This is a genomic window from Mycobacterium sp. NPDC048908 (genome assembly GCF_043197955.1).
Lineage (GTDB): Bacteria > Actinomycetota > Actinomycetes > Mycobacteriales > Mycobacteriaceae > Mycobacterium.
The window spans coordinates 1-108,565 of record NZ_JBICUE010000016.1; the positions used below are offsets into that span (position 1 = coordinate 1).

At 65.9% G+C, this 108,565-nt stretch carries 104 protein-coding genes, 1 tRNA gene and 3 pseudogenes; 57 read left to right on the plus strand and 51 right to left on the minus strand.

The window, feature by feature from the left end; translation table 11 throughout:
- Positions 1-164: 164 nt before the first annotated feature.
- From ACGFK1_RS27790 to ACGFK1_RS27805, 4 genes are read right to left on the minus strand one after another with little or no spacing between them, the layout of a single operon-like run.
- Positions 165-1,229 (minus strand): alcohol dehydrogenase catalytic domain-containing protein, encoded by a 1,065-nt coding sequence (locus ACGFK1_RS27790; RefSeq protein ID WP_393437494.1) that lies wholly within the window; start codon positions 1,227-1,229, stop codon positions 165-167.
- Between the two features lie 8 nt (positions 1,230-1,237).
- Positions 1,238-2,167 (minus strand): 1-phosphofructokinase family hexose kinase, encoded by a 930-nt coding sequence (locus ACGFK1_RS27795; protein ID WP_393437239.1) that lies wholly within the window; start codon positions 2,165-2,167, stop codon positions 1,238-1,240.
- Positions 2,164-2,949: a DeoR/GlpR family DNA-binding transcription regulator gene (locus ACGFK1_RS27800; RefSeq protein WP_393437242.1), complete on the minus strand. Its 786-nt coding sequence runs from the start codon at positions 2,947-2,949 to the stop codon at positions 2,164-2,166. The genes ACGFK1_RS27795 and ACGFK1_RS27800 overlap by 4 nt, the downstream gene beginning before the upstream one ends.
- Positions 2,946-4,214, minus strand: coding sequence for an L-fuculokinase (locus ACGFK1_RS27805; RefSeq protein ID WP_393437244.1), 1,269 nt, complete (start codon positions 4,212-4,214; stop codon positions 2,946-2,948). Before ACGFK1_RS27805 ends, ACGFK1_RS27800 begins: the two co-directional genes overlap by 4 nt.
- An 84-nt stretch (positions 4,215-4,298) precedes the next feature.
- On the opposite strand from ACGFK1_RS27805, the gene ACGFK1_RS27810 reads away from it, so the two are divergent.
- Positions 4,299-5,132, plus strand: coding sequence for a class II fructose-bisphosphate aldolase (locus ACGFK1_RS27810; protein WP_393437247.1), 834 nt, complete (start codon positions 4,299-4,301; stop codon positions 5,130-5,132).
- On the opposite strand, the gene ACGFK1_RS27815 is transcribed toward ACGFK1_RS27810, so the two are convergent.
- Positions 5,129-5,353 (minus strand): hypothetical protein, encoded by a 225-nt coding sequence (locus ACGFK1_RS27815; RefSeq protein ID WP_393437250.1) that lies wholly within the window; start codon positions 5,351-5,353, stop codon positions 5,129-5,131. The two genes, ACGFK1_RS27810 and ACGFK1_RS27815, sit on opposite strands and share 4 nt — an antisense overlap.
- A gap of 31 nt (positions 5,354-5,384) precedes the next feature.
- Between ACGFK1_RS27815 and ACGFK1_RS27820 the strand changes: the two genes are divergently transcribed.
- On the plus strand, positions 5,385-7,676 hold the full coding sequence (locus tag ACGFK1_RS27820) for an ATP-dependent DNA ligase (RefSeq protein WP_393437253.1): 2,292 nt from the start codon (positions 5,385-5,387) through the stop codon (positions 7,674-7,676).
- 7 nt (positions 7,677-7,683) lie between these two features.
- Here ACGFK1_RS27820 and ACGFK1_RS27825 read toward each other — a convergent pair whose 3' ends face one another.
- Positions 7,684-10,416 (minus strand): AAA family ATPase, encoded by a 2,733-nt coding sequence (locus ACGFK1_RS27825; RefSeq protein ID WP_393437256.1) that lies wholly within the window; start codon positions 10,414-10,416, stop codon positions 7,684-7,686.
- Positions 10,417-10,556: 140 nt separating this feature from the next.
- Here ACGFK1_RS27825 and mdlC point away from each other — a divergent pair, with 140 nt between their 5' ends.
- From mdlC to ACGFK1_RS27840, 3 genes are read left to right on the plus strand one after another with little or no spacing between them, the layout of a single operon-like run.
- Entirely contained in the window at positions 10,557-12,173 is a 1,617-nt protein-coding gene (gene mdlC / locus ACGFK1_RS27830) for a benzoylformate decarboxylase (RefSeq protein WP_393437259.1), read from the plus strand.
- Positions 12,174-12,176: 3 nt separating this feature from the next.
- Positions 12,177-12,584, plus strand: coding sequence for a tautomerase family protein (locus ACGFK1_RS27835; RefSeq protein ID WP_393437261.1), 408 nt, complete (start codon positions 12,177-12,179; stop codon positions 12,582-12,584).
- A gap of 1 nt (position 12,585) precedes the next feature.
- Complete coding sequence (locus ACGFK1_RS27840) at positions 12,586-14,457, plus strand: FAD-linked oxidase C-terminal domain-containing protein (protein ID WP_393437264.1); 1,872 nt, start codon at positions 12,586-12,588, stop codon at positions 14,455-14,457.
- A gap of 66 nt (positions 14,458-14,523) precedes the next feature.
- Here the strand turns inward: ACGFK1_RS27840 and ACGFK1_RS27845 are convergent, their stop codons facing one another.
- Positions 14,524-15,150: a VOC family protein gene (locus tag ACGFK1_RS27845; protein ID WP_393437266.1), complete on the minus strand. Its 627-nt coding sequence runs from the start codon at positions 15,148-15,150 to the stop codon at positions 14,524-14,526.
- Positions 15,151-15,285: 135 nt separating this feature from the next.
- Between ACGFK1_RS27845 and ACGFK1_RS27850 the strand changes: the two genes are divergently transcribed.
- On the plus strand, positions 15,286-18,282 hold the full coding sequence (locus ACGFK1_RS27850; protein WP_393437269.1) for a kelch repeat-containing protein: 2,997 nt from the start codon (positions 15,286-15,288) through the stop codon (positions 18,280-18,282).
- 74 nt (positions 18,283-18,356) lie between these two features.
- Here ACGFK1_RS27850 and ACGFK1_RS27855 read toward each other — a convergent pair whose 3' ends face one another.
- The 3 genes from ACGFK1_RS27855 to tsaA form a co-directional block, all read right to left on the minus strand.
- Positions 18,357-18,974 (minus strand): FHA domain-containing protein, encoded by a 618-nt coding sequence (locus ACGFK1_RS27855; RefSeq protein ID WP_393437272.1) that lies wholly within the window; start codon positions 18,972-18,974, stop codon positions 18,357-18,359.
- Between the two features lie 41 nt (positions 18,975-19,015).
- On the minus strand, positions 19,016-19,963 hold the full coding sequence (locus ACGFK1_RS27860) for a hypothetical protein (RefSeq protein WP_393437275.1): 948 nt from the start codon (positions 19,961-19,963) through the stop codon (positions 19,016-19,018).
- Between the two features lie 126 nt (positions 19,964-20,089).
- Complete coding sequence (tsaA, locus tag ACGFK1_RS27865; RefSeq protein WP_393437278.1) at positions 20,090-20,497, minus strand: tRNA (N6-threonylcarbamoyladenosine(37)-N6)-methyltransferase TrmO; 408 nt, start codon at positions 20,495-20,497, stop codon at positions 20,090-20,092.
- Between the two features lie 120 nt (positions 20,498-20,617).
- Here tsaA and ACGFK1_RS27870 point away from each other — a divergent pair, with 120 nt between their 5' ends.
- Positions 20,618-21,322: a response regulator transcription factor gene (locus ACGFK1_RS27870; RefSeq protein WP_393437497.1), complete on the plus strand. Its 705-nt coding sequence runs from the start codon at positions 20,618-20,620 to the stop codon at positions 21,320-21,322.
- Positions 21,319-22,824: a sensor histidine kinase gene (locus ACGFK1_RS27875; protein WP_393437281.1), complete on the plus strand. Its 1,506-nt coding sequence runs from the start codon at positions 21,319-21,321 to the stop codon at positions 22,822-22,824. The genes ACGFK1_RS27870 and ACGFK1_RS27875 overlap by 4 nt, the downstream gene beginning before the upstream one ends.
- Here ACGFK1_RS27875 and ACGFK1_RS27880 read toward each other — a convergent pair.
- From ACGFK1_RS27880 to ACGFK1_RS27890, 3 genes are all read right to left on the minus strand, one after another.
- A complete protein-coding gene (locus tag ACGFK1_RS27880) occupies positions 22,803-23,102 on the minus strand; it encodes a hypothetical protein (protein WP_393437284.1) in 300 nt (99 codons plus the stop codon). The two genes, ACGFK1_RS27875 and ACGFK1_RS27880, sit on opposite strands and share 22 nt — an antisense overlap.
- A gap of 88 nt (positions 23,103-23,190) precedes the next feature.
- On the minus strand, positions 23,191-23,952 hold the full coding sequence (locus ACGFK1_RS27885; RefSeq protein ID WP_393437287.1) for an SDR family NAD(P)-dependent oxidoreductase: 762 nt from the start codon (positions 23,950-23,952) through the stop codon (positions 23,191-23,193).
- Between the two features lie 4 nt (positions 23,953-23,956).
- Positions 23,957-25,180, minus strand: a complete 1,224-nt coding sequence (locus tag ACGFK1_RS27890) for an MFS transporter (protein WP_393437289.1) — start codon at positions 25,178-25,180, stop codon at positions 23,957-23,959.
- A gap of 86 nt (positions 25,181-25,266) precedes the next feature.
- Here ACGFK1_RS27890 and ACGFK1_RS27895 point away from each other — a divergent pair, with 86 nt between their 5' ends.
- The 3 genes from ACGFK1_RS27895 (at position 25,267) to ACGFK1_RS27905 (ending at position 27,967) form a co-directional block, all read left to right on the plus strand.
- Positions 25,267-26,451: an ROK family protein gene (locus tag ACGFK1_RS27895; protein ID WP_393437291.1), complete on the plus strand. Its 1,185-nt coding sequence runs from the start codon at positions 25,267-25,269 to the stop codon at positions 26,449-26,451.
- 56 nt (positions 26,452-26,507) lie between these two features.
- Positions 26,508-27,512: a helix-turn-helix transcriptional regulator gene (locus tag ACGFK1_RS27900; RefSeq protein ID WP_393437294.1), complete on the plus strand. Its 1,005-nt coding sequence runs from the start codon at positions 26,508-26,510 to the stop codon at positions 27,510-27,512.
- Positions 27,513-27,574: 62 nt separating this feature from the next.
- Complete coding sequence (locus ACGFK1_RS27905; protein WP_393437296.1) at positions 27,575-27,967, plus strand: hypothetical protein; 393 nt, start codon at positions 27,575-27,577, stop codon at positions 27,965-27,967.
- Here ACGFK1_RS27905 and ACGFK1_RS27910 read toward each other — a convergent pair.
- From ACGFK1_RS27910 to ACGFK1_RS27925, 4 genes are all read right to left on the minus strand, one after another.
- Complete coding sequence (locus ACGFK1_RS27910; RefSeq protein WP_393437500.1) at positions 27,964-29,760, minus strand: CheR family methyltransferase; 1,797 nt, start codon at positions 29,758-29,760, stop codon at positions 27,964-27,966. The genes ACGFK1_RS27905 and ACGFK1_RS27910 overlap by 4 nt on opposite strands.
- A gap of 94 nt (positions 29,761-29,854) precedes the next feature.
- Complete coding sequence (locus tag ACGFK1_RS27915; RefSeq protein ID WP_393437502.1) at positions 29,855-30,568, minus strand: sulfate transporter; 714 nt, start codon at positions 30,566-30,568, stop codon at positions 29,855-29,857.
- Positions 30,569-30,602: 34 nt separating this feature from the next.
- Positions 30,603-31,619 carry a chemotaxis protein CheB gene (locus ACGFK1_RS27920; protein WP_393437299.1) on the minus strand — a complete coding sequence of 339 codons (1,017 nt, stop codon included), beginning with the start codon at positions 31,617-31,619 and terminating at the stop codon, positions 30,603-30,605.
- An 81-nt stretch (positions 31,620-31,700) separates the two neighbouring features.
- Complete coding sequence (locus tag ACGFK1_RS27925) at positions 31,701-32,567, minus strand: LLM class flavin-dependent oxidoreductase (RefSeq protein ID WP_393437302.1); 867 nt, start codon at positions 32,565-32,567, stop codon at positions 31,701-31,703.
- A gap of 66 nt (positions 32,568-32,633) precedes the next feature.
- Between ACGFK1_RS27925 and ACGFK1_RS27930 the strand changes: the two genes are divergently transcribed.
- Positions 32,634-32,903 (plus strand): DUF4235 domain-containing protein, encoded by a 270-nt coding sequence (locus ACGFK1_RS27930; RefSeq protein WP_393437305.1) that lies wholly within the window; start codon positions 32,634-32,636, stop codon positions 32,901-32,903.
- Between the two features lie 20 nt (positions 32,904-32,923).
- Positions 32,924-34,138 (plus strand): MFS transporter, encoded by a 1,215-nt coding sequence (locus ACGFK1_RS27935; RefSeq protein WP_393437308.1) that lies wholly within the window; start codon positions 32,924-32,926, stop codon positions 34,136-34,138.
- Here ACGFK1_RS27935 and ACGFK1_RS27940 read toward each other — a convergent pair.
- Both ACGFK1_RS27940 and ACGFK1_RS27945 read right to left on the minus strand, forming a co-directional pair.
- A complete protein-coding gene (locus tag ACGFK1_RS27940; protein WP_393437310.1) occupies positions 34,068-34,352 on the minus strand; it encodes a DUF4873 domain-containing protein in 285 nt (94 codons plus the stop codon). The two genes, ACGFK1_RS27935 and ACGFK1_RS27940, sit on opposite strands and share 71 nt — an antisense overlap.
- A complete protein-coding gene (locus ACGFK1_RS27945) occupies positions 34,349-35,239 on the minus strand; it encodes a diiron oxygenase (RefSeq protein ID WP_393437313.1) in 891 nt (296 codons plus the stop codon). The genes ACGFK1_RS27940 and ACGFK1_RS27945 overlap by 4 nt, the downstream gene beginning before the upstream one ends.
- A gap of 107 nt (positions 35,240-35,346) precedes the next feature.
- On the opposite strand from ACGFK1_RS27945, the gene ACGFK1_RS27950 reads away from it, so the two are divergent.
- The 7 genes and pseudogenes from ACGFK1_RS27950 to ACGFK1_RS27980 all read left to right on the plus strand — a co-directional run bounded on the left by ACGFK1_RS27950 (position 35,347) and on the right by ACGFK1_RS27980 (position 39,623).
- Complete coding sequence (locus ACGFK1_RS27950) at positions 35,347-36,372, plus strand: YihY/virulence factor BrkB family protein (protein ID WP_393437316.1); 1,026 nt, start codon at positions 35,347-35,349, stop codon at positions 36,370-36,372.
- Between the two features lie 15 nt (positions 36,373-36,387).
- Complete coding sequence (gene cobF, locus ACGFK1_RS27955) at positions 36,388-37,131, plus strand: precorrin-6A synthase (deacetylating) (RefSeq protein WP_393437319.1); 744 nt, start codon at positions 36,388-36,390, stop codon at positions 37,129-37,131.
- 5 nt (positions 37,132-37,136) lie between these two features.
- Entirely contained in the window at positions 37,137-37,529 is a 393-nt protein-coding gene (locus tag ACGFK1_RS27960; RefSeq protein ID WP_393437322.1) for a phage holin family protein, read from the plus strand.
- A gap of 16 nt (positions 37,530-37,545) precedes the next feature.
- A pseudogene (locus tag ACGFK1_RS27965) lies at positions 37,546-37,788 on the plus strand (DNA-formamidopyrimidine glycosylase family protein); the annotation flags it as partial.
- A gap of 186 nt (positions 37,789-37,974) precedes the next feature.
- Complete coding sequence (locus tag ACGFK1_RS27970; RefSeq protein ID WP_393437505.1) at positions 37,975-38,442, plus strand: zinc finger domain-containing protein; 468 nt, start codon at positions 37,975-37,977, stop codon at positions 38,440-38,442.
- 9 nt (positions 38,443-38,451) lie between these two features.
- Positions 38,452-39,201 carry an SDR family oxidoreductase gene (locus tag ACGFK1_RS27975; protein ID WP_393437324.1) on the plus strand — a complete coding sequence of 250 codons (750 nt, stop codon included), beginning with the start codon at positions 38,452-38,454 and terminating at the stop codon, positions 39,199-39,201.
- A gap of 50 nt (positions 39,202-39,251) precedes the next feature.
- The gene (locus ACGFK1_RS27980) at positions 39,252-39,623 is read left to right on the plus strand and encodes a hypothetical protein (protein WP_393437327.1); all 372 of its coding nucleotides are present in this window, start codon (positions 39,252-39,254) and stop codon (positions 39,621-39,623) included.
- 19 nt (positions 39,624-39,642) lie between these two features.
- Here the strand turns inward: ACGFK1_RS27980 and pgi are convergent, their stop codons facing one another.
- Positions 39,643-41,310: a glucose-6-phosphate isomerase gene (pgi, locus tag ACGFK1_RS27985; RefSeq protein WP_393437329.1), complete on the minus strand. Its 1,668-nt coding sequence runs from the start codon at positions 41,308-41,310 to the stop codon at positions 39,643-39,645.
- 48 nt (positions 41,311-41,358) lie between these two features.
- On the opposite strand from pgi, the gene ACGFK1_RS27990 reads away from it, so the two are divergent.
- Both ACGFK1_RS27990 and ACGFK1_RS27995 read left to right on the plus strand, forming a co-directional pair.
- Positions 41,359-42,807, plus strand: coding sequence for an NAD-dependent succinate-semialdehyde dehydrogenase (locus ACGFK1_RS27990; protein ID WP_393437331.1), 1,449 nt, complete (start codon positions 41,359-41,361; stop codon positions 42,805-42,807).
- A 52-nt stretch (positions 42,808-42,859) separates the two neighbouring features.
- Entirely contained in the window at positions 42,860-44,773 is a 1,914-nt protein-coding gene (locus ACGFK1_RS27995; RefSeq protein WP_393437334.1) for an acyltransferase family protein, read from the plus strand.
- A gap of 66 nt (positions 44,774-44,839) precedes the next feature.
- Here the strand turns inward: ACGFK1_RS27995 and ACGFK1_RS28000 are convergent, their stop codons facing one another.
- Entirely contained in the window at positions 44,840-45,103 is a 264-nt protein-coding gene (locus ACGFK1_RS28000) for a chorismate mutase (RefSeq protein WP_393437336.1), read from the minus strand.
- Positions 45,104-45,339: 236 nt separating this feature from the next.
- Here ACGFK1_RS28000 and pcrA point away from each other — a divergent pair, with 236 nt between their 5' ends.
- Both pcrA and ACGFK1_RS28010 read left to right on the plus strand, forming a co-directional pair.
- On the plus strand, positions 45,340-47,664 hold the full coding sequence (pcrA, locus tag ACGFK1_RS28005; RefSeq protein WP_393437338.1) for a DNA helicase PcrA: 2,325 nt from the start codon (positions 45,340-45,342) through the stop codon (positions 47,662-47,664).
- 45 nt (positions 47,665-47,709) lie between these two features.
- Positions 47,710-48,360 (plus strand): LysE family transporter, encoded by a 651-nt coding sequence (locus tag ACGFK1_RS28010; protein ID WP_393437341.1) that lies wholly within the window; start codon positions 47,710-47,712, stop codon positions 48,358-48,360.
- Here the strand turns inward: ACGFK1_RS28010 and ACGFK1_RS28015 are convergent.
- Both ACGFK1_RS28015 and ACGFK1_RS28020 read right to left on the minus strand, forming a co-directional pair.
- Positions 48,357-48,869: a hypothetical protein gene (locus tag ACGFK1_RS28015; protein WP_393437507.1), complete on the minus strand. Its 513-nt coding sequence runs from the start codon at positions 48,867-48,869 to the stop codon at positions 48,357-48,359. The two genes, ACGFK1_RS28010 and ACGFK1_RS28015, sit on opposite strands and share 4 nt — an antisense overlap.
- Before the next feature lie 80 nt (positions 48,870-48,949).
- Positions 48,950-50,017 carry a M23 family metallopeptidase gene (locus ACGFK1_RS28020; protein ID WP_393437343.1) on the minus strand — a complete coding sequence of 356 codons (1,068 nt, stop codon included), beginning with the start codon at positions 50,015-50,017 and terminating at the stop codon, positions 48,950-48,952.
- A 249-nt stretch (positions 50,018-50,266) separates the two neighbouring features.
- On the opposite strand from ACGFK1_RS28020, the gene sucC reads away from it, so the two are divergent.
- Both sucC and sucD read left to right on the plus strand, forming a co-directional pair.
- On the plus strand, positions 50,267-51,442 hold the full coding sequence (sucC, locus tag ACGFK1_RS28025; RefSeq protein WP_393437346.1) for an ADP-forming succinate--CoA ligase subunit beta: 1,176 nt from the start codon (positions 50,267-50,269) through the stop codon (positions 51,440-51,442).
- A gap of 10 nt (positions 51,443-51,452) precedes the next feature.
- Positions 51,453-52,355, plus strand: coding sequence for a succinate--CoA ligase subunit alpha (sucD, locus tag ACGFK1_RS28030; protein WP_393437349.1), 903 nt, complete (start codon positions 51,453-51,455; stop codon positions 52,353-52,355).
- A gap of 24 nt (positions 52,356-52,379) precedes the next feature.
- Here sucD and ACGFK1_RS28035 read toward each other — a convergent pair whose 3' ends face one another.
- From ACGFK1_RS28035 to ACGFK1_RS28050, 4 genes are read right to left on the minus strand one after another with little or no spacing between them, the layout of a single operon-like run.
- Positions 52,380-52,961 carry a hypothetical protein gene (locus ACGFK1_RS28035; RefSeq protein WP_393437351.1) on the minus strand — a complete coding sequence of 194 codons (582 nt, stop codon included), beginning with the start codon at positions 52,959-52,961 and terminating at the stop codon, positions 52,380-52,382.
- On the minus strand, positions 52,961-53,476 hold the full coding sequence (locus ACGFK1_RS28040; RefSeq protein ID WP_393437354.1) for a hypothetical protein: 516 nt from the start codon (positions 53,474-53,476) through the stop codon (positions 52,961-52,963). The genes ACGFK1_RS28035 and ACGFK1_RS28040 overlap by 1 nt, the downstream gene beginning before the upstream one ends.
- A 19-nt stretch (positions 53,477-53,495) precedes the next feature.
- The gene (locus ACGFK1_RS28045; RefSeq protein WP_393437356.1) at positions 53,496-54,920 is read right to left on the minus strand and encodes a hypothetical protein; all 1,425 of its coding nucleotides are present in this window, start codon (positions 54,918-54,920) and stop codon (positions 53,496-53,498) included.
- 19 nt (positions 54,921-54,939) lie between these two features.
- The gene (locus ACGFK1_RS28050) at positions 54,940-55,230 is read right to left on the minus strand and encodes a type VII secretion target (protein WP_393437359.1); all 291 of its coding nucleotides are present in this window, start codon (positions 55,228-55,230) and stop codon (positions 54,940-54,942) included.
- A 121-nt stretch (positions 55,231-55,351) separates the two neighbouring features.
- Here ACGFK1_RS28050 and ACGFK1_RS28055 point away from each other — a divergent pair, with 121 nt between their 5' ends.
- Positions 55,352-56,878 carry an acetyl-CoA acetyltransferase gene (locus tag ACGFK1_RS28055; RefSeq protein ID WP_393437362.1) on the plus strand — a complete coding sequence of 509 codons (1,527 nt, stop codon included), beginning with the start codon at positions 55,352-55,354 and terminating at the stop codon, positions 56,876-56,878.
- A gap of 241 nt (positions 56,879-57,119) precedes the next feature.
- Here ACGFK1_RS28055 and ACGFK1_RS28060 read toward each other — a convergent pair whose 3' ends face one another.
- The gene (locus tag ACGFK1_RS28060; RefSeq protein WP_393437365.1) at positions 57,120-57,968 is read right to left on the minus strand and encodes an LLM class F420-dependent oxidoreductase; all 849 of its coding nucleotides are present in this window, start codon (positions 57,966-57,968) and stop codon (positions 57,120-57,122) included.
- Positions 57,969-58,095: 127 nt separating this feature from the next.
- Between ACGFK1_RS28060 and ACGFK1_RS28065 the strand changes: the two genes are divergently transcribed.
- Both ACGFK1_RS28065 and ACGFK1_RS28070 read left to right on the plus strand, forming a co-directional pair.
- Positions 58,096-58,626: a hypothetical protein gene (locus ACGFK1_RS28065; protein WP_393437367.1), complete on the plus strand. Its 531-nt coding sequence runs from the start codon at positions 58,096-58,098 to the stop codon at positions 58,624-58,626.
- On the plus strand, positions 58,595-59,752 hold the full coding sequence (locus ACGFK1_RS28070) for a type III PLP-dependent enzyme (protein WP_393437370.1): 1,158 nt from the start codon (positions 58,595-58,597) through the stop codon (positions 59,750-59,752). Before ACGFK1_RS28065 ends, ACGFK1_RS28070 begins: the two co-directional genes overlap by 32 nt.
- Before the next feature lie 13 nt (positions 59,753-59,765).
- Here ACGFK1_RS28070 and ACGFK1_RS28075 read toward each other — a convergent pair whose 3' ends face one another.
- A complete protein-coding gene (locus ACGFK1_RS28075; RefSeq protein WP_393437373.1) occupies positions 59,766-60,452 on the minus strand; it encodes a sensor domain-containing protein in 687 nt (228 codons plus the stop codon).
- A 224-nt stretch (positions 60,453-60,676) separates the two neighbouring features.
- Between ACGFK1_RS28075 and ACGFK1_RS28080 the strand changes: the two genes are divergently transcribed.
- From ACGFK1_RS28080 to ACGFK1_RS28120, 9 genes and pseudogenes are all read left to right on the plus strand, one after another.
- Positions 60,677-60,904, plus strand: coding sequence for a hypothetical protein (locus ACGFK1_RS28080; protein WP_393437375.1), 228 nt, complete (start codon positions 60,677-60,679; stop codon positions 60,902-60,904).
- Positions 60,905-60,978: 74 nt separating this feature from the next.
- A pseudogene (gene sfnG, locus ACGFK1_RS28085) lies at positions 60,979-62,131 on the plus strand (dimethylsulfone monooxygenase SfnG).
- A 90-nt stretch (positions 62,132-62,221) separates the two neighbouring features.
- Entirely contained in the window at positions 62,222-63,061 is an 840-nt protein-coding gene (locus tag ACGFK1_RS28090) for a DUF5336 domain-containing protein (protein WP_393437377.1), read from the plus strand.
- A 60-nt stretch (positions 63,062-63,121) separates the two neighbouring features.
- A complete protein-coding gene (locus tag ACGFK1_RS28095) occupies positions 63,122-64,483 on the plus strand; it encodes a DUF6350 family protein (RefSeq protein WP_393437380.1) in 1,362 nt (453 codons plus the stop codon).
- A gap of 20 nt (positions 64,484-64,503) precedes the next feature.
- The gene (gene purN, locus ACGFK1_RS28100; protein WP_393437383.1) at positions 64,504-65,133 is read left to right on the plus strand and encodes a phosphoribosylglycinamide formyltransferase; all 630 of its coding nucleotides are present in this window, start codon (positions 64,504-64,506) and stop codon (positions 65,131-65,133) included.
- Positions 65,130-66,704: a bifunctional phosphoribosylaminoimidazolecarboxamide formyltransferase/IMP cyclohydrolase gene (purH, locus tag ACGFK1_RS28105; protein WP_393437386.1), complete on the plus strand. Its 1,575-nt coding sequence runs from the start codon at positions 65,130-65,132 to the stop codon at positions 66,702-66,704. Before purN ends, purH begins: the two co-directional genes overlap by 4 nt.
- A gap of 8 nt (positions 66,705-66,712) precedes the next feature.
- On the plus strand, positions 66,713-67,357 hold the full coding sequence (locus tag ACGFK1_RS28110) for a hypothetical protein (RefSeq protein ID WP_393437389.1): 645 nt from the start codon (positions 66,713-66,715) through the stop codon (positions 67,355-67,357).
- A gap of 52 nt (positions 67,358-67,409) precedes the next feature.
- Positions 67,410-68,792 (plus strand): sigma 54-interacting transcriptional regulator, encoded by a 1,383-nt coding sequence (locus tag ACGFK1_RS28115; protein ID WP_393437392.1) that lies wholly within the window; start codon positions 67,410-67,412, stop codon positions 68,790-68,792.
- Positions 68,785-70,800 carry a VWA domain-containing protein gene (locus ACGFK1_RS28120; RefSeq protein ID WP_393437395.1) on the plus strand — a complete coding sequence of 672 codons (2,016 nt, stop codon included), beginning with the start codon at positions 68,785-68,787 and terminating at the stop codon, positions 70,798-70,800. The genes ACGFK1_RS28115 and ACGFK1_RS28120 overlap by 8 nt, the downstream gene beginning before the upstream one ends.
- Positions 70,801-70,805: 5 nt before the next feature.
- Here ACGFK1_RS28120 and ACGFK1_RS28125 read toward each other — a convergent pair whose 3' ends face one another.
- The 9 genes from ACGFK1_RS28125 to ACGFK1_RS28165 all read right to left on the minus strand — a co-directional run bounded on the left by ACGFK1_RS28125 (position 70,806) and on the right by ACGFK1_RS28165 (position 81,177).
- Entirely contained in the window at positions 70,806-71,387 is a 582-nt protein-coding gene (locus ACGFK1_RS28125) for a DUF1707 domain-containing protein (protein ID WP_393437397.1), read from the minus strand.
- A gap of 94 nt (positions 71,388-71,481) precedes the next feature.
- Positions 71,482-72,243, minus strand: coding sequence for an SDR family oxidoreductase (locus ACGFK1_RS28130; protein WP_393437399.1), 762 nt, complete (start codon positions 72,241-72,243; stop codon positions 71,482-71,484).
- A gap of 82 nt (positions 72,244-72,325) precedes the next feature.
- Positions 72,326-72,658, minus strand: a complete 333-nt coding sequence (locus ACGFK1_RS28135) for a hypothetical protein (RefSeq protein ID WP_393437401.1) — start codon at positions 72,656-72,658, stop codon at positions 72,326-72,328.
- A gap of 153 nt (positions 72,659-72,811) precedes the next feature.
- Positions 72,812-73,582 (minus strand): enoyl-CoA hydratase family protein, encoded by a 771-nt coding sequence (locus ACGFK1_RS28140; protein ID WP_393437404.1) that lies wholly within the window; start codon positions 73,580-73,582, stop codon positions 72,812-72,814.
- Entirely contained in the window at positions 73,582-74,742 is a 1,161-nt protein-coding gene (locus ACGFK1_RS28145; protein WP_393437407.1) for an acyl-CoA dehydrogenase family protein, read from the minus strand. The genes ACGFK1_RS28140 and ACGFK1_RS28145 overlap by 1 nt, the downstream gene beginning before the upstream one ends.
- Positions 74,742-76,685, minus strand: coding sequence for an acetyl/propionyl/methylcrotonyl-CoA carboxylase subunit alpha (locus ACGFK1_RS28150; RefSeq protein ID WP_393437410.1), 1,944 nt, complete (start codon positions 76,683-76,685; stop codon positions 74,742-74,744). The genes ACGFK1_RS28145 and ACGFK1_RS28150 overlap by 1 nt, the downstream gene beginning before the upstream one ends.
- A gap of 48 nt (positions 76,686-76,733) precedes the next feature.
- On the minus strand, positions 76,734-78,329 hold the full coding sequence (locus ACGFK1_RS28155; protein WP_393437413.1) for an acyl-CoA carboxylase subunit beta: 1,596 nt from the start codon (positions 78,327-78,329) through the stop codon (positions 76,734-76,736).
- Complete coding sequence (locus ACGFK1_RS28160) at positions 78,326-79,474, minus strand: acyl-CoA dehydrogenase family protein (protein WP_393437416.1); 1,149 nt, start codon at positions 79,472-79,474, stop codon at positions 78,326-78,328. Before ACGFK1_RS28160 ends, ACGFK1_RS28155 begins: the two co-directional genes overlap by 4 nt.
- A complete protein-coding gene (locus ACGFK1_RS28165) occupies positions 79,471-81,177 on the minus strand; it encodes an acyclic terpene utilization AtuA family protein (protein ID WP_393437419.1) in 1,707 nt (568 codons plus the stop codon). The genes ACGFK1_RS28160 and ACGFK1_RS28165 overlap by 4 nt, the downstream gene beginning before the upstream one ends.
- A gap of 186 nt (positions 81,178-81,363) precedes the next feature.
- Between ACGFK1_RS28165 and rpmF the strand changes: the two genes are divergently transcribed.
- The 8 genes from rpmF (at position 81,364) to ACGFK1_RS28205 (ending at position 88,035) form a co-directional block, all read left to right on the plus strand.
- On the plus strand, positions 81,364-81,537 hold the full coding sequence (gene rpmF / locus ACGFK1_RS28170; RefSeq protein WP_067811989.1) for a 50S ribosomal protein L32: 174 nt from the start codon (positions 81,364-81,366) through the stop codon (positions 81,535-81,537).
- A 94-nt stretch (positions 81,538-81,631) separates the two neighbouring features.
- Positions 81,632-82,318, plus strand: coding sequence for a response regulator transcription factor (locus ACGFK1_RS28175; protein WP_325671396.1), 687 nt, complete (start codon positions 81,632-81,634; stop codon positions 82,316-82,318).
- The gene (locus ACGFK1_RS28180; protein ID WP_393437424.1) at positions 82,318-83,793 is read left to right on the plus strand and encodes an ATP-binding protein; all 1,476 of its coding nucleotides are present in this window, start codon (positions 82,318-82,320) and stop codon (positions 83,791-83,793) included. The genes ACGFK1_RS28175 and ACGFK1_RS28180 overlap by 1 nt, the downstream gene beginning before the upstream one ends.
- A 145-nt stretch (positions 83,794-83,938) precedes the next feature.
- Positions 83,939-85,315, plus strand: coding sequence for a S1C family serine protease (locus tag ACGFK1_RS28185; protein WP_393437427.1), 1,377 nt, complete (start codon positions 83,939-83,941; stop codon positions 85,313-85,315).
- Positions 85,312-85,890, plus strand: a complete 579-nt coding sequence (locus ACGFK1_RS28190; protein WP_393437430.1) for a molybdenum cofactor biosynthesis protein B — start codon at positions 85,312-85,314, stop codon at positions 85,888-85,890. Before ACGFK1_RS28185 ends, ACGFK1_RS28190 begins: the two co-directional genes overlap by 4 nt.
- Positions 85,891-86,050: 160 nt before the next feature.
- Positions 86,051-86,209 (plus strand): hypothetical protein, encoded by a 159-nt coding sequence (locus ACGFK1_RS28195; protein ID WP_393437433.1) that lies wholly within the window; start codon positions 86,051-86,053, stop codon positions 86,207-86,209.
- Between the two features lie 390 nt (positions 86,210-86,599).
- Positions 86,600-87,235, plus strand: coding sequence for an MspA family porin (locus ACGFK1_RS28200; protein WP_067811981.1), 636 nt, complete (start codon positions 86,600-86,602; stop codon positions 87,233-87,235).
- Between the two features lie 164 nt (positions 87,236-87,399).
- The gene (locus tag ACGFK1_RS28205; protein ID WP_393437436.1) at positions 87,400-88,035 is read left to right on the plus strand and encodes an MspA family porin; all 636 of its coding nucleotides are present in this window, start codon (positions 87,400-87,402) and stop codon (positions 88,033-88,035) included.
- 12 nt (positions 88,036-88,047) lie between these two features.
- On the opposite strand, the gene mscL is transcribed toward ACGFK1_RS28205, so the two are convergent.
- Positions 88,048-88,506: a large-conductance mechanosensitive channel protein MscL gene (gene mscL, locus ACGFK1_RS28210; protein WP_393437510.1), complete on the minus strand. Its 459-nt coding sequence runs from the start codon at positions 88,504-88,506 to the stop codon at positions 88,048-88,050.
- Positions 88,507-88,603: 97 nt separating this feature from the next.
- Between mscL and ACGFK1_RS28215 the strand changes: the two genes are divergently transcribed.
- A complete protein-coding gene (locus ACGFK1_RS28215) occupies positions 88,604-88,843 on the plus strand; it encodes a hypothetical protein (RefSeq protein WP_393437439.1) in 240 nt (79 codons plus the stop codon).
- Positions 88,844-88,847: 4 nt separating this feature from the next.
- Here the strand turns inward: ACGFK1_RS28215 and ACGFK1_RS28220 are convergent, their stop codons facing one another.
- The 3 genes from ACGFK1_RS28220 to ACGFK1_RS28230 form a co-directional block, all read right to left on the minus strand.
- Positions 88,848-89,495: an SAF domain-containing protein gene (locus ACGFK1_RS28220; RefSeq protein ID WP_393437441.1), complete on the minus strand. Its 648-nt coding sequence runs from the start codon at positions 89,493-89,495 to the stop codon at positions 88,848-88,850.
- A 61-nt stretch (positions 89,496-89,556) separates the two neighbouring features.
- Complete coding sequence (locus ACGFK1_RS28225) at positions 89,557-89,883, minus strand: FmdB family zinc ribbon protein (protein ID WP_393437444.1); 327 nt, start codon at positions 89,881-89,883, stop codon at positions 89,557-89,559.
- Positions 89,884-89,941: 58 nt separating this feature from the next.
- The gene (locus ACGFK1_RS28230; protein ID WP_393437447.1) at positions 89,942-90,556 is read right to left on the minus strand and encodes a 5-formyltetrahydrofolate cyclo-ligase; all 615 of its coding nucleotides are present in this window, start codon (positions 90,554-90,556) and stop codon (positions 89,942-89,944) included.
- Between the two features lie 96 nt (positions 90,557-90,652).
- On the opposite strand from ACGFK1_RS28230, the gene ACGFK1_RS28235 reads away from it, so the two are divergent.
- From ACGFK1_RS28235 to ACGFK1_RS28255, 5 genes are all read left to right on the plus strand, one after another.
- Complete coding sequence (locus ACGFK1_RS28235; RefSeq protein WP_393437450.1) at positions 90,653-91,564, plus strand: UTP--glucose-1-phosphate uridylyltransferase; 912 nt, start codon at positions 90,653-90,655, stop codon at positions 91,562-91,564.
- 37 nt (positions 91,565-91,601) lie between these two features.
- The gene (gene glp / locus ACGFK1_RS28240; protein ID WP_393437452.1) at positions 91,602-92,867 is read left to right on the plus strand and encodes a gephyrin-like molybdotransferase Glp; all 1,266 of its coding nucleotides are present in this window, start codon (positions 91,602-91,604) and stop codon (positions 92,865-92,867) included.
- Between the two features lie 20 nt (positions 92,868-92,887).
- Positions 92,888-93,541, plus strand: coding sequence for a GNAT family N-acetyltransferase (locus ACGFK1_RS28245; protein ID WP_393437455.1), 654 nt, complete (start codon positions 92,888-92,890; stop codon positions 93,539-93,541).
- 157 nt (positions 93,542-93,698) lie between these two features.
- Positions 93,699-94,691 carry a gephyrin-like molybdotransferase receptor GlpR gene (gene glpR, locus ACGFK1_RS28250; RefSeq protein WP_393437458.1) on the plus strand — a complete coding sequence of 331 codons (993 nt, stop codon included), beginning with the start codon at positions 93,699-93,701 and terminating at the stop codon, positions 94,689-94,691.
- Between the two features lie 47 nt (positions 94,692-94,738).
- Positions 94,739-94,811 (plus strand) — tRNA-Ala (locus tag ACGFK1_RS28255).
- 45 nt (positions 94,812-94,856) lie between these two features.
- On the opposite strand, the gene ACGFK1_RS28260 is transcribed toward ACGFK1_RS28255, so the two are convergent.
- Positions 94,857-95,069 (minus strand): hypothetical protein, encoded by a 213-nt coding sequence (locus tag ACGFK1_RS28260; protein ID WP_393437461.1) that lies wholly within the window; start codon positions 95,067-95,069, stop codon positions 94,857-94,859.
- 202 nt (positions 95,070-95,271) lie between these two features.
- Here ACGFK1_RS28260 and ACGFK1_RS28265 point away from each other — a divergent pair, with 202 nt between their 5' ends.
- Entirely contained in the window at positions 95,272-96,408 is a 1,137-nt protein-coding gene (locus ACGFK1_RS28265; protein WP_393437463.1) for a protein-glutamine glutaminase family protein, read from the plus strand.
- A gap of 262 nt (positions 96,409-96,670) precedes the next feature.
- Positions 96,671-97,297 (plus strand): recombinase family protein, encoded by a 627-nt coding sequence (locus tag ACGFK1_RS28270; RefSeq protein ID WP_393437466.1) that lies wholly within the window; start codon positions 96,671-96,673, stop codon positions 97,295-97,297.
- A 55-nt stretch (positions 97,298-97,352) separates the two neighbouring features.
- Here ACGFK1_RS28270 and ACGFK1_RS28275 read toward each other — a convergent pair whose 3' ends face one another.
- Entirely contained in the window at positions 97,353-100,553 is a 3,201-nt protein-coding gene (locus tag ACGFK1_RS28275; protein WP_393437468.1) for an adenylate/guanylate cyclase domain-containing protein, read from the minus strand.
- A 485-nt stretch (positions 100,554-101,038) separates the two neighbouring features.
- Here ACGFK1_RS28275 and ACGFK1_RS28280 point away from each other — a divergent pair, with 485 nt between their 5' ends.
- A complete protein-coding gene (locus ACGFK1_RS28280) occupies positions 101,039-101,944 on the plus strand; it encodes a YncE family protein (RefSeq protein WP_393437470.1) in 906 nt (301 codons plus the stop codon).
- A 24-nt stretch (positions 101,945-101,968) separates the two neighbouring features.
- Here ACGFK1_RS28280 and ACGFK1_RS28285 read toward each other — a convergent pair whose 3' ends face one another.
- From ACGFK1_RS28285 to ctaD, 6 genes are all read right to left on the minus strand, one after another.
- The gene (locus ACGFK1_RS28285) at positions 101,969-102,379 is read right to left on the minus strand and encodes a group III truncated hemoglobin (protein WP_393437472.1); all 411 of its coding nucleotides are present in this window, start codon (positions 102,377-102,379) and stop codon (positions 101,969-101,971) included.
- Positions 102,372-102,698 (minus strand): hypothetical protein, encoded by a 327-nt coding sequence (locus ACGFK1_RS28290; RefSeq protein ID WP_393437475.1) that lies wholly within the window; start codon positions 102,696-102,698, stop codon positions 102,372-102,374. The genes ACGFK1_RS28285 and ACGFK1_RS28290 overlap by 8 nt, the downstream gene beginning before the upstream one ends.
- 32 nt (positions 102,699-102,730) lie before the next feature.
- The gene (locus ACGFK1_RS28295) at positions 102,731-103,180 is read right to left on the minus strand and encodes a hypothetical protein (RefSeq protein ID WP_393437478.1); all 450 of its coding nucleotides are present in this window, start codon (positions 103,178-103,180) and stop codon (positions 102,731-102,733) included.
- Positions 103,177-103,818 carry a helix-turn-helix transcriptional regulator gene (locus ACGFK1_RS28300; protein ID WP_393437481.1) on the minus strand — a complete coding sequence of 214 codons (642 nt, stop codon included), beginning with the start codon at positions 103,816-103,818 and terminating at the stop codon, positions 103,177-103,179. The genes ACGFK1_RS28295 and ACGFK1_RS28300 overlap by 4 nt, the downstream gene beginning before the upstream one ends.
- A 118-nt stretch (positions 103,819-103,936) precedes the next feature.
- Positions 103,937-104,380, minus strand: coding sequence for a VOC family protein (locus ACGFK1_RS28305; protein ID WP_393437483.1), 444 nt, complete (start codon positions 104,378-104,380; stop codon positions 103,937-103,939).
- 9 nt (positions 104,381-104,389) lie between these two features.
- Positions 104,390-106,105, minus strand: coding sequence for a cytochrome c oxidase subunit I (gene ctaD / locus ACGFK1_RS28310; RefSeq protein WP_393437486.1), 1,716 nt, complete (start codon positions 106,103-106,105; stop codon positions 104,390-104,392).
- 282 nt (positions 106,106-106,387) lie between these two features.
- On the opposite strand from ctaD, the pseudogene ACGFK1_RS28315 reads away from it, so the two are divergent.
- Together ACGFK1_RS28315 and ACGFK1_RS28320 are read left to right on the plus strand one after the other, a co-directional pair.
- Positions 106,388-106,516, plus strand: a pseudogene (locus tag ACGFK1_RS28315) (hemerythrin domain-containing protein); the annotation flags it as partial.
- 96 nt (positions 106,517-106,612) lie between these two features.
- Complete coding sequence (locus tag ACGFK1_RS28320; protein WP_393437489.1) at positions 106,613-107,488, plus strand: alpha/beta fold hydrolase; 876 nt, start codon at positions 106,613-106,615, stop codon at positions 107,486-107,488.
- A 28-nt stretch (positions 107,489-107,516) separates the two neighbouring features.
- Here ACGFK1_RS28320 and ACGFK1_RS28325 read toward each other — a convergent pair whose 3' ends face one another.
- Entirely contained in the window at positions 107,517-108,326 is an 810-nt protein-coding gene (locus ACGFK1_RS28325; RefSeq protein WP_393437491.1) for an LLM class F420-dependent oxidoreductase, read from the minus strand.
- Between the last annotated feature and the right edge of the window lie 239 nt (positions 108,327-108,565).

A 108,565-nucleotide genomic window follows, 5' to 3' on the forward strand; every position in this document is an offset into this window, starting at 1 on the left:
ACGAAGTCGAATGGATCCCACCGCCACACCTCGACACCGGCCAAGCCCGGGTCAACACCTACCACCACCCCGAACGACTACTGCGCCCACCCGACGATGACCCACCCGGTGCCCCGGCCGCCGATGAGCCTGGCGGTCCGGAACCCAACGCCGCCTGAGACCAATTAGCCGGGCAGCAGGCTCACCTTCACGGATTCGGCGCCGCGGCTGACCAATTCGAGGCCGGTGCGAAACTCGTGTAGCGGCAGCTGATGACTGCAGATCCGGTCCAGCGGCAATGTCTTGGCCTCAATCATCGCGATGGCGGTCGGCCAGCAGTACGGCCCGAGATGAGCGCCGAGAACATCGAGTTCCTTGACGTCGCTGATGACCGTCCAGTCAACGGTCACCGGCGAACCGAACACCCCGTACTCGACATACCGGCCGAGCTTGCGCAGCAGGCCGAGGCCCTGTGGGACGGCCGACGGGTGTCCCGTGGCGTCGAGGTAGACGTCGGCCCCGTATCCCTCGGTGAGGTCGCGGACCACTGAGTCAACGTCGTCGGTGCCGATGTTCAGGGTGATGTCGGCGCCGCATTCGGCGGCGAGGTCGAGCTTGGCCTGGATGTGATCCAGCGCGATGACGTGGGCGGGACTCTTGGCGCGCACGCCGGCGATCATGCTCAATCCAATTGGGCCGCAACCGGCGACGACCACGACGTCGCCGAACTCGATTCGTGCGCGCTCCACGGCGTGCAGCGCGCAGGACAATGGTTCGGCGAATGCGGCATGCGCGGCGGGGACGTCGGGCGACACCTTGTGCACGATGGCGTCGGCGGGGAAGATCATGTATTCCGCCATCGCGCCGTTGACGACGCGGCGAAACCCGAAGATGTTGTGCGGGGCGCACATCCAGTACTGGCCGCGCCGACAGAACCGGCATTTCCAACACGGCACGATCTGTTCGGCCACCACGCGGTCACCGAAGTCCACACCCCAGCATTGCCTGCCCAGGTCATCGATGGCGACGATCTCGCCGACGAACTCGTGACCCGGTGTCGCGAGCAAGTCGACGTTCGGAGGCACCGGTCCGTCGCCCCAGTACATCGGCGCGCCGTGGAAGCACTTGAGGTCGCTGGCGCAGATTCCGACGGCCTGCACCTTGACCAGTGCTTCGCCCGGGCCGGGAACCGGCACCGGTATGCGTTCGAGACGGTAATCCTCGCGGCCGTGGATCACCACGGCCTGCATCGTCGCGTTCACCTCAAGCTCCGTTCGGGGTTGATGTCGTCGGTCACCGTCACCGGGACCCGGAAAGCACTGGGCGAGAACAGGGTTCCTTCATGCTGGACGGCAATGGCACCCCACTGCAATGCGGTGGCCAACGCGTCGGCCCGACCGCCTGGACAGCTGAGGTATCCGGCCAGCATCGCGTCGCCGGCGCCGACCGTACTCACCACCCGTTCCACGGGTGCGTGGCCCCACAACGCGCCTTCGGCGTCGACGAGTGCGGCGCCGTCGGCTCCCAGACTTGCCAACACTGCGCGGGCGCCGCGCCTTCTGACCTCATCGGCGGCGCCGATGACGTCGCCGAGTGTGCGCGGCAACCTCCCGGTCAATTCGGCGAGTTCGTGTACGTTCGGCTTCACCAGATCCGGCTGCGCGGACAGGCTGTCGGCAAGTGGCGCCCCGGAAGTGTCGACAGCGACGAACACGCCTTGGCGGCGGGCTAATTCGACGATTTCGCCGTACCATGCGCTGGGCAGGCCGGCAGGCAGGCTTCCCGCGCCGACCAGAACTTCAGCGCCACCCAGCTGACCCGCGGTGGCGGCGAGCAGGCGGTCACGCTCGACCGCACTCAGCTCGGGGCCCGCCTCGTTGATCTTGGTGACCGTGCCATCGGGTTGGGCCAGACTGACGTTGCTGCGGATATCGCCGTCGATGGGGACGACAACCGTGTCAAGGCCGGCAGTGTCGAGCATCTGCTGCAACTGCGCGCCGACGGGACCGCCGGCTGTGACGATCGCGCGCACCGGCACGCCGTGTGCATGTAATGCGAGTGCGACATTGACACCCTTGCCGCTCGGTTCGCTTCGGCTGCGTTGGCTGCGGTTGACCGAGCCAACCACAATGTCCGTCAGGAAGACGGTGCGGTCCACGCTCGGGTTCGGCGTGAGGGTGAGGATCATGTTCGTTCCACATCGATTCCGGCAGAGCGCAATTGGGCGCACTGTTCGTCGGTGAGGCCGTCATCGGTGATCAGGACGTCGATGTCCCCGGCGTCGCCGTGCTTCGTGCCTTTGACGATTCCGAACTTGCTGTGATCGGCCAGCAGCACCCGCTTGGCCGCACAGTCGAGCATTCTCTGCTTGACGGCCGCCTCAGCGGGGTCCGGTGTGGTGAGCCCGCGCGTCAACGAGATGCCGTTGGTGCCCAGGAAAGCGACGTCGACGTTGATCTCCGCCAGTGCGCGCAGTGCCCAGTCGTCCACCTCCGCGAAGGTCTTGTTGCGCAACCGCCCGCCAAGGGTGAACACCGTGAGCCGGGGCCGGGTCAGCAGCGAGATCGCCAGGGGGATGGTGTTGGTGTAGACGGTGAGTTCGCGGGCACCGGGGAACATTTCGACCAACTTGGCCGTGGTGGATCCGGCGTCGATGAGCACCGACCCCTCGGCAGGCAGATGCGCCAGGGCCGCCTTGGCGATTCGGGTCTTTTCCGTCGTGAACTCGGTCCGGGTCTCGACACCCGGTTCGAACGCCAACGACTGGACCGGCACCGCGCCCCCGTGCACCCGGCGCAGCAGGCCCTGGCGTTCGAGCGCGATGAGGTCCTTGCGGATCGTCTCGCCGGTGACACCGAGACTCTCGGCGACCTCAGTCGCGTCGACACGGCCGCCGCTGAGCAACCGGTCGAGGATGTGGTTCTTCCGTTGGTCCGCATACGGCGTGCGACCGCCGGCGTCCTCGGTCACGGCGCCACCACCGAGACACCTGCGGCACGCGCGGCCAGCAGTGCGGCGCCGCGGGCACCGGCCTCGCTGACGTCGGCTCTCGTCAGTTCGCCGAAGCGGCGCCGCTTGACGGCGATGAAACCTTCACTGCGAGACCAGCCCCCGGTGACGACCAACCGTCGATGGCTCCCGCTGACCGCAGTCATCGCGTCGTGAATCTGCGCCGCCTGCTCGGTCACCTCTTCGAGCGCCGCTCGCCACAGATGCGCCGGTCCATCGCCCCCAACGACATCGGTGATCGCGATGGCCTCGGCGTCCAGCGCGGCAAGGTCGGCTCCGGTCTTGCCCAGTTGATCGAGGAGTCGCTGCAGAACCAATCCGCCTTGCGTCGCGCCGAGTAGGCACCAGTGGTCGGCGACCGCGTGCCATCCGGTGGTGATGCCGCGCTCCGCGAGTTCGGCGACCACCAGCGGGGTCAGCCCCGGCGCGACGGTGCGTACCAGCGCTTCGGCGGTGCCGCACGAGTCCAACTCATCGCCCGGTCCGTCGGCGCCCGCGCCGATGACCGCGGCCTGGTGGTCGTGACCGGCGACGGTGAGTACCGCGCCGGTGAGTCTGGACAGCCCGGCGTCAGCGTTGACTCGGCCCAACTGGGTGCCCGCGGTGACCAGCGGCGGCATCAGGGTTTCGGCGGCGCCTGACCATGCCAGGGTTTCCTGCCACCACGAGCGGTCGGCCAACCGCAGCCAACCGGTCCGCGAGGCCAGCGACTGCTCCGTGGCCTCCTCGCCGCCGAGGCCGCGGACGATCCATTCGGCGACATTCAGTCGTCGGACCGCATTCCGCGCGGACGCCACGTTGTCCAACAGCCACCGGTGCTTGGTCAGCGACCATTGCTGCCGGAACGGAAGCCCGGTTGTCGCCGAGAATTCGTGGGGGTCCACGACGGTGCCAAGGTCGGCCAGTTCCGCCTGGTCGCGGGTGTCATGCCAGGCGATCACGGGCGCGACCGGTGCACCGCTCCGATCCAGCAGGACACCCGACTCGGCCAGACTCGCCACCCCGAGGCCGTCGACGGGGCCGGGCGGGCATTCCGACAGCGCTTGCGCCACAGCAGTTTTCACCGCGTCGAGCAAGGCAACGGCGTCCAGCTCGGCACCCGATTCGGTGATCGTCCACGGCGTGCTCGCGCGCCCGCCTGCGACCGGCTCGCCGCCCTCGGTGAAGACGACCGCCTTGCTGGTCGTCGTGCCCACGTCGAGGCCGACAAACAACCTGCTGCGCATCCAGATCCTTCGGGAGTGCTTGTCCAATTGGATAACTATGGATAGAGTTGCGTTTTGTTGGAGTGTTGTCAAGGAGATAACCGGATGCCGCTAGCCCGCACCGCAGACCTCGTTTCCGCTGCGTACCGCGCGGGGACGGGGGTGGTGGCGTTCAACGTCATCACGCTGGAGCATGCGGAGGGGATCGTCGCCGGCGCGGAACGCGCGGGTAGTCCCGTCATCCTGCAGATCAGTGAGAACGCCGTGAAATTCCATCGTGGTCAACTTCGCCCCATCGCGGTGGCGACCGCTGCCGTCGCCGCGCATTCAACGATCGCCGCCTCGGTGCATCTGGACCACGTCGAAGACATCGATCTACTGCGCACGATCGTTGAGACCGGTTCCAGCTCAGCGATGTTCGACGCCTCCAAGTTGGATTACGCCGAGAACGTCGCTGCCACAAGGGCAGCCGTGGAGTGGGCGCACGACCATGGGCTCTACATGGAGGCGGAACTCGGCGAGGTCGGCGGCAAAGGCGGAGCACACACCCCGGGCGTGCGCACGGATCCCGCCCAGGCGGTGTCCTTCGTCGAGGCCACCGGGGTCGACGCGTTGGCAGTAGCTGTTGGAAGCTCGCATGCGATGGCGACGCGCACTGCCGCATTGGATTTCGAACTAATCGCCCGCTTGCGTTCGATGGTGCCCGTGCCGTTAGTGCTGCACGGGTCCTCTGGCGTCGCCGACGAGGATCTGCGCAAAGCGGTGGCCGCGGGTATCACGAAGATCAACGTCGGCACGCTGCTCAACGTCCACTACACGCGCGCGGTGCGCAACCACCTCGCCACCGAGGACGCGGCGTCGGATCCCCGCCGCTATCTCGCGGCGGCGCGCGACGCCGTCGCCGACGCAGTCGCCGGCATGATCGCGACGGTCAACTAGGTCAGGGGTTGGTAGCCGGGGTTGGTGCCGAGGCCCACTCCCGGGTTGGCGCCTGGCGCGTCTTCGGTGAACACCTGGTGCGGCATGGGCCTGCAATTGGCGTCCATCGGCGATTGGTCGCCCGAGCAGTAGGGCACGCGATCTTCCGGGTCGGCCGCCGCTTGTGGGACCGCGATCAGCGCAGCGACCGTGAGCAGGCACGCCGCGAAGATCTTCGTCATAGTCCAACGGTACGCGGGTATATACCGTGAGGTGGTGGATCGATACGGTCGGGTGAAGCTGACCAACCCCGACAAGGTGCTGTACCCGGCGACGGGCACCACGAAAGCGCAAGTCTTCGACTACTACGTCACCATCGCCGAGGCGATGCTTCCTCACATCGCGGGCCGCGCTGTCACGCGCAAGCGGTGGCCCAACGGTGTCGACGAACCGTCATTCTTCGAAAAGCAACTCGCGTCGTCCGCGCCCGACTGGCTGGAACGGGGTTCGATCACCCACAAATCGGGCACGACGACGTATCCGATCGTCAACAGCGCCGAAGGGCTGGCGTGGATCGCGCAGCAGGCGTCGCTGGAAGTGCATGTGCCGCAATGGCGGTTCGTCAGTACGTGGACGCGGGAGCACGGTGCCGAGCAGACGCCCGGCCTCGCCACCCGGGTGGTGTTCGACCTGGATCCCGGCGACGGAGTGACGTTTCGGCAACTCTGCGAGGTGGCCCACGAGGTGCGTGAGCTCATCACCGGTATCGGACTGCAGACCTTTCCGCTGACAAGTGGTAGCAAGGGCTTGCATCTGTATGTGCCCCTGGACAAGCCGATCAGCTCGCACGGTGCTTCCGTGCTGGCCCGGCGGATCGCGGTGCAGTTGGAGAAAACGATGCCCAAGCGGGTGACGGCCACGATGACCAAGAGTCAGCGCGCCGGCAAGGTTTTCCTGGACTGGAGCCAGAACAACGGCAACAAGACCACGATCGCGCCGTATTCGCTGCGTGGACGCAACGAGCCGACGGTCGCAGCCCCACGCACATGGGAGGAGATCGAAGATCCGGACCTGCGGCACCTACGGTTCGACGAGGTGCTCGAACGGGTAGCACGCGACGGTGACCTGTTGGCCGAGATGGACGCGGACGCGCCGGTGGCCGACGCACTCACCACCTACCGCAGCATGCGCGACGCCGGAAAGACACCCGAACCCGTCCCCAACGCCGCGCCCAGCGCGGGCAATGACGACTTCTTCGTCATCCAGGAGCACCACGCCCGCCGACTGCACTACGACTTCCGCCTTGAGCGCAACGGCGTGCTCGTCAGTTGGGCAGTGCCGAAGAACCTGCCCGATACGCCGTCGGTCAACCATCTGGCCGTGCACACCGAGGATCATCCGTTCGAATACGGCAGCTTCGAAGGTGAGATCCCGAAGGGCGAGTACGGCGGCGGCAAGGTGATCATCTGGGACACCGGCACTTACGAGACCGAGAAGTTCCGCGATCACTCGCCGGACGGCCCAGAGCATGGCGGCGAGGTCATCATCACGTTGCACGGCAAGAAGATCGAGGGCCGGTACGCGCTGATCCAGACCAACGGCAAGAACTGGCTGGCGCACCGGATGAAGGAACAGGCCAACCCGCAGGCCGGCGATCTGGCGCCGATGCTCGCGACGGAAGGCTCGGTCGCCAATCTCAAGTCGTCGCAGTGGGGGTTCGAAGGTAAGTGGGACGGTTACCGAGTTCTGGTGGACGCCAACCATGGTCGGCTCAACGTGCGTTCGCGGCGGGGCCGTGACGTCACCGGGGAGTATCCGCAGTTCGAGGCGCTGGCGGCAGATCTGGCGGACCATCACGTCATCCTCGACGGCGAAGCCGTGGCCCTCGACGAGCAAGGCGTGCCGAGCTTTTCGGAGATGCAGAATCGGGCGCGATCCACTCGGGTCGAGTATTGGGCGTTCGACATCCTGTATCTGGACGGCCGATCGTTGTTGCGCGCCAGGTATTCCGACCGGCGAAAGATCCTGGAGGCGCTTGCCGAGGGCGGCGGGCTGATCGTGCCGGAGGTACTTCCGGGTGACGGCCCCGAGGCGATGGCACACGCCCGCAAGCACCGTTGGGAAGGCGTGATCGCCAAGAAGCGGGATTCGACCTACCAGCCAGGGCGACGGTCGTCGTCCTGGATCAAGGACAAGATCTGGTGCACACAGGAAGTCGTGATCGGCGGCTGGCGCCAAGGCGAGGGCGGCCGCTCCAGCGGCATCGGGGCCCTGATGCTGGGCATCCCCGAGGACGGCGGGCTGCACTTCGCGGGCCGGGTGGGTACCGGGTTCACCGAGAAAGAACTCACCAAGCTCAAGAAGATGCTCAAGCCGCTGCACACCGAGGAATCGCCGTTCAGCGCAAGGCTTTCCACCCAGGACGCCAAGGGGGTGACGTTCGTCAGGCCCGAACTGGTCGGCGAGGTGCGCTACAGCGAGCGCACCTCGGACGGCAGACTGCGCCAGCCGAGTTGGCGGGGGCTGCGCCCGGACAAGACGCCCGACGAGGTGCGCTGGGAGTGATGGGTTGTCAGAGCCCCCTCAACTCGCGGCGCGATGACACTCCGAGTTTGGCGAAGATATTGCTCAGGTGCCATTCGACCGTGCGAGGACTGATGAACAGATGGCCGGCGATCTCGGAGTTGGCGTAGCCGTCGCCCGCCAGTCTGGCGATGTAGCTTTCCTGCGTCGTCAACGTCACCATCGATTTGTCGCCCCGTTCTTTGCGCATGGGCTCACCAGCGGCGTGGAGTTCACGGCGCGACCGCTCGGCGAACCCTGCGGCCCCCATCTGAAGGAACCTCTCGTGGGCGACGCGCAACTGATCGCGCGCTTCGGCCCGGCGGTTTTCGCGGCGCAGCCACTCGCCGAAAACGAGGTGCGTGCGCGCCGTCATCACCGCGAGCGGTGAGCGCTGCAATTCCGTAATCGCGGTGAGGTATTCGTGTTCGGCGGCGGGTCCCGCGGTGGTCAACGCTTTGGCGCGTGCCGCGTACCCGAGAGCGGTTGCGGTTCCGGTCGCCTCGGCCCGCTCGAGCACTTGTGCGGTGGCTGCTTCGGCCATGCCGGTCTTGCCCGATCGGACGGCCGCCTCGACCATCTCATTGAGCACGTGGACATACATCCCGACGTCGTCGTATTCCATCGCCGATGTGCACGCCTTGAACGCCTCGTCGTACTGGCTCAGTCCGTTGTGCAGGATGGCTACCGAGAACAACACCACCGCGATTTCGCTGCCTTCGCCACGCGCCGTGGCTTCCTGGATTGTCTCCTCAGCGAGTTCTCTGCCGAGTTGTTCTTCACCGCGGCAAGCGGCGAGATAGGTCTGGATGGAGCGGTGCGGTGGCGCGCCGGTTGCGGTGGAGATCGCGTCCGACTGCTCGAGCAGATCCGCCGCCTGCACAAAGTCGCCCGACGTGACACATACCCCGGCATAGGTGGTCAAAGCCGCTGGCAGTACCGTCAATTCGCCTGCCGCGCGGAGTAGTTCGAGCTGGCGAGCGTTCAGCGAGCTGTAGGTGTCTTGATCGAGCAGGTCCAGCAGGACGCGCAGCGTGATGTCGTGAGAACGCGGATCCGCGATATCCTCCTCGTCCTCCTCGAGGTATTGCGTGATGGCCCGCTTCAGCACTGGCGCAGCGGCGGCATGCCCTTCGGTGAGTCGAAGGACGATTCCGTCGAGAAACAGGTCGGCGGAGGTGGGTGCGCCGGCGGGCGGCGGTGCCTGTCGCGCCGCGGCGGCTATCGCTGCCGCTGAAGATTCTTCGTCTGCGTAGAGTCGGCCGACGATCATCGCGGCCGTCAGCGCCTCGAGATAGGTGCCACGCGCGAGTGTCGGGTCGAGCGGATGCAATCTTCTGGCCGCCGCCAACAGCAGGGGAGGCGCATCGCGGCCCCGCTGGACGGCGAAGGCGATCTTCGCTCGCATCAAATCCACTCGCGCACAGAGCAATTCGTCGCCGGTTCCGTCCGCCGCCGCCAACAGCCGGGCTGCCGCCTCTGGATCACCGGCGTCAAGCTTGGCCACCGCGGCGTCGAGCGCACGCGTGGCGCGGGAAACGGGGTCGGGCGTCAGTTCGACGGCGTACGCCAGGAACGCCGCCGCCGCGGCCGCACCACCACGACGGCGGGCCTTCTCGGCGGACTGCAAGAGTTCGACAGCAACGGTCTCATCGGGTGCACTCGAGGCGTGGGCTCGATGCCAGGCCCGGTATTCAACTGTGCTCGGGCCGGTTATCACCTCCGCCAACGCCGCATGTGCCCGTCGTCGTTCGGACACCGACGCGTTGCGGTAGACAGTGGAACGAACCAGTGGATGGCGAAAGCGTAAGCGCGATCCGACAGTTATCAGACCGCTGCGTTCGGCGGGCGCGCTCGCCTCGGCGTCGAGGTGCAGCCGCGAGGCCGCAGCCCACAACCATGCCGGATCACCTGTCGGCTCCGCGGCAGCGACGAGCAGCAGAGTCCGCGTCGCCTGCGGCAGTTCACTCAGGCGTTGGCCGTATTCCCGCTCGATCCGGCTGGCAACGGACGTCGCGGCGGTGAGTCCGTAGCCGCCCGCCAGCACCGCGGGCGCCATCGCGTGGCGAAGCTCGAGCAACGCCAACGGGTTTCCGTCTGCTTCGGCAAGGATGTTCTCTCGAACCGTCTGGTCCAGGTGGACCGGCATCACCTCGGTGAGCAGTGCGTTGGCGTGGGCGTGGGCGAGCTTGCCGAGATTCAGCGCGGGTAGGCCCTCCAATTCCCGAGGAGCGCCCGGTGTGCGAGTCGCGAAGATCATCACCACCGGGTCGGCGAGAAGGCGGCGCGCGGCGAAGGTCAACGCCTGCAGCGACGCGCGGTCGACCCACTGTGCGTCGTCGATGACGCAGACGGTCGGGCGCTGCGTGCCTGCGTTTCCGAGCAGCGTCAGCACGGCCAAACCCACCAGTAGGCGATCCGGCACAGGGCCGTCGCGCAGGCCGAGCGCGACGCGCAGCGCGTTCTTCTGTGGGTCCGGTAACCCGTCGATGTTGGCAAGGATCGGGCCGCACAGCTGCTGTACGCCTGCGTAGGCGAGTTCCATTTCCGATTCCGCGCCGCCGATATGGATGGTGCGAAGCCCTTCGGCGTCGGCGAGTGCGTCGGCGAGGAGTGCCGTCTTTCCAAGGCCGGGCTCGCCGTAGACGACGAGGACGCCGCTGTGTCCGGTTCGGGCGCGGTCGCACAGTTCGGCGAGCTGCTGCTGTTCGTCGCGTCGTCCGACGAGCGCTGCGCCGCCCATGCCGCTGATCCTGACATGTCATTGCACGTGCAGCGACCCAAGCTGCAAACACGCTGTGAACCCACCGGGCTTCACTGGTTTGGTCTCGACCCGTGATTTCCACGGGGTGATGGGGGCGCACGGCAGTGTGTGATCTCCCCATGACCAGCACCAAGACCGTCCACGAGGTCACCTACGACCTGCTCCGAACACTGGGCTTGACCACGGTGTTCGGTAACCCCGGCTCTACCGAACAAACCTTCCTGCAAGATTTCCCTGACGACTTCACCTACGTGCTTGCCTTGCAAGAGGCCTCGGTGCTGGCGATGGCCGACGGCTTCGCCCAGTCCACCGGCAAGCCTGCGCTGGTCAACTTGCACACCGCAGCGGGCACCGGCAACGCGATGGGCAGCTTGGTCGCGGCCTACCGGGCGAATACGCCGCTGATCATCACCGCGGGCCAGCAGACCCGCGAGATGTCCATCGTCGACCCCTACCTGAACAACCCCGACCCGACGGTGATGCCGCAGCCTTGGGTCAAGTGGGCGTATGAACCTGCACGCGCCGAAGACGTGCCCGCGGCGTTCATGCGCGCCTATGCGGTGGCCACCCAGCCGCCCGCAGGTCCGGTGTTCTTGTCGATCCCGTTGGATGACTGGAACAAGCCGGCTCTCGGGCCTGCGGTGGTCCGCACGGTCAGCAACCGCGTGCAACCCGACGGCGAGCGACTGCGCGAGTTCGCCGACCGGATCAGCGCGGCGGAGCGGCCACTGCTGGTGCTCGGCCCGGAGGTGGACCGTGCCGGCGCGTGGGACGCCGGTGTCGCCTTCGCGGAGAAGCTGCGTGCGCCGGTGCGCGGCAGCGGCCTGTCGGACAGGTGCTCGTTTCCTGAAGACCATCCGTTGTACGGCGGTCCGCTGCCGCTGACGATCGCCGGCGTCAGCGAGGCGCTCTCGGGTCACGACCTGGTCATCGTGATCGGGTCGCAGGTGTTCCGCTACTACCCCTACGTCGCAGGCGACTACCTGCCCGAGGGCACCGAGGTCGTCCAGGTCACCGCGGATCCCCACATTGCCGCGACAGCGCCGGTGGGTGACAGTCTGCTCGGCGACACGGGTGCGGTGCTCGAACAACTCCTGGACCTCGTCGAGGTGCCCAACGATCGGGTGGCTCCCGCCGGGCTGAGCCGGGAACTCAGCGCCGACCTGCCGGTCGCGACGGCGCCGATGCTTCCCAACGACGTCTATGCGGTGCTCAGTTCGGTCAAGCCCGACGACGCAGCGGTCGTGATGGAGTCGACCTCCACCTTGGCCGACCTCATCACGTGGTGGCCCACCAGGCGAACGGGCAGCTTCTTCGCGACGGGCAGCGGGGGCATCGGCTGGGGAGTGCCTGCGGCAGTGGGCATCGCGCTGGGCGACAAGGCCCGCGGCGTGAAGCGGACCGTCGTCGCCTCGATCGGCGACGGTTCGTTCCAGTACTCGATACAGGCCATCTGGACGGCCGCGCAGCACAAGCTGCCCATCGTGTTCGTGGTCCAGCGCAACGGCGAATACTGCGTGCTGAAGTCGTTTGCGTTGCTTGAGAAAACGCCGAATGTGCCGGGCATGAACTTGCCCGGTCTCGACATCGCCTCGCTGGCAACAGGTTTCGGATGCCGGGCGGCGAATGTCGAGGACACGGACGGCCTGGTACGCGAATTCAAGGCGGCACTGGCGGCCGACGGCCCCACCGTGTTGGTGGTTCCCACGCAGCCGCAACTGCCTTTCCTGGGCTGAGCGATGCCGGTCTACACATGCACAACGGTGCAGTCCGCACTGAGCGCCGAGACGAAGGCCGACCTTGCCGGCGAAGTGACCAGGATTCATTCGATGATCAATCACGTTCCCGGGACGTATGTCAACGTCGTCTTCCATGAACTGGCCGCCGACAACGTCTACACCGACGGGAAACCGGCGCAACCGCTGTTGATCAACGGATGGGTCCGCACCGGACACCCCGAAGCGCAAAGCAGCCAACTGGTCGCCGAGATCGCCGCGGCGGCGTCCAGGGTCACCGGCATCCCCGCCAAGCGGGTCCTGGTCGTCATCCAGAACAGCCCGGCACATTTCGCCATCGAAGGCGGTCGCGTACTGCCCGCTCCTGGAGAGGAAGAAGCATGGCTGCGGGAACAGAAGGACGCTGATTGAGATGTCCACCGACACTTCGCAAAACCCAACAGCGGCAGCCGGTGTCGCGCTCGAACGGTTCGCCGCGGCGGCCGCCGCCCATGGCGACGTGACCACCGACGAGGGTGTGCTGATCGAACGCGGCCGCGATTACTGGGGCGTCGGGGGAGTAGCGGGCCTGCTGTTGCGTCCCCATGGCCGCGATGACATCGCACCGATAATGCGGCTCGCCCGCGAACACAACGTGACGGTCGTGCCGCGCGGCGGGGCGTCGAACTGCTCCGGTGGAATGATGCCCGCGGCGGGCCGCGTCCTGCTCGACCTGTCCGGCCTCGATCAGATCCTGGACGTCGACGTCGACCACCGTCGCGCACGGGTGGAACCCGGCGTCATCAACTCCGACCTCCAAGCGGCGCTGGCGCCGCACGGGTTGTGCTTCTCACCCGACCCGGTTTCGGCGCACCTGGCCACTGTGGCGGGAAACATCATCGAGAACGCAGGCGGCCCGCATGCGCTGAAATACGGGGTCACCTACAACCACATCCTCAGCGTGGACGTCGTGCTGTCCGACGGTTCGGAAGTCACCTTCAGTGCCGACGACGAAGGACCGGACCTCCTCGGTGTCCTCATCGGATCGGAGGGCACGCTGGGCATCATCACCAAGGCCACCGTCGCGCTGCGCCCCATCGCCGCGGTCACCCACAGCCTGTTGGGTGCGTTCGGCACCGCGCGGGAAGCCGCTGACACCATCGCCGCGATCATCGCCACCGGTGTAGTGCCTGCCGCGGTGGAGTGGCTCGACCGGGCGGGCATCGCTGGGCTGCAACAGTTCTATGACACCGGCTACCCGTTGGACGCGGACTCGATCGTGCTCATCGATGTCGACGGCACGCCAGAAGAAGTCGCCCGCGACCAGACGATCGTCGAAAGGGTGCTGCGCGAACGGGCCACGGAGGTCCGCATTGCCGAGAAGGACGCCGACCGCGCAGCCCTGTGGTACGGCAGGCTCAACGCCCCCAACTCGGTGGTGCAAACCGGCAAGGGCTTCTTCATCGGCGACGTCACGGTGCCCCGCGATCGGATCCCCGAGATGCAGGAGGCGATTCAGGCCACCGCCGCCCGCCATTCCGACGGCCTGTTGTTCATCGCGTTGTGCGGGCATGCCGGCGACGGCGACCTGCACCCCATCACGTTCTACGACAAGGACAATCCGCTGGCGGCCTCCGCTCTGGAAGCCGCGAACAACGAAATCATCGAAGCCGCTTTGGGATTGGGCGGAACCATCACCGGCGAACACGGTGTCGGCACCGAGAAGATCGAATTCATGGCGAAGCGTTTCACCCCGGTGGAGATCGCCGCTCAACGGTCGATCAAGAACGCGTTCGATCCCGCCGGGCTGCTCAACCCCGGCATCATGTTGCCCGAACGATCACCAGACGAGCCCGACACAAGCGCGTTCGGGGCCGCGGTCGCTGACGCCCTTGCGGGCGGCCTGCGCCCCGACCCGGACGCCCCGTTGACCGCGGGGGACAACACCGACATCGCCGTCAACCTCGGCAACCTCAGTCTGGTTGTGGGCGCCGATGCCACCATCGAGTCGGTCAACCGCTACCTCGACGAGCGCGGGGTCACGTGTGCGGCGGTGCCCGCTGCGGGCGCAACGCGCACCATCGGTGAACTCGTGGCCACCGCGACGGGCGACGAACGGGCCCGCATCAGGCATGCGCTCCTTGGGGCCGACGTCACTGTCGTCGATGGTCAGAGCCCAGCCCGCTTCGGCGCCGAAACCATGAAGGACGTCGCCGGATATGACACCAAACGGCTCTACATCAGCGCGCACGGCGCCTTCGGCGCCCTGCGGAGACTCATCTTCAAGGTCGCCGTGCGGGCCTGACCCTTCCCGAGAAGCTACTCCGGTGCGAATTATGCTGCACAGCTCGATCTTTCGCGGCAGCCGCGGCTAGCGACGCGGCGAGATCATCGCTATCGGCACCGACATACCGAGATCGCGATGCCGCAGGGTGGTGATCCGGCGGCCCGGCTGCACCGCGTCCTTCACCGGCGTCGTGCGGTCACCGAAGAACGCGGCGGTGGCGTCGATGTCCGCGACTTCGAAGGTGATGCCCCAGAGCACCGATGGTCCGTCGGTTGCCGCGTCTGGCGAACCGACGACTTCGAGGATCACCTCGCCCAACCGAAAGAAGACCTGACGGATCGCGTGTCCACCGAGTTCCGCGTCGCGCTCTCGTCGCGGGACAACCCCGACAGCGGCCAGCGCTTCGACTGTCCGTGACAGATCGGGCGACATCAGCACGACGTGGTCGATCGCGGTGACGCCGTTGGCGTGCACAGCGGGCGCGTTCCTGACCGAATCCGACCACGCCGTGGGGATGCCGTCGAGATCGTCGCGCGTGACGTCCGGCCGCGGGCCGCTCAACGACCACCCGACGATCCCGGCGCCGCCACCGCCCAGCCGGAGGCGGACGCCGCCGACACGGCAGATGGCATCGGAGTCGACGCTGAACCCCGCTCGTGTCCAGGCAGCATGCGGATCGGCGATGGCCAACTCCTCCACGGTGACGGTCATGGCTGCCTTCCCGTCGAAGTCACTGTCGTCCCAGAGCAATACGTGAGCACGAAACGTGAATACCGCGTTTGTGATGCCTTTGCTCGGTACCTTCTAGGCAAAGCTTGTGCATAACACCGGAGGGGCAGCGCGAAAATGGCGAGCGGGATAGCGTCTGAGCTGGCAGCCGCCGGTTTCGAGGACGCCGTCGAAGTCGGTCGGGGCGGCGCAGGGGTCGTCTACCGCTGCCATCAGAGGGCGCTCGGGCGAAGCGTCGCGATCAAGGTACTCGCGTCGGATCTCGACGAGGACGACCGTGAACGTTTCCTGCGTGAGGGCTACGCGATGGGCGGGCTGTCAGGCCATCCGAACATCGTGAACATCTTGCAGGTCGGCGTCACCGAAAGTAACCGGCCGTTCATCGTGATGCCTTACCACTCAGCCAATTCCCTCGCGGAGCGAGTGCGGCGTGAGGGCCGGATCGGGTGGCCCGAGGCGCTGCGCATCGGGGTGAAGCTGTGCGGGGCGCTGGAAACCGCGCACCGGACCGGCACTTTGCACCGCGACATCAAGCCGGCCAACGTTCTCGTCAACGATTACGGCGAGCCGCAGATGAGCGACTTCGGCACGGCGCGCATCGTCGGCGGATACAAAACGGTGACAGGGTTTTTCACCGGCACCCTGTCCTACACCGCACCGGAGGTGCTCGGCGGTAAGCCGCCGACGGTCGCCGCCGACGTGTACTCCCTCGGCGCGACGATCTACGCACTGATCGCTGGCAATGCCCCGCATGAACGCAACTCCGACGAAGAGCTCATCGCGCACTATCTGCGGATCACCTCGACGCCGGTGCCCGACCTGCGCCCCTCCGGAATCCCTGGCGATGTCTGCGCTGCGATCGAGAAGGCGATGGCCATCGAGCCGGCCGACCGGTACGCGTCGGCGGAGGATTTCGGCCACGCCTTGCAATTGGCCCAGCGGCACAACGGCTTACCGACGGATCCGATGGCGCTCAGCGAGCCCGGCGGTCACCACGAGCAAGCAGGCCAAGCGCTCGCGTTGTCGGTGCCGCCGAGCCAAGTCGAGACATCGGTCGGCGGCGCAGGCCCACCCGGCGGTGTCGTGCCACCCGGCGAGCCGACCGCGTCGGCACCGCCGCCGAACCCTGGCATGTTCGCGCGCACCGCGTCCGTCAGCGCGTCCAGCCTGCCCTGGCAGGCGCTGAACCGCCCGCCGTCACAGCCTGCCGCGCCGCCCGCTGCGCCGAAGAAAAGCAATCGGAAGAAACTGGTGATCACCGCCGGTGCCGTCGCGGCAGTGCTGTTGTTGGTGATCGCGAGTGTCTTCATCGTCACGTCCTCGCACGACAAGGGCGGCGGCCAGGCGGCGCCGAGCAAGCCGACCACCGAAGCGCCGCCCGAGTGGAAGCCCATCGCGGATGCCCCCGTTGCCAGCTACGGGGCGGCGGCCACCGAGGCCGACGGCACCATCTGGATGTTCGGCGGCATGGGGGCCGACGACCGGGTCAGCGGCGGCCACGAGGGCTACGACCCCGCCATCGACAGTTGGAAGAGCGGCGACGTCCTGCCCGTTCCTGTTCAGCACGCGATGTCGGTGACGTGGCAGGACAACCCGGCGGTGCTCGGCGGCTGGCGCACCGAAGGTGCCAATTCCAAGGTGGCGACAGACCAGGTGTGGCGGGTCGTCAACAGTCGCTGGACTGAGTTGCCTCCGCTGCTGCAGCCGCGGGCGGCAGCCGCGGCCGCCGTGGTCGGCGACCGGATCATCGTCACCGGGGGACTGGGGGCCGACGGCAAACCGCTCAACACCACCGAGATCTTCGATGGCACGTCATGGAAGCTCGGCGCTCCTATCCCCACGCCGCGACAGCTGGCGGGCGCGGCGTCGGACGGCAAGCTGGTGTACGTGCTCGGCGGGTCCACCGGCTCCGCTGACGTGGCGACGGTCGAGGCCTATGACCCGACGGCCGACAGCTGGACCACGCTGCCCGAAATGCCGGGCCGACGCAGCGACCTCGGCGTCGCCTATGCCGACGGCCGGCTTGTCGCGGTCGGCGGCATGTCGGGGGGCCAGCCGCTCAAGAGCGTGGTGGCGCTCGATCTCATGACGCAATCGTGGAGTGGGCTTCCCGATCTCGGCACTGCCCGGCACGGCATGGCGGTCGCCGGCGTCGGCAAGAACGTGTACGCGATCGGCGGGTCGACCGGTCCCGGCGAAAGCCAGATCACAGGGTCGGCGGAAGCACTGAAGCTGGCGCCGCGCAAGCCCATGCCAGCGCCGGCCTGGCGGTCCCTGCCGGATGCGCCGACCGCGAGGTTGATGATGGCGTGGACGGTGCTCGACGGAAAGATCTGGATTGCAGGCGGTATTCGCGAGGGCGAGACACTGCAGACGGTGGAGAGCTTCGACCCGCAAACGGGAGCGTGGCAGGCGCAGCCTCCGCTGCCGATCCCCCTTCATCACGCCACCGCGGCCACTTACCGCGGCGAGGTGGTCGTGCTCGGCGGTGCCAGCGACGTCATCGCGGAGGCGTCGAACAAGGTGTTCGCGCTGCGGGGAGGCACCTGGACCGAACTGCCCGCGCTGCAACATGCCAGGGCCGCGGCGTCCGCCGCGGTCGTCGGTGACAAGCTCGTCGTCGTGGGCGGACAGAACGACAAGCAACTCGTCGCGCAGACCGAAGTGTTCGACGGCAAGTCATGGACCCAGGCTGCCGACATGCCCACCCCGCGCGAACACTTGGCGGCGGTGTCGGACGGCACCTACGTCTATGCGGTGGGCGGCCGGTTCCTGTCTGCCGACAAGAACTCGGCGGCGCTGGAGCGGTACGACCCGTCCTCGGGCACCTGGACGAAGCTGGCCGACATGCCCACGCCGCGGGGAAGTTACGGCGCCGCGTTCATCGACGGCCGGATCGTTGGCGTCGGCGGCGAGGAGCCGACGCGGGTGCTGGCCACCGTCGAGATGTACGACGTGACGAACGGGAAGTGGAGCACGGTCGCGCCGCTCGGCACGCCGCGGCACGGCCAGGTGGTGGCGGCGGTGGGTTCGGCGGTTTACTGCATCGGTGGCGCCGACCGGCCATCGCATGAAGGCGCGATCGCGACGGTGGAGGAACTGGCGTTCACCTAGTCGGACGACGATCAAGCGGCGAGGTACGAGCCGCGTTGAGAAGTCCGACAGTTTGATGTAGTCGGACGACGGAGTCATGTCGTGCCCGCGCGCAACTGCGCGATGGTGACGGCCCCGCGCCGCAGCGCCTCGTTGGCCAGACGGACCCGGCGGTCCCCCTCTTGCGGGATCGAGAACTTGTCGTACAGGTTCTGCAGATGCTGCTTGACGGCCGCCTCGGTGACGAAAAGCTCGGTGGCCATCCGCCGCACCGACGCAGGCTCGGGGAACGGGTCGTCGGAAACCAGCGGCCGGCACAACACCACCAGCACGTCGACTTCGCGTCGGGTCAGCCGTGGCGGCAACTCGACGGTCTGCGCGGTCTTGGTCTCTTCGTCGAGCTTTCCGTCGCCTGCGTCCCTGACTTCCCAGAAGGTCACTCGGCACTTGCCGACCCGCACCTCGTCGCCGGAGCGCAGCACGCGCTCCGCCGTGATCTTCTCACCGTTCAGGTAGGTGCCGTTGCGGCTGCCCAGGTCCCGTATCGACCAAGCGAACCCGAGGTTCTCGAAGACGGCGTGCAGTCGCGAGACGGTTTCGTCGTGATCCAGCGATACGTCATTGCTGGCGGCTTTGCCCAGCGTCACGCGTTGACCGCTCAGCGGGACCAACTCGCGCCCCGACGGCTTCGAGACTTCCAGGTGGGAAGACATAGTCGTAATTCTGTCCTAACGACCCGAGGTTCACTGTCGGGTTAGGGCGAGCTGGTGATCTTCTTCGCGAACCGGACAACCCACTTGGCAGGCGCCGAGTCCACCAGCGGCGGCCACGGCCATTGGCTGTTGTCCCGCCCGCGGGGCGCCTTGAGGAACGCCAACCCCAGCATCAGGCCGAAGACCAGGTGACCGACCAGCGTGATGATGACCGTCGCCATGTTCAGCGGGAACATCCGGTCCTCGCCGTGCGGAGCCAGTGCGACGGTCGCCATCAGGCCCGCCCACGTCGGGAAGACCGAGAACGCCACCGCTGCCAGCACCTGGTAGACGTTCTTCCACCGGTCGATGCCGATCGCGAACGCGACGACGAAGAACGCAACACCAAGGCCGCCCGCATCGCCGACGTAGCGGTAGACGTAGCCGACCGCCGCGCTGCCCGCGGTGTCCGGCTCACCGGTGACGAACGAGCCCATCACCGGGATGAAGTCGCCCATCAGTCCCAGCACATGCACGGCGAACAGGCGGGCACCGTCATAGACGATGCATGCCACCATGCCGGCAACCAGGCCGCGTCCGACGATCATGTCGATCCGGTGCGGCGCGAACACGATCAACGTTGCGAGCACGGCGACCAACGAGATGGTCACCATCGTGATGGCGCTCTGCGAAGCGAGACCGAACACCTCGACCGATATGGCCAGGATCGGCATCGAGGCCAGCAGCAACACCAGCATGAGGCGGGCGATCTCCCACTTGGTCGGCGCCTTGACCTCTTTCTTGCTCAGGTCGACGTAGCGCTGCCGCAGGGTGTGGGTGACCTTGCCGACGACCGGCATGTCGAGGGCCTTCATCCGCACCGTCCTGCCGTCGAAGGCGCTGACGGCCTTCGGAAGCGCCCTGGCGGGCAGTTCGGCGAAGCGCATCCGGGCTGTCTTGGCGTCAACGGGGCGCATCCGCAACGTCTCGTCATGGGCTGTCGAAAGCATGGGGGTTCCTCGTCGGTTGGTTTTCGGTACGACATTCATCGTGGTGATCGCGGCTGGGCTGCGTAATCACCGATGAGCGAGACTTCTGGCTCCGAAAGGCAGGGTTTTCTGTCCGCCAGGTAAGGGTCAGCGGTCCCCGCGCGGCCCGAGCGCGGATTTGATGTCGACGACCGGTGTCCCGTCGACCGCTTCCATGCCTTGTACGCGCACCCGCAGATCGTCGATGTCCAGGATTTTGACGTCGTGGATTCCGAGCGGATTCGGTCGATGCTGTGACCGGGTCGCGAATACGCCGCGCACCGGGCGACTCGTGTCGCCCCGGGGGTGCACACGCAGCACGGTCCGGTCGGCCAGATGTAACCAGGTGACGACCACTATGTCGTCGCCCGGTTGTAGGCCATCGAGGGCAGGGCGCACACCCGGGTCGAGAACCAGCCAGCAATCGGGGGCGCCTTCGTCGCCCTGACGAGTGGCTGCCGCGGGATCGGCTACCGGTGACTCGACTTTCCCGATCGGCACGAGGGCAGGTGTCACATGTGAAATATCTATGAGCCTGGTGACGATACGCTGCATGATCGCGAAAATGGTCGGGTGACGTCCGTGCCTGCCAGTGACAAGGGGCCGCGTCGCGCCATCCTCGGCCAGTTGCCGCGGATGTACCGCGCCGACGGATCACCGATCCGGGTGCTCCTGGTCGACGACGAACGCGCGCTGACCAACCTGGTCCGGATGGCGCTGCAGTACGAGGGGTGGCAGATCGACGTCGCCCACGACGCCGCCGACGCGGTGCAGAAGTACCGCGCGAAGACGCCGGACATCGTCGTGCTCGACATCATGCTGCCGGATATGGATGGCCTCGGTGTGCTGCATGAGATCCGGAACTCCGACACCTACACGCCGACGTTGTTCTTGACCGCACGCGACTCCGTGGTCGATCGGGTGACCGGCCTGACCGCAGGCGGCGACGACTACATGACCAAGCCGTTCTCCCTCGAGGAACTGGTCGCCCGGTTGCGGGGGCTGCTGCGGCGGTCGGCGTATCTGACGCCCGCGGACGACGAGACGTTGACTGTCGGTGACCTCGAACTCGACGGCGTGAGCCGCGAGGTCACCCGCGCAGGCGCCTCGATATCGCTGACGTCGACCGAGTTCGAGCTGCTGCGATTCCTGATGCGCAATCCGCGACGGGCGTTGAGCCGCAAGGAAATTCTGCACCGGGTGTGGGACTACGACTTCGGCGGTCGGTCAAGCATCGTCGATTTGTACGTGTCGTACCTGCGCAAGAAGATCGACGCCCGACGGCAGCCGATGATTCACACGGTGCGTGGCATCGGCTACATGCTGCGGCCCGTCGAATGACCCGGTTGACGAGTATCTGGCGCAGCTGGACGTTGTTGCGGCAGTTGGTCATCGGCGTCTCGGCCGTGGTCATGGTGGTGTTGGTGGCGGCAGGCGTGAGCTCGGTGCTCAGCCTGCGCGGGTCGGTGCTCGGCATCATCGACGGGCAGCTGTCGGGTTCGGCGAACGGGTTCAGCCAAGCGGTGACCAAATACCGGGTCACCCCGGACGCATCGGGGAAGCCACCGCCGCCCGGCGCGATGAAGCCGCTGACACACCTGATCGGGCAGGCACCTGGCAACGTGATCGCGCTCATCCAAGACGGAAAGGTGGTGGACTCGGCGTTCTTCGTCGACGGCGAGGCGAGACGGGCGCCGCAAGGTGCCGTCGCGAAGATCGCCGAAATATCCTGGGCGGCAGGCGAAGCGCAAACCGTCAAGCTGCCGGAACTGGGTTACTACCGGATGGTGGGCAGGCCGGGTGACGGCGACGAGACGTTGGTGACCGGGGTGTCCCGCAAGCCCGCCTGGGATGCGATGACGCGCGAGACGGGAATCGTGGCCGCGATCACGGCGCTCGCCTTGATGGTCACCGCCGCGTGCACCATCGCGATCGTCCGCTTCGCGCTTCGCCCACTGGATTCGGTGGCCGCGACGGCGGCCGAGGTGGCGGCGCTACCGCTGGACCGCGACCACCATGCGATCGCGCCGCGAGTGCCCATGGGGCACACGGACCCGCGCACCGAGGTGGGCCTGGTCGGTGACACCCTCAACCGACTGCTCGACCATGTGGAACGCGCGCTGGCCGACGTCGCGGCGTCGGATAAGCGGATGCGCCAGTTCATCACTGACGCCAGCCACGAATTGCGCACTCCGTTGGCGTCGATTCACGGCTACGCCGAACTGACCCGGCAGGACAGTTCGGTGCTTCCGGAGACCACCGAATATTCGCTTGCCCGCATCGAAGCGGAGGCGCGGCGGATGAACTCGTTGGTCGCCGATCTGCTGTTGCTTGCCAGGCTGGACGAAGGGCAAGACCTCGACACCACAGAGGTGGACCTGTCCGACTTGGTCGTCGACGCGGTCAACGATGTCGCGGTGTCCGCGCCCGAGCATCGATGGCGCACGGACGTTCCCGATGCCGCCGTATGGGTGCGCGGCGACCATGCGCGGCTGCACCAGACGATCGCCAATCTGTTGGCCAATGCCCGGGAACACACACCCGCGGGCACCACAGTGACGACGAAGGTGACTGCCGGTCCGGAGTATGTGGAGTTGACCGTCACCGACGACGGCGGTGGAATCGATGCCGAGTTGCTGCCGCATCTGTTCGAGCGGTTCGTCCGAGCGGACAAGTCGCGGTCGGGTGAGGCGGGCAGCTTCGGCCTCGGACTGTCCATCTGCGCGTCGATCATCGAGGCGCACCACGGCAGCATCGGTGCCGAATCCACCAACGGCACAACGACTTTCATGGTCAAGATGCCAGTGGTACGGGTGAGTGCTCAGCACGCCACGTCGACGTAGACGGTCTTCGAGGTGATCGTGGTGTTGATCGAACTGCCGCCACGTGAGTCGGCTGTCGAATGGGTCTGACCCGAACGCACCCCGCTGACGCTGCACTGGGACAGCGGTGCCGCACCGGTGCGGTTGACGATGACGTGGTAGCCGCTGGCTTCCAGCGTCCGCACGGTCTGGTCGACCGACGTCGGTCCGGTGGGCGCTGCGGTGGCGCCGCCGGCAAGCGCGAGAGCGGCCGACGTCAGTGTCGTTGCGGTAACTCCAAAGGCGACATAGCTTTTCATGCCCTCCAGTGTCGGGAGCACGTCCTAGGATCGCTAGCTGTTCATAGTGAACACAAACATATGCGGTCGCTATGAGTGTGTTTGCGGGTCAGGTGATCGTCACGCCGCCGTCGACGACGATGGTCTGGCCGGTGACGAAGCCGCCCGCTTCCGATGCCAGCCACACCAGCGTGGCGGCGAGTTCTGTCGGATCACCCATGCGGCCCAACAACACTCGCGGCTTCATGCTCTCGATGTAACCGGGCGCGTACGCATCGGTCATCTCGGACTCGAAGAATCCCGGCGCGATCGCATTGACGCGGATGCCCTTGCGGGAACCCCACTGCTGAGCCAAGTCTCGAGTCAGGCCCGCGATGGCGGCCTTACTCGCGCTGTACGCGGCCTGCGGTAGCCCGGCAGTGGTGATGCCCAGAATGCTGGAGATGTTCACGATCGAACTGCCCGGCTGCATCACCTTGCCGCACGCCTGAGCCGCCCAGTAGGAGCCGTTCAGGTTGATGTCGACGACGGCGCGGAACTCATCGGGCGTCTCACGGGTGGCGGGCACCGCGGTGCCCACCCCGGCGTTGTTGACCAACACGTCGACGTGGCCGAACTCGGCGATCGCCGCGTCGACCATGGTCTGGCACTGCGCCGGATCGGCCACGTCGGTCGCGACCGTCAGGGCACGTCGGCCGGCCTCCTCGACGAGACGCGCTGTGGCATAGAGCTTGTCGACCCGCCGTGCGGCCAGTACGACGTCGGCACCGGCCTCCGCGCACGCCTGCGCGAATGACACGCCGAGTCCGGACGAGGCACCGGTGACGATGACGACCTTGTCGTCGAGTCGGAACTTGTCGAGTACGGACACCCGGTCAGGCTAGCCGACGACGCTGACGACCCTGCAGTGCCACCGACACGGTGAGCACCCCAATGCCCGCCGCGGCCAGCAGCGCACCGGCGGCGGCGGGCGCGGTGTAGCCGAATCCCGCCGCGATCACCAGGCCGCCGACCCAGGCGCCGGTCGCGTTGCCGATGTTCAGCGCCGAATGGTTCAGGGCCGCCGCCAATGTCTGTGCGTCGTGCGCGACATCCATCAACCGGGTCTGCAACGCCGGTCCGACGGCCGACCCCGCCGCACCGATGCCGAACAGCACAGCAAGGGCCGTCACCGGTTGGTGTGAGGCGGCCACGAACACTGCCAGGATGACCCCAAGCGCAATCATGGACACATACAGCGCACGAACCACCGACAGGTCCGCCAGCCGCCCGCCGACCAGGTTGCCGACCACCATGCCGAGGCCAAAGACCATGAGCGCCAACGGAACCAGTGCCCGTGGTAGCCCCGCGACGTCGGTCATCGTGGTGCTGATGTAGGTGTACACGGCGAACATGCCGCCGAACCCGATCATCCCGACGGCCAGCGCCAGCCAGACCTGGACCCGCTTGAGTGCGCCCAGTTCGGTCAGCGGACTGGTGACGTGCATGGTTCGCAACGCAGCGGGCAACCATGAGGACAACGCGGCCAAGGTGGCGACGCCGATCGCCACCACAAGCCCGAACGCGCTGCGCCATCCCAGCGCTTGGCCCAGCCAGGACGCCAGCGGCACACCCAGCACCGTGGCCACGGTCAGCCCACACATGACGTGTGCGACAGCCTTGGCCCGGTTCCGCCGCCCCATCAAGTGGGTGGCCGCCAGCGCAGCGACCCCGAAGTACGCACCGTGCGGGACGCCCGCGACGAATCGGGCGATCATCAGCGTGCCGTATGACGGGGCCAGAGCGCTGGCCAGATTGCCGAGCGTGAACACGGCCATCAGCGCGAGCAGCAGCGCCCTACGCGGCACCCGGGCGGCAAGCGCCGCGATCACCGGAGCACCGATGACCACCCCCATCGCGTATGCGGAGATGACGTGACCAGCGGTCGGTTCGGTGATGCCGAGTGTCGACGCGATGTCGGGCAGCAAGCCCATCGCGACGAACTCGGTGGTGCCGATGGCGAATCCGCCCAGCGCCAGCGCCAGCACGGCCAGCCAGCGCACGGCAGGAGCGGGTGAGACGACGGACAGCGGGGTCGGTCGATCCAGGGAGGCGGTCACTCGGCACACGTTAGGCAGACTTCAGCTGTCAAGCAACTCCACTTTAGTATTTGAACGGCAAAAGTGATGCGAGTTACGCTGTCACTATGGCTATATTTCGGACGTCAGCGTTGACGTCCGCCGGCGAGGTTTTCGGCTTGATCAGGGCGGAACGACACATCACCCGCACCGAGATCGGCCGCCGCACCGGGCTGTCCCGCACGGCGGTAGCAGCGCGCGTGGCAGCACTGGCCGCGTCGGGTTTGATCGTCGAGCGGGAGTTGGCGCCGTCCACCGGCGGGCGCCCCGCCGGCTTCGTGACCTTCAACGCCGACGGCGGTGTGGTGTTGTCGGCGGCGATCGGCCGTAGCCGCACCCAACTGGCCGTATGCGACCTCGCCGGTGAAATCCTGTCCGCCACCGATATAGACCAGGAACCCGGTGTGGGTCCCGACGACCTGATGCCCGACATCGTCAAGCGGTTTGACGCGCTGCTCGACGACTGCGGTCTGCGCGACCGCAGCATCTACGGCGTTGGGGTGAGCCTGCCCGGCACCGTGGACCGCGGCCTCGGATGCAGCCTGGATTCGCCGATCATGAGCGGCTGGGACGGTGTGCCGCTGCCGCCGTTCTTCGCCGAATTGACCGACGCGCCAGTGGTTCTCGACAACGATGCGAAGGTGATCGCGCTGGCCGAGCGGCGCGGCGAGCGGCAAGTGTTCGACGATCTGCTGGTGCTCAAGGCGTCGACGGGTCTCGGCGCGGGCATCATCGCGGGCGGTGTGCTCCAACGCGGCGCCGTGCAGGCGGCAGGCGAATTCGGCCACAACAAGATCGCCGCCGCTGCCGGCCTGCCGTGCCGATGCGGCGACAGCGGGTGCCTCGAGGCGATCGCGGGCGGTTGGGCCCTGGTCAAGGCGCTGCAGGCCGCCGACCGCAAGGTCGGCCATGTGCGTGACGTGGTGGATCTGGCCAACAGCGGCGATCCGGATGCGCGGCGGATGATCCGCGACAGCGGCCGGCATGTCGGCGAAGTACTTGCCGCCGCAGTGAACCTGCTCAACCCGGCCGTCCTCGTGGTCGCGGGCGATATCGCGGGCGCCTACGATGTTTTTGTGGCGGGCTTACGAGAAACGTTGTACGGCAACGCAACTGCGCTTGCCACCAGGGTGCTGCAGGTGGTGCCGTCTACCTATGGCGACCGCTCAGGGGTGATCGGGAGCGCGACCATGGTGCTCGACCAGGTGCTGAGCCCCTCCGCGATCGACGCGCGGGTTCGACGAGCAGGGTAAACTCCCGGTATCAGGGCGCCTGAGCACACGGCGCCGTGGCGTCGTCACCTTATGGGGTGATTTCTATCGGACTCGCAGCCGCCGACCTTCGTCAGCCCGAATGTTCGCAGGTAGAGGTTTCAGACCCTGCCGACGTAGAAGACTTTCTCGAAGATGCGTACGGCGCGAAGCTGCGACTGCGTCGCCCCCCCGGTGGTGACCTGCGGGAAGGCCCGCTGCTGAAGTTCGCGCGCACCTCCGTCGGGCCGTTTACCATCGACGACCTTTATCTCGCCGGCGAACTCGAGGCCGCACCCGACCCGCTCGACCATGTGGTCGCGATCTGGGCGACGGCAGGCCGGGTTTCCGGAACATGCGACGGGATGACGGCCGAAGCCGGGCCGGGCGATATCGCGTTGCTGTCGCAACCTGATCTGCCGCATCGCTCGCGCGCGAGCGATCTGAAGGTGACGTCGCTGATGCTCGATCAGGCCGTTGTCGCGGGCGTGGCAACCGGCCTGCCCAGCAGCCAGGCGCCGTTGCCCGTCCGGTTCTCGAGTTTTCAGCCGGTCGACGAGACCGCGAAACGGCTCTTCAAACACACGGTCGACTACGTGAAGAGATGCGTTCTCGTCGACGACGCGACCGCCACGCCGCTCGTCCTCGGTCATGCGAGCCGGCTGCTGGCTGCCGTCACGCTGTCCACTTTTCCCAACACCTTGGCCGGCGGACCGATGCGTCCTGACCGCACCGACAGCAGACCAGTGATTCTGCGTCGTGCCATGGAGTACATCGATTCGAACGCGACCAACGACATCGGCGTGGCCGATATCGCGGCGGCTGTGCACGTCACCCCGCGTGCGGTGCAATATATGTTTCGGCGACATCTCGAGACCACGCCGCTGCAATACCTGCGCCGGTTGCGCTTGCACTATGCGCACCAGGATCTGGTCGCCGCCGATCGGATGCAGACCACCGTCACCGACATCGCCGCACGCTGGGGCTTTGCGCATACCGGGCGATTCGCCGTGATCTACCGCCAGGTGTACGGCCAGAGCCCCCACACCACTTTGCGCGGATGACCCGAAAGGTCCGCCCCGAGCGTAGCGTCGTCATTACATCCCCACGTCGTCGTTTGGATCACATGGGCACCGACGAGAGCGACCAGACCGCTTCCTCCTCCGCGACAGATCGCGCCGAGCGGGCCCGCGCGCGAGCCGACGAGCTGCGCCAGCGCACCACCGACCTGGCGGTCGGCGTCCCCGCTTCCGCCCGCTCTGTCGAAACGGCGAAACTGCGCGCCGCGGAGGCTCTGGCTCGGGCGCGCGATGCACACCAGGCCTCGGCGGCCAGGCACGTCGATGCCGGTCGTGCCCATCGTCGAGCAGCGGCGGCGCACGAGCAGGCGGCTCTGTTCGACGTAGCCGGCTCCGACGCGCATCAGGATGCCGCTGAAATGCACCGTGCCGCGGCGCACCAGCACGACAAGGCAGCCGCCGACGAGGAAGAGCGGCGTCAGGCCGCCGATGTCGACTAAGACTCGATCTCCATCAACAGCACCGCGCCGTTGACGGTCCCCTGCGCGGAGCGGAACGCTGTACACATCACGCGGACGTGCACCTGGCGGCCGCGGCGGTTCACGGCGTCGACAGCAGTTTCGGCCGTGATTTCGGGATCGACGAACGCCCTTCCGATCAGGGGTTTGATCTGTTCGGTCGGCAAGCCGATATCGAGAGACACCAGCGTTTTGCCGACGGTCTCATTGGACCGCAGGCCCCACAGGTCTTCGCAGCCCCCGTTCCACACGATCACCCGCATCTCCCGGTCTACGATCACCATGCCGAAGTGAATCGAGTTGATCAGGGAATCGGCAAACGCCTTGGCGTGCTCGAGCTCGACGCTGCGGTCTCGGAGAGCGTCGTTGATGGTGTGGAGTTCGTCGTTGGTGGACTGCAGTTCCTCGTTCATGGTTTCGAGTTCTTCGTTGGTGGACTGCAGTTCTTCGTTGGTGGTTTCGAGTTCTTCGATCGTGGACTGTAGTTCCTCGTTGGTCGTCTCGAGTTCTTCGTTGGTGGACTGCAGTTCCTCGTATGCCGACTCGAGCTGCCGATTCGTATCGACGACCTTGTCCAGCAACAATCTCGTCGCAGTTACGTCGAAAAACACGACGGACACGCCAAGCAAGCCATTCTCGGTATCCACCAGCGGGTTTACGTGGATCTCGAACCAGACCGACTCGGCACCCGGACGCTGCCATTGGACATCCTGCACGCGGGCGGAGCGCCGCTCCACCTTTGCCTGGTCGATGTACGTCCGCAGTTCAATCGGACGATAAGACACCTCGAGATCACGTAACCGGCGGCCGACGTCGCGGGCCGAAAGGCTGAACATGGACTCGGCCTGCTGATTGATCATTGCGATGGTGTCGTCACCGGTCACTACGATCTGGGCCACGGGGCTCGCGCGAAATGCCAGATCGCGTACCGGCGAAAGCCCCGTCGTGTCGGAAGTTCGTTCATATGTCGCGGATCCATTGCCTAGATACTCGACGCCGCTGTGCGAACCTTCGGTCTTTCGAAAGATCCGGTTTTTCAGGTCAACCGGGGTGAAGCGGTCACTGTGGCTCAACAGCATCTCCGCGTGGCCGAGGAACATTCGGCCCCGCGGGGCGAGCGCAAAATGCAAGCGGTTCAGTACGTGTCGTTGTGTCTCAGCGTTCATGTACATCAATGTGTTGCGGCACACCAACAGGTCCACCCTGGAGATGGGGGCATCCTTCACCAGATCGTTTCGGCCGAAGATCACCGCTCGGCGCAGATCCTTGCGGAACACGTGGCGGCCGTTCGACGACTCGAAGTAGCGTTCGAGCAATTCCGTTGGGACGGATTCGACGGACTTGCTGTCATACGCCGCCGACCGTCCCTCGGTCAGGGCTTCCTCGTCAATGTCGGTCGCATAGATCTTGATGCGCTGGCGGAATTCGTCCGGTCCAAGCGCGTCCACCAACAGCATGGCAAGCGTGTACGCCTCCTGGCCCGATGCGCAGCCCGCGCTCCATACGCGAATCGACTCATTTGGCGCCCGTTCGGCCAGCAGCATCGGGATGACATCTTCTCTGACGAAATCCCATGCTGGCGGGTCACGGAAGAATGAGGTGACGTTGATGAGGATGGTGTTGAACAGTGCGGCGAACTCGTCTGAGCTTGCCTGTAAGAGATCCAGGTAGTCCTCGTAGGTTTCACAGCCCACCTGATCCATCCGGTGGCGAACCCGCCGCGTCAGCGTCGTGCGCTTGTAGCCGGTGAAATCAAATCCCCGCGCGTCGCGCATGTAGTGCAAGAGGGCCTCGAACGACTCCTCCGATTGCTCATTCAAACCAATTCCGTTCGCCGACGGTGTACCGCGAACTTGAACATACTCGCGACTACAACCGATTCTCAGGACCTATCACGGCCCACACCGTCTTGCCTGACGGAGTCGGTGCGTTTCCCCACGCCCGGCAGAGCGCCGCGACGATCCGCAGTCCCGCCGGCATATCGTTCAGTCGCGGCGCTTCGCGCAGGACAGCGGGCGCATGGCAGGTGTCCTCGACTGCAACAGTGATCGTCGACCCGTCGTACTCCAGTCGCACACCCGGGCTGCAGTGGGTGTGCCGCAGCACATTTTCGATCAGTGTTGTCACGACGATTTTCGCCACCGGAATGAGCTCGGGTTGCGCCCATGACGTCAACCACTCTGTCACCAATTCGCGCCCGCGGCTGAGGCTGCCGGAGTCGGCCTGCAGCGCGGCACGTGCGCGGTAACGCACCGGTGCAGCCGCATCAGCCACAGCCTCCAACGCCGCCTGAATCGTCGGATACAGCGGGACGTAGCGGGTAACACCGTTGCGGGTGATGGCGGAACGGCCGCGACGATCCCCATTCACCAGGATGATCGGGACCTCCGGCCAGATACCGACATGCCAGCGTGCGCTCGTGAAAACCACCCACGCCGATTCCGCTGGGACGCACAGGTCGGAGACGTCGACGATGACGGCAGCGGGTTCGTCGAGCGCGGCCTTGATGATGCTGTCGCGCATTAACCGGTAGGTGATGCTGTCGAGTAAACCGTGCGGTGTCAGCACCATGTTCCCGGCCATCGACTCGGTAGCGATGGTCAGTAGTCCCGCAGCGTCATCCGCCACCGTGCCCACCCATGCTCGCGGTCGCTTCTGTCAATCGTTTGCCGAGGACCTGCACCGCACGCTCCGCTTCGTGGGCAGCCTCGGTGTACTTGTTGAAAAGTGCTCCGCTGCCGGCATTTTCGGCCAATTTACGAGATAATTTGACCTTCTCCTGCAGACTGCGTAAGGCAATCCACAGAGCGCTTTCGACCTCATTGTCTCTGGCCGCCAGCAGCGCGTCGGCAGTCCAGGCATGCCCCACCCGGCAGCGGTAATTGCTGGCGCTGACCGCCAACAGTGAACCGTTGCAGTCCGGGCAGGTGTAGCCGGACGGCGGGCCAAGCGCCTCGGAGTCGAACGAGGTCGAGAATCGTGGCCCCATGGCGATGCGGTTTTCCAGTTCCATGCTTTCGTCGGGTTCCACGGCCCGCTCCTTTATCTCACGGTCAGCCAACTTCGCAAGCAGCGCACCGACATCGCGGGCCGCGGCCTGGTGGTCGACGACGCCGGCCCGGATGGCGTTGCTCGGCATGGCGGGATACAGCGCGTCCTCGGGCAATTGAACGATCGTGGTGCCGCCCATCGACTTAACCGCGGCCGCACCGAGTACGCCGTCGTCCAGCACGCCGGACATCACCACCCCGATCGCGTGCGGCCCAAAGCTCAACGCCGCTGATCGAAACAGGGCGTTGATCGCAGGCCGATAGCCGTTTTCCGTCGGGCCCTCGGTGAGCGCGGAACGCCCGTCCGCGACGAGGAGATGGCGATCTGGCACGCCGACGTGGATCACACCAGCCTCGAGCGCGGCTCCGTCAGACGCAGGCACTGCGTGCAAAGGGCTACTGCGATCCAGAATCTTCGCCAGCACGCTCGGCGCATTGGGCGGCATGTGCAACACCACGGCTAGCGCATAGGGCAGGTCGGCGGGGAGGCCGGAGACGAATTGAGTGAGCGCCTCGACGCCTCCCGCGGAGGCGCCCACCACCACAACACCACGTGGCGCGCCGTTGATAGTCGTGCTTGCCATCGCACACCGGTTACCCGAAGCCTCGCTGGATAACCCCTTCCTGACGTTGAAACTACGCCTATCTCGGAAGTTTGGCGCCGATCAGATTTTGGCCATCACCTTTTCGGCGAACGATTCGAGATGGCGGATCTTGGTGTCCAACGGTTCGGTGTCCTGGCCCGTGATGTAGGGGTAGCGGAAACCGACGATGACGTCAGTAACGCCCTTGTCTTCGAGGCGCTTGATGCCGTCGAGGGTGAACGCGTCGAGCGAGATGACGTGGATCTCGAAGGGGCCCGTCCGGCCTTCTTCGTCGCGAATCTGATTGAGTCGCTTGATCAATCGGTCGAGTTCTGCCGGTTCTCCGCCACCGTGCATCCAGCCGTCGCACCGTGCTGCGCGCCGCAGCGCCGCCTCCGCGTGCCCGCCAACGAGGATGGGTATGGGCTTTGTCGGCGCGGGGGTCATCTTCGTTTTGGGGATGTCGTAGAACTCGCCGTGGAACTCGAAATACTCCCCGGACGTAAGGCCTTTGATGATCTCGATACATTCGTCCATTCGCTTTCCACGCTTGGCGAACGGCACATTCATCAGTTCGTAATCCTCCGGCCATGGGCTGGTGCCAACGCCGAGTCCGAGGCGATTGTCGAACAGCGCTGCCACCGACCCGGCCTGCTTGGCCACCAGCGCAGGCGGGCGGATCGGCAGTTTGAGAACGAAAAAGTTGAACCTCAGTGTCGTGGTCACTGCGCACAGGGCGCCTGCCATCACAAAGGCCTCGATGAACGACTTGCCGTCCAAGAACTCTCGGCTGCCGTCGGGGGTGTACGGGTATTTCGACTCCGACTCGAACGGGTACGCCACGCTGTCCGGGATCGTCATCGCGTGGTAACCGGCGGCCTCGGCCGCCTTAGCCAGCGGGATGTAGTACGTAGGATCCGTCATCGCCTCGGCGAAAGTGAAACGCACCCGGACATACTAGAACGTGTTCTAATTTCGTGTTTAAGGATCGCGGCCTCGGGAACGAAGATGGTCATGAGCGCGGCCAAAGCACTGTACAAGCCCCTGTCCATCGGAAGCAGCGTCGCCGGAGGCCTGCTGGCTGGCAAGATCTTCACCGAGATCTGGCAGCGGGTCAGCCCCTCCGACCAGGAACCGCCGGAGCCGCAGGACCTGTCGCGCTCGACGCGGGAGGCGTTCATTGCCGCGGCCGTGCAGGGGCTGATCGTCGGTGTCGTGCGCGCGGCGCTGGCGCGTGGACAAGCGAAGGGGTTCCAGGCGCTGACGAACGAGGATCCCCAGTGACGCCAGGCATCATGGCCTAGGTGCACACTTGGCTGACCCGCAATGTGCGGGTGCTCTCGGCTGTCTCATTCCTTCAGGACGCCGCGAGCGAGCTGCTGTATCCGCTGCTTCCGATCTATCTGACGTCCGTATTGGGCGCGCCCGCGGCGGTCGTCGGCGCGATCGAAGGCGCGGCCGAAGGCGCGGCGTCGCTGACCAAGCTGGCGTCCGGGCCGCTGGGCGACCGGTTCGCGCGGCGGCCACTGATCGCGACGGGTTACGGGATGGCGGCCCTCGGCAAGGTGATGGTGGCGGCCGCCGGGGCATGGCCGGGTGTGCTCGCCGGGCGTGTCGTCGACCGGCTCGGCAAGGGAATTCGCGGGGCGCCGCGCGATGCGCTGTTGGTCGTCGACATCGACGACGCGGCGCGAGGGCGGGTGTTCGGCTTTCACCGCGCGATGGACACGCTGGGTGCGGTCGTCGGTCCGCTGCTGGGTCTGGCCGGCTATGAATTGCTCGACCACCGGATCCCACCGCTGCTGTGGGTGGCTGTGGTGCCGGCGGTGCTCAGCGTCGCGCTGGTGTTTGCGGTGCGCGAGACCAGTCGCGTCCTGCCGCACGCCGAGCGGCGCGCCGTCTTCGCCAGGGTGCGGGAGTTGCCGCGCCGCTACTGGCGGGTGACCACGGCGCTGGTGCTGTTCGGCCTGGTGAACTTTCCAGACGCGCTGCTTCTGTTGCGGCTCAACGAGATCGGGTTTTCCGTCGTCGAGGTGATCTTGGCCTACGTCATCTACAACGCGGTATATGCGATGGCGAGCTACCCGGCCGGACTGCTGGCTGACCGCATGCCGCGGCCCGCGGTGTTCGGCGTCGGGTTGGTGTTCTTCGCGATCGGCTACACCGGACTGGGCCTGACCACCGACACCGTCACGGCATGGCTGCTGATCGGCGTGTACGGGTTGTTCACCGGATGCACCGACGGCGTTGGCAAGGCGTGGATTTCGTCGCTGGTCGGCCCGCAGATGCAGGGAAGCGCGCAAGGGGTGTTCCAGGGCGCGAGCGGTTTCGCGGTGTTGGGTGCGGGGCTGTGGGCGGGTTTTCTCTGGGGCGCCGACGGCCGGCTTCCGCTGCTGATCTCGGGAATCGTCGGTGGGTTGTTCGCGGTCGGGTTGCTATTGGCGGCGGTCAGTCGTCGGACTCCAACGGATAAGGAGGGGCGCCGACGCCCGCCACGGAGTGCGTCCCCCACGGCGTGACCTCGGTCAGTTGCGCTTCGGCGGTGTGGTCGCCGATGGTCACGGCAACCGGTTTCGGCAACTTCGGAGTTGTCTCGGTGGCCAGCTCGAAAACCATTCCGCGCCAGTGGAATTTGCCGTCGATGGGGTCCGTGTGCCCGGTCAGGCGCACCCGAACGGGGTAGCTGACGTCATCGACGCGCATGTCGGCGGGGCCGTCGTAGACGGCGGTCATCGGGGTAAGAAGCCGCTGCGCCGCCACATCCGCCTTGCGATCGGGCCCATCAGGCCGACCTCTTCGAGGAAAGCGGCCAGCGGCGCGAAGCCGAGGATCTGGGTTTTTTGCCGGTGCGCGCTGGTGCGGGCCATCCGGCGGGCTTCTCCGACGTCCAGGCCGACGCGCCGGTACTGGACCTTGTTGGTGAACAGGAAACGGAAGAACAGGCCGCCCACGCCGTTGATGTTGGCGACGAAGAACCTCGGCAGCCGCCGCATGTGCGGGACCCGCTTGCGCAGGCCGTCGCGGGCGAACTGGATGTGCCTGGCTTCCTCGGTGACGTGAATGCGCATGAGCCGCTGAATCATCGGCTGCAGTTCGTCGTCGTCCATCATCTGACGCTGCAACGAGTCGAAGATCTCCTCACCGATCAACGCGGCGACCCACAACATCGGGCCCTGAAACGCGAACGGCAGCGCGTTGATGATGACCCGCTGGTAATACCTGGGCCGCACCGGCTTTGCGCCGACCCGGTCGATCGCCTTGCCGAACATCACCATGTGCCGCGTCTCGTCGCCCAGTTCGGTCAACTCGTAGTGCGTGGCGTTCGCGGTCGGATCCTGATGCATCATCTTGCGCAACAGCGCCTGGTTGAGGATGTTCTCGAACCAGATGCCTGCGGACAGCGTGTTGACGAGTTCCTGCCGCGACAGCTCGATCTGCTGTGCGCGAGTCATGTTGTCCCACAGCGGAGTGCCGTAGAGCGACACCGTCTTGGGCGGAAGGAAGAACTTGTCCGGATCCAGTGGCGCATCCCAGTCGATGTCGACGACCGGCGCGTAGGACTTCTTGACCGAGCCCTTCAGCAGTCGTCCGGCGAATTCCTCGCGAGCGGGTGCAGTCATGGCCCAAAGGTAAGTGCGCCGCCGCAAGCAGTCAATACCTCGGGTACCGGGTACTCGGAGTATTGACGTCAGCGTTTGACTTGTGCGCGCCCGGGTTAGCCCGTGGCATGGCGATCACCGAACCCGATGACCCGCAGAAGCCCGAATCGCCGGGCGACCTGACCCGGCCCGCACTGCGGTACGTGATGCGGAAGACGGCGAGTGAATTCGTCGACGACGAGTGCACGGACCTCGCTGCGGCGTTGACCTATTACGCCGTACTCGCGTTGTTCCCGGCTCTGGTCGTGGTGGTGTCGCTGCTCGGAGTGTTCGGCCAGGGCCGACGTACGACCGACGCGGTCATCGGCATTGCCGACGACGTCCTGCCCGGATCCGCGGTCGACATGTTGCGTCAGCCAATTCGACAACTCGTCGAAAGCCCCTCGGCCGGGCTCGCTCTGATCGTCGGCATGGCCGGGGCGCTGTGGTCGGCATCGGGTTACGTCGGTGCCTTCGGACGCGCCATGAACCGCATCTACGAGATCGATGAAGGCAGGCCGGTGTGGAAGCTGCGACCGGTTCAGATGGTGCTGACCCTCGCGGGGCTCATCATGGTGGCGGTAGTCGGGTTCATGCTGGCCGTCAGCGGACCGGTGGCCGAGTCGATCGGGAACGTGGTCGGCCTCAGCGATGTGGCCGTCACGGCATGGAACGTGATCAAGTGGCCGGTGATACTCGTCTTCATCGCGGTGTCCGTCGCGATCTTGTACTACGTCACGCCGAACGTGAAACAACCCAAATTCCGGTGGCTGAGTATCGGTGCGGGAGTGGCCATCGTGGTGTGGATCGTGGCATCGCTTCTATTCGGCTTCTATGTCGCGAACTTCGGCAGCTACAACAAGACATACGGTGCGCTGGCCGGCGTGATCGTGTTCTTGCTGTGGCTGTGGATCACCAACCTGGCGCTGCTGTTCGGCGCCGAATTGGATGCCGAACTCGAGCGTGGACGTCAGCTACAGGCCGGCTTACCCGCCGAGCGCGAGCTGCAACTGCCGCCGAAGGATGTCCGGGGCCTGAAGAAGGGCGAGGCTGCGGAGAAGAAAGACATCGAGCGCGCGCGGCGACTCCGGCGATCGCGGGGCCGGAGGTCCTAGCGCATACTCGCACCCGTGACTCGACGGATCCACGTGATCGGTATCGGCGCGGGCGATCCGGATTACGTGACGGCGCAGGCGGTGGCGGCGCTCAACGACACGCACGTGTTCTTCGCGATGGACAAGGGATCGCAGAAGGACGATCTGGTGGCGCTGCGGCGCGAGATCTGCCGGCGGTTCATCCGCGAACCGGGCTACCGATTCGTCGAACTGCCCGATCCGCCGCGAGCCAAGGACGGCGACTATCGGCAGGCCGTTGCCGATTGGCATGCGGCGCGGGCGGCGATGTGGGCCGACGCGATCGAAGCGGAGCTAGCGGACGGCGCCACCGGAGCATTTCTTGCGTGGGGCGACCCGTCGCTGTACGACAGCACGCTGCGGATCCTGGACATCGTCGCGACCCGGGTGGACGTCGACTACGACGTCATTCCCGGCATCACCGCGATCCAGGCGTTGACCGCGCGACACCGCATACCGCTCAACGACGTCGGTGAACCGGTGCTCGTCACCACCGGACGGCAGTTGCGCTCGGCAGGGTTGTCGGGCAGTGCGGTGGTGATGCTGGACGCGGACTGCTCGTTTCAGGTTTGCCCGCCGCAGACGCGAATCTGGTGGGGCGCCTATCTGGGGACGCCCGACGAACTGCTGGTGTCGGGAACCGTCGGTGAGGTAGGCCCGTCGATAGTCCAGACGCGGGCCCAGGCACGCGCGAGGCACGGCTGGATCATGGACACCTACCTGCTGCGCCCGGCAGACTAGCGGCCATGGCGAGCTTCCTGCTGCGCGCAGCCCTCACCGGCGTCGCGTTGTGGGTGGTCACCCTCATTGTTCCCGGCATCAGCTTCATCGGCGGGGACACCACGGTGGCCAGGGTCGGCATCGTCTTCGTCGTCGCGGTGATTTTCGGTCTGGTCAACGCGATCATCAAGCCGCTGGTGCAACTGATTTCGATCCCGCTCTACATCCTCACCCTCGGGCTGTTCCACATCGTGGTCAACGCGTTGATGCTCTCGATCACGTCGTGGATCACCGAGCACACCACCCATTGGGGTCTCTACATCGACGACTTCTGGTGGACCGCGATCTGGGCGGCGATCGTGCTGTCGATCGTGAGCTGGGTGCTGTCGTTGATCGCAGGCGACCGCATTCGACGCTGACCGGCACACTGGACACATGCCGGAACTACCTGAGGTCGAAGCCCTCGCCGACCACCTGCGCCGACACGCCGTCGGGTTGACGGTGAAACGCGTCGACGTTTCTGCGCTGTCGGTGCTCAAGACGTTCGACCCGCCGATCAACGTGCTGCACGGACACACCGTCACGGGGGCCAACCGGTGGGGCAAATACCTCGGCATGCAGGCCGGCGACCTGCATCTGATCACGCATCTGTCGCGGGCGGGCTGGCTGCGTTGGTCGGACAAGCTGGCCGCCGCGCCGCTGAAGCCGGGCAAAGGCCCGATCGCGCTGCGGGTGCACCTGGGTTCGCCATCCGAGGCAGCTCCGGGCTCTGATGTCGCCGCCGGCGCGGCTCCGGGCTTCGACCTCACCGAGGCCGGCACCCAGAAGCGATTGGCGGTATGGCTCGTCGACGACCCGGCGAAGGTGCCCGGCATCGCGTCCCTCGGCCCCGACGCGCTGTCGCTGGGCCCCGAGGAACTGGCGAGCGTGCTGGCCGGGCAGAGCGGGCGGATCAAGACCGTGATCACCGACCAGAAGGTGATCGCAGGCATCGGCAACGCGTACAGCGACGAGATCCTGCACGTCGCCAAGCTGTCGCCGTTCGCCACCGCGGGCAAACTGACCGATGCGCAACTGGCGGCGCTGCACGACGCGATGATCTCCGTGCTGACCGACGCGGTTTCGCGCTCGGTGGGGCAGCAGGCCGCAACGCTGAAGGGGGAGAAGCGATCGGGGTTGCGGGTGCATGCCCGCACCGGCCTGCCGTGTCCGGTCTGCGGCGACACCGTGCGTGAGGTGTCGTTCGCGGACAAGTCTTTTCAGTACTGCCCGACCTGTCAGACCGGCGGCAAGGTGTTGGCCGACCGGCGACTGTCGCGGCTGCTCAAATAGGCTGCACGGGTGACTCGTCAGAAGATTCTGATCACCGGCGCGTCGTCGGGCCTCGGCGCAGGCATGGCACGCAAGTTCGCCGCGAAGGGGCGCGACCTGGCGCTGTGCGCCCGTCGCACCGACCGCCTCGACGAGTTGCGCGCCGAACTACTCGAGCACCATCCCGGCATCACCGTGGCGGTCGCTGCACTGGACGTCAACGACCACGAGCAGGTGCCGAAGGTGTTCGCCGAGTTGTCCGATGCGCTCGGTGGCATCGACCGCATCATCGTCAACGCGGGCATCGGCAAGGGTGCGCGGCTCGGGTCGGGCAAGCTGTGGGCCAACAAGGCCACCGTCGAGACGAATCTTGTTGCGGCGCTTGTACAGATCGAAACCGCGATCGAAATGTTCATGGCCGCGGGCGGTGGTCATTTGGTGTTGATCTCGTCGGTGCTCGCGAACAAAGGGGTGCCTGGAGTGCGGGCGGCGTACGCCGCGAGCAAGGCAGGGCTGTCGTCGCTTGGCGAGTCGCTGCGCGCCGAGTACGCGAAGAGCCCGATCAAGGTGACGGTGATCGAACCCGGCTACATCGAGTCGGAGATGACCGCACAGGCCGACACCACGACGCTGATGGTCGACAACGACACCGGGACGAAGGCGATGGTCGAAGCCATCGAACGTGAACCGGGCCGGGCCGCGGTGCCGAGGTGGCCGTGGACGCCGCTGGTTGGGGTGTTGCGCTTGTTGCCGCCGGAACTGGCTGCCAGATTTGCCTAGTTAGCCGCTCTATAGGTTTAGTCAACCGGCGGGCGTGGTAGCCGAACCGCATGATCGTAAAACTGACGAAGATGACGCCCTTACTGTTCGCGGGCGCAGCGGCAGCCGCGATCGCCGCAGCCCCAGCCGCGATGGCCGAACCAGCGCCCCCGCCCCCGTGTGTCAACGCCGACGGCACGCCGTGCAGCGACGTCGGCAATGTCGGCCCTGGCGGCGCCAATGTCAACATTCCGAACGGCCCGGCCGGTACCGCTGACGGCGGCGGCGCCTCGGGTGCCATTCCTTATGGCCCTGGCGGTTCGGCGGATGGCGGCGGCGCTTCCGGTTCGCTGTCGCCTTACGGCCCTGGCGGCTCTGCCGGCCCCGGCGGTGCCAGCGGGTGCATCCCGAACGTCGGCTGCATCAACATCCCGGCCGGCTGACCCTCTGCCGCTCGCGGTATCAGGCGGTACGTCCGCGCTCGGTGCGGTAGCGGCGCACCAGCGCGTCCGTCGACGTGTCCGACTGCTCGGCAGGCGAGGCGTCGCTGGTGATCACCGGCAGCAACGCCTTGGCTTGCGTCTTGCCCAGTTCGACGCCCCACTGGTCGAACGAGTCGATGCCCCAGATGACGCCCTCGGTGAACACCTGATGCTCGTACAGCGCGATCAACTGGCCGACCACTGACGGCGTCAGCTTGGTGCCCAGGATCGACGTCGACGGCCGGTTGCCCGGCATCACCTTGTGCGGCACCACTTCTGGCGGCGTGCCATCGGCAGCGATCTCCCCGGCTGTCTTACCGAACGCCAGCACCTGTGTCTGGGCGAAGAAGTTGCTCATCAGCAAGTCGTGCATGCTGCCGGATCCGTCGGCGGTCGCCAAATCGTCTGTCGGCTGCGAGAACCCGATGAAATCGGCGGGAATCAACCGCGTGCCCTGGTGGATCAGCTGATAGAACGCGTGCTGGCCGTTGGTGCCCGGCTCGCCCCAGAAGATCTCACCCGTACTGGTCACCACCGGTGTGCCGTCCGCGCGCACCGACTTGCCGTTCGACTCCATCGTCAGCTGTTGCAAATACGCCGCGAACCGGTTCAGGTCATTCGAGTACGGCAATACCGCACGCGTCTCGGCGCCGAAGAAGTTGTTGTACCACAAGCCGATCAGGCCGAGCAGCGCCGGCGCGTTGGCTTCCAGCGGCGCGGTCCGGAAGTGTTCGTCGATGATGTGAAACCCGGCTAGGAAGTCGGCGAAGCGCTCCCGGCCGATCGCCGCCATCACGCTCAAACCGATTGCGCTGTCCACCGAATACCGGCCGCCGACCCAGTCCCAGAAGCCGAACATGTTCTCGGTGTTGATGCCGAAGTCGTCGACCAGTTTCTTGTTCGTCGACACGGCGACAAAGTGCTTGGCCACCGCGGCATCACCGAGCGTATCGGTCAGCCAGCGGCGCGCCGCCGTCGCGTTGGTCAGCGTCTCCAGCGTCGAGAACGTCTTCGATGCGACGATGAAAAGTGTTGTGGCAGGGTCGAGTCCGTCGAGTTTGGCCACCAGGTCCGCGGGGTCGACATTGGAGACGAACCGCGCTGAGATGCCCGCGTCGGCATAGTGGCGCAGCGCGTTGTAGACCATCACCGGCCCCAGATCCGACCCGCCGATGCCGATGTTGACGACGGTCTTGATGCGCTCACCTGTGGCGCCCGTCCACTCGCCGCTGCGTAGCCGGTCGGTGAAGTCGCCCATCTTGTCGAGCACCGCGTGCACGTCCTCGACGACGTTCTGGCCGTCGACGTCCAACTCGACGCCGACCGGATCGCGCAGCGCCGTGTGCAGCACCGCCCGGTTCTCCGAGGTGTTGATGTGCACACCGGAGAACATCGCATCGCGGTGCTGTTCGAGTCGCGCCGTGCGGGCAAGGTCGACCAGCAACCGCAGCGTGTCCCGAGACACCCGGTGCTTGCTGTAGTCGATGTAGAGATCGCCGACCGTCAACGCCAGTTCGGTGCCGCGTTCGGGATCCTCGGCGAAGAACTCCCGCAGCGTTTTACCACCGATTTCGTTGTGATGGCGCTGCAGGGCCTGCCATGCGTCAGTGGCTGAAATATCGGCAATCTGCTGCGTGTTGATGGTCATGTAGACGACCCTAGTGCGGTCAATTCTCCGAAGGTGTAAGAGAGAGTTATGGACACCCAAGCGCTGCTGAAGTCAGTACCCACCGGTCTGTGGATCGGCGGTGAGGAACGCGAAGGCTCCTCGACATTCAATGTTCTCGACCCGTCCGACGATCAGGTGCTGACCGCCGTGGCCGACGCCACCGCGGAAGACGCGATCGCGGCGCTCGACGCGGCCTGCGCCGTGCAGGCGGACTGGGCGGCCACCCCACCACGGGAGCGCGGCGAGATCTTGCGGGCGGTCTTCGAGAAGATCACCGAACGCGCCGAGGACATCGCGACGCTGATGACCCTGGAGATGGGCAAGGTGCTGCGCGAAAGCATGGGCGAGGTCACCTACGGCGCCGAGTTCTTCCGCTGGTTCGCTGAGGAGGCGGTCCGCGTCCACGGCAGATTCACGCCAAGCCCCAACGGCACCGGCCGTGTGCTGGTGACCAAGCAACCAGTCGGCCCCTGCTATGCCATCACGCCGTGGAATTTCCCGCTCGCGATGGGCACCCGCAAGATGGGACCCGCGTTCGCCGCGGGTTGCACGATGATCGTCAAGCCCGCTCAGGAGACGCCGCTGACGATGCTGCTGCTGGCCAAGCTGATGGATGAGGCCGGTCTGCCCAAGGGTGTGCTGTCGGTGCTGCCGACCAGCAGCCCGGGGCCGGTGACCGAGGCGCTGGTCAACGACGGCCGGCTGCGCAAGCTGACGTTCACCGGATCGACGGGTGTGGGCAAGGCGCTGGTGAAGCAGTCAGCCGACAAGCTGCTGCGCACGTCGATGGAACTCGGCGGCAACGCGCCGTTCATCGTGTTCGACGACGCCGACGTCGACGCCGCGGTCGAGGGCGCGATCCTCGCGAAGATGCGCAACGGCGGCGAGGCCTGCACCGCGGCCAACCGCTTCCACGTCGCCAACTCGATCCGTGAGGAGTTCACCGAGAAGCTGGTCAAGCGGATGAGCGAGTTCACCCTCGGCAAGGGCATCGACGAGTCGTCGACACTGGGTCCGTTGATCAACTCCAAGCAGGTCGCCACCGTCGAGGACCTGGTGTCCGATGCGGTGTCACGCGGTGCGACGGTCGCCGTCGGCGGCGTCGCTCCCGGCGGCCCTGGCAACTTCTACCCGGCGACCGTGCTGGCCGACGTCCCCGCCGATGCCCGCATTCTCAAGGAGGAGGTGTTCGGGCCCGTCGCGCCGATCACCGGCTTCGACACCGAGGAAGAGGGCATCGAGGCGGCAAACGACACCGAGTACGGTCTGGCGGCCTACATCTACACCCAGTCCTTGGACCGCGCGCTGCGCGTCGCCGAGGGCATCGAATCGGGCATGGTGGGCGTCAACCGCGGCGTGATCTCCGATCCTGCCGCACCGTTCGGCGGCGTCAAGGAGTCCGGCTTCGGCCGTGAGGGCGGCTTCGAAGGAATCGACGAGTACCTGGACATCAAGTACATCGCGCTGACGAAGTAGCGGCCAGCGCGCCTTCGAGATCCGGCGCGCGAGGGCACCTAAACTTCGCGCAGTGCGCCAGGCGATCCCCGCGTTGGACGGCATCCGCGCCGTAGCGGTGGCTCTCGTGCTCGCCGAACACGGCGGTGTCCCCGGCGTGTCCGGCGGGTTCCTCGGTGTCGACGTCTTCTTCGTTCTCAGTGGCTTCCTGATCACCTCGCTGCTGCTCGACGAGCGGGCGCGCACCGGCCGAATCCGGCTGCGCGACTTCTGGATCCGGCGTGCCCGTCGGCTGCTGCCCGCGTTGATCGTGATGGTGCTGGCGGTCGTTGTCGCGCGCAGGTTCTTTCCCGCCGAGGCGACCGCTACGCTGCGCGACGACGCCGTCGCCGCCTTGTTCTGGGCGGCCAACTGGGCGTTCGTCGCGCAGAAGACGGATTACTTCTCGCAGGGCAGCCCGCCGTCACCGCTGCAGCACACGTGGTCACTCGGCGTTGAGGAGCAGTACTACCTGCTGTGGCCGCTGCTCGTGCTCGCCGTCGCGGTGGCGTTCGGGGCGCGGGCCCGGTGGGCGGTCTGCGGGCTCGCGGTGCTGGGCGCCGCGGGGTCGGCCGCCGTCGCGATCCTGATGGCGCCCGACGTCAACCGGGTCTACTTCGGCACCGACACCCGCATCGAGGCGCTCTTGGTCGGCGCCGCCGCGGCCGCCCTGCTGGTGCGCGACTGGACGGTGCTGACGTCGGGCGGGACTCTGATCCGGACGCGGTACCGGCGCTGGGCAGCGACCGCGCTGTCGATCGTGGGCCTGGCCGGTTTGGCGGTGCTCGCGCACTTCGCCACGGGTAGCGCCCGCGATTTCCGGTACGGGCTGCTGATCGCGGTAGCGCTCGCCGCGGTGCTCGTAGTGGCGCCGGTGGCTCTGGACCAGGGCTCACCCGTCGCGAAGGCGCTGGCGTGGCGGCCGCTGGTGTGGCTTGGCGCCGTCTCCTACGGCGTCTACCTGTGGCACTGGCCGATCTTTCTTGCGCTGAACGGGGAGCGCACGGGCTGGTCGGGATGGCCGCTCTTTGCGGTGCGGTGCGCAGCGACGGTCGCGGTCGCGACGGCATCGTGGTGGCTGCTCGAGCAGCCGATCCGGCGATGGCGGCCGGTGTTCGTCCCGATGCTGCCGTTGGCGGGTGCGACGGCGGCAACCGCGGCGGCGGTGACGATGACGGTGCTGCCGGTGAACGTCAAACCGGCCGAGACGGGCCTCAGCAGCATCGACTCGGCGGCGCTGATCGCGCCGGAAGTACCCGTCGAGGTGAAGGCGCCATCGGGCCAGCTGGCACCGGGCACCAAACGGGTCGCGGTTTTCGGGGACTCGGTGGCGTGGACGATGATGCGCTACTTGCCGCCGACGCCGGGGCTGAGCTTCTCCAACTACACGACGATCGGCTGCGGGGTGGCTCGCGGCGGGCCCTACAAGTACGCCGGCGAGACGCTGCCTCAGAAGCCCGAATGCGACGACTGGCCTGCGCGGTGGTCGCAGCGGATCAACCACGACCGGCCCGACGTCGTGCTGCTGATCATCGGCCGCTGGGAGGTCGTCGACCGGGTCAACGAGGGCCACTGGACGCATATCGGCGACAACGGATACGACGCGTATCTCCGCGGCGAACTGCAGCGCGCGCTCGACATGCTGACGTCGACGGGCGCGCGGGTGGTGGTGACCACCGAGCCGTACAACCGCCGCGGTGAGCGAGCCGACGGCAGCCTCTATCCAGAAGACCAGCCCGTGCGCGCCGATCGGTGGAACAAGTTGTTGCGCAGCGTCATTGGCAACCGGCCGAACGTCGCCGTGCTCGACCTGAACAAGAAGCTGGGCCCGAACGGCTACTACACCAACACGGTCGACGGCATCAAGATGCGCATGGACGGTGTGCATCCGACGCCGGAGGCCGTCAAGTGGTTGACGCCGTGGCTGGCCGATGCGCTGAAGCGCTGAAGCGGTGATTTGTGGAGTGTTAGCCGCGCTCACCGCGGCTGCGGCTCCACAAATCGCTAGAAGAACTCAGTGCCCGAGCCGACCGCGCCCCAGGCGGAGCAGCAGCATCGCCAGGTCCTTGCCGTCGGGACCCAGCTCGCTGTAGCGCTCGATGACCTTCATCTCGCGGCTGTGCACCAATCGGGTGCCGCCGGAGGCCATCCGCGCCTTGCCGATCAGCTTGGATACCTCGGTGCGCCGTTTGACGGCGTCAAGTATCGCCGCGTCGAGCTCGTCGATCTCGCGGCGCAGGTCGTCAATCTCAGCCACGGTTTCCATTTCGATAGTCATTTCGGCTCCTCATTGTGTGGGTTTTCGGCCTCGTCCGGTATTCGGGCCTCACACAAGAGACGAGCCCCGGATCCGGAAGCGGACCGCGGGGCTCTTGGAAGCAGCTAGACCACGGGCACCGCTGGCCGGTACCCGTAGAAAAATCGGCACTGCTTGATGAGCACGTCTAGAAGTGTGCCATTTGAGGCGGTGGGAGCGCAAAGAGTGTCGCCGCGCGGCGGTAAGTTGGGACAGACATGAGTTTGCACGTGACCGACCTGAATTCCAGCCCGAATGAGCAGGCCGAAGCCCTGCTGGACGGCCTGAACCCACAACAGCGCGAGGCAGTGCTGCACGAAGGCACGCCCCTGCTGATCGTCGCGGGCGCCGGCTCCGGCAAGACCGCGGTGCTGACCCGGCGCATCGCTTACCTACTGGCGGCCCGCGAGGTCGGCGTCGGTCAGGTGTTGGCCATCACGTTCACCAACAAGGCCGCAGCCGAAATGCGCGAACGCGTGGTGCAGCTGGTCGGGCCCCGGGCCAGGAACATGTGGATTTCCACCTTCCATTCCTCCTGTGTGCGGATCCTGCGCAACCAGGCGTCGCTCCTGCCGGGCCTGAACTCCAACTTCTCGATCTACGACGCCGACGACTCGCGGCGGCTGCTGCTGATGATCGGCAAGGACATGGGGCTGGACACCAAGCGGTACTCGCCGCGCCTGCTGGCCAACGGGATCTCCAACTTGAAGAACGAGTTGATCGGCCCGGAGCAGGCGGCCTACGACGCATCGAATGCGATGGAGGACCTGCCGCGGATCATCGCCGAGGTCTTCGCCGAATACCAGCGCAGGCTGCGGGCGGCCAACGCGCTGGACTTCGACGACCTGATCGGCGAGACAGTCGCTGTGCTGCAAGCCTTTCCGCAAATTGCGCAGTACTACCGCAGGCGGTTCCGGCACATCCTCGTCGACGAGTATCAGGACACCAACCACGCGCAGTACGTGTTGGTGCGCGAGCTGGTCGGGCGGGAAACCGAAGACGGGGTCGCCCCGGCCGAGCTGTGCGTGGTCGGCGACGCCGACCAGTCGATCTACGCGTTCCGGGGTGCCACCATCCGAAACATCGAGGACTTCGAACGCGACTTTCCCAACGCCACAACGATTCTGCTGGAACAGAATTACCGCTCGACGCAGAACATCCTGTCTGCGGCCAACTCGCTGATCTCCCGCAACGCGGGCCGTCGTGAGAAGCGGCTGTGGACCGACGCGGGGGAAGGCGAGCTCATCGTCGGCTACGTCGCCGACAACGAGCACGACGAGGCGCGGTTCGTCGCCGAGGAGATCGACGCGCTCGCCGACCGTGGTGAGATCAGCTACAACGACGTTGCGGTGTTCTACCGGACCAACAACTCGTCTCGAGCGTTGGAAGAGGTCTTCATCCGCGCGGGCATCCCGTACAAAGTCGTTGGCGGGGTCAGGTTTTACGAACGCCGGGAGATCCGAGACATCGTCGCGTATCTGCGGGTGCTCGACAACCCCGGTGATTCGGTGAGCATGCGGCGCATCCTGAACACCCCGCGCCGCGGCATCGGTGACCGCGCCGAGGCGTGTGTGGCGGTGTATGCCGAGAACACCGGATTGAGCTTCAACGACGCGCTGCAGGCCGCCGCCGCGGGCAAGGTGCCGATGCTCAACACCCGCGCGGAGAAGTGCATAGCGAATTTCGTTGAGCTGCTTGACGATTTGCGTGGTCGTCTCGACGGTGAACTGGGCAGTGTCGTTGATGCGGTCCTCGACCGCACCGGCTACCGCACCGAGCTGGAATCCTCGAGCGACCCGCAGGATCTGGCGCGGTTGGACAACCTCAACGAATTGGTCAGCGTCGCGCACGAATTCAGCACCGACCTGGCCAACGCCCAGGCCACGGAAGAGATCGACCCCGAAGACGAGGACATTCCGGACACCGGCGTGCTGTCGCAGTTCCTGGAGCGGGTGTCGCTGGTCGCCGACGCCGACGAACTGCCCGAGCACGGCTCAGGCGTGGTGACGATGATGACCCTGCACACCGCCAAGGGGCTGGAATTCCCGGTGGTGTTCGTGACCGGCTGGGAGGACGGCATGTTCCCGCACATGCGGGCGCTCGGCGACCCGACCGAGCTGTCCGAGGAGCGGCGACTGGCGTACGTCGGGATCACCAGGGCCCGGCAGCGGTTGTACGTGAGCAGGGCCAGGGTTCGGTCGTCGTGGGGTCAGCCGATGCTGAACCCGGAATCGCGCTTCCTGAAGGAAATCCCGCAGGAGCTCATCGACTGGCGGCGCGTCGAACCGCCGCCGTCGCTGTCCGCGCCTGTAAGCGGTGCGGGCAGGTTCGGGACGCCGCGTCCGGCGCCCACCCGGTCGGCGGCAGGCAAGCGCCCGCTGCTGGTGCTCGAGCCCGGCGACCGGGTCACCCACGACAAGTACGGTCTCGGCCGCGTCGAGGAAGTGTCCGGGGTGGGGGAGTCGGCGATGTCGCTGATCGACTTCGGCAGCGCAGGCCGGGTGAAGCTGATGCACAACCACGCACCTGTCAGCAAGCTGTAAAGGGTGAAGTGAACAATCCGGTGCCCGTTCGACGTTGACCCCGCTGTGGTGCACACCGTCTCCAGCGACTGGCATTTGTGGCTCGGCTTCCTCGGCGCGTCGATCGCGATCGCGTTCTCCCCTGGTGCGGGAGCGATCCAGTCAATGGCGAGCGGCCTGAGCCACGGCCTGTTGCGGTCATACTGGAGCATCGTCGGCCAGGAACTGGGTCTGCTGCTGCAACTCACCCTGGTAGCGCTTGGCGTCGGCGCGATCGTCGCCAAGTCGATCCTGGCGTTCACGATCATCAAGTTCGCCGGCGTCCTGTATCTGCTTTACCTCGCCGTGCGCCAATGGCGCGCATCCGCGTCCGCTCTGACCGATAAGGTCACCGGTGCGCCGCCTCGCGCGGGAATTTCCTTGCTGGCGAGGGGCTTTCTGGTCAACGTGACCAACCCCAAGGCGCTGGTGTTCTATCTTGCAGTGCTGCCGCAGTTCGTCGCGCCGACCGCACCGCTGCCGCCGCAATACCTGGTGATCGGGTTGACGTTCATCACCACCGACATCGTGGTGATGAGTGTGTACGCGGGCCTGGCGACGCGGCTGCTCAAGGCGCTGGGCGCACGCCGACAACGGCTGCTGAACCGGTGCTTCTCCGGCCTGTTCGCCACCGCGGCGGTGGTGCTGGCGCTGGTGCGCAGGGCCGCGACGGCTTAACCCGACCCGCTGCGGGACCAGCGGCCCGTGGTGGGCAGCAGTGCGAACAGGATGCTCGCCAGCGGCAGCACGGGGATGGCGTAGACCACCGGCGCCAGGTTGGCCCCCGCAACGAAAAGGCCCGAGAAGATCAGCAGCGCCACGATCGCGCCGACGACGATCAACAGCCGGCCCATCCGCCGCCGCAGCAGCAGCGCGATCAGCCCGCTGATGAGCGCGGAGGCGGACACCGCGGTGAGAAACCCGATAGCCACGCAGAACAGTCGATCCGACCGCCACCAACCCGTGATCAGGTCGGTGGCGATGACGGCGGTGGCCCAGCCGGACAGGATGGCGGCGATGGTGGTGGCGATGGCCGCGGTCGGGGTGGCGCGCGCCGAGTGCGGCGTGCCGACGGCGACGGGCTTGGCCCTCGGAATGTACTGCGTCTGCGGCTCGCTCAGGGCCGGAAATTCACCCGTCGGGTGGCGCCGAATGATGCTCGTCTTCGGTTCAGCCTCGGCAGGCATCGGTGACGACGGCGTGCCGCCGTTGCGCCGGATGCGTGGTAATTCGTCAGAGGTTGGTTCGGATGGACCTTCGCTCACACTTAGCCAACGTAGTTGCCGGGGCTGAGACCCCGCTGCGCCAGCCACGGCACCGGGTCGATCCGGTTGGTGCCGTTGAGCAGAACCTCGAAGTGGCAGTGCGGCCCGGTGGAATTGCCGCGGTTGCCGATGGTGGCGATCTGATCGCCCGCCATCACGCGCTCGCCCTTGCTCACCAGCCACGTATTGACGTGCCCGTACAGCGTGACAGTGCCGTCGTTGTGCCGCAGCTTGACCCACGCGCCGTAGCCGGCGGTCGGGCCCACGTCGATCACCACGCCGTCGGCCACCGCGTAGATCGGCGTGCCGATCGCGTTGGCGACGTCGATGCCGCCGTGCAGCACGCCCCAGCGGTAGCCGAAGCCAGAGGTGAACACGCCCTTGGTGAACATCACGAACGGCGGCCGGTTCAGCCGCGCTTCGCGTTCGGCACGCTCCTGCGCGAACGCCGCAGCCTTCGTGATCTCCTCGGCATGCACCGACGAGTTGGCGGCAGGGGTGACCGAGACGATCTGCATGCCGTCCGTCGATCCGGTGACGACGCCGCCGCCCATCGACGACGCGTCGGCGGCCAGCACCGCCTCCGTCGGCTTCTTCTGGTCGGAGGTGTTGGCCATTGTGTACGCACCGGCGGCGGTGGCGCCGACCGCCATTGCGGCGACCATCAGCCGACCCTTGACCGGCACATCATCCTTGCGGTGCAGGCCGCGACGGCCCGAGATGTCGATGATGTCGGTGGCCGCGACACCGTCGCTGGTGTCGGTGTGGCTGTCGCGGTAGGCGTGCGAGGAGCGCCGTTCGGCATGCGGATCCGGCCGGAACTCCGACGGCACCGCCAACCGCATCGGCACCAGGTCATCGGTGTCGTGCAGGTCGTCGAGTTCGGGCGCGCGGATCACCTGCGATTCGCGGTCGAACGCGGTGTTATCGCAGAAATCGAGCTCAGCTAGGTCGCCGAACTCGTTGAACGGAATGATGTCGGTGATTTCCGAAGCGTCTGGTGCGGCGAAGGGGTGCCGAGCGTTCGTCGTAACCCCAACCGGAGAATCAGACGAACGATGCCGAGCCAACCTGGAATGTCCTTCTCGTCGTGACCGAAACGTGATCTAGACCAGAGGCACGTTAACCAAATCCCAATGTTCGTGGCAACCCGAGACGGCATTCCGCCGTGGATTGTGACTTGTATCACGTGACGGCGGGCGGTGAGATCTACCACATGACTGGTGGGCGATGCGAAGCGCGTTATTCCGTGTGGATAAAGTTCCCCCTGGCCCGTCGGGCGCAAACCTTCGACGTCAACGCACAAAGACAGTGAGTCCATGGATCTCTTCGAATACCAAGCGAAAGAGCTGTTCGCCAAGCACAACGTGCCCAGCACGCCGGGTCGGGTGACCGACACGGCCGAGGGCGCCAAGGCCATCGCCACCGAAATCGGTCGACCCGTCATGGTCAAGGCACAGGTGAAGACCGGCGGCCGCGGCAAGGCCGGCGGTGTGAAGTACGCGGCCACCCCCGACGACGCCTTCACCCACGCGCAGAACATTCTCGGCCTGGACATCAAGGGCCACATCGTGAAGAAGCTGTTGGTCGCCGAGGCCAGCGACATCGCCGAGGAGTACTACATCTCCTTCCTGCTCGACCGCGCCAACCGCACCTACCTGGCGATGTGCTCGGTGGAGGGCGGCATGGAGATCGAAGAGGTCGCGGCGACCAAGCCCGAGCGGCTGGCCAAGGTGCCGGTCAACGCGGTCAAGGGCGTGGACCTGGCATTCGCGCGCTCCATCGCCGAGCAGGGCCACCTACCCGCCGAGGTGCTCGACGCGGCCGCCGTGACGATCCAGAAGCTGTGGGAGGTGTTCGTCGCCGAGGACGCGACGCTGGTCGAGGTGAACCCGTTGGTGCGCACGCCGGATGACCAGATCCTGGCCCTGGACGGCAAGGTGACGCTGGACGCCAACGCCGACTTCCGTCAGCCCGGCCACGCCGAGTTCGAGGACCGCGACGCCACCGACCCGCTCGAGCTCAAGGCCAAGGAGCATGACCTCAACTACGTCAAGCTCGACGGTGAGGTCGGCATCATCGGCAACGGGGCGGGGCTGGTGATGTCCACCCTCGACGTCGTCGCGTACGCGGGAGAAAAGCACGGCGGCGTGAAGCCCGCCAACTTCCTCGACATCGGTGGCGGCGCGTCGGCCGAAGTGATGGCCGCCGGTCTAGACGTGATCCTGGGCGACGCTCAGGTCAAGAGCGTGTTCGTCAACGTGTTCGGCGGCATCACGGCCTGTGACGCGGTCGCCAACGGCATCGTCAAGGCGCTGCAGATCCTGGGCGACGAAGCCAACAAGCCCTTGGTGGTTCGGCTCGACGGCAACAACGTCGAAGAGGGCCGTCGCATCCTCGCCGAGGCCAACCACCCACTGGTGACCGAGGTGGGCACGATGGACGAAGCCGCCGACGTCGCAGCCGCTAAAGCGGCCGAAGCTGCGAACGCCTGAAAGGACTGAAATGGCAATCTTTTTGACGAAGGACAGCAAGGTCATCGTCCAGGGCATCACCGGCGGCGAGGCCACCACGCACACCGCGCGGATGCTCAAGGCGGGCACCCAGATCCTCGGCGGCGTGAACGCGCGCAAGGCGGGAACGACGGTGTCGCACGTCGACAAGGACGGCAAGGACATCGAACTGCCGGTGTTCGGCACGGTCGCCGAGGCGATCGAGAAGACCGGCGCCGACGTGTCGATCATCTTCGTGCCGCCGAAGTTCGCCAAGGACGCGATCATCGAGGCGATCGACGCCGAGATTCCGCTGCTGGTCGTGATCACCGAGGGAATTCCGGTGCAGGACAGCGCATATGCCTGGGCTTATAACGTCGAGAAGGGCAACAAGACCCGCATCATCGGGCCGAACTGCCCCGGCATCATCACCCCCGGTCAGTCGCTGGTCGGCATCACGCCCGCCAACATCAGCGGCCCCGGCCCCATCGGGCTGGTGTCCAAGTCCGGCACGCTGACTTACCAGATGATGTTCGAATTGCGTGATTTCGGCTTCACCACGTCGATCGGCATCGGCGGCGATCCGGTCATCGGCACCACCCACATCGACGCCATCGAGGCGTTCGAGAAGGACCCCGACACCAAGGTCATCGTGATGATCGGCGAGATCGGTGGCGACGCCGAGGAGCGTGCCGCCGACTACATCAAGGCCAACGTGTCCAAGCCGGTCGTCGGCTACGTCGCGGGATTCACTGCGCCGGAAGGCAAGACGATGGGCCACGCCGGTGCGATCGTGTCCGGCTCATCGGGCACCGCGCAGGCCAAGAAGGAGGCCCTCGAAGCGGCCGGCGTCAAGGTGGGCAAGACTCCGTCGGAGACGGCGCGGCTGGCCAGGGAGATCCTGTCCAGCCTGTAGGAGTCACCGGGTGGTTGGGCCGGGTCAGAAAGCCCAACTGCCCGTTGGGGATACCACGAAACCGTGGTGATCGCCGTCGACGCACGCGAGCAGTTTGTCCCCGGCGGCGCACCCGGTCTCGTTGACCACCAACCGCTGTCCCGCTGGCAGCGCCTTGACCGAATCGTCTACGGTGTTGCGGGTGAACCGGAATTCGAAGGCCGCGTTCGATACCGCCCTGGTGACCGACTCGGTCAGCACGGTCCCCGGGCGCGTCGTCTGGCGTAGCTCCTGGCCCTTCGCGTCGGCGGGAAACCCCGGCATGTTCTTGCTGTCGCATTCGATGCCGCCGAGCGCCTTGGTGGGGTAGAGGTTCGCGAAGCAGGACAACCCGTCGGCCGTCCTGAAGGTGATGAACTGGCCGCCGCGCGGGTTGGTGCCCGCATACTGGTCGATGTTCGCGGCACTGAACTCATTGAAGTCGGGGAACCCGACCAGGCCGGGCGGGCCGGAAACGCCGGGCCGGACATTCACCGACGACGTCGACGTGTTCTGTTGCACTGCAGCGGTTCCGCCACACGCTGACAGTGCCGCCGCCGCGGTCAATCCGACGACCAATCGTCGCATCAGAACACCCAACTGCCCGACGGCTGGAGAACGAATCCGTGGTCATGCCACGAATCGATGCACGCGGTCAGACCGCCACCACCGACGACGCAGGTGGTGCCGTACGCCTCGAACGTGAGTTTTTGTCCGGGGTTCAGCACGGGATCCGTCGGCGCATCGCACGGTCGATCAGAGGTGGTGAACTTGAACGGCTCTGAGCGAGAAGCCATTTCGTTCGTCTGCAGCACCGAAGGGCACCCGGCGCCGGTGCCCGCAGGCACTCCCGGCAGATTCCCGCCACACCACTTGGTGCTGCCGATTGAACATGAGATCCCCTCCGGCGTGCTGAAGTACGCATAGCCGTTCGACCCCGGGTCCGGCCTGGTATAGCTGGCGGGGGTCCCCACCTCGGTGAAGCCGTTCAGGTCCGGGAACCCCGGCGGCGCGGCGCCTGCCGGTGCCGCAACGGTTGTCGCGGTGATCACGGCAGCAGCGGCCGCGGTGAGTCGCGTCGATGCTGTGCGAAGTGTCCTCACGGGTGTTCACCGTCCCTCGTCAGTGCTGAACTTGCACGTTGGTGGTGTAGGTCTTCGGGTTGTACGGTTTCGGCGGCTGGCCATCCCAGCCTGGTGGGTCCTCCCATGTGCTCACCCGAAGTTGCACCTGTTCGACTCCTGTCACCGGATCGTAGGTGGTGTCGACGACGGTCGGCCCGTACGGCGGCGCACCCTGCGGCCAATTGGATTGCGGCCCAGGCGGGAACAGGTTGGTGGGTTGCGCGTTCAGCAGGCCTTCCGGCGTGCTGGCGGTGATGGCGGTGACGGGTTGCCGATTGCCGCCGGGCACGACGTCGTTGGAGCCGACGACCATGAAGCCGCCGCCTTTGAGCGCGACGACCTGACTCTCGCGGTTGCCAGGCAGCCCCTTGATCTCGCCGACGGGGCGAACCGTGTTCACCCACCCGTTCGGATTCGCCGGGTTGATGGGATCGGATGTGTAGAGCATCCGAGTTCCACTGCGCGGGTCCGGATTTCCGATGATGACCATGCGGTTGGTCTTGAGGTCGTAGGCTCCGCTCGCCTGCGAGACACCGGGGAGCACCCCGATGCTCGTCGACGGATCGGACAGGTCCACCACGGTGGTATCGGGAACGGCGTACCCCTCTTCGGGTTTGCGGTCGTAAGGAACTTCGCCGTACATCGCGTACTGCTTGCCGTCGGGTCCGACGATGGTTCCTGTCGGCAGCGGGCGCACCTCGTCCTTACCCGGCGGGTTCCCGACGTCAAGCGGATTGCGCTCACCGTTCAGCGTCGGATAGCCGGTCCTGCCGTCGCCACTGATCACGACGTCGCTGCCGGGCAGGGTGGCGTTCAAGTCGGCCTTGTCCTGCTCGTAGGTCATTGGTCCTGCCGGGCCGCTGACTCGTGGCTCGCCGGTCGGCGCGCCGCGGGAGCCGGGGCCGCTCGGCCCGCCAAGCGTGAAGTCACGCAGGGCCTGCGAGATCGGCTTGAGCGTTGCGGCAATCCGTTCGTCGTCGGCGGCCAGCCGCATCGCTTCGCCTTGGATGTCGGCCTGCATCTGCGACGCCTGAACATGGCGCAGCACGCTGAGCGGGATGCTGAATACGCGCGGCAGCCGGTCGGTGACGGTGAGTTGCTCGCTGACCGAGAAGAATTGCCGCTCGGCGTTATTGATCGCGCTCAGGGTCACCCGCTTGTCGTCGGCAAGCGTGGCGGCACCGTTTCCGGCGATCTGTGCGGCCTGCCTGAGATGGTCGGCCGCGCCGCGAACGGCGACCAACTGGGTGAAGACCAGATCGCGGGCCGCGTCGGCTGAAGTGCCCTGCCACGGCGCATTGCCGAGGGACTGGACGGCCTTGTTGAACACGTCTTCGGTGTGCACGGCCTGCGAAAGCCATTGACCCGCGGCCAGCTGCAAATGGTCGAACCGCCACGATTCGACTCGCGATCGAGTGGGCATGGTCACCATCGGCGGGGCCTCAGCGCGGCATGGTGGTGGACAGTCTGTCAGCGCCATGGGCGTCCGCGGATCGGTACGCGCGAGCCGCCGCAGCCAACGAGTCCGCGAGGCCGAGCAGATGGTCGGCACATGTCTTGACCATGTGGTCCGCCGATGCCGTCAACTCGGACACCGCTTCGCCGCTCGGCTGGTCGGCCACCGGCGCGGATTCGTGCACGGTGGCGGAGCGGGTCAATTCGTCGCTCAACTGCGCGAAGTCGCGGGCCACGGCCTCCAATGCCGCCGCGTCCACCCCAAGTGCACCGGTCACCCCTCCACCTTAGTGGGCCTGACCTGCACCGACTTGCACCAATTCCGCTTCACCCCGATTAGGAGCACGTTCTTGCTGTCGGTTAGCCTGACGAATTAACACCTGTCAGGAGGTCTGGTCAATGGTCGATCCGCGGACTCCGGTCGTCGTCGGTGTCGGCCAGTTCACCGAACGCATCGACGACGCCGACTACCGAGGCATGTCGGCGGTGGAACTCGCCACCGAGGCCGCGCGCGCCGCGCTGGCCGATACGGGCGCTGATGTCGGTGCCGTCGCGCGGGCCATCGACACGGTGTTCGGGCTGCGCCAGTTCGAGATCTCGGGGCCGATGCCCGCCAAACTCGGCAAGTCGAACAACTATCCCCGGTCGGTCATGCAACGGGTCGGCGGCGACCCCGCTCGGGTGGTGCTCGAACCTGTCGGCGGTCAGGGTCCGCAGAAGCTGGTCACCGAAGCGGGTAACTCGATCTTGTCGGGCGAGGCGGACGTCGTGATGATCATCGGGTCGGAACCCGGGTCGACGGCGAAGTACTTCGCAAGAAAGGACGACAAACCCGATTTCACCGAACACGTCGAGGGCCAACTCGAAGACCGTGGGCATCAGATCTTCAGCTTCATCGACGACTACACGATTCAGCACGGGCTGACCGGCGCGCCGGTGCAGTACGGATTGTTGGAGAACGCCCGTCGGGCCCGGCTGGGGCTGAGCATCTCGGACTACCGCAAGCAGATGGCCGAACTCTTCGCGCCGATGTCGAAAGTGGCTGCCAAGAATCCTTTTTCGTCGTCGCCGGTGGAACGTTCGGTCGACGAGATCGTCACCGTCAGCGACGACAACCGGATGATCTGCGACCCGTATACACGCCTGCTCGTTGCACGCGACCAGGTGAACCAGGGCGCCGCGGCGATCGTGATGTCGGTCGAGGCGGCCCGTCGACTCGGCGTGCCGCAAGACAAGTGGGTGTATCTACACGGCCATTCGGACATGGTCGAGCAGGCGACGCTGGACCGTGCCGACCTCGGCGTCAGCCCGGCCTCGGCGATGGCGGTGCGAGAAGCCTTGCGGGTGGCTGGGATCGGTGTCGACGACATCGCCACATTCGACCTCTACAGCTGCTTCCCGTTCCCGGTCTTCGTGGCCTGCGAGGCGCTCGGTATCGACGGTGACGATCCGCGTGGGCTGACGCTGACCGGCGGACTGCCGTATTTCGGCGGCCCCGGCAACAGCTACTCACTGCACGGCATCGCCGAGACGGTGATCGAAATGCGCGACGCGCCAGGAAAATTCGGCTTCGTCGGCGCCAACGGCGGCATCATGAGCAAGTATTCGGTCGGCATCTACTCCACCGCGCCTGTCGACTGGCGGACCGACCGCTGCGGTGAGCTGAACAAGGAAATCGCTGCCCTGCCGAAGGTCCCGGTGACCCGCGCGCCGGACGGCGCCGCGACGATCGAGACGTACTCGGTGCGATACGACTGGCCGATCCGCACCGGAATCGTCGTCGGCCGTCTGACCGCCGACAACTCCCGTTTCATGGCCACCACCGAGGATGACGACCTGGTCGCGTTGATGACGGACGGAGACCCGCTGGGCGCCGCGATCACGGTGTGGTCCACCGACAACGGCAACCGCGCTAGCCTCGCTTAGTCCGCGACACCCTGCCCCGGGATTCGAGGCGATTGTGCTTCGGCTGGTTGCCGTTTCGCCGGCGATGCCCGGTGTGCGGATCGTCGAAAAGCCGGGCGATGAGTGGGCTGATGGATGGCATGTCATGTCCTTTCGATCGACAGTGCACGCTCACCCGTGAACTGTCGTCGCGCGTCGGTGACGCGTCATGCGTAGACCGCTACCCGCTTTCTTCGCGCCACTACTCGACGGCCGACAAGCCCTAGACGAGCGCGGCCAGCTTGCCTGCGAGGCGCTCCACGTAGCCGGCGACGTCGTCGGCGGACTTGTCGGGAAGCCCGAAGAGCACCTCGGTCACGCCCAGATCCGCCCAGCGGGCCAGCTTCTCGGGATCTGGCTTGAAGTCCAGCGCGACGATCTGCGGCGCTCCTTCGCGGTCGGCGGCGGCCCAGGTGTCCTGCAGCAGCTTGACCGGCGCGTCGATGTCGAAGTCGCGCGGGGTGGTGATCCAGCCGTCGGCGCTGCGGGCGATCCACTTGAAGTTCTTCTCGGTACCCGCCGCACCGACGAGCACGGGGATGTGCTGCTGGAAGGGCTTCGGCCAGGCCCAGCTGGGCCCGAAGTTGACGAATTCGCCCTCGTACGAAGCCTCTTCCTCGGTCCACAACGCGCGCATGGCTTCCAGGTACTCCCGCAGCATGGTGCGCCGTCGTCCCGGAGGCACGTTGTGGTCGGCCAATTCGTCTGTGTTCCAACCGAATCCGACACCCACGCTGACCCGTCCACCGGACAGGTGGTCCAGCGTCGCGATCGACTTGGCCAACGTGATCGGGTCGTGTTCCACCGGTAACGCCACCGCCGTCGACAACCGCACCCGCGAGGTGACCGCGCAGGCCGCGCCGAGCGACACCCACGGATCCAGGGTGCGCATGTAGCGGTCGTCGGGCAGTGTCTCGTCGCCGGTGGTGGGGTGCGCGGCCTGCCGCTTGATCGGAATGTGGGTGTGTTCGGGCACGTAGAACGTGGTGAAGTCGTGGTCGTCGGCGAGTTTGGCCGCCGCCGCGGGGGTGATACCGCGGTCGCTGGTGAAAAGTACGAGCCCGTAGTCCATGTCATGAATTAGAACGTGTTCTAGTCCCTCGGGCAAGGGTTTGGGGTGGCCAGGTAGTCCCGGGTGAGCAGAAATGCGTAGCTGTCTACTCGCGACCGGGGCATGACCCAACGGCATGGTTCACGGTGTGGGAACCGGGGGGAACACCAGAGAAACCAAGCTGCGCGAGTGGTTTCGCCGCTACCTGCCGTGCGAGATAGCCGGCACGGTGGGGGAGTTGGGCGGTGCGGCGCTCGCCTATGTGATGACGGGCTCGCTGGCCGCCGCGGCGATCACCGCGACCGTCGGCGCGTCGGTGGGCTATTACGCGGCGGCCTATCTCGGCGCGTTCCGCTGGAGCTACCGGGGCAACCGCCACCGGCCGTGGCTGTCGCGTGTGACGGTGTCGGTGTTGTTGGCGCTGCGCAGCGTGGCAGTGGAGTTCGGCCCGGCAGAGCTGATCGACAGCGTGGCGATCAGACCCGCCGCGTTCTACGCAGGGCCGCTGATCTTCGACAACACGATCACCGGCTGGATCTTCGGCAAGCTGGTCTCTGATCTCGCGTTCTATCTGTTCGCGATCACCAGCTACGAGCGATTCAAACCCCTGCTGATCGAGCGTCAGGCAGATACGGAGGAGGTGAGAAGTGCACCCGGACTGGCGGCAGAAGCTGTGTGAACGGCTGCGGCCGGACGCCGATCTGTTCACCGCATTGGCCGAACGCCACGGCACACCGTTGCTGGTGCTGCGGCCGCATCTGGTGGCGCGCCGTTATCGCGAGCTGGCCGCCCGGCTGCCCGGCTTCCAGTTGCACTATGCGGTCAAGGCGTGTCCGCATCCGCTCGTGGTGTCGACGGTCGCGATATGCGGCGGCGGTTTCGACGTCGCGACAGATGCCGAGGTCGATCTGTTGGGTCAGCTCAGCGTGCCGATGGACCGCTGCATCCACACCAATCCGATCAAGAAGCCGACCGACATCGATAAGGCATATGCCGCGGGCATTCGGACGTTCGTCGTCGAAAACCCAACAGAGGCAGAAAAATTCGCGGGCCGGCCGGAAGACATCGAGTTGCTGGTGCGGCTGGCCTTCCGTAACCCGTCGGCCAAATCCGATCTGTCGTCGAAGTTCGGGGTCCAGCCCGCCGACGCCGACCTGCTCGTCAAGCACGTCATCGCCGCCGGCGTCCAGTTCGCCGGGTTCAGCTTCCACGTCGGCAGCCAGGGCTCGTCGCCCCAGCCCTATGCCACGGCGCTGCGCGGCACGTTGGACCTGATCGCGCACATCGATCGCAGCCTCGGCGTGGCGAGTCGGGTCATCGACATCGGCGGCGGCTTCCCTGTCGCCTACCGCGATCCGGTGCCCGGCCTTGACGAGATTGCCGACGTCATCGACACTGCGCTCGGCCGGTCCCGTGACGACTTCACGTTGCTGGCGGAACCCGGGCGATACCTGGCCGCCGACTGCATGACGTTGCTCACCGGCGTCGTCGGCAGCGCCCAGCGTGATGGTGAGCCGTGGCACTACCTCGACGACGGCCTCTACGGCAGCTACTCCAACGTGATGACCGAGGACGTGCACCCGCCGATCGTCGCCCTGCGTGAGCTGACCGACGTGACGGCGGAACAGGAACCGGTGACACTGGCCGGGCCGACGTGCGACAGCGCCGACGTGATCGCCCGCGGCTACCCGATGCCCGCGTTGAACGTCGGCGACGTCGTCGTCAGCCCGATGATGGGCGCCTACACCAGCGTGACGTCGTCGCGGTTCAACGGGATCCCGGCCACGCCGATCGTCATGGGCTAGCCGGGGTGACGTGTCACCAGCGGGCGGCCACGTTCTGCGCGATCTGGTTGGCAATCTTCAACGCCGAGTCGGCGGGGTTGGCGCTGCATGTGTTGATGTCGATGACGACGTTGTTCTTCAACGACATGGCGCGCCCACAGCCCCATCCCGGGGCGGCGGCATTCAGCTCGGTCACTGTGGTGCTCAGCGTGCCGTCGGCGTACTCGATCGGACCGACCGACCACTGGGAGTTGCTCTGCAGGTGGGTGTACTGCTGACAAGCCCGCCATCGCAGCGCCGAGTCATTGACGAAGGCCGCGGCCGTGTCGACGAGAGAGAACAACACCACAGCCTGTTTGAGGTAGTGCGTGAACTGGTCGCCGTCGTTGAAGCTTTGATCAAGCTCAGCTTGGAAGCCGCTGTTGGCGTACACCGCGGCCTCTGCGGCGCCGTCCAAGGGCAGGCACTCGGGCGGCGCCATGGTCGCGCTGTTGTCGGACATCGACGTCTCGGTGTTGGTTACCGCCATTGCGGTGGCCCCCATGGCGGCGTTGACCTGCTCGACCGTCAGCAGCAGACCGGGCAGTTCCCGCTCGACCAGCGGACGGGGGATCATCGACGTGATCGCGGAGGGCATCACGGCCCTGCCCCCGGTCGTCGCACATCCGCTCGCCACGGCGCAGATCAGCGCAACGGCTAGCGCAACCGCAGGTTGGCGCATCCTTTCTTCCTCCCCGTTACTCGCCTAACAAACCTCCCGAAGGTCATAGTGCAATAGGCACGCTGACGTTCTCGTCGAATCGGCGGGGATATCCGATAACAATGGCCATCTGTTCTGATAACAGCCCGGTGAAGCGCATCTCACATGCAGTACAGCTGAGTCACAGTTGCGAACAGTGTTGCGTTACCCGTAGAGACGAGGCATCGATCGCGGCACCATGGGGCATGCGACGTAGCGAAGTGCGGCACGACACGCTGACTGCCCCAGCGGATCTGCACCGCGACGAGGTCCGTGCGCTGGCCGAACGGCAAGCGCACTCGCAGGTGACTGCCGACGAAGTCGTGTCCTTCGTGCATCTTCATGGCTCGCAGCCGGCCGATTCCGTTGGGGCCGAAAAGATCTGGCGCTTCAGCTATCACGTCACCACTCGTGACGACACACCCGCTGACTGAGCGTTTCCGGACTTAGCCTCATGGCGAGCGTTACCCGCGGACGCCGCGCGTGCCAGTTGGTGGGATGTCACACCATGACGACCGAACGGATCGCAGACCACGTCAAATTCGCCTACTGGGTGCCAACGTCAGCGGCGGCCTGGTCACCAGCGACATCGAACAGCGCACCGATTGGAATTACGAATACAACGTCAAGCTCGCGCAGACCGCGGAGAACAACGGTTTCACCTACGCGCTGTCGCAGATTCGCTACGAGGCCAGCTACGGCGCCGAGTACCAGCATGAGTCGACCAGTTTCTCGCTGGCGCTGTAAGGGCCACGCAGAAGCTCAAGGTGATCGCCGCCGTCCACCCCGGGCTGTGGCAGCCCGGGGTGTTGGCCAAGCTCGGCGCGACCGCCGATCACCTTTCGGGCGGCCGGTTCGCGGTCAACGTGGTGTCCGGGTGGTTCAAAGACGAGTTCACCCACCTCGGCGAGCCGTGGCTCGAGCACGACGAGCGGTACCGCCGCAGCGCCGAGTTCCTGCAGGTGTTGCGCAAGATTTGGACCGAAGTTCGATGCCGGCTCGCCGGCGAAGACGACGTTGACTTACGCGGCGACTTCTACCGCATCCACGACTTCACGTTGAAGCCAAAGCCGCTGAACACGCCGGAGCGGCCCAACCCCGAGTTGTTCCAGGGCGGCAACTCCACGGCCGCGCGCCGCAACGGCGGCTATTACGCCGACTGGTACTTCTCCAACGGCAAGGATTTCGACGGCCTGACCGAGCAGGTCGTCGAGGTGCGTGAACATGCAAGGGACGCCGGCCGTGAGGTGCGGTTCGGGTTGAACGGGTTCATCATCGCCCGCGACACGGAAAAGGAGGCGCGCGAGACGTTGCGCGAGATCATCGCGAAGGCCAACCGTGCCGCAGTCGAAGGATTCCGCTCCGCCGTGCGACAGGCTGGCAACTCCACGTCGGACAGACGTGGCATGTGGGCCGATTCGTCGTTCGAAGACTTGGTGCAGTACAACGACGGATTCCGCACACGATTGATCGGCACACCGGAGCAGATTGCCGAACGCGTTGCCGCGTACCGCAAACGCGGTGTCGACCTGATCCTCGGCGGCTTCCTGCATTTCCAGGAAGAGATCGAGTACTTCGGCTCTCGCGTACTTCCGCTGGTGCGGGAAATCGAAGAATCCGAACAGGATTCGATCGATTCACCGGTGTTGGTGTCCGCCTGAGGCGCAGACGGCCGACGCCTTCACAACCCTTCACAACGGGGGTGCGCTAGCGTGGTTATCTGAATCGCTCAGGCCAGTACAGGAGAGGTCATGACCTACCCGCCCGGTAGCCCCGGATATCCACCCGCGCAGCAACCGACCACTCAGTTCGCAGCGCCCACTCAGCAGTTCGGCAAATTGCCGGAACCGGCGTCCGCTCCTGCCGCAGAGGGCCCGAGCAAGTTGCCCTTCTATCTGACCGCAGCGGTCGCAGCGCTCGGTCTCGCGGTCTACCTGTCGAGCTACGGCCCGCTGTTCGCCTCGGCGGGCACCGACCTGTTCACGCCGACGCTGCTCGACCTCGGCGTGGTGGCGTCCCTGCTCGCCGGGCTCATCGCCGGTGTCGCGCTGGTGCCCAGGCAGAAGGCGGCCCCAGCGGTGGTCGCGGTGCTGTCGGTGCTCGGCTTCCTGCTTGCCATCGCGATCGTGTTGACCGCGCCGGAGGGCGTCGAGATCAAGTGGGGGCTGTACCTGATCATCGCGTTCAGCGTGGTGCAGGCCATCGTCGCCGTCGCGGTGCTGTTGTTCGACGCGGGGGTCATCACGCCGCCGACACCGAAGCCGCGTTTCGACCAGCAGCAGCAGTACGGCCAGTACGGCGCGCCGGGACAGTACTACGGGCAGCCCCATCAGCCCGGCCCGCCGCCTCAGCAGCAGCAACAGCGCCCCGGTTACGGGTCGCCGTACGGCGGTGGCGGTTACCAAGGCGGCCCGTCGAGCGGCGGCTATTCGGGAGGCCCGCAAAGCGGTCCCCCGACACCGCCTACCGGCTTCCCGACCTACGGCCAGCCGCCGTCGTCGGGCAATGCAGGCAACGCAAGCAGCGCGCCGACGACACAGGTTCCCGCGCAGCCGTCGTCTTCCACACAGTCCGGCCCGCCTCCGTCGTAGTCTGGGCCGCGCGTGCGTCAACTTCGCGCGCGTGAGCTAGCGCGAGGAGCGGCCCCACCCGTGGACCAACGACCAGTCGGCACACGCCAGGCGCGTGAGCTGCTTCGGGTCGCATTCGGGCCGTCCATCGTGGCGCTCGTCGTGATCGCGGCGGTGGTGTTGCTGCAGTTGCTGATCGCCAACAGCGACATGACAGGCGCGCTCGGCGCGATCGCCAGCATGTGGCTGGGCGTGCACCAGGTGCCCGTCTCGATCGGCGGCAGCGAACTGGGTGTGATGCCGCTGCTGCCGGTGCTCGGGATGGTCTGGGGGACGGCGCGCACCACCGTGGTAGCCACGTCACCGGAACATTCGTGGTTTGTGACGCGCTGGGTCGTCGGTGCGGCGCTGGGTGGGCCGCTGCTGATCGCCGCGATCTCGCTGGCCGTCATCCACGACGCGGCTTCGGTGCTCACCGAACTGCAGACCCCCAACGCGTTGCGGGCGTTCGGCGGCGTGCTCGCCGTGCACGCGATCGGCGCCGCGATCGGCGTCGGCTCGCGCATCGGGCGGCGGACCTTGACGGCGTCACCACTGCCCAACTGGTTGCCGGACGCGGTCCGCGCGGCGACGGCCGGGGTGCTGGCCCTTTTCGGCTTGTCCGGTGTGGTGATGGTGGGCTCGCTGATCGTGCACTGGTCGACCATGCATGACCTGTATGCCATCACCGACTCGGTGTTCGGGCAGTTCAGCCTGACCGTGCTGTCGGTGCTCTACACACCGAACGTGATGGTGGGCGCCGCAGCGGTGGCAGTCGGATCAAGCGCGCACGTCGGCCTCGCCACGTTCAGTTCGTTCACGGTGTTCGGCGGCGACATCCCTGCGCTGCCGGTGCTGGCGGCGGTCCCGTCGCCACCGCTCGGACCGGTCTGGGTGGCGCTGCTGATCGCCGCGGCGGTGTCCGGCGTCGCACTCGGCCAGCAGTGCGCGCGCAGGCCGCTGCCGCCCCTGCACGCGTTGGGCAAGTTGGTCGTCGCCGCCGCCCTCGCGGCGCTGGCGATGGCGCTGTTGGGCGTCGCGGCCGGCGGCAGGCTCGGAAATTTCGGGGACGTCGGCGTCGACCAGGTCACCTTCGGGCCCGCGGTCTTCCTGTGGTTCGTCGGCATCGGCGCGCTCACGGTGGTGATGTCCGGAGGCATTGGGCGACAGCCGAAGCGCATCAAGCCGGCGCCCGAGCCAGAGCCCGAACCCGAGCCGGTCGTGGTCGCCGACGAGCCGGAGCCACTGCCGGACGAGCCCGAGTCCGACGCGGCGGAGCCCGAGCCGGTCCGCTACGAGCGGGCGGCAGCGGTCGAATACCGGGAGGACCTCGATGACCCCGAGGACCACTTCGTTGCTGACGACGACGCCGCACACGACGGTAAGGGCGAACCCGCCGAGTAGGCACCCACTATTGTCGAAGCGTGCAGCAACCGCTTCGTGTGCCCCAAAGCGCACCTGCGCGGGTCCTGGTGCTGGCGTCGGGAACCGGTTCGCTGCTCGAGTCGTTGCTCGCGGCCGCGGTCGGCGACTATCCGGGACGAATCGTCGCGGTGGGTGCGGACCGGAAGTGCCGGGCGCTCGACGTCGCGGCGGACGCCGGCCTGCCGACATTCGCAGTGCGGCTGGGTGATCACCCGAACCGCGATGCCTGGGACCGAGCGTTGACCGATGCCGCCGCTGCTCACGAACCGGATCTGGTGGTGTCGGCTGGTTTCATGAAAATCCTTGGTCCGCAGTTTCTTTCCCGGTTCCTCGGTCGTATCGTCAACACCCACCCCGCCCTGCTGCCCGCGTTTCCCGGCGCGCACGCGGTAGCCGAGGCGCTGGACTACGGGGTCAAGGTGACCGGCTGCAGCGTGCACCTGGTCGACGCGGGCACCGACACCGGGCCGATCCTTGCTCAGCAGCCCGTGCCCGTCCTCGACGACGACGATGAGGCGACGCTGCACGAGCGCATCAAGGTGGTCGAACGACGGCTACTGGTGGACGTTTTAGAAGCGCTGGCCACCCGCGGCGTGACCTGGACCGGACGAAAGGCAACCATAGGATGACAGCAGACGGGCGCAGGCAGATCCGCCGCGCACTGATCAGCGTCTACGACAAGACCGGGCTGGCCGAACTGGCCCGCGGCCTACACGATGCGGGCGTCGACATCGTCTCGACGGGCTCGACCGCCAAAACGATTGCGGGCGCCGGTGTTCCGGTCACGCCCGTCGAGCAGGTGACGGGTTTCCCCGAGGTGCTCGACGGCAGGGTCAAGACCCTGCACCCACACGTGCATGCCGGTCTGCTCGCCGATCAACGCAAACCCGAACATGTTTCGGCGCTTGCCGATCTCGGCATCGCGGCCTTCGAACTGGTGGTGGTGAACCTGTATCCGTTCACCGAGACGGTCGACTCCGGCGCGAGCGTCGACGAATGCGTCGAACAGATCGACATCGGCGGCCCGTCGATGGTGCGGGCCGCCGCGAAGAACCATCCCAGCGTCGCCGTGGTGGTCGACCCGTTGGGATACGACGGCGTGCTAGCCGCCGTGCGCGCTGGCGGGTTCACGCTCGCGGAGCGAAAAAAGCTGGCATCACTGGCTTTTCGGCATACCGCCGAGTATGACGTTGCGGTGGCGTCGTGGATGGGTTCGGTGCTGGCACCCGCGGACGACGGGGCACCGTCGTCCTTACCGTCCTGGCTCGGTGCGACATGGAGGCGGTCAGCAGTGCTGCGCTACGGCGAGAACCCGCACCAGCAGGCCGCGCTGTATCGCAACGACGCCGTGTGGCCGGGTCTGGCGCAGGCCGAGCAGCTGCACGGAAAAGAGATGTCCTACAACAACTACACCGATGCAGACGCGGCCTGGCGCGCCGCGTTCGACCACGAGGACATCTGCGTGGCGATCATCAAGCACGCCAACCCCAGCGGCATCGCGATCTCGTCGGTGTCGGTGGCCGACGCGCACCGCAAGGCCCACGAATGTGATCCGCTGTCGGCATTCGGCGGAGTGATCGCCGCGAACACCGCGGTCAGCGTTGAGATGGCGGAAACGGTCGCCGAGATCTTCACCGAGGTGATCATCGCGCCCGCCTATGAGCCCGGTGCGGTGGAAGTGCTTGCGCGCAAGAAGAACATCCGCGTTCTCGTCGCCGCTGAGCCGCAGCAGGGGGGCAGCGAGTTCCGGCAGATCAGCGGCGGTTTGCTGCTGCAACAGCGCGACGCAATCGACGCGCAGGGTGACGATCCGGTCAACTGGACGTTGGCAACCGGTTCGCCGGCGGACCCGGAGACGTTGGCGGACTTGAAGTTCGCGTGGCGGACATGCCGCGCCGTGAAATCCAACGCGATCGTCGTGGCCAAGGGCGGCGTGACCGTCGGCGTCGGCATGGGACAGGTGAACCGCGTCGACGCGGCCAGGTTGGCAGTCGAGCGCGGCGGCGAAAGGGTGTCGGGCGCCGTCGCGGCATCAGATGCGTTCTTCCCGTTCCCTGACGGGCTCGAGACACTGACGGCGGCCGGGGTGAAGGCGATCGTGCACCCGGGGGGTTCGATGCGTGACGACGTGGTGACCGAAGCCGCGGCCGAGGCCGGGATCAGCCTGTACCTCACTGGCGCTCGGCACTTCGCGCATTGACACTCGTGATGACGGTGTCGAGGGCGGCCGCGGTGGTACTCGCGATGTCGACGCTTCTGGTCGCGTCGTGCACGCGCTATGTCGACGACGCGCGGGCAGTGGCCGCCGCCGACCGGTCGCCGCTGTCCGACGCATCGCAGTGCGAATCGGTCGACGTCCCGCTGACCACGGTCCCGGGCCGCAGAGACGACGAACCGGTGATGAAGATTCCGCAGCCCCAGGGATGGGTCCGGTCGACGAAACTGGACTCGGAGCTGTTCCGGTTCGCGATGGTCAACAGAAGTCTCACTGTCGACGGCTTCGCCCCGAACGTCGTGGTGACGTTGGAGAGCGCGCTGGGTTTCCAGCATCCCGCCGACGTGTTCGACACCCAGCGCGACGCGCTGGAATCGGGGTTCGGAGCCACCGATCTGCGTGTCAGCGAGCACACGTTGTGCGGTCAGCCCGCCGAGACGGTGCAATATCTGACACCGGTGATGGGCAACCTCGCCACACATCCGGGCACCGTGGTGATCGCTGTGATGCACACCGATGACCGGACGTACGCCGCGAGCGTAACGATCCAGACCGCGAACCCCGGCGACCCCGTCTACCAGCGGGACGCCGAGGCGATCCTGACCGGATTCCAGTTTCTGCCGCCGCAGGGGCAGTGACGCCAAGGGGTGCTGACACCCACGGGCCCCGATGGAGTCGTAGCGTGGAGTGGTGACCCAACCTCATGATCTGCCCCGGACCGTTGGCGAGCTGAAGGCCGCCGGCCATCGCGAGCGGGGCGTCAAAGCCGAAATGCGGGAGAACTTGCTGGCCGCGCTGGCCGAGGGGCGCGACCCGTGGCCCGGCATCCTCGGCTTCGAGGACACCGTGATCCCTCAGTTGGAGCGTGCTCTGATCGCCGGGCACGACGTGGTGCTGCTCGGTGAACGCGGCCAGGGCAAGACGCGACTGCTGCGCGGGTTGACCGGTCTGCTCGACGAGTGGACACCGGTGATCGACGGTGCCGAACTCGGCGAGCATCCCTACACCCCGATCACGCCCGAGTCGATCCGGCGCGCCGCCACTCTCAAGGACGACCTGCCCGTGGCGTGGCGGCACCGCAGCGAGCGGTACACCGAGAAGCTGGCCACCCCGGATACCAGCGTCGCCGACCTTGTCGGCGACATCGACCCGATCAAGGTGGCCGAGGGCCGCAGCCTCGGCGACCCCGAGACCATCGCCTACGGCCTGATCCCGCGGGCGCATCGCGGCATCGTCGCAATCAACGAGTTGCCCGACCTTGCCGAGCGCATCCAGGTGTCGATGCTGAACGTGATGGAGGAGCGCGACATTCAGGTGCGCGGCTACACGCTACGGCTTCCGCTCGACGTCGTGGTGGTGGCGAGCGCCAACCCCGAGGACTACACCAACCGCGGCCGCATCATCACTCCGCTGAAGGACCGGTTCGGTGCCGAGATCCGAACGCATTACCCGCTGCAACTCGAAGCGGAGGTGGGCGTGATCAAACAAGAGTCGCATCTGGCGGCGGAGGTGCCCGAGTATCTGCTGCAGGTGCTTGCCCGGTTCGCTCGCCATCTCCGCGAATCGCATTCGATCGACCAGCGTTCAGGCGTCTCGGCGCGGTTCGCAATCGCCGCCGCCGAAACCGTCGCCGCCGCAGCGCGACACCGCTCCGCCGTGCTCGGCGAATCCGATCCGGTGGCCCGCGTGTGCGACCTCGACACCGTGGTGGATGTGCTGCGCGGCAAGCTGGAGTTCGAGTCCGGCGAGGAGGGCCGTGAGCAGGCGGTGCTCGAGCATCTGCTGCGGCGGGCCACCGCCGATACCGCGCAGCGGTTGCTCGGCGGCATCGACGTGGGGCCGCTGGTCACCGCGATCGAGAACGGCTCCGCGGTCTCCACTGGCGAACGTGTCTCGGCGCGAGCCGTTTTGGACGCGGTGCCGGAAGTGCCCGCGATCGCCCAGGTGCAGCAGCGCCTCGGCGCGAAGTCCGACGGCCAACGTGCCGCCGCGGTGGAATTGGCGTTGGAGGCGCTGTATCTGGCCAAGCGCATCGACAAGGTTTCTGGAGAAGGCGAAACGGTCTATGGCTAAATCCGGGCACGGCCACTCGTCGCGGTATTCGCGATACACCGGCGGGCCGGACCCGCTGGCGCCGCCGGTCGACCTGCGTGAGGCGCTGGAGCAGATCGGTAAGGACGTGATGGAGGGCAGTTCGCCGCGGCGCGCGCTTTCGGAGCTGATGCGGCGCGGCACCAGGAACATGCGCGGGGCCGACCGGCTGGCCGCCGAGGCCAACCGTCGGCGCCGGGAGCTGCTGCAGCGCAACAACCTCGACGGCACTCTGCAGGAGATCAAGAAACTGCTCGACGAGGCCGTGCTGGCCGAACGCAAGGAATTGGCCCGCGCGCTCGACGACGACGCGAGATTCAACGAGATGCGGATCGAGTCGCTGCCGCCGTCGCCGGCGAAGGCCGTGCAGGAACTGTCCGACTACGACTGGCGCAGCCAAGAGGCGCGCGAAAAGTACGAGCAGATCAAGGATCTGCTCGGCCGCGAGATGCTCGACCAGCGGTTCGCCGGGATGAAGCAGGCGCTGGAGAACGCCACCGATGAGGACCGTCAACGCGTCAACGAGATGCTCGACGACCTGAACGATTTGTTGGACAAGCATTCCCGCGGCGAGGACACCCAGCAGGATTTCGACGACTTCATGGCCAAGCACGGCGAGTTCTTCCCGGAGGGCCCGAAGAATGTCGATGAACTGCTCGATTCGCTGGCTCAGCGCGCGGCAGCGGCGCAGCGCTTCCGCAACAGTTTGTCGGCCGACCAACGTGCCGAGCTGGATGCCTTGGCGCAACAGGCATTCGGCTCACCGTCGTTGATGAACGCGCTGAACCGGCTCGACGCGCACCTGCAGGCGGCGCGACCGGGCGAGGACTGGACGGGCTCGTCGCGATTCTCGGGCGACAATCCGATGGGAATGGGCGAGGGAGCACAGGCGATGGCCGACATCGCGGAGCTCGAACAACTCGCCGAGGCGCTGTCGCAGAGCTACGCGGGTGCGACGATGGAGGACGTCGACCTCGACATGCTGGCCCGCCAGTTGGGCGAAGAGGCGGCCGTCGACGCGAAGACTCTGTCGGAACTCGAGCGGGCACTGATGGACCAGGGTTTCCTGGACCGCGGCTCCGACGGTCAGTGGCGGCTTTCTCCCAAGGCGATGCGCCAACTGGGACAGACCGCGTTACGTGATGTGGCGCAACAACTCTCGGGTCGGCACGGCGAGCGGGACACCCGCCGCGCGGGTGCCGCAGGAGAGTTGACCGGCGCGACGCGGCCGTGGTCGTTCGGCGACACCGAGCCGTGGAACGTCACCCGCACGCTGACGAACGCGGTGCTGCGTCAGGCCGGAGCCGCTACGGCGGCGACATCAGACCCCGGAGCTGGGGTCGCCGAAGTGCCGATGAGGATCACCGTCGACGACGTCGAGATCTCCGAGACCGAGACCCGCACACAAGCCGCGGTGGCGCTGTTGGTGGATACCTCGTTCTCGATGGTGATGGAGAATCGGTGGCTGCCGATGAAGCGCACAGCGTTGGCGCTCAACCATCTGGTCAGCACCCGCTTCCGCTCGGATGCATTGCAGATCATCGCGTTTGGCCGTTACGCGCGCACGGTGACCGCCGCAGAGCTGACCGGCCTGGAGGGCGTCTACGAGCAGGGCACCAACCTGCATCATGCGCTGGCGCTCGCCGGACGCCACCTGCGCCGCCACCCCAATGCCCAGCCGGTGGTGCTCGTCGTCACCGACGGCGAGCCGACCGCGCACCTCGAGGACTTCGGCGGGGACGGAAGTTCGTCTGTGTTCTTCGACTATCCGCCGCACCCGCGCACAATCGCTTTCACCGTCAAGGGGTTCGACGACGTGGCCCGGCTTGGCGCTCAGGTGACGATCTTCCGGCTCGGCAGCGATCCAGGTCTGGCCCGGTTCATCGATCAGGTCGCGCGTCGCGTCGAAGGCCGGGTGGTGGTGCCCGATCTGGACGGGTTGGGCGCAGCCGTCGTCGGCGACTACCTGCGGTCGCGCCGCAGGCGCTGATTCGATCAGGCGGCCTTGCGCTTCTTGCGTTTGACGGCGACGCTGCCCCACAGCGAGAAGCCGCGGATCCGCACGCACGGCGCGCCGGGGGAACCTTCGCCGTTGACCTCCTGGTCGAACGTTCCCATCACGCCCACGCCGCGCAGGTCGACGTTGACTTCGGGCGGTACCAGGATGGTCTGGCCGCCCATGATCGAGTACGAGTGGATCTCGACGTCGGGTGACGTGAAATCGGCATACCGCAAATCCACCACGCCGCCGCCCCACAGGGCGAAGGTTGTCAACCGCTTGGGCACATTCCAGCGGCCGCGGCGCTCGAAGCCGCTCATGATCGCCAGCAGCAGAGTCGACGGTGCGGGCCGACACGGACCGCCGCCGGGTGCCCTGGTGACTGCACCGGGTAGGTCGGCGCTGATGCGGTCGAGTTCGTCGTAGGTCTGCGCGGCATACGCCTTGGTCAGCCGGTCTTCGTATTCGCTCAGCGGCAACCGGCCTTGGGCGGCGGCGTCGGTGAGCAACTGCGCCACCTGAATCCGATCGGTGTCTGCAGCACGCATCGAACTGTTCCGCGACGCTGGAGTGCTCATCGACATCGAGCCTACGACTAACGCTGGCACATGCAAGGTCGTTGGCCAAACTGTGCTCTCGGTCATTCCGGCGAAGCAGCTAGATGAGCAAACTTTAGATGGTCTCGGCCAGGTAGTCGGCAAAGCCGATGGTGCCCACCGGGTTGTCAGGAACCAGGTTCGCACCCGATCGGAAACCTGCGGCGATGCGCCCTGGCGCCGGTAGCTCCACGATGGGTCGACGGCCGCCTCGGGCGCTCAAGTAGGTGCGGGCCAAATCGGCGTGGGTGTGCACGGCCGGACCGCCGATGTCGGGAACCCGTCCTGCGGGTTCGCCGTCGATCAACTCGACCAGCCGCATGGTGACGTCACGGGTGTCGATGGGCTGGAACCGCACGCCCTTCAATGACCACAGCAGCGGGGAGAACCGCTGGATCGTGAAAGTCATCATGACCAGATCGTGAAACTGCGTCGCGCGCAGCACCGTATGTCCGATGCCGGAGGCCCGCAAGGTTTCCTCGACGCACAACTTGGTCTTGTAATACGGCAAAGGGATCCGGTCGATGCCGACGATCGACACGTACACAATGTGATCAACGCCCGCCCGACGCGCCGCTGTGATGAGGTTCTCGGTCGAGGTGACGTCCTTATCGGCGGTGCCCTGAGTGGCGCAATGCAACACCACATTCACGCCGTCGACGGCGGCGTCCACACCGGTGTTGCTCAACAGGTCGCCCTGTGCCCAGTGCACACCCGTGTAGCCGACATGACTGTGTCGGCTCATCGCGCGTACGTGATGTCCGGCTTCCGTCGCCGCGCCAACCAGCTTCCGGCCCAAAGTGCCGGTGGCGCCGGTGACGAGGACGTGGCGACTCATCGGTCGCCTAGCCTACGCGCCGACTGAAAAGAAAACGGGCACCTACGCGCATGCGCAAGTGCCCGCTGACTGGCATTGAAAACTACTCGGGGCTGCGCGGCCCATTCAAGAAGTCGCCGATGCTGTTGACGAACGTTTGGGGCTGGTCCAGGATTCCGAGCCCATCGCGACCTCCGTCGTCAGTCGGATTCCCGTTCAGGAAACGATCGAGGTTGTACGCCGGGCTGACTGTCATTGCGAAAGTCCCGGCCTGCTCGTTGGCAACGCACACGACACGTGCCGGTGTCAACGGAGGCGTGAAACCGGGGTCACTCGGATCCGCGCAGTCGGCCTGGGCCGGCGCAGCTGCCATCAAACCAGCGGTTCCCAGAGCGCCGATGGCGCCTGCAGCGGCTGTAATCAGTGTTCGCTTCATGAGACGTCTCCTCGACTCAGATGGGCGCCCCGTACGCCCTTAACCGATCTTAACTACCCATGGTATTGTGTGTTTAACCAATTTAACGGTAGCGAAAATAATATTACCGCGCTGAAGACAGATTGGCGCACAAATATTGCGCCTGAATTACGGCTACGGGTCAATCCAACTAGGTCGCCGTTTCTGCAGGAATGCCATCATGCCTTCGCGCGCCTCCTCCGAGACGAACAGCCGTGCCGACTCCTCCGACAGCTCCTCGGCGTGCCGGTCGAAGGCCTCCAGAATCGCCGCGGTCGTCAATGCCTTCGAGGCGGCCAGCCCCTGCGGCGACGCCTTGGCGATTGCGGTGGTCAGCGACGACACCGTCGCCGGCACATCGGGGGCCGCGACGGTGATCAGTCCCATTTCGGCGGCCTCGGAGGGGCCGAACTTCTCTCCGGTGACGAAGTAACGACCGGCGGCGCGCGCCGACATCTTCGGGAGCAGGGTCAGCGAAATGATCGACGGCGCGACGCCGATCCGCGCCTCCGTCAACGCGAATGTGCTGGCCTGACCCGCAACCGCGATGTCGCATGCGCCGACCAAACCGAGTCCGCCCGCCCGCACGTGCCCGTCGATCGCCGCGATCACCGGGATCGACAACTTGAGAATCCGCCGCAACAGGTCGGTGAGCTCGCGGGCCCTGTCGACCGCAAGCTCGCCGGGGTCACGTCCGGCCGCCTCGGCGAGATCTGCACCCGCGCAGAATGTCCCGCCGGTGTGACCGAGGACGACCGCGCGCACGCCTGATTCCTCGGTGGCCTCCGTGAAAGCTTGATGCAACTGATCGACCAGCCTCGTGGACAAGGCATTGCGGTTGTCCGGCGAGTCGAGGGTGATCCGTGCGACCGGCCCCTCGACGGCGTAGTGGACGAGCGTCGCCATCAGTACGACCGCGGCAGGCCGAGCGACGTCTGCGCCACGAAGTTGAGCACCATCTCTCGGCTCACCGGCGCGATGCGTGCCAGCTTCGACGCCGTCACCGCCGCGGCGATGCCGTACTCCTTGGTCAGCCCGTTGCCGCCCAGCGACTGCACGGCCTGATCGACGGCGCGCACCGACGCTTCACCGGCGGCGTACTTGGCCATGTTCGCGGCCTCGGCGGCGCCCGCGTCGTCGCCCGCGTCGTACAGCGACGCCGCCTTCTGCATCATCAGCTTGGCGAGTTCGATATCAATGTGGTTCTGCGCCAAGGGATGCGACAGGCCCTGATGCGCGCCGATCGGCGTCTTCCACACCTGCCGGGTCTTCACGTAGTCGACCGCCTTGCTGATCGCGAACCGGCCCATGCCCACCGCGCTGGCCGCGCCCATGATCCGCTCGGGGTTCAGCCCGGCGAACAGTTGCGCGATGGCCGCGTCCTCCGAACCCACCAACGCATCCGAGGGCAACCGCACCTCGTCGAGGAACACCTGGAACTGGCTTTCCGGACTGGTCAGTTCCATCTCGATCTTGGTCCAACTAAGACCTTGTGTATCGGTCGGCACGATGAACAGCGCCGGCTTGAGGTTGCCGGTCTTGTGGTCTTCGGTGCGGCCGACGACAAGCACCGCCTGCGCCTGATCGATGCCGGAGATGAACACCTTCTGGCCCGACAGGATCCAGTCGCTGCCGTCACGACGCGCGGTGGTCGTGATGCGGTGGCTGTTCGAGCCCGCGTCGGGTTCGGTGATCGCGAACGCCATCGTGGTCGCACCGTCGGCAATGCCGGGCAGCCACCGCTTCCTCTGCTCCTCGGTGCCGAACTTGGCGATGATGGTGCCGTTGATCGCGGGGGAGACGACCATCATCAGCAGCGGACATCCCGCTGCGGCCATCTCCTCCATCACCGTCGACAACTCGTACATGCCAGCGCCGCCGCCACCGTACTGCTCGGGCAGATTGACGCCGATGAATCCGAGTTTGCCTGCCTCACTCCATAATTCGTCGGTGTGCTGGCCCGCCCGGGCCTTCTCGAGGTAGTAATCCTGGCCGTAGTTGGCCGCCATCGCTGAAACGGCCTTGCGCAGGGCTTGCTGTTCCTCGGTTTCGATGAAGCCTGTCATTACGCGTCTCCTCCAGGGGTGTCCACTCGGGTCACTACTCGGGCCAGTGCGAAGCCGACCTCGACCTGCTGGCCGGCCTCGACGTTGAGTTCAGCCAGCACACCGTCGCTCGGTGCCGTCACGGTGTGTTCCATCTTCATCGCCTCGAGCCAGATCAGAGGTTGGCCCGCCCGCACGGTGTCGCCCACCGCGGCGCCGACCCGCAGCACCGAGCCTGGCATCGGCGCCAGCAGCGAACCCTGCGCCACAGCGGCGTCGGGGTCGGGAAAGCGGGGCAGCGCAACGAGGTGCACGGGGCCAAGCGCAGAGTCGACGAATACCTCGGTGCCGTAGCGGACCACGTCGAACCCGCGGTCAACACCGTTGACCGACAGCACCACCCGCTCGGATTCCGCGCTCACCAGCGCCACGTCGTCATGGTCGGCCAACTCCACCCCGTTGCGGGTGAAGCGGTACCGCACCCGGTGGGTGTCGTCTCCTGCGCTGTAGGACTTGGTCTGGTAGCCGGATGCGAGGTTGCGCCAACCGCTCGGTGCTGCCGTGAAAACCGTTGCGGTGCAGCGGTTGTGTGCGGCGTCGGCGAGTGCGGCGGCCACTGCTGACAGCGCCACCGTCGAGTCGTCGGCCAGTGGTGAGGCCAAGGCAGCCAGCCCGTGGGTGTCAAAGAATGCCGTGTCGGTGGCGCCGTCGAGGAAAGCCGGATGGCGCAGCACATTCACCAGCAGGTCGCGGTTGGTGCGGACGCCGTGGAGGCGGGTGCGCGCCAGGGCGTCTGCGAGCACGCCTGCCGCCTGACGCCGGTTCGAGGCGTAGGAGATGACTTTGGCGATCATCGGGTCGTAGAACACCGAGATCACTGAGCCGTCGACGACGCCGGTGTCCAGCCGCACATGCTTCGGCACGTCGAAGTGGTGCACCGTGCCCGCCTGCGGCTGCCACCCCTTGGCGGGATCCTCGGCGTACAACCGTGCTTCGATCGAATACCCCCGCGACGGAGGGGGTTCCCGGTCGAGCCGAGAACCGTCGGCAACCGCCAGTTGCAGCTCGACCAGGTCCAGGCCTGTGGTCTCTTCGGTGACTGGGTGCTCGACCTGCAGCCGGGTGTTCATCTCGAGGAAGAAGAACTCGCCGCGGTCGTCCGCCATGAATTCGACGGTGCCCGCGCCGGTGTAGCCGATCGCGGTCGCGGCGACCCGGGCAGCGTCGAAAAGCCTGGCGCGCATCCCCGGCGTGCGCTCGACCAGCGGCGACGGCGCCTCCTCGATGATCTTCTGATGGCGGCGCTGAATGGAGCATTCGCGTTCGCCGACCGCCCACACGGTGCCGTGTTGATCGGCGAGCACCTGCACCTCGACGTGATGGCCGGTCGCCAGGTAGCGCTCACAGAACACCGTCGGATCGCCGAACGCCGACTGTGCCTCACGGCGTGCGGCTTCCACCTGTGCCGACAGTTCCGACAATTCGCGGACCACCCGCATGCCGCGGCCACCGCCGCCGGCGGATGCCTTGATGAGCACCGGCAACTGCTCGGCGGTCACAGTCTCTGGGTCGAGCTCCTCGAGCACCGGCACGCCGGCGGCGGCCATCATCTTCTTGGCCTCGATCTTCGACCCCATCGCCGCGACCGCGGCCACCGGCGGCCCGATCCAGATCAGGCCAGCATCGATCACCGTGGAGGCGAATTCAGCGTTCTCCGAGAGAAATCCGTATCCCGGATGAATCGCGTCGGCGCCGGCAGCGCGTGCCGCGTTGATCAACTGTGCGGCGTCGAGGTAACCGTTGCGGCCCTCGAGGCGCACCGCCGCGTCGGCGTCGGCCACATGCGGAGATGCCGCGTCGGGGTCGGTGTACACGGCGACCGTGCCGATGCCGAGCCTGCGACAGGTGTCGAACACCCGGCGAGCGATCTCACCGCGGTTGGCGACCAGAACTGTGTTGATCATCTGCTTCCCTCGGTGATTTGCACACCTGTCGCGTGGATCATGGGGCCGTCACATCCGGAAGACGCCGAAGTTCGACGTCCCCTTGATCGGGCCGTTCGCGATGGCGGACAGGCACATTCCCAATACGGTTCTGGTGTCGCGCGGGTCGATGACGCCGTCGTCGTAGAGCATCCCCGACAGCACCATCGGCAGGGACTCCGCCTCGATCTGGCCCTCGACGGCCGCCCGCATTGCGGCGTCGGCGGCGTCGTCGAAGTCCTGGCCGCGCGCCTCGGCGGCGGCACGGCTGACAATCGACAGCACACCGGCAAGTTGCGCACCGCCCATCACCGCGGATTTCGCGCTGGGCCAAGCGAACAGGAAACGCGGATCGTAGGCCCGCCCGCACATGCCGTAATGGCCTGCGCCGTACGACGCGCCGATCAGCAGCGAGATGTGAGGAACGGTCGAATTCGACACGGCATTGATCATCATCGAGCCGTGCTTGATCATCCCGCCCTCCTCGTACTGCTTACCCACCATGTAGCCGGTGGTGTTGTGCAGGAACAACAGTGGCGTGTCGGACCGGTTGGCCAGCTCGATGAACTGCGTGGCCTTCTGCGACTCCTCGCTGAACAGCACTCCTCGATGGTTGGCGAGAATGCCGATCGGATAGCCGTACAGCGTGGCCCACCCGGTCACCAGCGACGAGCCGTAGAGGGCCTTGAACTCGTCGAATTCAGAGCCGTCGACGATGCGGGCGATCACGTCGCGCGGATCGAACGGGATGCGCAGATCCGAAGGGACGATCCCGATCAGCTCCTCGGCGTCGAACAGCGGGTCGGTGAACGGCTTCGGAGCGGGGCCCTGCTTGCGCCAGTTCAACCTGGCGACGATGCGGCGGCCGATGCGGATGGCGTCGAGCTCGTCGACCGCGAAGTAGTCCGCCAGACCAGAAGTGCGCGCATGCATTTCGGCGCCACCGAGCGATTCGTCGTCGGACTCCTCGCCGGTGGCCATCTTCACCAGCGGCGGCCCGGCCAGGAACACCTTCGAGCGCTCCTTGATCATCACGACGTGGTCGGACATCCCCGGGATGTACGCGCCGCCCGCCGTCGAGTTGCCGAAGACCAGAGCGATGGTCGGGATGCCCGCGGCCGACAGCCGGGTCAGGTCGCGAAAGCCCTGGCCGCCGGGGATGAAGATCTCCTTCTGGGTAGGTAGGTCGGCGCCGCCCGACTCCACCAGCGAGATCAGCGGGAGCCGGTTCTCCCTGGCAATCTGGTTGGCCCGCAACATCTTCTTCAGGGTCCACGGGTTGCTGGTGCCGCCCTTGACCGTCGGGTCATTGGCGACCAGCACGCATTCGACACCCTCCACCGCGCCGATGCCCGTGACGACGCTCGCGCCAACGGTGTACTGGCTGCCGTAGGCGGCCAACGGACTGAGTTCCAGGAAGGGCGCGTCAGCGTCGACCAGCATCTCGATGCGTTCCCGCGGTGTCATCTTGCCGCGATCGTGGTGGCGTTTGACGTACTTCTCGCCGCCGCCCGCCAACGCCTTCGCGTGCTCGGCGTCGAGTTCGGCCAGCTTGGCCGCCATCGCTTCCGCGGCCTCGGCATAGCCCGCTGATGCGGCGTCGACGGCCGAACGCAGTGCGGTCACGACTGGAATCCCAGCATCTTCGCGGCGAGCGACGTGAGGATCTCGGTGGTGCCGCCGCCGATACCGATGATGCGCATGTCGCGGTACTGCCGCTCGACTTCGGACTCGGCCATGTAGCCCATGCCGCCGAACAACTGCACCGCTTGGTTCGCCACCCACTCGCCCGCCTCGACGGCGGTGTTCTTGGCGAAGCACACCTCGGCGATCAGGTTCGTCTCGCCCGCCAGTTGGCGTTCGACCACGTGGTGGGTGTAGATCCGTGCCACGTCGATGCGGCGGGCCATTTCGGCGAGGGTGTTCTGGACCGACTGCCGCGAAATCAACGGTCTGCCGAAGGTTTCGCGGTTGCGGCACCACTCGACGGTCAAGTCGAGGCACCGCTGCGCGCTCGAATACGCTTGCGTGGCAAGCCCGACGCGCTCGGACACGAATGCGGCGGCAATCTGGACGAAACCGGTGTTTTCGCCACCGATCAGGTTGGTCGCGCGCACCCGGACATCGGTGTAGGACAGTTCGGCGGTGTCAGACGAGCGCCAGCCCATCTTGTCGAGCTTGCGACTGACCTCGAACCCTGGCGTGCCCTTGTCGACGACGATCAGCGAAACACCTGCGGCGCCTGGGCCTCCCGTGCGGGCGGCCGTCACGACATAGTCGGCGCGAACACCCGAGGTGATGTAGGTCTTGGCGCCGTTGATGATGTAGTCGTCCCCGTCGCGGACCGCGCGCGTGGTCAGGTGTCCGACGTCGGAGCCGCCGCCGGGTTCGGTGATGGCCAGGCTGCCGATCTTCTCCCCGCGCAGCGTCGGGCGGACGTACGTGTCGATCAGCCGCTGATCCCCGGAGGCGGCCATGTGGGGCACAGCGATGCCGCAGGTGAACAGCGAGGCGAACACGCCGCCCGGCGAACCGGCGTAATGCATCTCCTCGCAGATGATCACCGCATCCGCGCCGTCGCCGCCTGCACCGCCCACGGCCTCCGGTTGTCCGGCGCCGAGCAGCCCCAGCTCGCCGGCCTTGAGATGCAATTCGCGCGGCAGTTCACCCGAGCGCTCCCACTCGTCGACGTGCGGAATGACCTCGCGTTCGGCGAAGCCGCGCACGGTCTTTCGCAGCTGCTCGCGTTCGGGGGTGTGCCAGATGCTCATAGAAAACTCTCCGGGAGATCGATTGTTCGGCTGCGCAGCCACTCGCCGAGGCCCTTGGCCTGCGGGTCGAACCGCGCCTGATAGGCGACGCCCTGCCCAAGCAGACCATCGATGACGAAGTTGACAGCCCACAGATTCGGCAACAGGTGGCGGGTGACGGGTAAATCGGCTGTCTCAGGCAGCAATTCGCGTAGCTTCTCGACGGTCAGCGCATGCGCCAGCCATCGCCAGTGCTGCTCGGTGCGCACCCACAACCCCACATTCGCCGACCCGCCTTTGTCGCCGCTGCGCGCGCCTGCGATCCGACCGAGAGGCATGCGGCGCGTCTCACCGAACGGTAACGGTTCGGGTAGCGCGAACGGCGGTACGGGCGCAAGCTCCAACGTTTGGGTGGCCGCAGCGATGTCTACCCGCGTGCCGTCGGCGTGCACGGCGACGTGCGACACCTCGGCGGCGTCGACGTAGCCCGCGGTGAACACCCCGTAGACCTGACCGTCACCCGGTGGCGAGGTGCTGGTGAACCCGGGATAGCTGGCAAGCGCGAGTTCGACTGCCGCCGAGGAGAATTGGCGGCCCACGTTCTTGGGATCGGGATCACGCACGACGCACCGCAGCAACGCGCTGGCCGCCTCCTCGGTGTCGGCGTCGGGATGATCCGTGCGGGCCAGCGTCCACTCCATCTCCGCGGGCTTGACCGACAGACTGGTTTCCAGTTGCCTGCGCACCAGATCGGCCTTGGCCTCGATGTCCAGGCCGGTCAGCACCAACGCCATCTCGTTGCGGAACCCGCCGATGTTGTTCAACGACACCTTCAGTGTCGGTGGCGGCGGCTCGCCCTTGACACCGCTGATCCGCACCCGGTCGGGGCCGTCGTCGGACAGTTCGATGGTGTCCACCCGCAGCGTCACGTCAGGGTTGGCGTATCGGGCCCCGCCGATCTCGTACAGCAACTGCGCCGTCACCGTGCCCACCGTCACCGCACCGCCGGTGCCGGGATGCTTGGTGATCACCGACGAGCCGTCGGCATGGATTTCGACGAGCGGGAAGCCGGGATGCGTCAGGTCGGCGAGTTCGGTGAAGAAGGCGTAATTGCCCCCGGTGGCCTGCGCGCCGCACTCGATGACATGCCCGGCGGCCACGGCGCCGGCGAGTGCGTCGTAGTCGGACCGGTCCCAGCCGAAATGCGCCGCGGCCGGACCGACGATCACCGACGCGTCGGTGACGCGGCCCGTCACCACCACGTCGGCGCCGCTGTTGAGGCACTCGGCGATGCCCCACGCGCCGAGATAGGCGTTGGCCGCCAACACGGAGGCTCCGAACCCGAGTTCGTCCGCCCGCCCCACAAGGTCGTCGCCCTCGACGTGCGCGACGTTGACCGTCAGGCCAAGCCGCTCGGCCAGCGCCCGCACCGCGGTGGCGAGCCCGGCTGGGTTGAGCCCGCCCGCGTTGGCGACGATCCGCACATTCTTTTCCAACGCCAGCCCCAGGCAGTCCTCGAGCTGGACCAGGAAGGTCTTGGCGTAGCCGCGCTCCGGCGACTTTGCCCGGTCGCGGGCCAGGATCAGCATGGTGAGCTCGGCCAGATAGTCGCCGGTCAGGTAGTCGAGGTCGCCGCCGGTCAGCATTTCCCGCATGGCCGCGAGCCGGTCGCCGTAGAAGCCGGAACAGTTGCCGATGCGGACCGGAGCAGGAGACGAATCCATGCAGCCTTCCTTTCGCCGCCGAGCGCGCCCAACCAACCGGTAGGTTAGACGGTACTTCCGGTTTCGCGTCAAGGCGCTCCCTGGTTTTGGAGCCTATGCAGCTCACCGGCTATCCTGAAGAGCAATTGCGACGCCGGACCACGCGTGGCGCGCACTTCAGTACCCCTTATAAAGGAGAGCTCGATCATGGCTGTGCCCAAGCGCAGGATGTCGCGCGCGAACACCCGTAGCCGGCGCGCGCAGTGGAAGGCCAAGCGTCCCGAGCTGGTGAACGTGACGGTCGCCGGCCAACAGCACAAGGTCCCGCGGCGCCTGCTCAAGGCCGCCCGCCTCGGTCTCATCGACCTCGACCGTCGCTAACCGCGATCGCGCGCCCGGCGCAATGTCGCCGGCCAAGCCGGCTCAGCGGCGCGCCTCTCAGGCCAGTCTCAGGTGATGGATAGACACTGTGGCTGTGCGCATACTTGTCGTTGACGACGATCGCGCTGTGCGCGAATCCCTGCGCCGGTCGCTTTCCTTCAACGGATACTCGGTCGAATTGGCGCAGGACGGGCGCGAAGCCCTCGACCTGATCGCCAACGATCGGCCCGACGCCCTCGTGTTGGACGTGATGATGCCGCGGCTCGACGGTCTCGAGGTCTGCCGGCAGCTCCGCAGCACCGGAGATGACTTGCCGATCCTGGTACTGACGGCTCGAGATTCCGTTTCGGAGCGCGTTGCCGGCTTGGACGCGGGCGCCGACGACTACCTGCCGAAGCCATTCGCCCTGGAGGAGCTGCTGGCACGGATGCGAGCGCTGCTGCGCCGCACCACGCCGGACGACGGCGCGGAGTCGCCCGCACTGACGTTCTCGGATCTGTCCCTGGATCCGGTGACCCGCGAGGTGACCAGGGGCGACCGGCAGATCAGTCTGACCCGCACCGAATTCGCGTTGCTGGAGATGCTGATCGCCAACCCTCGGCGGGTGCTGACCCGCAGTCGCATCCTCGAAGAGGTCTGGGGATTCGACTTCCCGACGTCCGGCAATGCGCTCGAGGTGTACGTCGGTTATCTGCGTCGCAAGACCGAAGCCGAAGGAGAGCCGCGACTGATCCACACCGTGCGCGGGGTGGGTTACGTGTTGCGTGAAACGCCGCCCTGATGTCAGCCCAGAAGTTCGGGTTCCGGTCGCGGGTGAAGTCGCGGCCGCCAGTTGCCACCGCCAGCTCTTTGTCGCTGCGCTGGCGCGTGATGCTGCTCGCGATGTCGATGGTGGCGATGGTCGTGGTGCTGATGGCCGTCGCGGTCTATGCGGTGGTGTCCCGTGCGCTCTACGACGACATCGACAACCAGTTGCACAGCCGGGCGCGGCTGCTGATCGAAAGCGGTTCACTGGCCGCCGATCCCGGTAAGGCCATCGAGGGCACCGCGTATTCGGACGTCAACGCGATGCTCGTCAATCCCGGCCGGTCCATCTATACGGCCAACCAGGAGGGCCAGACGCTGCCGCTGGGTGAGCCGGAAAAGGATGTGGTGCAAGGGGAGTTGCTGATGTCGCTGCGCACCGTAAACCACCAGCGGGTGCTGGCCCTACACCTGACCAACGGCAGCTCGCTGCTGATTTCAAAGAGCCTGGCGCCGACCAGCCAGGTGCTCAAACGGCTGGGCACGGTGTTGTTGATCGTCGGTGGCCTCGGCGTGGTGGTGGCCGCCATGGCCGGTGGCGCGGTGGCCCGCGCCGGGCTTCGGCCGGTGGCCAGGCTGACCGAAGCCGCCGAACGGGTGGCCAGAACCGACGACTTGAGGCCCATCCCTGTCTTCGGCAGCGACGAACTCGCCCGCCTCACAGAGGCTTTCAACATGATGCTGCGGGCTCTGGCCGAATCCCGCGAACGGCAGGCCCGGCTGGTCACCGATGCCGGGCATGAATTGCGCACCCCGTTGACGTCGCTGCGCACCAACGTCGAACTGCTGATGGCGTCGATGGCTCCGGGTGCGCCACGGCTGCCAGAGGAAGAAATGGCCGGGCTGCGAGCCGACGTGATCGCCCAGATCGAGGAGTTGTCCACACTGGTGGGCGATTTGGTGGATCTCACCCGCGACGAGGCGGGTGCGGTGGTGCATGAACCCGTCGACATGTCTGACGTGGTGGACCGCTCACTTGAACGAGTTCGCCGACGCCGCAACGATATTGAATTCGACGTCTCTGTGATCGGATGGCAGGTCTACGGCGACGGCGGCGGTCTGGCCCGCGCGGTGCTCAACCTGCTCGACAATGCCGCGAAGTGGAGCCCGCCCGGTGGCAGGGTCGTCGTCCGGCTCACCCAGATCGATCCGCTGCACGCCGAGTTGGTGGTGTCCGACTTCGGGCCTGGCATACCGCCGCAGGAGCGGCGGTTGGTGTTCGAGCGGTTCTACCGTTCGACGTCAGCGCGGGCGATGCCAGGCTCGGGTCTCGGGTTGGCGATCGTGAAACAGGTTGTGGTCAAACACGGCGGCACGCTTAGGGTCGAGGACACCGTGCCCGGCGGGCAACCGCCCGGTACATCCATCTATGTGGTGCTGCCCGGTCGGCCACTTCCGGCGACGCGCCGCGCCGATGCCGACGAATCGGTGGTCAGCGCCGAAAATGCGTGACGGGGATCCGTCGTACAGGGGAGGGAAGTCTGGGCATGTCCCGAAAGTTCTCTAAGTGGATTCTCAGCCCAACTGGGCACCCTGAGCTTGTATGTGTCGTTGCTAAAGATGTCGGAACCTACTCCAGGAAGAGCACCGCAGCCACATGACGAACCACCCGAGGTACTCGCCGCCACCACAGCCGGGGCACCGGCCCGGCGGCCATGAGCAGCACGCGGCGCCCGGATATCCCGGTGCACACCGGCCCGGTCAGTATCAGCAGACGCAGCAGCAGCCCTACGACTGGCGCTACGCGACGCAGCAGCAGTTCCGCCCGCAGTACGACCCATACCGCGGCGCTCCGCAGTCGTCCGGCATGGCCATGCCCCATACTCATCAAAAGCGTTCGCGCGCAGGCGCTTTGACCGCAGGAACGATCGCAGTCGCGGTGGTCTCCGCTGGTATCGGCGGCGGTGTCGCGCTGCTCGCGCAACCGGACCGGCCGTCGGCCAGTTCGAGCGCGACGGGCCTGGCGCCCAGCGTGCCCGCGGCCAGCCTGCCTGCCGGCTCCGTCGAGCAGGTCGCGGCGAAGGTGGTGCCCAGCGTCGTCAAGCTCGAAGTCGACCTAGGTAGGCAGTCCGAAGAGGGCTCCGGGATCATCCTGTCCTCTGACGGCCTGATCCTGACCAACAACCACGTCGTCGCCGCCGCGCAGACCGGGCCAAACGCGCCGCAGCTACCGCCGGGGATCGGCGGCCCTGGCGGCCCGGCAGGCGCGCAGACGAAAGTCACCTTCGCCGACGGCCGGACCAACACCTTCACCGTCGTCGGCACCGACCCGAGCAGTGACATCGCGGTCGTGCGCGCCAAGGATGCGTCGGGTCTGACGCCCATCACGCTCGGCTCGTCGGACAACCTGCGGGTCGGCCAGGACGTGGTGGCCGTCGGTTCACCGCTCGGCCTCGAAGGCACGGTCACGACCGGCATCATCAGTGCGCTGAACCGGCCGGTGGCTGCGGGCGGCGACGCGCAGAACCAGAACACGGTGCTCGACGCGATTCAGACCGACGCCGCGATCAACCCGGGTAACTCGGGCGGCGCCCTGGTCAACATGAACGGCGAGCTGATCGGCGTGAACTCCGCCATCGCCACCCTCGGTGCCGACGCCGGAGCGCAGGGCGGTCAGAGCGGGTCGATCGGGCTCGGCTTCGCGATCCCGGTGGACCAGGCCAAGCGGATCGCCGACGAGCTCATCCAGAACGGCACCGCATCGCACGCCTCGCTCGGTGTTCAGGTCGGCAACGACTCGGCTGTCGACGGCGCCAAGATCGTCGAGGTCACCAACGGTGGCGCAGCGGCGGCCGCGGGCCTGCCCAGCGGCGTCGTGGTGACCAAGGTGGACGACCGGGTGATCGGCAGCGCCGACGCACTGGTGGCGGCGGTGCGATCCAAAGCGCCCGGCGACAAGGTGACGTTGACCTACCTGGATGCCTCGGGTAAGCCGCAGACCGTCCAGGTCACGCTTGGCAAGGCGGCGCAATGAGTATCACGTTGGGTCCGACGGGATCACCCACTCTCAGAGTGGCCGCGCCGCTGTCCCTTCCGGCATATACGGTTGCACTCATGGAACAGCCAGGGGAGTTGGTGGGCCGGGCGCTCGTCGTCGTCGTCGACGACCGCACCGCTCATGGCGAAGAAGACCACAGCGGGCCGCTGGTCACCGAACTGCTGGGTGAGGCGGGCTTCGTGGTCGACGGCGTAGTGGTGGTCTCGTCGGACGAGGTGGAGATCCGCAACGCGCTCAACACCGCCGTCATCGGGGGAGTGGACCTCGTGGTGTCCGTGGGCGGCACTGGCGTCACACCGCGTGACGTCACCCCTGAGGCCACTCGTGACCTCCTCGATCGCGAACTTCTCGGAATCTCGGAGGCCCTGCGCGCGTCCGGCTTGTCGGCCGGAATCGTCGACGCGGGCGTATCGCGAGGGCTTGCCGGAATTTCCGGCAGCACCCTCGTAGTTAATCTCGCGGGTTCTCGCGCTGCCGTCCGCGACGGCATGGCGACGCTGAACCCCTTGGCCGTCCAGATCATCGGCCAGCTATCCAGCTTGGAGATCTAAGCAGATTGGACTCGCTGCGGTTCCGCGGCCACGACGCTCATGCGGCGTCGCGGTCGGCCATGGGACGGCTGGCGCTATTTTCTACCGCGTGCCGCTGGTTACCGTTAGGTGAACAGCTATCTGCCGCCGAATGTGATCTTCGTCACACAGGAAGTGCATTGTGACAGATCGCTCAAAGCGCACCCGAGATGCAGTTAACAAGATCTTCGGGGATCCGTTGCGCGAGTTACCCGTTGACGAACGCAACAGTGTTTCGCCGGACGAGGCCGCCGAGCACGACCGGTGGTTGCGGGACAACATTCCGCCTCACCATGATTGACCTGTGATTTCGCTTCAAGCGCGGAAAACGGCAGGTGGTCGGCTCACCCGGTGTCCTGCCCGGCATGTGCGAAGCGATCACGACCGTGTTGTCTCGTCGCGGCACCGCAACCGGCGCCCCGGCGGCGTTTCGAACCCGACCGAAAGCCGGTAGCAAACCGCCATCATCGACTGGCGAGTTGCACTCTGATGTCCCCCACGCGTTGCCGGTGCGATGCCTCCCCGTTATGTTCCTCGTGTCAACGATGAGCGAAACGTAAGAGCAGCATGTGAGGTCTCTCATTTGCGTCACATGCCACTCGCGCGTCGTGTGTGGTTTAGCGGTTGGGACCACTCACGGACAACAACACGGCGGACTTGCCGGTCCGGCGTCGACATAGCTAGGGAGAACATGAAGGCAATCAGTCGGGTGCTGGTCGCGATGGTGGCGGCGCTGGCCGCTTTGTTCGTGAGTACGGGCACCTCTCACGCAGGTCTGGACAACGAGCTGAGCCTGGTTGATGGCCAGGATCGGACGCTGACGATCCAGCAGTGGGACACCTTCCTCAATGGTGTGTTCCCCCTGGACCGCAACCGGCTGACCCGCGAGTGGTTCCACTCCGGTAGCGCGGTGTACAACGTGGCCGGCCCGGGTGCTGACGAGTTCGAGGGCACCTTGGAGTTGGGTTACCAGATTGGTTTCCCGTGGTCGTTGGGTGTGGGTATCAACTTCAGCTACACCACGCCGAACATCTTGCTTGACGACGCTTCGCTGTTCCCGGTGTTCAACCCGTTGGGTTCGGTGATTACCCCGAACCTGTTCCCGGGTGTGTCGATCTCGGCTGACCTGGGCAACGGCCCCGGTATTCAGGAGGTCGCGACGTTCTCGGTGGATGTGTCGGGACCGCACGGCAAGGTGGCGGTGTCCAATGCGCACGGCACCGTGACCGGTGCTGCCGGTGGTGTGTTGCTGCGTCCGTTCGCTCGGCTGATCTCCAAGGCCGGCGACAGCGTCACCACCTACGGCGAGCCCTGGAACATGAACTAACTCCCAGCTCAGGGCCTAACGGGACAGCCCCCGGCAATTTCGCCGGGGGCTGTTTCGTCGTTTCACCACAGTAACGCGACAAGTCAGCTACAACATCTGTAACGGTCGCATCACGACTGGCGATCACCCGTTGTAGGGCCAGGCCGTTCAGAGATGGGGAGTACATGAAGGCAATCTGTCGGGTGTTGGTCGCGATGGTGGCGGCGCTGGCCGCTTTGTTCGTGAGTACGGGCACCTCTCACGCAGGTCTGGACAACGAGCTGAGCCTGGTTGATGGCCAGGATCGGACGCTGACGATCCAGCAGTGGGACACCTTCCTCAATGGTGTGTTCCCCCTGGACCGCAACCGGCTGACCCGCGAATGGTTCCACTCCGGTAGCGCGGTGTACAACGTGGCCGGCCCGGGTGCTGACGAGTTCGAGGGCACCTTGGAGTTGGGTTACCAGATTGGTTTCCCGTGGTCGTTGGGTGTGGGTATCAACTTCAGCTACACCACGCCGAACATCTTGCTTGACGACGCTTCGCTGTTCCCGGTGTTCAACCCGTTGGGTTCGGTGATTACCCCGAACCTGTTCCCGGGGGTGTCGATCTCGGCTGACCTGGGCAACGGCCCCGGTATTCAGGAGGTCGCGACGTTCTCGGTGGATGTGGCGGGTCCGCACGGCAAGGTGGCGGTGTCCAATGCGCACGGCACCGTGACCGGTGCTGCCGGTGGTGTGTTGCTGCGTCCGTTCGCTCGGCTGATCTCCAAGGCCGGCGACAGCGTCACCACCTACGGCGAGCCCTGGAACATGAACTAGTCGACTCTCGACTCACGTCCGGTCGGCGCTGGTTGTCTTCGCGGTGTCAGGGCTCGGGCCTGTGCCCGGGCCGCTGACATGCTTGCCGGATTGCCCGTTGGTCTCGGCCAGGATGTTGCGGATCTCAGTCAAGATCGCGAGCTCGGTGTCCTGAGCCTGTTCGACCTCGCCCTTCTTGCGCAGCCGGTTGTAGGGCATGACGACGAGGAAGTAGACGACCGCGGCGACGAGGATGAAATTGATTGCCGCGGAGAGCAGGACGTTCAGGTCGATCGTCTGGCCACCGCCGATGTTGATCCGCAGGATGCCGTAGTCGGCCTCGCCCCCGGCGCCGATTCGGTTGATCAACGGCTGGATGATGCTGTCGGTGAACTTCGTGACCAGCGCCGTGAAGGCGGTGCCGATCACCACCGCGACGGACAGGTCGACGATGTTGCCTCTGGACAGGAACTCCTTGAAGCCCTTCAACATGCGCGCGAATCCCTCCTGCATTCGTTGCTACCTGACAAAAGCAGACGTTAGTCGCGTTGGTTCTGCGGCGGACCCACTCTGGTGCTAGCTTCGCGGATTGAACTGGGCAGCAAGGCAGGAGGAGGGTTCTGTGCGCTGGGTGTTGGTGGCCGTGATGATTGTCGGATTTTCCACGCTCGCGATCGGTACGGCCGATGCGCAACCGACGCCGTCGCCTGCGCCGGGTCCCGCGACCACCTCCACGTCCGACGAGTTGGCCGACATGGTGATGGACGCCATCCAGCACGGGAGTGCCGCGGCGCCGACCACCACCGCGGTGCCCGCTCCGCCGCGCTGACCGGTCAGTGAAAGGTCAACGTCATGGTCTGCAGCAGCGCCGCGGCCGCCACCTTGTTGGCGGTGTGACCGGGCAACGCCACCAGCACCACGCGATCACCGCCAATGCCGGCGGCTTTCGGTTTCTCCGACACGAGGACCACGACGGCGTCCGTCGCCACCAACTGCGTCTGGCTGTCGGCCTCCGCGCCCGCGGCGAGCACGTCCACCACGTCTCCGGGACGCACCAGATCCAGTAGCGCGGTGTCCGCCAGCGGGATTGGCACGACCCGTGCGCCGGGGCCCGCGACCGATTCCGCAAGCCGCGGCCCCAGCACGCGCACGTCGGTCAGCACTTCTCCGCGGCGCGCCGGGCCGGCAAGTGTCGCGCCGACGAGCGCGCCGACGTCGGTTTGCGACCCATCGGGAACTGTTGCCGCCGTACGGTTTTCGACCCGGACATCATCGGCGGTCAGCTGGACGCCTGAGGCCAGGTCGCGTGCGGCGACGACGATTTCGGCGCGGTCGCCCTGTGGGTTCGAGCGGATCGCGACGACGCCGGCCAGGATGACAAGCCCCGCTGCGGCGACGCGACGAGCAACGATTGTGCGCGACCAGTCGGGCCGGGCGGCGAGCAGCCGACTCAGCACAGACGGATTGAGCGAATCCCCCATGCCGTCACGCTAGGCGGCGCAGCGGAGTCGAAGCGCGGGCCTGCGCCGCGCCTGTGGATAACTAGCTCGCGGCAGCGGCGGCCGGCGCCGACTTGGTGGTGCTGGAGCTGGAACCGTCGGAAGAAGAACTGGACTTGTCCGTCGACGACGTGGAGTCCGAACTCGAGCCGTTGGTCGAGTCCGACGAACTGGACGAAGTGCTCTTGGCCGATTCGCGGCTGTCGTTGCGATAGAAGCCGCTGCCCTTGAAGACCACTCCCACGTTGCCGAACAGCTTGCGCAGCCGGCCGTTGCACTTGGCGCATGTCGTCAGCGCGTCGTCGCTGAACGCCTGCACCGCGTCGAACCGATCGCCACACTGCGTACACGCATAGGAATACGTAGGCACAAAAACCTCCGAGGTGGTCAAACTTCTTAGCACTCTACCGGCTCAAGTGCTAGAACCGCTACGTGGGCTTGGTCATTCCCGCTCGAGCGTCGCCGAGTCGGATCAGACCGCGGTCGGGGGTCAGCGCATGGGTCATCCGGACGTCGTGCGGTTCGGCGGGCAATCGGTCGACGAGCTCATCGTCGCGAATCACGGCGACCAGCCGCGCCGCCACAGCGGCCAGCGGCAGCGACCGGTCGTAGAACCCCGCGCCCCGACCCAGCCGGACCCCGCTGCGGTCGACCGCGAGTGCGGGAACCAGCACCACCGAAGCGGTTCCGATGGCGGTAGTGCCCAGCAACGGTTCGGCGGGCTCCTGCAGACCCATTCGCGCGGGCACGAGCGTCCCGGGCCGATACTCGCCCCACGCCAGCGGCATCGGCACCCCCGCGGCGTCGTGGCGAGCAACCGGCAGCAGCACCCGCACTGCGCGCCGCAGCAGCGAATCGATCAGTTCGACCGAACCGGGCTCTGACCCGACGGGTACATATGCGCAGACAGTGTCACCGGATGCGATGAAGGAGCCGAGATGATCACACAGGCCGCGGGCTTCGGCGTCGTGTGTGTGCGGCGCCAACGTGCGGCGCGACTGCAGAATCGCGGCTCGCAGCTCGGACTTGGTCGGGCTCGCCACCCTGACAACGATGACAGCCTCCTCGTAGACACCGCAAAACAGATCCGACGGAAGGGTTCGCGTCTCATCCGGGGCTGGGGCGTTAGGGTGTGAACGATGACACGGCCTGAGGTACCGATTCCGTATACCGCGGTGGTTCCCGCTGCGGGTCTTGGGACGCGATTCCTGCCCGCAACCAAGACCGTGCCGAAGGAACTGCTGCCCGTCGTCGATACCCCGGGCATCGAACTGGTGGCCGCGGAGGCGGCGGAGGCCGGCGCCGAGCGACTGATCATCGTCACCTCCGAGGGCAAGGACGGCGTCGTCGCGCACTTCGTCGAAGACCTGGTTCTCGAGGGCACGCTCGAGGCCCGCGGCAAGAAGTCGATGCTCGAAAAGGTGCGCCGCGCACCAGCGCTCATCAAGGTCGAGTCGGTGGTCCAGGCCGAGCCGCTCGGCCTTGGACACGCCGTCGGATGTGTCGAGCCCAACCTGTCCGACGACGAGGACGCGATCGCGGTGTTGCTGCCCGACGACCTGGTGCTGCCGACCGGTGTGCTGGAAACCATGTCGAAGGTGCGCGCCAAGCGCGGCGGCTCGGTGCTGTGCGCCATCGAAGTCGCTCCCGATGACATCAGCGCCTACGGCGTCTTCGACGTCGAGAAGGTTCCCGATACCAACAACCCGAACGTATTGCGCGTCAAGGGAATGGTGGAAAAGCCCGAAGCCGAAGATGCGCCGTCGATGTACGCGGCGGCGGGACGCTATGTGCTCGACCGCGCGATCTTCGATGCGTTGCGGCGGGTGCCCCGTGGTGCGGGCGGTGAGATCCAGCTGACCGACGCGGTCGAGTTGTTGATCGGCGAAGGGCATCCGGTGCATGTGGTGGTGCACCGCGGTTCTCGACACGACCTCGGAAATCCTGGCGGCTATCTCAAGGCTGCGGTTGACTTTGCGTTGAAGCGCGACGACTACGGCCCCGAACTGCGGCGGTGGTTGGTGGAACGACTGGGGCTGATCGACTGCTAGACGCCACGACGGCCCCTGAACGGCAGAAAGGCGCGCAGTGCGTTCGGTGGAGGAGCAGCAGGCCCGGGTAGCGGCCGCCGCGGTGGCGCCACGTCCGGTCCGGGTGGCCATCGCCGAGGCGCAGGGCCTGATGTGCGCCGAGGAAGTGGTGACCGAGCGTCCGCTGCCGGGATTCGACCAAGCGGCCATCGACGGCTACGCGGTGCGCAGCGTGGACGTCCTCGGCGTGGGCGGCGACCCGGACGCCGATGAGGACGGCGACGAAGGAAGCCGCGAAGTCAGTCTGCCGGTGATGGGCTCGATCGAGGCGGGCGCGCGCACCCCCAGCAGGCTGCAGCCGCGTCAGGCCGCGCGCGTGCAGACCGGTGCGCCGATGCCGACACTCGCCGATGCGGTGCTGCCGCTGCGATGGACCGACGGCGGCGACTCGCGGGTGACCGTGCTTCGGGGTGTGCGCTCAGGGGCTTATGTCCGCCGCACCGGCGACGACGTCCAGCCCGGCGATGTCGCGGTGCGGGCGGGCACGATCATCGGGCCCGCCCAGGTGGGGCTGCTGGCGGCGGTCGGCCGTGACCGGGTGCTGGTACACCCGCGGCCCCGGCTGTCGGTGATGTCCGTCGGCGGTGAACTCGTCGACATCTCGAGGACGCCGGGCAACGGGCAGGTCTACGACGTCAACTCCTACGCGCTGGCGGCCGCCGGCCGTGACGCCGGTGCCGAAGTGAATCGCGTCGGCATCGTCGACACCGAGCCCAAGGAATTACGCGAAGTCGTTGAGGGCCAAGTCAATCGGGCCGAGGTCGTAGTGATCGCCGGCGCGGTCGGTGGCGCCGCCGCGGAGAGTGTGCGCTCCGTGCTGGCACAGCTGGGCGAGATGGAGGTCACCCGCATCGCAATGCATCCGGGCTCGGTGCAGGGCTTCGGACAACTCGGGCCCGACGGCGTGCCTGTGTTCCTGCTGCCCGCCAACCCGGTCAGCGCGCTGGTGGTGTTCGAGATCATGGTGCGGCCGTTGATCCGGCTGTCGCTGGGCAAGCGACAGCCGATGCGGCGCGTGGTGCAGGCCCGCACCCTGTCGCCGATCAGTTCGGTCGCGGGCCGCAAGGGGTATTTACGTGGCCAGTTGATGCGCGACCAGGACACCGGTGAGTACCTGGTGCAGGCCCTTGGCGGCGCGCCGGGGGCCTCGCATCTGCTGGCGACGCTGGCCGAAGCAAACTGTCTGGTGGTAGTTCCCAGTGAGGCCGAGCAGATCCGCACCGGCGAGATCGTCGACGTCGCGTTCCTGGCTCAGCGCGGCTGAGACGACACCGGCGAGCCGTCGTGAACCTGTGGCGTTCGAGTTCACTACATCCGGGCTGGCCGATGTCCGTCGGACCGCTGCGGGTACCCGGCGGCCTGGTCCGATTGCGGCCGGTGCGGCTGCGCGACGCGTCGAAGTGGAGCCGGATCAGGCTAGCGGACCGCGCACATCTGGAACCGTGGGAGCCGGTGGGCGATATGAACTGGGATGTGCGACATGCAGTTTCGTCGTGGCCGTCGGTGTGTTCCGGATTGCGCTCGGAAGCCCGCAAGGGTCGGATGCTGCCGTATGCCATCGAGGTGGACGGTGAGTTCGCGGGTCAGCTCACGATCGGCAACGTGACGCACGGTGCGCTGCGGTCGGCGTGGATCGGCTACTGGGTGGCCAGTTCGATGACCGGAGGCGGGGTCGCGACGGCGGCCCTGGCATTGGGGCTGGACCACTGCTTCGGCCCGGTCATGCTGCACCGCGTCGAGGCGACGGTGCGCCCGGAGAACGCGGCCAGTCGGGCCGTCTTGGCGAAGGTGGGTTTCCGTGAGGAGGGCCTGCTGCGGCGCTACCTCGAGGTCGACGGCGCCTGGCGGGACCACTTGCTGGTGGCCATCACCGCGGAGGAACTCAACGGTTCTGCGGCGTCGTCGTTGGTCCGGGCGGGCCACGCGACCTGGGCCTGATTCGGCGCTAGCGAAGGACCCGCCTGTGTTACCAATGTGACATTTGTGACTAATGGTGCTTGTCAGCTGTGAATTACAGGTGTGTAATTGACTTCGGCGCGCCGCCCACGGATGCGCTGGTCACGGACCTAGCCTGTAGGGGAAAGGAGCAGGCGACATGCCAAGCATCCCCCAATCCCTTCTTTGGATCTCTCTCGTCGTGCTCTGGCTCTTCGTGCTGGTCCCGATGTTGATCAGCAAGCGCGATGCCGTTCGGCGCACCAGCGACGTGGCGTTGGCGACGCGGGTGCTCAACACTGGCCGCCGCGCGCGACTGCTCCGGCGCGGCAAGCCGGCGGCCGGACACAACAGCGATCCTGACTGGCAGCCGTCCGATGACGACGATGACGCCGACGACGAGATGCAGGAGGAGTCGAAGGAGCGCGCCGTCGTGCGCGCGGCGGCCGTCGAAGCCGAAACCGACAGCGAGCCAGACTATCTCGACGTCGACGTCGTCGAGGACTCCGGCGCGTTGCCGGTGGGGCAGTCGGTGCCCGAGGCAGACGAGGAGCCCTCGCAGGCCGACGAGCTTCCGCTCGAATTCGACGAGGAGCCGCACGCAGACGAGCCTGCGGCCGAGTACGAGCCCGACGGCACCGATGACGAATACGAATACGTCGACGATTCGTCGGGCCTCGAAGCGGCGTCGGAAACGGAACTGCAGATCGCCGATTCGATCAGCGCTGCCCGCAGGCGACGGTCTGAGGCCAGGGCTGCCTCCATCGATGCGCGCAAGTACAAGTTCCGCAAGCGGATGCTGACAGCTCTGACGCTGGCGACCATCGTGGTCGCCGCCGCGGCGATCGCATTGACGCCGGTCGCGTGGTACGCATGCGGGTCCCTCGGCGCGATCACCATCCTGTACCTGGCCTACCTGCGGCGTCAGACACGCATCGAGGAGCGGCTGCGGCGCCGCCGTGCCCAGCGGCTCGCGCGGTCGCGGCTCGGCGTCGAGAACACCGACGATCATGAGTTCGACGTGGTGCCGTCGCGGCTGCGCAGGCCGGGTTCGGTGGTGCTGGAGATCGACGACGAGGACCCGATCTTCGAACACCTGGACTATGCGCCGTTCGCCCGAGATTTCGACCTTCCGCGCGCGGCAGGCCAATAGATTTTCGGTGCTGACCTCGCGGCTGGTAGCCTGTGCTACCGGTATCAGGGGCTATGGCGCAGTTGGTAGCGCGACTCGTTCGCATCGAGTAGGTCAGGGGTTCGATTCCCCTTAGCTCCACTCAATTTGAGCAGGTCGGCCGGTACAAGCCAGACCAGATCGGATTTACGTCAACACTCCGGTCAACGACGGCTTCGAAGAAGACGCCGACGACGAAGCCAAGTTCTCGTGGGCACGCTGACGACAGGTCGCTGTAAGCCCAACGTCGAGTTCGGTAAGTGCCAAGCGCTGCGCTTCTTCGGCCTCTTGACGCGCCGTGGCCAGGCGGTGGTACGACCACTTGGACATCTCGCGGTCACGGCCGTCGCAGTACGTCATGAGTCCATCGTTACTCATCTCCGTGGCGCGCCAGCTTGACCGACGGCGGGCCTCCCGACCGCTACAAAGGGCCAATATCGACGTAAGCAATTTGACCATCAGCTGTTCCATGGCGATGAATCCGGCGGATACGGCTGTGCGTGATCGGTGAGCGCGCCGATACTGAGACAGCCAATCGAAGCATCGCGTTTAAGGACACAGGATGCCGAATCCAAACGCCATCATCTCGACATTCGTCCGACTTGATCAATCATTGGATCGGGCGCTAGAAATGCTGGGAACCGGCGAAAGTATCTCTGTCGAACTAGATGACGAGCGTCGCGCGCAGTTGGACCCGGCTGATCCGCGCTCTAGTGGCTTCGCACGAGTCCTCGATGGCCTCAGCAAGCAGATGCTTCCGGTTTATTTGGAGATCGACCCGGCGAGCGATGCCATCACGCGGCTACTCATTCCCTATATCGCCCGGGTGGCCGGTATCGGCTATTCGGCCCAGGGCGCTCTCAGCGTGACGTTGGACGCCTCGCACGCCGTCCACGAGCTGAGGCTTGACAGCGCAAACTTCGCCGACCTGGAACTGGAATTACGCGGAGCCTTACGAGCGGCCCAGCCCGTCATCGTCGTCGATGATGACGCCCACCACATCATTGCCATCCGTGCTTTCACACCCGACCCGGATCAGCCTCGGCGGCCGTTGCCCCCTTTCCCGCCAACCCCAATTCCTGACCGAAGCTTGTTTCAGCGGTTGTGGGATTGGATCTGGTGGTGGGTCTTCTGGCCATGGTGGTTCTGGTTCCGATGCGTGTCGATGAAGACGGCGCAGCAAGTGTTCAATGCGATGGCCGCCACCACGTGCGATCCCCTGATAATCCCGCCACCCTGCATTCCGTTCCTCTATCCCGACGATGGCTGCTGGGCTCGCGCCCATGAGATGTGCCGACTGATGATCAACAGCGGGTTACATCCGCGAAAAGTGTGGATCGACGGCTCGCTGTATGTGAACACCAAGAACAACCCCCGCTGCTTTGTTCAGTGGGGATGGCATGTCGCGCCCACCCTGTGCGTGCGTGTCCCCCTCTTCTTTCCTTTTCTCCTTTTGCGTACCCGGCGCATGGTGATCGATCCGTCTTTGTTCAATACGCCGGTAACAGAGGCAACCTGGAAAGGCGTGCAGGGGGACCCAAACGCGGTGCTGACGCACACCAGTGCCGATCAGTTCTGGCCTGGCGGCGGCACGGACCCTACGTATTCGGGCACGAACCACTATCTCGGCGTGTACCGCCTGGAGCTTCAGCTCCGATCCATCCAGCAGGGACCTCCGCCCTATGCGGTCTGCCCCTAGCGAAACGCCTTCCGAGGGCACGACGTGGGGTCGTCGAGGCGTGTAGCTGCGCTGGCTGCGCGGCGGAATAGATTGTCAGGCTTACTAATTGGAACTTTCCCTTGTCATGAGCTACCGCCCGAGCTGTAGGTGAGTGCCTCAAAACAGACCCCACATATGCGACATTGATTCAGGAGTGCGCGCCCTGGGCGGAGGGCCTGCTCGCAGAGTCTCAAAAGTTAGGCTCAGAAATAACTGTCGCGAATGGCGCGTTTTGCTCTTTATGAAACAGTCTGCGGCGCAGTCAAATAGCCGAGCATCAGGTCAGCGGATCGGGTACACCAGGGTCAGTACTGTTGCCCAGACGCTGGACCAACAAGAGCAAGCCCTGGCAGTTGCAGGTGTCACGAAGACGTTCTCCGACACAATGTCAGGAGCACGCGACGATCGACCAAGACTTGCCGAGTTGATGGTATACGTGCGCGAGGGTGACACCGTCGTGGTTTGGAAACTCGACAGGTTGGGCCGCAACACACTCCACATATTGGAGACCGTAAAGGGTCTGACCGGCCGGGGCGTGACTCTAATGTCGACCTCTGACGGCATCGACTCCTCAACTGCCGCAGGAAGAATGATGATCGGCGTACTCGGATCACTCGCCGAGTACGAGCGCGAGCTGACCAAGGAGCGAACGGCCTTGAAGCGAGCTGCATCTCGGGCCAACGGTACCCGATTCGGACGGCCTCGAAAGGTTGATGATGCCGACCATATCGCCACCGCGAAGCGGATGAAGGTAGACGAGCACACGGCCAAGGCAATTGCCAAGTACCTCAGGGTGAGCACGGCGACGCTGTATCGCTATCTCACCGAGGACACCGCTGGCCTATGGCGATCAAGCAACCGTGCTTAGTGCACCTGTTAGTGGGCGCGGGCCGGTAATCAATAGGGGTGCAGAATGATCGCCGTCATGGCATCGCCTCGGCCCACTTCATATGTCCCTCGAAGCCAAGCGTTCTCGCCATGTCGCGGTAGCGATCCCGGTATTCGCGATAGCGGCCCCGGTCACCGTCAGCCCAAGCCACTAGAGCCCGGAGCCGCAGCATCGGCAGTTCGTGGAACAGGAACCCCGGCTCGGTCCGAGCGGCCTCCAGTTGGCCGATCGTGTCATGAGCCTCCTGAACATCCGCCTTGCCGCCGCGAGCCAGCAGTGCTTCCACCAGAACTGTGATCGCTGGACCGCGAAAGAGCATCCCGCCTGTGTCGAGTAGGTAGTTGAACACTGTCCGCGACTTCTCGACGGCATCGTCGATATCGCCGATGCGGAGCTTTTCCCCGGCGATCTCGATGTCGATCATTGGCCAAGCGCCGGTGGACTGTCGGTATTGCAGGGCGGCTTCACGGGCTGTAGCGAGGAGCTCTAATCCGGCTTCACGGTCTGCAGCGTCACGACGGACCAGCATCAGACCGTGGACCCAGCGAGCGGTGATCAGGCCGATGTAATCACCGGATCTCACGGCAATCTCCAAAGCCTCAGCGGTGCGCTGGATAATCTCCGCATCGGCTCGCAGCGCCCCATTGCCGACAGTGGTGCCATATATGTATGTGATCATGAGAAAGCGCGACGTCAGGTCGAGGCCACGTGCCATAGCGATCGCCTGGTCGAGGTCGTCTTTCCATCCCGGACGACCCAAACAACACCTGGTGAGGCCCCGCATCATGGTCGCTCGCGCCAAGGCTGTCCGGTAGACGAGGCTGCCCTCGCTGGGGTCGCTGTCGACTAGGTCAATGACGCGCTGGGATAACTGCAGCGCTTCGGCCATGGCACCCGCCTCGTACTTGGCGACCATTACCTGCGGGAGCGCGCGGATGATGATTGTCGGATCATCGATCGACTCAAGCAGTTGGGCGAATTCCACCGCGAGCCGAGAAGATTCACGGTGTCGGGCGTGAGTGGCCAGCACCAGCAACTGCCCGGCTATGGCGATGGCCAACGACGGCTTGTCACTCGCCTCTATGCAGAGCTCGCGAAGCTCGTCAAATCCGGAGTCGGCGAGGTCCCCGCCCACCCGCCAGGCGGTTGAGCAAAGCATGGCGCGGGGGGCGATCCGCATCGACAATCGGTCGGGGTCGTCGTCGGGTAGCGCGTCGGCGACGCTTCGGGCACGGTGCCACCTGGTCCGCGCCGCGCGGACGTCGCGGTAGTTCGCCCACGTTGCGGCACGCATATGCCAGCCATACGCGGCGTGCCGATCACCGGCGGCCTCCAGGTGCTCGGCGATCAACGCCGCATTCTTCTCAACCGATGCTGGGGCACGGGCCTCAATCGCGGCGGCCAGCCGCCGATGCAGCTCGGCGCGATCGGACTTGAGTTGTGATTCGTAGGCCACCATGCGGATCAGCGGATGGTGGAACACGTACTCGGGGTGTCGGGTAAACCTGATCTGATCGATCAGCTCGCCCCCCACCAGCTCCTCCAGGACAGGGTCAATCCCCAGCGCGTCCAGTAGGTCCCGGCTGAACTTCGCGCCGATGACCGCCGCAGCGTTCAGGGTGCGTTTCGCTTTAGGGTTCAGCCGGTCGATGCGGGCGGCGAGGGAGGCCTGCACCGTGGCGGGAACGGTGACCTCGGCAGCATCGACCATGGAAACGTAAGCGCTGCGGTTGCCGCGCAACACAGCACGCTCGGCCAAATCCCGCACCATCTCCTCGGCGAAAAACGGATTACCGGCGGCCCGCTCGGCGATCACGGAGGCCAATGCACCGACTGAGGGATCCGGCCCCAGCAGCTGCGAGACCAGTGCGGTGGTTTCCGGATCACTCAGTGGCGCAAGGGCTATGGGTTTGGCATCGGCCACCCGGCTCAAGCCGCCTTGATATTCGGGGCGGTAGGTGACCAGCACCAGCGATGCCGTCTGGGGGATCACCGTGAGGAAGTCGGCGATCATCGACTCGCTGACCTCATCGATCCAATGGGCGTCCTCAATGACGTAGAGTGCCGGGGCTTTGCGGGCCAACCAGTCGGCATCGACCAGCGCGGTCAACCGCCGCCGCCGTCCATCAGGACCGATTGCCGGCAAGGCAGCATTCGGGTCGGCGATGCCCAGCAGGTCATCGAGAAGCAGTAAATCCTCGGGGTCTGCGTCGGGAACCCGGTCGCGCACAAGATCGCGGGCGGTCTGCCCGTCAAGACCCTCGACAGCAAAGGCAGCGCGGAGCAGGCGCGCAACGGCATGGAACGGCACCAGAGTGGTATGCGACTCGCAGAAGGTGGTGAACACATCGACACCCCTAGCGGATGCGATCGCAGAGACCTCACGCACGAGACGGCTCTTGCCGATGCCCGGTGGCCCCACCACACCGACAACAGCACCGTGGTCATCGACTGCGCGGTCCAACAAGCCCTCGACGGCGGACAACTCCCACCGCCGACCGACCAGATTCGACTCGACGCGCTCGATGAGGCGATCCCGTTGCGCCATGCCCAATAGCCGCTGGGCCGGGACGGGCTTATCGGCACCCTTGATCTGAACAAGCTCAGGCTCAGCGAGGCTGGCTGCGCCTTCAACCAGTCGCGCGGTGGATGCGCTAAGCGTCACCCCACCGGGCGGCGCGATCGACTCCATCCGCTGAGCCATCCCCACCTGCTCACCGACAGTGGTGTAACCGGAAGGGCCAGAACCGATCTCACCGGCGATCACCTGGCCGGAATTGAGGCCAATCCGCAACTGCAGTTCGACACCGTCGCGCTCTTTGACCTCTAGGGCGAGTCGCTTCGCCTCCTCTTGAACACCCAATGCGGCTAGGCAGGCACGAACAGCGTGATCCTCCAACGCTATCGGCGCGCCGAACACCGCCATCAGTCCGTCCCCGGTGAACTGGACCACCGTCCCGCCGTAGCTCTGCACGACCGAACTCGCGCAATTGACCAGCTCCGCCATGATCTCGCGCAGCCGCTCCGCACCAACCGCTGCCGCGATGTCCATCGAATGCACCACGTCGGCGAATAGGACCGTGACCTGCTTGTACTCAGCCAATCGGGTGGCCGATGTGACGGGCGTGCCGCACTCACTACAAAACTTGGCTGTGCCGCCCAACTGAGTGCCGCACGAGTTACACGACAATCCCGCCACAGTCAGTCCACCGCGACCGTCCGCACTGTCGTCCACGTCAGTATCGTGTCACCGCACCTCGAACAACGTGTGTCATATCGACTGGCGATCCGCGTTGACGTTCAACCGTCGTGCACCTACTCCGCTTCCCTTCGAGATCGTCCCCAGGATCGCTCGGTGAGCATGTCCGAGTGAGGGTCGGTGGCATGTTGAATCTCAAGCCAGACTGCGCAAAATTTGGGCAGGTGGGCGGCACACCGACACCGCATCCAGAAGGCTCCAGGAAGCATGCCAAGCCGCCGCGGTCGCATTGGCGATCACCATGACCGTGCGTAGCACGATCAACGTGGGACTTAGCCCCCGTTGTGGAGCAGCATGGAATCAGTGTCCATCGGTCCTCTCGGCGTAGGTTTGAACTGCTGGCTCGGACGCAACGAAGGGTGAGCGAGGTGCGAAGGCGGGTGCGGCCACTGGTCGGCGTCGCACTGGCCGTTGTCCTGACAGGCTGCGCATCATCGACAACTGACTTGCCGCTGAGGCAAGTGTCGGAGACACCGCTCACCGGTGGTCCGGTTCGCTTCGACTACGCCGCTTTGGACGCCGAGCGGGGGAGGATGTTCATCGCCCACATGGGCGCAGGTGAACTCATCGATGTCGACGTGCACGCGCACGCGGTGGTGCGCACCATTCCAGATTTGCCCGACGTGCACGGTGTGATCGTCGTCCCGGCGCAGCACCGCGTGTACGCCACGGCGACCGGCAACAACCAGCTCGTCGCCATCGACGAAGACTCCGGACAGGTGGTGTTCCGCGCTCCGACAGACACCTATCCCGACGGACTGGCCTACGACCCGCTCAGAGCCGCTGTGTGGACGACCAACGAATCTGCGGGCACCGAAACGGTGATCGACGCCAACACCGGCGCGGTCCGCAAGACCATCCCGCTGGGCGGTGAGGTGGGAAACGTCATATATGACTCACTTCTGGATCGGATGGTGGTCGCGGTGCAGGGCCGCAACGACCTCGCGATCATTGACCCCGACAGTTTGACCGTGGTGGAACGCATTCCGACGCCTGGATGCGACCATCCACACGGCCAGGCGCTCGACGTCCCCGACCAAGTGATGTTCGTTGGCTGCGAAGCCAACGCCGCCATGGTCACGGTCGATCTCGCTCACCGAAACATCATCGATCACCAGGGAGTGGGTGAAACGCCCGATGTGCTGGCCTACGACCCCAAGCCCGGCCGGGTCTATGTCGCCGCGGAGAGCGGCTGGGTCAGCATCTTCGACCACGAGCAGGGACACCTCACTGGTCGGGGTTCAGCGTATCTCGCCGACGGCGCACACATATTGGTGGTCGACCCGACCACCCATCACACTTACTTCCCGATACCCAAGGGGACCAAAGGAACACCGGTGCTACGGGAATTCGAACCTACCGCCTAGGTGAGGCAGTGCGCCTGCGGGTGTCTATCCTGTTGGCGCGCCGGCACTTTGACGGGTGAGGCGACGATGCATGGCCGTCGCGATGCGGGCGGCTTGGATCTTGGCGTGGTCGGCGACGGGGCCACGGTACATCTGATCGATGGTCGTGGTCCACAGGGCCAGCCAGCGCGCGAAATGCGGTGCCGCCAAGGGTGTCTGGTGATGGACGCGCCGGTGCGCGTGCAGCGCATTGCGCCGATACAGCCCGGCTCGAAACAACACGGTCTCCCAGAAATCACACATGATGGCAAGGTGCTGGTCGAGGCCGCGTGAAGCCAACTCCGCGAACGGCTCGGCGAGCAGTTCGTCGCCAAACGCCTGAGTGTAGAAGCGGCGCAACAACGCTTCCACGCCGGCGCGGTTGGCCAGATCGGATAACGGTGCGGAGTCACTCATGCGGTCCACCCCGCATCGCGGTGCGGGGATCTCTGCGCGACGTTTCCCACGTTGTGGTGGGCAGTACCCCGTCGCGCAAGGCCACCCCGGTGTTGGCCAGCACCCGCTGCACGACCGCGGTGTGGGCATCGCCGTTGTTGAGCACATTGACCATGTCGTGGCGTGTCAGATAGCCGTCCACGCGGCGCTCGATCGGCCAGCTGGCGTAGATCAGGGTGGTGAACTCCGAGCCCAGAAAACCCCAGGCGATCCTGTCGACGGCGGCCTCCGACAGATCAAGTTGTTCGTCGGCAAACACCTGCGGTGAAATCGGTTTCATGGCGGCTTCTCCGAATACTCCTCGAAAAGGTGTCAGGCAGCCAGCACCGCGACGCCACCGATGATGAGCGCGACGACCTTCACCAATTCCAATGCGACATAGCCGTAGTGGGCCCGCGACCGGTGGGCCGTGCCGTCGGCTGCGTTCGGCGCGGCGGTGCCCGCCAGAACCAGATCCGAGCGACGCGTCAGACGAGGTCGCACCACCAGCAGCTGGCCTGCCAGTGTCAGCACCGCGACGCTCACGGCGATGACAGCGGTCGTCGACGGAGCCTGATAGCCGAAGGTGATCAGCACAACGGCGGCCAAGGCCGCTTCGACGGTGTTCAGCGCACGGAACACCAACCTGCCGATACCCAGGCCGATCTGCAGCGATACTCCCGGGGCGCGGAATTTCAGCGGCGCCTCGATGAACGAGATCGCGAGCACCATGCCCAGCCAGGTGAAGATGACTGCGACGGCGATCGCGTGCGCGGCGCTCATGAGGAGGCCGTCGCGGCCGGGGCCAGATGCGCCACGCACAAATCCGGCTCGGAGAACGGGGTCAACGCGTCGACGGTGATCGGGGCATCCCAGCTGTCCAGCGCCCCCTGCATGAGTCCGAGATGCACCGGGCAGACCACGTCGCGGCGGGTGCCGGCCACCTCGAGGAACGGGCAGTTGCGCAACCCGATCTCGCCCGCACCCTTGGCGCCGGAGAGCTTTTCGGGTGCGAAGCCCAGATCGGTTAGCAGATCGGTGAGCCGATCGACGGCCTGCCTGCGAGTGCGTGTTCTGCCCGGCGCGGCGACGTGGCTGGCCCAGGCGCGCCCGGCCGCGATCGCTCGACGTGCAGGCTGGGACTGGCCCGCCAGCGCGTCGGCGAGGATGGCCGCCAGCGTCCGATAGTCACGGGGTCCGCCTGGATCCATCCCGGCGACCGCGCGGAACATCAGCGGGGGCCGGCCCGGTTTGGTGCGGTCGGCCTCCACGGCCTGCGCGCGTCCCGACTTCACCAGCGCCTCGAGGTGAAACCGCGCGGTGTTGGGATGGATCCCCAGTTGCTCGGCGATGTCGGTGATGCTCAGCGCAGATTCTGCGCTGCGCAGCACCGCCAACACGTCCTGGCGCCGGCCGCTCATGATTGCTCCTGCCGCGGCACCCCGTCAGCACCCTCATCGGCGATCACCTGTGTCATACCCCCAAGTTTACACAAGTAAGTATTGTATAAACCAGGGGCAGTTGCGGAACTCCCGCCGCTCACCCGCGGAGCCGTTCGGCAATCACAGTGCGCGGCAGCCGCTGTGGACTCGGATGGGCGACCACGATGCGCCTGCCATCGGGGTCGCGGCCCTCCAGGAAGGTCACCCCATTCTCGGTATGGGTGAAGACCGCGGGGTCGAAGGCCCGCATTCGCTGCGTGATGACCTGCAGATCAGACTGGCTGTCGGTGGCCCACATCAAATAGGACACGCCGATGGTGCCGAAACCGCGCCGCCGAAACGACCGTCGAGCGTGCAAATAGAGTTGGAAACCGTTGGGCGCCAAGAGTAGGGCCATGTCTTTCTCACGGATGCTGACCTGGCACGAGAAAACGTCGCGATAAAAATTCGCGGACCGGTCGAGGTTCGACACCCGGATAACGCACGAGGCGACGCGGGCGCTGACCGTGGGTTGTGGTGAACCACTGCCGTTGATTTCCATAGTGTGCTCCTAACGGGCCCCGACCGCGCTGACATCGCGATGCCGGCCGACGTGGGATTCGGCATGCATACGTTCCACCATCCACGGATAGTGCAGTTCGAACGCGGGACGTTCGGAGCGGATCCGGGGCAGTTCCGTGAAATTGTGCCGCGGTGGCGGGCAGCTGGTGGCCCATTCCAGCGAGTTCCCATGGCCCCAAGGGTCATCCACGATGACCGGCTCGCCGTAACGCCAGCTCTTCACCACGTTCCAGGTGAACACGATCATCGACAGCCCGAGGATCACCGACCCGATGGTGGAGACGACGTTGAGCGTGGTGAACCCGTCGGCGGGCAGGTAGTCGGCGTAACGACGGGGCATGCCTTCGTTGCCAAGCCAGTGCTGCACCAAGAACGTGGTGTGAAAACCAATCAGGGTCAGCCAGAAATGCAGTTTGCCGAGTCGCTCGTCGAGGAGTCGGCCGGTCATTTTCGGGAACCAGAAATAGATGCCGGCGAACGTGGCGAACACGATGGTGCCGAACAACACGTAGTGGAAGTGCGCCACCAGAAAATAGCTGTCGGTGACGTGGAAATCGATCGGGGGGCTGGCCAGCATCACCCCTGACAAACCGCCCAACAGGAAGGTGACCATGAAGCCCGCCGAAAACAGCATCGGCGTTTCGAAGGTCAACTGGCCCTTCCACATCGTGCCGATCCAGTTGAAGAACTTGATTCCCGTCGGCACCGCGATGAGGTAACTCATGAAGGAAAAGAACGGCAGCAACACCGCGCCGGTGGCGAACATGTGGTGGGCCCACACCGCCGTCGACAACGCGGCGATGCCCATCGTGGCGAAAACCATGTTGACATAACCGAACATCGGCTTGCGGGCGAAGACGGGGATCACTTCGGTGACGATGCCGAAAAACGGCAAGGCCACCACATACACCTCCGGGTGGCCGAAAAACCAGAACAAGTGTTGCCACAGAATCGGCCCTCCATTGGTGGGATCGTAAATGTGGGCCCCGAGATGTCGGTCGGCCGCCAAACCCATCAGCGCCGCGGTCAGCAGCGGGAACACCATCAGCACCAAGATCGAGGTGACGAGGATGTTCCAGGGGAAGATCGGCATCCGGAACATCGTCATCCCCGGCGCGCGCATGCACACCACGGTGGTGATCATGTTGACCGCTCCCAGAATGGTGCCGAGTCCCCCGACGGCCAGGCCCAGTATCCACAGATCACCCCCGACACCGGGGGAATGGATCGCATCCGAGAGGGGGGCGTAGGCCGTCCAGCCGAAATCGGCGGCGCCATGGGGTGTGATGAACCCCGAAAGCGTGATCAACCCACCGAAGAGAAAAAGCCAGTAGGACAACGCATTCAAGCGTGGGAAGGCGACGTCGGGGGCGCCGATCTGCAAGGGCAGCACCAGGTTGGCGAACCCGAACACGATCGGTGTGGCATAAAACAGCAACATGATCGTGCCGTGCATGGTGAACAGCTGGTTGTACTGCTCATTGGACAAGAACTGCAAACCCGGCCGGGCCAACTCGGCTCGAATGAACAACGCCATGAACCCGCCGGCGAAGAAAAAGCCAAAACAGGTGACGACATACATCACCCCGATCAGCTTGTGATCGGTGGTGGTCACCAGCTCGTAGACCAGGGTGCCCTTGAAGCCGGCGCGGGCAGGGAACGGGCGGTGAGCGCGCAGTTCTACGGGGGGTGCTTCGGCGGTCACGGGCTTCCTCCTGTCCCAATTTCATGGTGGGTCGGCCAGTCGGCTCAGCCGGTCATGTCGGTAACTAGTTTTTACAATATAGTCTTGTGAAAAATACTACCGCGTGCGTTGCCGACTTGACACCCCTACAACTCCTACGCCGCACCGCCCGCGCCAGACAGCGCACTTCAGTCCTGCCGGGATGATGATTGGTAGACCTGGACGTCGTGGGAGGTTTCGCCATGTGCCAGTACTGCGGGTGCCGCGACATGCCGCTGCTGCGTGACTACATCGCGGAGCATGCACATCGCCGAGGAGGAGGACGGCCTGTTCCCCGCCTCGCTGACGACGCTTGACGGCGATGAGTGGGACGAGGCAATCGCCGCCTGGCACGAAGCGCATCCCGACCAACGCATGATCAACCGCGCGTAGGGGGTGCCGTGTCGGTCCGCATCCTGCGGAGGGGAGGAACACGGCGGGCTTGTTCGTTTGCGTGCGTATACGAGGGTCGTTGAAATGGAGGCACCGATGACGAACGCAGAGGTCGACCGGATCCTGTCGGCGCATCGACGGTCGGGGCGGTTCTTCGTGGCCGGCGGCATCTCGTCATTCGCGCTCGAGGCGGGGCAGGGCGAACATCCTCCCGTGCTGTGCGTGCATGGCGTGCCTGCGTCATCGTTTCTGTACCGCAAGGTGCTGCCCGAACTGGCCGGCCGGGGTCTGCGTGGCATCGCGGTCGATCTCCCCGGTCTGGGGCTTGCGGATCGACCCGAAGACGCGGACTACACGTGGAGCGGACTGGGGCGCTGGCTGTCGGCGGCCATCGACGAACTGGGACTTGACCGCTTCCATCTGTTGGTGCACGACATCGGCGGACCGATCGGATTCGAGGTGGCCAATGCCTCTCCGGACCGGGTGCTGTCGTTGACGGTGCTCAACACCATCGGCGACGTGGCGACCTTTCATCGACCGTGGCCGATGGAACCGTTCGCGCATCGGGGCATTGGCGAGGCGTGGTTGGCATCGCTGCGTGTTCCGTACACGTTCACGTCGATCATGCGGTGGGTCGGTGTCAGCGGGAAGGTAACCAGTGCGGAGCTTCAGTGCTGGGTGCCGCTGTTGTTCGGCGATGACGGCGGTCGGGCGTTCCTGAAGATCATGCGCGGTTTCGAACTCACCGCCGCCAAACGCGACACCTACGCGCGCGCCCTCGGCGCGGCGCCGTATCCGATTCAGATCGTCTGGGGTGTCCGCGACACCATGCTGTCGTGGTGGCGACACGGTCTCGCGGTTCAACGCGCTGCCGGACTGACACACGCAACCTTGTTGCCTGCCAAGCACTTTGTTCCCGAGGACTGCCCCGGCGAGATCGCAGACGCCATCCACCGGCTGGCGATGCCATGACGTGGCCAGCCGATGGATGGGACGTCGGTCACTGCGCGTCGCGCCAGGCCAACATGTCCTTGAGTTCGGCGAAGTCGTATTCGCCTGACTCAGGATGGATTTCGGTGGTGAACAAGGTGACGCCCTCATCCGCGTACTCCGCGGCGGACGCCGACCCTGTCCACTGAACCGAACGTTGTATGACACTGTGGTCGCGGCCATTTGCCTCAGCAAGGCGCTCGAGAAGCTGGCTTCTCTTCCGGTAAGTGTCGATATCCAGGAAGCTGTGCCAGATGTTGGCGTAGCGGGCAACCAGCGGCATCGTGCGCCGTTCTCCGCCGCCCCCGATCAGGATCGGGATCGGCCGCAGCGGCGCCGGAATCAAGTGCCGGAACCGCTCTTCGATGCGTGCCAAACCCGCCTCGAAAAGATCCATGCGCGACCCGACGGTCCCGTAGTCGTATCCGTAAACGGTGTAATCCTTTTCATACCAACCAGATCCGAGTCCGAGGATGACGCGACCACCGCTGATGTGATCGACTGTGCGGGCCATGTCGGCCAGTAGATCGGGATTGCGGTAGCCCATGCCGGTCACCAGAAGCCCGATCTCTGCCCGCGTGGTGATCTCACCCCATGACGCCAAGGCGGTCCAGCCCTCGAAGTTGACGACGTCGGGCTGCTCGGGCCTCAGTTTGGGCGCGCCGTCGACGATGTCAACTGCGGGGCGGTGGAAGTGGTCGTAACCGAAAATCACATCGGCTCCGAGATCTTCGGCACGAAGCACGGCTTCACGCCACGTGCGATAGTCCGCGGCTCCGCCGGGCCACAGCTGCACGCCTATGCGGATGGGATGAGACACGGTGTCTTCCTCTCGTTGGATCGCGTTGTCCCGGTGTTCGGCCGGCTACGCCCACGTTCAATGGCCGGAAGGCGTCGGGTTAGTTGTGATGTCCAGGGAGGTTATCCGGGTCGCTGTCGGTGAGCCTGTGTGACAGGGAAGGCTTCCGGTTGTGAAGTGGAGCTGTCTAGGAACCACTTCGTCAACCAGGAGGCCTTCGTGTCCCACGCTAACGCCGCTTTGACCCCGCGCGCCCGATT

What these genes read in the sequence shown, in the direction of transcription:
- mdlC (WP_393437259.1), top strand. Translation starts at nt 10,557, where the DNA reads ATGACCAGCACCAAGACCGTCCACGAGGTCACCTACGACCTGCTCCGA.
- ACGFK1_RS27945 (WP_393437313.1), bottom strand. Translation starts at nt 35,239, where the DNA reads ATGACTGCACCCGCTCGCGAGGAATTCGCCGGACGACTGCTGAAGGGC.
- ACGFK1_RS28015 (WP_393437507.1), bottom strand. Translation starts at nt 48,869, where the DNA reads ATGCCTGCCGAGGCTGAACCGAAGACGAGCATCATTCGGCGCCACCCG.
- ACGFK1_RS27960 (WP_393437322.1), top strand. Translation starts at nt 37,137, where the DNA reads ATGGCGAGCTTCCTGCTGCGCGCAGCCCTCACCGGCGTCGCGTTGTGG.
- ACGFK1_RS27875 (WP_393437281.1), top strand. Translation starts at nt 21,319, where the DNA reads ATGACCCGGTTGACGAGTATCTGGCGCAGCTGGACGTTGTTGCGGCAG.
- ACGFK1_RS27910 (WP_393437500.1), bottom strand. Translation starts at nt 29,760, where the DNA reads ATGCGCGACGCGCGGGGATTTGATTTCACCGGCTACAAGCGCACGACG.
- ACGFK1_RS28205 (WP_393437436.1), top strand. Translation starts at nt 87,400, where the DNA reads ATGAAGGCAATCTGTCGGGTGTTGGTCGCGATGGTGGCGGCGCTGGCC.
- ACGFK1_RS28125 (WP_393437397.1), bottom strand. Translation starts at nt 71,387, where the DNA reads ATGAGCACTCCAGCGTCGCGGAACAGTTCGATGCGTGCTGCAGACACC.
- ACGFK1_RS28000 (WP_393437336.1), bottom strand. Translation starts at nt 45,103, where the DNA reads ATGACTATCGAAATGGAAACCGTGGCTGAGATTGACGACCTGCGCCGC.
- ACGFK1_RS28260 (WP_393437461.1), bottom strand. Translation starts at nt 95,069, where the DNA reads ATGACGTACTGCGACGGCCGTGACCGCGAGATGTCCAAGTGGTCGTAC.
- ACGFK1_RS28235 (WP_393437450.1), top strand. Translation starts at nt 90,653, where the DNA reads ATGACACGGCCTGAGGTACCGATTCCGTATACCGCGGTGGTTCCCGCT.
- pgi (WP_393437329.1), bottom strand. Translation starts at nt 41,310, where the DNA reads ATGACCATCAACACGCAGCAGATTGCCGATATTTCAGCCACTGACGCA.
- ACGFK1_RS28060 (WP_393437365.1), bottom strand. Translation starts at nt 57,968, where the DNA reads ATGGACTACGGGCTCGTACTTTTCACCAGCGACCGCGGTATCACCCCC.
- ACGFK1_RS27915 (WP_393437502.1), bottom strand. Translation starts at nt 30,568, where the DNA reads ATGGCCGGGAACATGGTGCTGACACCGCACGGTTTACTCGACAGCATC.
- ACGFK1_RS27845 (WP_393437266.1), bottom strand. Translation starts at nt 15,150, where the DNA reads ATGACCGTCACCGTGGAGGAGTTGGCCATCGCCGATCCGCATGCTGCC.
- ACGFK1_RS27815 (WP_393437250.1), bottom strand. Translation starts at nt 5,353, where the DNA reads ATGACGAAGATCTTCGCGGCGTGCCTGCTCACGGTCGCTGCGCTGATC.
- ACGFK1_RS27825 (WP_393437256.1), bottom strand. Translation starts at nt 10,416, where the DNA reads ATGGGCGGCGCAGCGCTCGTCGGACGACGCGACGAACAGCAGCAGCTC.
- ACGFK1_RS28090 (WP_393437377.1), top strand. Translation starts at nt 62,222, where the DNA reads ATGACCTACCCGCCCGGTAGCCCCGGATATCCACCCGCGCAGCAACCG.
- ACGFK1_RS27980 (WP_393437327.1), top strand. Translation starts at nt 39,252, where the DNA reads ATGATCGTAAAACTGACGAAGATGACGCCCTTACTGTTCGCGGGCGCA.
- ACGFK1_RS28145 (WP_393437407.1), bottom strand. Translation starts at nt 74,742, where the DNA reads ATGACAGGCTTCATCGAAACCGAGGAACAGCAAGCCCTGCGCAAGGCC.
- pcrA (WP_393437338.1), top strand. Translation starts at nt 45,340, where the DNA reads ATGAGTTTGCACGTGACCGACCTGAATTCCAGCCCGAATGAGCAGGCC.
- ACGFK1_RS28075 (WP_393437373.1), bottom strand. Translation starts at nt 60,452, where the DNA reads ATGCGCCAACCTGCGGTTGCGCTAGCCGTTGCGCTGATCTGCGCCGTG.
- ACGFK1_RS27920 (WP_393437299.1), bottom strand. Translation starts at nt 31,619, where the DNA reads ATGGCAAGCACGACTATCAACGGCGCGCCACGTGGTGTTGTGGTGGTG.
- ACGFK1_RS27880 (WP_393437284.1), bottom strand. Translation starts at nt 23,102, where the DNA reads ATGAAAAGCTATGTCGCCTTTGGAGTTACCGCAACGACACTGACGTCG.
- sucC (WP_393437346.1), top strand. Translation starts at nt 50,267, where the DNA reads ATGGATCTCTTCGAATACCAAGCGAAAGAGCTGTTCGCCAAGCACAAC.
- ACGFK1_RS27855 (WP_393437272.1), bottom strand. Translation starts at nt 18,974, where the DNA reads ATGTCTTCCCACCTGGAAGTCTCGAAGCCGTCGGGGCGCGAGTTGGTC.
- ACGFK1_RS28120 (WP_393437395.1), top strand. Translation starts at nt 68,785, where the DNA reads ATGGCTAAATCCGGGCACGGCCACTCGTCGCGGTATTCGCGATACACC.
- ACGFK1_RS27795 (WP_393437239.1), bottom strand. Translation starts at nt 2,167, where the DNA reads ATGATCCTCACCCTCACGCCGAACCCGAGCGTGGACCGCACCGTCTTC.
- ACGFK1_RS28320 (WP_393437489.1), top strand. Translation starts at nt 106,613, where the DNA reads ATGACGAACGCAGAGGTCGACCGGATCCTGTCGGCGCATCGACGGTCG.
- ACGFK1_RS28150 (WP_393437410.1), bottom strand. Translation starts at nt 76,685, where the DNA reads ATGATCAACACAGTTCTGGTCGCCAACCGCGGTGAGATCGCTCGCCGG.
- ACGFK1_RS28035 (WP_393437351.1), bottom strand. Translation starts at nt 52,961, where the DNA reads ATGCGACGATTGGTCGTCGGATTGACCGCGGCGGCGGCACTGTCAGCG.
- ACGFK1_RS28135 (WP_393437401.1), bottom strand. Translation starts at nt 72,658, where the DNA reads ATGAAGCGAACACTGATTACAGCCGCTGCAGGCGCCATCGGCGCTCTG.
- ACGFK1_RS28160 (WP_393437416.1), bottom strand. Translation starts at nt 79,474, where the DNA reads ATGAGCATCTGGCACACCCCCGAACGCGAGCAGCTGCGAAAGACCGTG.
- ACGFK1_RS27940 (WP_393437310.1), bottom strand. Translation starts at nt 34,352, where the DNA reads ATGACCGCCGTCTACGACGGCCCCGCCGACATGCGCGTCGATGACGTC.
- ACGFK1_RS27840 (WP_393437264.1), top strand. Translation starts at nt 12,586, where the DNA reads ATGTCCACCGACACTTCGCAAAACCCAACAGCGGCAGCCGGTGTCGCG.
- ACGFK1_RS28055 (WP_393437362.1), top strand. Translation starts at nt 55,352, where the DNA reads ATGGTCGATCCGCGGACTCCGGTCGTCGTCGGTGTCGGCCAGTTCACC.
- ACGFK1_RS28140 (WP_393437404.1), bottom strand. Translation starts at nt 73,582, where the DNA reads ATGGCGACGCTCGTCCACTACGCCGTCGAGGGGCCGGTCGCACGGATC.
- ACGFK1_RS27930 (WP_393437305.1), top strand. Translation starts at nt 32,634, where the DNA reads ATGAGCGCGGCCAAAGCACTGTACAAGCCCCTGTCCATCGGAAGCAGC.
- ACGFK1_RS27860 (WP_393437275.1), bottom strand. Translation starts at nt 19,963, where the DNA reads ATGCTTTCGACAGCCCATGACGAGACGTTGCGGATGCGCCCCGTTGAC.
- ACGFK1_RS28190 (WP_393437430.1), top strand. Translation starts at nt 85,312, where the DNA reads ATGAGTATCACGTTGGGTCCGACGGGATCACCCACTCTCAGAGTGGCC.
- purH (WP_393437386.1), top strand. Translation starts at nt 65,130, where the DNA reads ATGACAGCAGACGGGCGCAGGCAGATCCGCCGCGCACTGATCAGCGTC.
- rpmF (WP_067811989.1), top strand. Translation starts at nt 81,364, where the DNA reads ATGGCTGTGCCCAAGCGCAGGATGTCGCGCGCGAACACCCGTAGCCGG.
- ACGFK1_RS27895 (WP_393437291.1), top strand. Translation starts at nt 25,267, where the DNA reads ATGGCTATATTTCGGACGTCAGCGTTGACGTCCGCCGGCGAGGTTTTC.
- ACGFK1_RS27805 (WP_393437244.1), bottom strand. Translation starts at nt 4,214, where the DNA reads ATGCGCAGCAGGTTGTTTGTCGGCCTCGACGTGGGCACGACGACCAGC.
- ACGFK1_RS27810 (WP_393437247.1), top strand. Translation starts at nt 4,299, where the DNA reads ATGCCGCTAGCCCGCACCGCAGACCTCGTTTCCGCTGCGTACCGCGCG.
- ACGFK1_RS27790 (WP_393437494.1), bottom strand. Translation starts at nt 1,229, where the DNA reads ATGCAGGCCGTGGTGATCCACGGCCGCGAGGATTACCGTCTCGAACGC.
- ACGFK1_RS28110 (WP_393437389.1), top strand. Translation starts at nt 66,713, where the DNA reads ATGACGGTGTCGAGGGCGGCCGCGGTGGTACTCGCGATGTCGACGCTT.
- sucD (WP_393437349.1), top strand. Translation starts at nt 51,453, where the DNA reads ATGGCAATCTTTTTGACGAAGGACAGCAAGGTCATCGTCCAGGGCATC.
- ACGFK1_RS27950 (WP_393437316.1), top strand. Translation starts at nt 35,347, where the DNA reads ATGGCGATCACCGAACCCGATGACCCGCAGAAGCCCGAATCGCCGGGC.
- ACGFK1_RS27850 (WP_393437269.1), top strand. Translation starts at nt 15,286, where the DNA reads ATGGCGAGCGGGATAGCGTCTGAGCTGGCAGCCGCCGGTTTCGAGGAC.
- ACGFK1_RS28045 (WP_393437356.1), bottom strand. Translation starts at nt 54,920, where the DNA reads ATGCCCACTCGATCGCGAGTCGAATCGTGGCGGTTCGACCATTTGCAG.
- ACGFK1_RS28130 (WP_393437399.1), bottom strand. Translation starts at nt 72,243, where the DNA reads ATGAGTCGCCACGTCCTCGTCACCGGCGCCACCGGCACTTTGGGCCGG.
- ACGFK1_RS28295 (WP_393437478.1), bottom strand. Translation starts at nt 103,180, where the DNA reads ATGAGCGCCGCGCACGCGATCGCCGTCGCAGTCATCTTCACCTGGCTG.
- ACGFK1_RS28285 (WP_393437472.1), bottom strand. Translation starts at nt 102,379, where the DNA reads ATGAGTGACTCCGCACCGTTATCCGATCTGGCCAACCGCGCCGGCGTG.
- ACGFK1_RS28180 (WP_393437424.1), top strand. Translation starts at nt 82,318, where the DNA reads ATGTCAGCCCAGAAGTTCGGGTTCCGGTCGCGGGTGAAGTCGCGGCCG.
- ACGFK1_RS28265 (WP_393437463.1), top strand. Translation starts at nt 95,272, where the DNA reads ATGCCGAATCCAAACGCCATCATCTCGACATTCGTCCGACTTGATCAA.
- ACGFK1_RS28290 (WP_393437475.1), bottom strand. Translation starts at nt 102,698, where the DNA reads ATGAAACCGATTTCACCGCAGGTGTTTGCCGACGAACAACTTGATCTG.
- ACGFK1_RS27905 (WP_393437296.1), top strand. Translation starts at nt 27,575, where the DNA reads ATGGGCACCGACGAGAGCGACCAGACCGCTTCCTCCTCCGCGACAGAT.
- ACGFK1_RS27870 (WP_393437497.1), top strand. Translation starts at nt 20,618, where the DNA reads ATGTACCGCGCCGACGGATCACCGATCCGGGTGCTCCTGGTCGACGAC.
- ACGFK1_RS28185 (WP_393437427.1), top strand. Translation starts at nt 83,939, where the DNA reads ATGACGAACCACCCGAGGTACTCGCCGCCACCACAGCCGGGGCACCGG.
- ACGFK1_RS28200 (WP_067811981.1), top strand. Translation starts at nt 86,600, where the DNA reads ATGAAGGCAATCAGTCGGGTGCTGGTCGCGATGGTGGCGGCGCTGGCC.
- ACGFK1_RS28270 (WP_393437466.1), top strand. Translation starts at nt 96,671, where the DNA reads ATGAAACAGTCTGCGGCGCAGTCAAATAGCCGAGCATCAGGTCAGCGG.
- ACGFK1_RS28305 (WP_393437483.1), bottom strand. Translation starts at nt 104,380, where the DNA reads ATGGAAATCAACGGCAGTGGTTCACCACAACCCACGGTCAGCGCCCGC.
- glpR (WP_393437458.1), top strand. Translation starts at nt 93,699, where the DNA reads ATGCCAAGCATCCCCCAATCCCTTCTTTGGATCTCTCTCGTCGTGCTC.
- ACGFK1_RS28165 (WP_393437419.1), bottom strand. Translation starts at nt 81,177, where the DNA reads ATGGATTCGTCTCCTGCTCCGGTCCGCATCGGCAACTGTTCCGGCTTC.
- ACGFK1_RS27990 (WP_393437331.1), top strand. Translation starts at nt 41,359, where the DNA reads ATGGACACCCAAGCGCTGCTGAAGTCAGTACCCACCGGTCTGTGGATC.
- ACGFK1_RS28300 (WP_393437481.1), bottom strand. Translation starts at nt 103,818, where the DNA reads ATGAGCGGCCGGCGCCAGGACGTGTTGGCGGTGCTGCGCAGCGCAGAA.
- ACGFK1_RS27835 (WP_393437261.1), top strand. Translation starts at nt 12,177, where the DNA reads ATGCCGGTCTACACATGCACAACGGTGCAGTCCGCACTGAGCGCCGAG.
- ACGFK1_RS28080 (WP_393437375.1), top strand. Translation starts at nt 60,677, where the DNA reads ATGCGACGTAGCGAAGTGCGGCACGACACGCTGACTGCCCCAGCGGAT.
- mscL (WP_393437510.1), bottom strand. Translation starts at nt 88,506, where the DNA reads ATGTTGAAGGGCTTCAAGGAGTTCCTGTCCAGAGGCAACATCGTCGAC.
- ACGFK1_RS28220 (WP_393437441.1), bottom strand. Translation starts at nt 89,495, where the DNA reads ATGGGGGATTCGCTCAATCCGTCTGTGCTGAGTCGGCTGCTCGCCGCC.